The organism is Serinicoccus shuyuelongi (assembly GCF_045032955.1).
Classification (GTDB): domain Bacteria; phylum Actinomycetota; class Actinomycetes; order Actinomycetales; family Dermatophilaceae; genus Ornithinicoccus.
The window spans coordinates 1-110886 of sequence record NZ_JBJFZU010000004.1; the positions used below are offsets into that span (position 1 = coordinate 1).

At 72.3% G+C, this 110886-nt stretch carries 109 protein-coding genes, 1 tRNA gene, 1 pseudogene and 1 riboswitch (1 of these 112 only partly in view); of the genes and pseudogenes, 34 read left to right on the forward strand and 77 right to left on the reverse strand.

Translation table 11 applies throughout. From position 1 onward, the window contains the following. Positions 1–26: 26 nt before the first annotated feature. The 4 genes from ACI3EY_RS06280 to ACI3EY_RS06295 form a co-directional block, all read right to left on the reverse strand. Positions 27–617 carry a GNAT family N-acetyltransferase gene (locus ACI3EY_RS06280; protein ID WP_405039812.1) on the reverse strand — a complete coding sequence of 197 codons (591 nt, stop codon included), beginning with the start codon at positions 615–617 and terminating at the stop codon, positions 27–29. A 198-nt stretch (positions 618–815) separates the two neighbouring features. Beyond that, positions 816–1238 (reverse strand): organic hydroperoxide resistance protein, encoded by a 423-nt coding sequence (locus tag ACI3EY_RS06285; protein WP_405037202.1) that lies wholly within the window; start codon positions 1236–1238, stop codon positions 816–818. A gap of 30 nt (positions 1239–1268) precedes the next feature. Further along, on the reverse strand, positions 1269–1712 hold the full coding sequence (locus ACI3EY_RS06290) for a MarR family winged helix-turn-helix transcriptional regulator (protein WP_405039813.1): 444 nt from the start codon (positions 1710–1712) through the stop codon (positions 1269–1271). A gap of 148 nt (positions 1713–1860) precedes the next feature. After that, the gene (locus tag ACI3EY_RS06295; protein ID WP_405039814.1) at positions 1861–2568 is read right to left on the reverse strand and encodes an alpha/beta fold hydrolase; all 708 of its coding nucleotides are present in this window, start codon (positions 2566–2568) and stop codon (positions 1861–1863) included. Between the two features lie 77 nt (positions 2569–2645). Between ACI3EY_RS06295 and ACI3EY_RS06300 the strand changes: the two genes are divergently transcribed. The 4 genes from ACI3EY_RS06300 (at position 2646) to ACI3EY_RS06315 (ending at position 5167) form a co-directional block, all read left to right on the forward strand. Then, on the forward strand, positions 2646–3041 hold the full coding sequence (locus ACI3EY_RS06300; RefSeq protein WP_405037199.1) for an HIT family protein: 396 nt from the start codon (positions 2646–2648) through the stop codon (positions 3039–3041). A gap of 5 nt (positions 3042–3046) precedes the next feature. Then, the gene (locus ACI3EY_RS06305) at positions 3047–3586 is read left to right on the forward strand and encodes a DoxX family protein (protein ID WP_405039815.1); all 540 of its coding nucleotides are present in this window, start codon (positions 3047–3049) and stop codon (positions 3584–3586) included. Between the two features lie 15 nt (positions 3587–3601). Next, positions 3602–4744: a methyltransferase domain-containing protein gene (locus ACI3EY_RS06310; protein ID WP_405039816.1), complete on the forward strand. Its 1143-nt coding sequence runs from the start codon at positions 3602–3604 to the stop codon at positions 4742–4744. A gap of 96 nt (positions 4745–4840) precedes the next feature. Then, positions 4841–5167: a hypothetical protein gene (locus ACI3EY_RS06315; RefSeq protein ID WP_405037196.1), complete on the forward strand. Its 327-nt coding sequence runs from the start codon at positions 4841–4843 to the stop codon at positions 5165–5167. A 50-nt stretch (positions 5168–5217) separates the two neighbouring features. Here ACI3EY_RS06315 and ACI3EY_RS06320 read toward each other — a convergent pair whose 3' ends face one another. The 3 genes from ACI3EY_RS06320 to ACI3EY_RS06330 all read right to left on the reverse strand — a co-directional run bounded on the left by ACI3EY_RS06320 (position 5218) and on the right by ACI3EY_RS06330 (position 7733). Next, the gene (locus tag ACI3EY_RS06320) at positions 5218–5841 is read right to left on the reverse strand and encodes an L-threonylcarbamoyladenylate synthase (RefSeq protein WP_405039817.1); all 624 of its coding nucleotides are present in this window, start codon (positions 5839–5841) and stop codon (positions 5218–5220) included. 61 nt (positions 5842–5902) lie between these two features. Then, positions 5903–6718, reverse strand: a complete 816-nt coding sequence (locus ACI3EY_RS06325) for an alpha/beta fold hydrolase (RefSeq protein WP_405039818.1) — start codon at positions 6716–6718, stop codon at positions 5903–5905. A 10-nt stretch (positions 6719–6728) separates the two neighbouring features. Next, complete coding sequence (locus tag ACI3EY_RS06330; protein ID WP_405039819.1) at positions 6729–7733, reverse strand: GNAT family N-acetyltransferase; 1005 nt, start codon at positions 7731–7733, stop codon at positions 6729–6731. Positions 7734–8049: 316 nt separating this feature from the next. On the opposite strand from ACI3EY_RS06330, the pseudogene ACI3EY_RS06335 reads away from it, so the two are divergent. Next, positions 8050–8283, forward strand: a pseudogene (locus ACI3EY_RS06335) (YetF domain-containing protein); the annotation flags it as partial. A gap of 90 nt (positions 8284–8373) precedes the next feature. Here ACI3EY_RS06335 and ACI3EY_RS06340 read toward each other — a convergent pair. Then, entirely contained in the window at positions 8374–9630 is a 1257-nt protein-coding gene (locus ACI3EY_RS06340; RefSeq protein ID WP_405039820.1) for an APC family permease, read from the reverse strand. Between the two features lie 19 nt (positions 9631–9649). After that, positions 9650–10081: an OsmC family protein gene (locus tag ACI3EY_RS06345; RefSeq protein WP_405037191.1), complete on the reverse strand. Its 432-nt coding sequence runs from the start codon at positions 10079–10081 to the stop codon at positions 9650–9652. Between the two features lie 17 nt (positions 10082–10098). On the opposite strand from ACI3EY_RS06345, the gene ACI3EY_RS06350 reads away from it, so the two are divergent. After that, positions 10099–10725, forward strand: coding sequence for a histidine phosphatase family protein (locus ACI3EY_RS06350; protein WP_405037190.1), 627 nt, complete (start codon positions 10099–10101; stop codon positions 10723–10725). Here ACI3EY_RS06350 and ACI3EY_RS06355 read toward each other — a convergent pair whose 3' ends face one another. From ACI3EY_RS06355 to ACI3EY_RS06420, 14 genes are all read right to left on the reverse strand, one after another. Beyond that, complete coding sequence (locus ACI3EY_RS06355; protein ID WP_405037189.1) at positions 10726–12267, reverse strand: glutamate--cysteine ligase; 1542 nt, start codon at positions 12265–12267, stop codon at positions 10726–10728. It abuts the gene before it with no gap. Positions 12268–12360: 93 nt separating this feature from the next. After that, positions 12361–15270: an aminomethyl-transferring glycine dehydrogenase gene (gcvP, locus tag ACI3EY_RS06360; protein WP_405039821.1), complete on the reverse strand. Its 2910-nt coding sequence runs from the start codon at positions 15268–15270 to the stop codon at positions 12361–12363. An 81-nt stretch (positions 15271–15351) separates the two neighbouring features. Further along, a riboswitch (glycine riboswitch) is annotated at positions 15352–15446 on the reverse strand. Between the two features lie 57 nt (positions 15447–15503). Next, a complete protein-coding gene (locus ACI3EY_RS06365) occupies positions 15504–16088 on the reverse strand; it encodes a MerR family transcriptional regulator (protein ID WP_405037187.1) in 585 nt (194 codons plus the stop codon). A 118-nt stretch (positions 16089–16206) separates the two neighbouring features. Beyond that, positions 16207–16731 (reverse strand): bifunctional nuclease family protein, encoded by a 525-nt coding sequence (locus ACI3EY_RS06370; RefSeq protein ID WP_405037186.1) that lies wholly within the window; start codon positions 16729–16731, stop codon positions 16207–16209. Between the two features lie 47 nt (positions 16732–16778). Next, complete coding sequence (gene ftsR, locus ACI3EY_RS06375; RefSeq protein WP_405037185.1) at positions 16779–17558, reverse strand: transcriptional regulator FtsR; 780 nt, start codon at positions 17556–17558, stop codon at positions 16779–16781. Beyond that, a complete protein-coding gene (locus ACI3EY_RS06380; protein ID WP_405037244.1) occupies positions 17555–17980 on the reverse strand; it encodes an FHA domain-containing protein in 426 nt (141 codons plus the stop codon). The genes ftsR and ACI3EY_RS06380 overlap by 4 nt, the downstream gene beginning before the upstream one ends. Positions 17981–18116: 136 nt before the next feature. Next, positions 18117–18506 (reverse strand): glycine cleavage system protein GcvH, encoded by a 390-nt coding sequence (gene gcvH, locus ACI3EY_RS06385; protein ID WP_405037184.1) that lies wholly within the window; start codon positions 18504–18506, stop codon positions 18117–18119. 63 nt (positions 18507–18569) lie between these two features. Next, entirely contained in the window at positions 18570–19394 is an 825-nt protein-coding gene (locus ACI3EY_RS06390; protein ID WP_405037183.1) for a DUF881 domain-containing protein, read from the reverse strand. Next, the gene (locus tag ACI3EY_RS06395; RefSeq protein ID WP_405037182.1) at positions 19394–19726 is read right to left on the reverse strand and encodes a small basic family protein; all 333 of its coding nucleotides are present in this window, start codon (positions 19724–19726) and stop codon (positions 19394–19396) included. Before ACI3EY_RS06395 ends, ACI3EY_RS06390 begins: the two co-directional genes overlap by 1 nt. Then, entirely contained in the window at positions 19723–20682 is a 960-nt protein-coding gene (locus tag ACI3EY_RS06400) for a DUF881 domain-containing protein (protein ID WP_405037181.1), read from the reverse strand. The genes ACI3EY_RS06395 and ACI3EY_RS06400 overlap by 4 nt, the downstream gene beginning before the upstream one ends. Beyond that, positions 20679–21314 carry a CDP-alcohol phosphatidyltransferase family protein gene (locus tag ACI3EY_RS06405; RefSeq protein WP_405037180.1) on the reverse strand — a complete coding sequence of 212 codons (636 nt, stop codon included), beginning with the start codon at positions 21312–21314 and terminating at the stop codon, positions 20679–20681. Before ACI3EY_RS06405 ends, ACI3EY_RS06400 begins: the two co-directional genes overlap by 4 nt. A 64-nt stretch (positions 21315–21378) precedes the next feature. Beyond that, positions 21379–21885 carry a DUF3830 family protein gene (locus ACI3EY_RS06410; protein WP_405039822.1) on the reverse strand — a complete coding sequence of 169 codons (507 nt, stop codon included), beginning with the start codon at positions 21883–21885 and terminating at the stop codon, positions 21379–21381. After that, positions 21882–23399, reverse strand: coding sequence for an amidase (locus ACI3EY_RS06415; protein WP_405039823.1), 1518 nt, complete (start codon positions 23397–23399; stop codon positions 21882–21884). Before ACI3EY_RS06415 ends, ACI3EY_RS06410 begins: the two co-directional genes overlap by 4 nt. After that, a complete protein-coding gene (locus tag ACI3EY_RS06420) occupies positions 23396–24394 on the reverse strand; it encodes a D-2-hydroxyacid dehydrogenase (RefSeq protein ID WP_405039824.1) in 999 nt (332 codons plus the stop codon). Before ACI3EY_RS06420 ends, ACI3EY_RS06415 begins: the two co-directional genes overlap by 4 nt. A 65-nt stretch (positions 24395–24459) precedes the next feature. Here ACI3EY_RS06420 and ACI3EY_RS06425 point away from each other — a divergent pair, with 65 nt between their 5' ends. From ACI3EY_RS06425 to ACI3EY_RS06440, 4 genes are read left to right on the forward strand one after another with little or no spacing between them, the layout of a single operon-like run. Next, positions 24460–25278, forward strand: coding sequence for a maleate cis-trans isomerase family protein (locus ACI3EY_RS06425; RefSeq protein ID WP_405037176.1), 819 nt, complete (start codon positions 24460–24462; stop codon positions 25276–25278). Next, complete coding sequence (locus ACI3EY_RS06430) at positions 25275–26495, forward strand: M24 family metallopeptidase (RefSeq protein ID WP_405039825.1); 1221 nt, start codon at positions 25275–25277, stop codon at positions 26493–26495. The genes ACI3EY_RS06425 and ACI3EY_RS06430 overlap by 4 nt, the downstream gene beginning before the upstream one ends. Next, positions 26492–27682, forward strand: coding sequence for an aminotransferase-like domain-containing protein (locus ACI3EY_RS06435; RefSeq protein WP_405037174.1), 1191 nt, complete (start codon positions 26492–26494; stop codon positions 27680–27682). The genes ACI3EY_RS06430 and ACI3EY_RS06435 overlap by 4 nt, the downstream gene beginning before the upstream one ends. Positions 27683–27686: 4 nt before the next feature. Beyond that, positions 27687–28889: a M20 family metallopeptidase gene (locus ACI3EY_RS06440; protein WP_405039826.1), complete on the forward strand. Its 1203-nt coding sequence runs from the start codon at positions 27687–27689 to the stop codon at positions 28887–28889. A 1-nt stretch (position 28890) separates the two neighbouring features. Here the strand turns inward: ACI3EY_RS06440 and ACI3EY_RS06445 are convergent, their stop codons facing one another. Next, entirely contained in the window at positions 28891–31758 is a 2868-nt protein-coding gene (locus ACI3EY_RS06445; RefSeq protein ID WP_405039827.1) for an FAD-binding and (Fe-S)-binding domain-containing protein, read from the reverse strand. Between the two features lie 83 nt (positions 31759–31841). Here ACI3EY_RS06445 and ACI3EY_RS06450 point away from each other — a divergent pair, with 83 nt between their 5' ends. Both ACI3EY_RS06450 and ACI3EY_RS06455 read left to right on the forward strand, forming a co-directional pair. Further along, positions 31842–32579, forward strand: coding sequence for a maleate cis-trans isomerase family protein (locus ACI3EY_RS06450; RefSeq protein ID WP_405039828.1), 738 nt, complete (start codon positions 31842–31844; stop codon positions 32577–32579). Then, positions 32576–33289 carry a GntR family transcriptional regulator gene (locus ACI3EY_RS06455; RefSeq protein WP_405037170.1) on the forward strand — a complete coding sequence of 238 codons (714 nt, stop codon included), beginning with the start codon at positions 32576–32578 and terminating at the stop codon, positions 33287–33289. The genes ACI3EY_RS06450 and ACI3EY_RS06455 overlap by 4 nt, the downstream gene beginning before the upstream one ends. Here ACI3EY_RS06455 and ACI3EY_RS06460 read toward each other — a convergent pair. Further along, entirely contained in the window at positions 33274–34800 is a 1527-nt protein-coding gene (locus ACI3EY_RS06460) for an NAD-dependent succinate-semialdehyde dehydrogenase (RefSeq protein WP_405039829.1), read from the reverse strand. The genes ACI3EY_RS06455 and ACI3EY_RS06460 overlap by 16 nt on opposite strands. A 77-nt stretch (positions 34801–34877) precedes the next feature. Here ACI3EY_RS06460 and ACI3EY_RS06465 point away from each other — a divergent pair, with 77 nt between their 5' ends. After that, positions 34878–36128 carry an aspartate aminotransferase family protein gene (locus tag ACI3EY_RS06465; RefSeq protein WP_405039830.1) on the forward strand — a complete coding sequence of 417 codons (1251 nt, stop codon included), beginning with the start codon at positions 34878–34880 and terminating at the stop codon, positions 36126–36128. Positions 36129–36210: 82 nt separating this feature from the next. Here ACI3EY_RS06465 and ACI3EY_RS06470 read toward each other — a convergent pair whose 3' ends face one another. The 15 genes from ACI3EY_RS06470 to ACI3EY_RS06540 form a co-directional block, all read right to left on the reverse strand. After that, positions 36211–37923, reverse strand: coding sequence for a BCCT family transporter (locus ACI3EY_RS06470; RefSeq protein ID WP_405039831.1), 1713 nt, complete (start codon positions 37921–37923; stop codon positions 36211–36213). Positions 37924–38096: 173 nt separating this feature from the next. Next, on the reverse strand, positions 38097–39695 hold the full coding sequence (gene betC, locus ACI3EY_RS06475; protein WP_405039832.1) for a choline-sulfatase: 1599 nt from the start codon (positions 39693–39695) through the stop codon (positions 38097–38099). Continuing rightward, positions 39692–41677, reverse strand: coding sequence for a BCCT family transporter (locus ACI3EY_RS06480; RefSeq protein WP_405039833.1), 1986 nt, complete (start codon positions 41675–41677; stop codon positions 39692–39694). The genes betC and ACI3EY_RS06480 overlap by 4 nt, the downstream gene beginning before the upstream one ends. 140 nt (positions 41678–41817) lie before the next feature. Beyond that, the gene (locus ACI3EY_RS06485; protein ID WP_405037164.1) at positions 41818–41994 is read right to left on the reverse strand and encodes a hypothetical protein; all 177 of its coding nucleotides are present in this window, start codon (positions 41992–41994) and stop codon (positions 41818–41820) included. Between the two features lie 71 nt (positions 41995–42065). Next, positions 42066–42464 (reverse strand): DUF3592 domain-containing protein, encoded by a 399-nt coding sequence (locus ACI3EY_RS06490; protein ID WP_405037163.1) that lies wholly within the window; start codon positions 42462–42464, stop codon positions 42066–42068. A 105-nt stretch (positions 42465–42569) separates the two neighbouring features. Continuing rightward, a tRNA-Pro gene (locus ACI3EY_RS06495) sits at positions 42570–42643 on the reverse strand. A gap of 76 nt (positions 42644–42719) precedes the next feature. Further along, positions 42720–44270 carry a ribosome biogenesis GTPase Der gene (gene der / locus ACI3EY_RS06500; protein WP_405037162.1) on the reverse strand — a complete coding sequence of 517 codons (1551 nt, stop codon included), beginning with the start codon at positions 44268–44270 and terminating at the stop codon, positions 42720–42722. Next, positions 44267–44746 (reverse strand): SufE family protein, encoded by a 480-nt coding sequence (locus ACI3EY_RS06505; protein WP_405039834.1) that lies wholly within the window; start codon positions 44744–44746, stop codon positions 44267–44269. Before ACI3EY_RS06505 ends, der begins: the two co-directional genes overlap by 4 nt. A gap of 3 nt (positions 44747–44749) precedes the next feature. After that, positions 44750–45607: a sulfurtransferase gene (locus ACI3EY_RS06510; protein WP_405037160.1), complete on the reverse strand. Its 858-nt coding sequence runs from the start codon at positions 45605–45607 to the stop codon at positions 44750–44752. After that, positions 45604–46374 (reverse strand): (d)CMP kinase, encoded by a 771-nt coding sequence (gene cmk, locus ACI3EY_RS06515; RefSeq protein WP_405037159.1) that lies wholly within the window; start codon positions 46372–46374, stop codon positions 45604–45606. Before cmk ends, ACI3EY_RS06510 begins: the two co-directional genes overlap by 4 nt. Before the next feature lie 52 nt (positions 46375–46426). Beyond that, positions 46427–47416 carry a pseudouridine synthase gene (locus ACI3EY_RS06520; RefSeq protein WP_405039835.1) on the reverse strand — a complete coding sequence of 330 codons (990 nt, stop codon included), beginning with the start codon at positions 47414–47416 and terminating at the stop codon, positions 46427–46429. Continuing rightward, on the reverse strand, positions 47413–48063 hold the full coding sequence (gene scpB, locus ACI3EY_RS06525; protein ID WP_405039836.1) for an SMC-Scp complex subunit ScpB: 651 nt from the start codon (positions 48061–48063) through the stop codon (positions 47413–47415). The genes ACI3EY_RS06520 and scpB overlap by 4 nt, the downstream gene beginning before the upstream one ends. Continuing rightward, positions 48047–48937: a segregation and condensation protein A gene (locus tag ACI3EY_RS06530; protein ID WP_405039837.1), complete on the reverse strand. Its 891-nt coding sequence runs from the start codon at positions 48935–48937 to the stop codon at positions 48047–48049. Before ACI3EY_RS06530 ends, scpB begins: the two co-directional genes overlap by 17 nt. 5 nt (positions 48938–48942) lie before the next feature. Beyond that, positions 48943–49827 (reverse strand): ParA family protein, encoded by an 885-nt coding sequence (locus ACI3EY_RS06535; protein ID WP_405037155.1) that lies wholly within the window; start codon positions 49825–49827, stop codon positions 48943–48945. A gap of 112 nt (positions 49828–49939) precedes the next feature. Further along, on the reverse strand, positions 49940–50914 hold the full coding sequence (locus tag ACI3EY_RS06540) for a site-specific tyrosine recombinase XerD (RefSeq protein ID WP_405037154.1): 975 nt from the start codon (positions 50912–50914) through the stop codon (positions 49940–49942). A 65-nt stretch (positions 50915–50979) separates the two neighbouring features. Here ACI3EY_RS06540 and ACI3EY_RS06545 point away from each other — a divergent pair, with 65 nt between their 5' ends. Continuing rightward, complete coding sequence (locus ACI3EY_RS06545; RefSeq protein ID WP_405039838.1) at positions 50980–51585, forward strand: hypothetical protein; 606 nt, start codon at positions 50980–50982, stop codon at positions 51583–51585. Between the two features lie 21 nt (positions 51586–51606). On the opposite strand, the gene hisIE is transcribed toward ACI3EY_RS06545, so the two are convergent. The 9 genes from hisIE to ACI3EY_RS06590 all read right to left on the reverse strand — a co-directional run bounded on the left by hisIE (position 51607) and on the right by ACI3EY_RS06590 (position 59257). Next, a complete protein-coding gene (gene hisIE, locus ACI3EY_RS06550; protein WP_405039839.1) occupies positions 51607–52260 on the reverse strand; it encodes a bifunctional phosphoribosyl-AMP cyclohydrolase/phosphoribosyl-ATP diphosphatase HisIE in 654 nt (217 codons plus the stop codon). Then, the gene (gene hisF, locus ACI3EY_RS06555; protein WP_405039840.1) at positions 52257–53030 is read right to left on the reverse strand and encodes an imidazole glycerol phosphate synthase subunit HisF; all 774 of its coding nucleotides are present in this window, start codon (positions 53028–53030) and stop codon (positions 52257–52259) included. Before hisF ends, hisIE begins: the two co-directional genes overlap by 4 nt. Beyond that, positions 53027–53827, reverse strand: coding sequence for a 1-(5-phosphoribosyl)-5-[(5-phosphoribosylamino)methylideneamino]imidazole-4-carboxamide isomerase (gene hisA / locus ACI3EY_RS06560; protein WP_405037150.1), 801 nt, complete (start codon positions 53825–53827; stop codon positions 53027–53029). The genes hisF and hisA overlap by 4 nt, the downstream gene beginning before the upstream one ends. After that, positions 53824–54426, reverse strand: a complete 603-nt coding sequence (hisH, locus tag ACI3EY_RS06565) for an imidazole glycerol phosphate synthase subunit HisH (protein WP_405037149.1) — start codon at positions 54424–54426, stop codon at positions 53824–53826. The genes hisA and hisH overlap by 4 nt, the downstream gene beginning before the upstream one ends. Further along, positions 54423–55493 (reverse strand): bifunctional histidinol-phosphatase/imidazoleglycerol-phosphate dehydratase HisB, encoded by a 1071-nt coding sequence (hisB, locus tag ACI3EY_RS06570; protein WP_405039841.1) that lies wholly within the window; start codon positions 55491–55493, stop codon positions 54423–54425. Before hisB ends, hisH begins: the two co-directional genes overlap by 4 nt. Next, positions 55490–56644, reverse strand: a complete 1155-nt coding sequence (hisC, locus tag ACI3EY_RS06575; protein WP_405039842.1) for a histidinol-phosphate transaminase — start codon at positions 56642–56644, stop codon at positions 55490–55492. The genes hisB and hisC overlap by 4 nt, the downstream gene beginning before the upstream one ends. After that, positions 56641–57951, reverse strand: a complete 1311-nt coding sequence (hisD, locus tag ACI3EY_RS06580) for a histidinol dehydrogenase (RefSeq protein WP_405037146.1) — start codon at positions 57949–57951, stop codon at positions 56641–56643. The genes hisC and hisD overlap by 4 nt, the downstream gene beginning before the upstream one ends. After that, on the reverse strand, positions 57948–58856 hold the full coding sequence (hisG, locus tag ACI3EY_RS06585) for an ATP phosphoribosyltransferase (protein WP_405039843.1): 909 nt from the start codon (positions 58854–58856) through the stop codon (positions 57948–57950). The genes hisD and hisG overlap by 4 nt, the downstream gene beginning before the upstream one ends. 77 nt (positions 58857–58933) lie before the next feature. Further along, positions 58934–59257 carry a YerC/YecD family TrpR-related protein gene (locus tag ACI3EY_RS06590; protein WP_405037144.1) on the reverse strand — a complete coding sequence of 108 codons (324 nt, stop codon included), beginning with the start codon at positions 59255–59257 and terminating at the stop codon, positions 58934–58936. A gap of 146 nt (positions 59258–59403) precedes the next feature. Here ACI3EY_RS06590 and ACI3EY_RS06595 point away from each other — a divergent pair, with 146 nt between their 5' ends. Continuing rightward, on the forward strand, positions 59404–60096 hold the full coding sequence (locus ACI3EY_RS06595) for a peptidylprolyl isomerase (RefSeq protein ID WP_405039844.1): 693 nt from the start codon (positions 59404–59406) through the stop codon (positions 60094–60096). 85 nt (positions 60097–60181) lie between these two features. On the opposite strand, the gene hisS is transcribed toward ACI3EY_RS06595, so the two are convergent. Next, on the reverse strand, positions 60182–61579 hold the full coding sequence (hisS, locus tag ACI3EY_RS06600; protein ID WP_405039845.1) for a histidine--tRNA ligase: 1398 nt from the start codon (positions 61577–61579) through the stop codon (positions 60182–60184). A gap of 111 nt (positions 61580–61690) precedes the next feature. On the opposite strand from hisS, the gene ACI3EY_RS06605 reads away from it, so the two are divergent. Beyond that, positions 61691–62392, forward strand: coding sequence for a GTP pyrophosphokinase (locus ACI3EY_RS06605; RefSeq protein ID WP_405037141.1), 702 nt, complete (start codon positions 61691–61693; stop codon positions 62390–62392). On the opposite strand, the gene ACI3EY_RS06610 is transcribed toward ACI3EY_RS06605, so the two are convergent. Then, positions 62374–63072: an MBL fold metallo-hydrolase gene (locus ACI3EY_RS06610; RefSeq protein ID WP_405039846.1), complete on the reverse strand. Its 699-nt coding sequence runs from the start codon at positions 63070–63072 to the stop codon at positions 62374–62376. The two genes, ACI3EY_RS06605 and ACI3EY_RS06610, sit on opposite strands and share 19 nt — an antisense overlap. A gap of 139 nt (positions 63073–63211) precedes the next feature. Between ACI3EY_RS06610 and ACI3EY_RS06615 the strand changes: the two genes are divergently transcribed. Next, on the forward strand, positions 63212–64951 hold the full coding sequence (locus ACI3EY_RS06615; protein ID WP_405039847.1) for a DUF349 domain-containing protein: 1740 nt from the start codon (positions 63212–63214) through the stop codon (positions 64949–64951). Next, positions 64951–66297 (forward strand): M18 family aminopeptidase, encoded by a 1347-nt coding sequence (locus ACI3EY_RS06620; protein WP_405039848.1) that lies wholly within the window; start codon positions 64951–64953, stop codon positions 66295–66297. Before ACI3EY_RS06615 ends, ACI3EY_RS06620 begins: the two co-directional genes overlap by 1 nt. A 278-nt stretch (positions 66298–66575) precedes the next feature. Here the strand turns inward: ACI3EY_RS06620 and ACI3EY_RS06625 are convergent, their stop codons facing one another. From ACI3EY_RS06625 to ACI3EY_RS06665, 9 genes are all read right to left on the reverse strand, one after another. Further along, positions 66576–68900, reverse strand: a complete 2325-nt coding sequence (locus ACI3EY_RS06625; RefSeq protein ID WP_405039849.1) for a RelA/SpoT family protein — start codon at positions 68898–68900, stop codon at positions 66576–66578. 57 nt (positions 68901–68957) lie between these two features. Further along, positions 68958–69494: an adenine phosphoribosyltransferase gene (locus tag ACI3EY_RS06630; RefSeq protein WP_405039850.1), complete on the reverse strand. Its 537-nt coding sequence runs from the start codon at positions 69492–69494 to the stop codon at positions 68958–68960. Between the two features lie 17 nt (positions 69495–69511). Beyond that, a complete protein-coding gene (secF, locus tag ACI3EY_RS06635) occupies positions 69512–70777 on the reverse strand; it encodes a protein translocase subunit SecF (RefSeq protein WP_405039851.1) in 1266 nt (421 codons plus the stop codon). Then, positions 70777–72774, reverse strand: a complete 1998-nt coding sequence (gene secD / locus ACI3EY_RS06640) for a protein translocase subunit SecD (RefSeq protein ID WP_405039852.1) — start codon at positions 72772–72774, stop codon at positions 70777–70779. The genes secF and secD overlap by 1 nt, the downstream gene beginning before the upstream one ends. Further along, positions 72771–73154 (reverse strand): preprotein translocase subunit YajC, encoded by a 384-nt coding sequence (gene yajC / locus ACI3EY_RS06645; protein ID WP_405037133.1) that lies wholly within the window; start codon positions 73152–73154, stop codon positions 72771–72773. Before yajC ends, secD begins: the two co-directional genes overlap by 4 nt. Before the next feature lie 142 nt (positions 73155–73296). Beyond that, positions 73297–74442 (reverse strand): Holliday junction branch migration DNA helicase RuvB, encoded by a 1146-nt coding sequence (gene ruvB / locus ACI3EY_RS06650; RefSeq protein ID WP_405039853.1) that lies wholly within the window; start codon positions 74440–74442, stop codon positions 73297–73299. Beyond that, positions 74439–75044 carry a Holliday junction branch migration protein RuvA gene (gene ruvA / locus ACI3EY_RS06655; protein WP_405039854.1) on the reverse strand — a complete coding sequence of 202 codons (606 nt, stop codon included), beginning with the start codon at positions 75042–75044 and terminating at the stop codon, positions 74439–74441. Before ruvA ends, ruvB begins: the two co-directional genes overlap by 4 nt. Then, the gene (gene ruvC, locus ACI3EY_RS06660; protein WP_405037130.1) at positions 75041–75694 is read right to left on the reverse strand and encodes a crossover junction endodeoxyribonuclease RuvC; all 654 of its coding nucleotides are present in this window, start codon (positions 75692–75694) and stop codon (positions 75041–75043) included. The genes ruvA and ruvC overlap by 4 nt, the downstream gene beginning before the upstream one ends. 149 nt (positions 75695–75843) lie before the next feature. After that, the gene (locus tag ACI3EY_RS06665) at positions 75844–76611 is read right to left on the reverse strand and encodes a YebC/PmpR family DNA-binding transcriptional regulator (protein ID WP_405037129.1); all 768 of its coding nucleotides are present in this window, start codon (positions 76609–76611) and stop codon (positions 75844–75846) included. Between the two features lie 275 nt (positions 76612–76886). On the opposite strand from ACI3EY_RS06665, the gene ACI3EY_RS06670 reads away from it, so the two are divergent. Then, positions 76887–79178 (forward strand): cell wall-binding repeat-containing protein, encoded by a 2292-nt coding sequence (locus ACI3EY_RS06670; RefSeq protein ID WP_405039855.1) that lies wholly within the window; start codon positions 76887–76889, stop codon positions 79176–79178. Here the strand turns inward: ACI3EY_RS06670 and pdxT are convergent. Continuing rightward, positions 79166–79765, reverse strand: a complete 600-nt coding sequence (pdxT, locus tag ACI3EY_RS06675) for a pyridoxal 5'-phosphate synthase glutaminase subunit PdxT (RefSeq protein WP_405037127.1) — start codon at positions 79763–79765, stop codon at positions 79166–79168. The two genes, ACI3EY_RS06670 and pdxT, sit on opposite strands and share 13 nt — an antisense overlap. Positions 79766–79794: 29 nt before the next feature. Here pdxT and ACI3EY_RS06680 point away from each other — a divergent pair, with 29 nt between their 5' ends. Next, a complete protein-coding gene (locus ACI3EY_RS06680) occupies positions 79795–80319 on the forward strand; it encodes a GNAT family N-acetyltransferase (RefSeq protein ID WP_405037126.1) in 525 nt (174 codons plus the stop codon). Between the two features lie 14 nt (positions 80320–80333). Here the strand turns inward: ACI3EY_RS06680 and pdxS are convergent, their stop codons facing one another. Both pdxS and ACI3EY_RS06690 read right to left on the reverse strand, forming a co-directional pair. Next, positions 80334–81233, reverse strand: coding sequence for a pyridoxal 5'-phosphate synthase lyase subunit PdxS (pdxS, locus tag ACI3EY_RS06685; RefSeq protein ID WP_405037125.1), 900 nt, complete (start codon positions 81231–81233; stop codon positions 80334–80336). A gap of 91 nt (positions 81234–81324) precedes the next feature. Then, positions 81325–81879: an HIT family protein gene (locus ACI3EY_RS06690; RefSeq protein WP_405037124.1), complete on the reverse strand. Its 555-nt coding sequence runs from the start codon at positions 81877–81879 to the stop codon at positions 81325–81327. Between the two features lie 58 nt (positions 81880–81937). On the opposite strand from ACI3EY_RS06690, the gene ACI3EY_RS06695 reads away from it, so the two are divergent. Continuing rightward, positions 81938–83302 (forward strand): nitroreductase/quinone reductase family protein, encoded by a 1365-nt coding sequence (locus ACI3EY_RS06695; RefSeq protein WP_405039856.1) that lies wholly within the window; start codon positions 81938–81940, stop codon positions 83300–83302. A 30-nt stretch (positions 83303–83332) separates the two neighbouring features. Here the strand turns inward: ACI3EY_RS06695 and ACI3EY_RS06700 are convergent, their stop codons facing one another. Both ACI3EY_RS06700 and thrS read right to left on the reverse strand, forming a co-directional pair. After that, positions 83333–83815 carry a hypothetical protein gene (locus ACI3EY_RS06700; protein WP_405039857.1) on the reverse strand — a complete coding sequence of 161 codons (483 nt, stop codon included), beginning with the start codon at positions 83813–83815 and terminating at the stop codon, positions 83333–83335. A gap of 17 nt (positions 83816–83832) precedes the next feature. Then, positions 83833–85818: a threonine--tRNA ligase gene (thrS, locus tag ACI3EY_RS06705; RefSeq protein ID WP_405039858.1), complete on the reverse strand. Its 1986-nt coding sequence runs from the start codon at positions 85816–85818 to the stop codon at positions 83833–83835. Positions 85819–85999: 181 nt separating this feature from the next. Between thrS and ACI3EY_RS06710 the strand changes: the two genes are divergently transcribed. From ACI3EY_RS06710 to ACI3EY_RS06720, 3 genes are read left to right on the forward strand one after another with little or no spacing between them, the layout of a single operon-like run. Beyond that, positions 86000–86575 (forward strand): CGNR zinc finger domain-containing protein, encoded by a 576-nt coding sequence (locus tag ACI3EY_RS06710; protein WP_405039859.1) that lies wholly within the window; start codon positions 86000–86002, stop codon positions 86573–86575. Beyond that, a complete protein-coding gene (locus tag ACI3EY_RS06715) occupies positions 86572–87237 on the forward strand; it encodes a LysE family translocator (RefSeq protein WP_405039860.1) in 666 nt (221 codons plus the stop codon). The genes ACI3EY_RS06710 and ACI3EY_RS06715 overlap by 4 nt, the downstream gene beginning before the upstream one ends. A gap of 5 nt (positions 87238–87242) precedes the next feature. Further along, positions 87243–87773 (forward strand): NUDIX hydrolase, encoded by a 531-nt coding sequence (locus ACI3EY_RS06720; protein WP_405037118.1) that lies wholly within the window; start codon positions 87243–87245, stop codon positions 87771–87773. On the opposite strand, the gene ACI3EY_RS06725 is transcribed toward ACI3EY_RS06720, so the two are convergent. The 3 genes from ACI3EY_RS06725 to ACI3EY_RS06735 all read right to left on the reverse strand — a co-directional run bounded on the left by ACI3EY_RS06725 (position 87759) and on the right by ACI3EY_RS06735 (position 91310). Continuing rightward, positions 87759–88274, reverse strand: a complete 516-nt coding sequence (locus tag ACI3EY_RS06725) for a hypothetical protein (RefSeq protein WP_405037117.1) — start codon at positions 88272–88274, stop codon at positions 87759–87761. The genes ACI3EY_RS06720 and ACI3EY_RS06725 overlap by 15 nt on opposite strands. A 22-nt stretch (positions 88275–88296) precedes the next feature. Further along, positions 88297–90504 (reverse strand): catalase, encoded by a 2208-nt coding sequence (locus tag ACI3EY_RS06730; RefSeq protein WP_405039861.1) that lies wholly within the window; start codon positions 90502–90504, stop codon positions 88297–88299. A gap of 104 nt (positions 90505–90608) precedes the next feature. Further along, positions 90609–91310 (reverse strand): TetR/AcrR family transcriptional regulator C-terminal domain-containing protein, encoded by a 702-nt coding sequence (locus tag ACI3EY_RS06735; protein ID WP_405039862.1) that lies wholly within the window; start codon positions 91308–91310, stop codon positions 90609–90611. A gap of 190 nt (positions 91311–91500) precedes the next feature. On the opposite strand from ACI3EY_RS06735, the gene ACI3EY_RS06740 reads away from it, so the two are divergent. The 7 genes from ACI3EY_RS06740 to ACI3EY_RS06770 all read left to right on the forward strand — a co-directional run bounded on the left by ACI3EY_RS06740 (position 91501) and on the right by ACI3EY_RS06770 (position 97330). Continuing rightward, on the forward strand, positions 91501–92637 hold the full coding sequence (locus ACI3EY_RS06740; protein ID WP_405039863.1) for a hypothetical protein: 1137 nt from the start codon (positions 91501–91503) through the stop codon (positions 92635–92637). A 119-nt stretch (positions 92638–92756) separates the two neighbouring features. Next, complete coding sequence (locus ACI3EY_RS06745) at positions 92757–93344, forward strand: hypothetical protein (RefSeq protein ID WP_405039864.1); 588 nt, start codon at positions 92757–92759, stop codon at positions 93342–93344. A 108-nt stretch (positions 93345–93452) separates the two neighbouring features. Next, entirely contained in the window at positions 93453–94061 is a 609-nt protein-coding gene (locus tag ACI3EY_RS06750; protein WP_405039865.1) for a copper resistance CopC family protein, read from the forward strand. Positions 94062–94106: 45 nt separating this feature from the next. Beyond that, positions 94107–94712, forward strand: coding sequence for a copper chaperone PCu(A)C (locus tag ACI3EY_RS06755; protein ID WP_405039866.1), 606 nt, complete (start codon positions 94107–94109; stop codon positions 94710–94712). Next, complete coding sequence (locus ACI3EY_RS06760) at positions 94709–96007, forward strand: Dyp-type peroxidase (RefSeq protein WP_405039867.1); 1299 nt, start codon at positions 94709–94711, stop codon at positions 96005–96007. The genes ACI3EY_RS06755 and ACI3EY_RS06760 overlap by 4 nt, the downstream gene beginning before the upstream one ends. A gap of 37 nt (positions 96008–96044) precedes the next feature. Continuing rightward, the gene (locus ACI3EY_RS06765; RefSeq protein ID WP_405039868.1) at positions 96045–96734 is read left to right on the forward strand and encodes a DsbA family protein; all 690 of its coding nucleotides are present in this window, start codon (positions 96045–96047) and stop codon (positions 96732–96734) included. After that, complete coding sequence (locus tag ACI3EY_RS06770; RefSeq protein ID WP_405039869.1) at positions 96731–97330, forward strand: vitamin K epoxide reductase family protein; 600 nt, start codon at positions 96731–96733, stop codon at positions 97328–97330. Before ACI3EY_RS06765 ends, ACI3EY_RS06770 begins: the two co-directional genes overlap by 4 nt. 13 nt (positions 97331–97343) lie before the next feature. Here the strand turns inward: ACI3EY_RS06770 and ACI3EY_RS06775 are convergent, their stop codons facing one another. Beyond that, positions 97344–97949 (reverse strand): TetR/AcrR family transcriptional regulator, encoded by a 606-nt coding sequence (locus tag ACI3EY_RS06775; protein WP_405039870.1) that lies wholly within the window; start codon positions 97947–97949, stop codon positions 97344–97346. A 135-nt stretch (positions 97950–98084) separates the two neighbouring features. On the opposite strand from ACI3EY_RS06775, the gene ACI3EY_RS06780 reads away from it, so the two are divergent. Beyond that, entirely contained in the window at positions 98085–98705 is a 621-nt protein-coding gene (locus ACI3EY_RS06780; RefSeq protein WP_405039871.1) for a hypothetical protein, read from the forward strand. A gap of 46 nt (positions 98706–98751) precedes the next feature. Next, positions 98752–99981, forward strand: coding sequence for a metal-dependent hydrolase family protein (locus ACI3EY_RS06785; protein WP_405039872.1), 1230 nt, complete (start codon positions 98752–98754; stop codon positions 99979–99981). 57 nt (positions 99982–100038) lie between these two features. Here the strand turns inward: ACI3EY_RS06785 and ACI3EY_RS06790 are convergent, their stop codons facing one another. The 6 genes from ACI3EY_RS06790 to ACI3EY_RS06815 form a co-directional block, all read right to left on the reverse strand. Continuing rightward, the gene (locus tag ACI3EY_RS06790) at positions 100039–102480 is read right to left on the reverse strand and encodes a phosphoketolase family protein (RefSeq protein WP_405039873.1); all 2442 of its coding nucleotides are present in this window, start codon (positions 102478–102480) and stop codon (positions 100039–100041) included. Next, positions 102464–105361 carry a cation-translocating P-type ATPase gene (locus ACI3EY_RS06795; protein WP_405039874.1) on the reverse strand — a complete coding sequence of 966 codons (2898 nt, stop codon included), beginning with the start codon at positions 105359–105361 and terminating at the stop codon, positions 102464–102466. The genes ACI3EY_RS06790 and ACI3EY_RS06795 overlap by 17 nt, the downstream gene beginning before the upstream one ends. 129 nt (positions 105362–105490) lie before the next feature. After that, on the reverse strand, positions 105491–106486 hold the full coding sequence (locus tag ACI3EY_RS06800) for a magnesium transporter (protein ID WP_405039875.1): 996 nt from the start codon (positions 106484–106486) through the stop codon (positions 105491–105493). A gap of 88 nt (positions 106487–106574) precedes the next feature. Then, positions 106575–107519 carry a hypothetical protein gene (locus tag ACI3EY_RS06805; protein WP_405039876.1) on the reverse strand — a complete coding sequence of 315 codons (945 nt, stop codon included), beginning with the start codon at positions 107517–107519 and terminating at the stop codon, positions 106575–106577. Between the two features lie 511 nt (positions 107520–108030). Next, entirely contained in the window at positions 108031–108927 is an 897-nt protein-coding gene (locus ACI3EY_RS06810; protein WP_405039877.1) for a universal stress protein, read from the reverse strand. Positions 108928–109130: 203 nt separating this feature from the next. Further along, positions 109131–109349, reverse strand: a complete 219-nt coding sequence (locus tag ACI3EY_RS06815) for a hypothetical protein (RefSeq protein ID WP_405039878.1) — start codon at positions 109347–109349, stop codon at positions 109131–109133. A 72-nt stretch (positions 109350–109421) separates the two neighbouring features. Here ACI3EY_RS06815 and ACI3EY_RS06820 point away from each other — a divergent pair, with 72 nt between their 5' ends. Then, the gene (locus tag ACI3EY_RS06820; protein WP_405039879.1) at positions 109422–109892 is read left to right on the forward strand and encodes a MarR family winged helix-turn-helix transcriptional regulator; all 471 of its coding nucleotides are present in this window, start codon (positions 109422–109424) and stop codon (positions 109890–109892) included. 44 nt (positions 109893–109936) lie between these two features. On the opposite strand, the gene ACI3EY_RS06825 is transcribed toward ACI3EY_RS06820, so the two are convergent. Further along, positions 109937–110671, reverse strand: coding sequence for a VIT1/CCC1 transporter family protein (locus ACI3EY_RS06825; RefSeq protein WP_405039880.1), 735 nt, complete (start codon positions 110669–110671; stop codon positions 109937–109939). Further along, positions 110668–110886 carry the 3' end of a CPBP family intramembrane glutamic endopeptidase gene (locus ACI3EY_RS06830; protein ID WP_405039881.1) on the reverse strand. Its footprint extends 612 nt past the window's final position, so 219 of the gene's 831 nt are visible here — the last part of the coding sequence; its start codon lies off the right edge, out of view — the gene reads right to left on this strand; the stop codon is at positions 110668–110670. The genes ACI3EY_RS06825 and ACI3EY_RS06830 overlap by 4 nt, the downstream gene beginning before the upstream one ends.

The following is a 110886-nucleotide window of genomic DNA, read 5'->3' on the forward strand; positions in this document are numbered from 1 at the left end:
GGGGGGGGTCGGGCCCTGGGCGGGACCTACCGGTGGGTCGGCACCTCGGGCGGGTCCTGCCAGGTCACCGGCGTGCGGGTGCCGTCGAGCCAGTCCTCGCGCAGCACGGCGTAGGCCACGGCATCCACGTGCCGCCCCCCGCCGACCGGCCATGCCCGTCGGTAGTGGGCCTCCTTGACCCAGCCGCACGCCAGGAAGGTGCGCCGCATCGCCAGGTTGTCGACCCGGGTCGTGCCCTCGAAGCGGATCGCGCCGGGCAACGTCTCGAACACCTGTCGGGTGGCAGCCCGCAACGCGGCCGCGCCCAGCCCGCGACCACGGTGCTGCTGGGCGATGCGCAGGTCGAACATCGGCGTCTCGTCCTGCACGTCCTCGAGACGGAGGAAGCCGACGCGGGCGGCATACCCGTCGACGACCCAGAAGGAGTCGAGCTCCGGGCCGCGGTAGCGACCCTCGGACAGCGCCTGCCGGACGTCCGCCGGGGTCGGTGCCGCGGTGCCGTGGAACGGGAAGGTGCTGCTGGTCATGAACTGCACCAGGTCGTCGGTCTCGGCCACGGGGTCGATGCGGATCAGGGACACCGTCCGCGCTGACCCGGGCACTGCGTCGTCCAGCATGCCGTGAGGGTACCGCCGGGGACGTCTGACAGCCTCGATGTCATCTCTCGGCCTGCACGAACAGGCCGAAGGATGACGCAGCTGCGGGAGGATGACGTACCGGCTCTGAGAGTGACAAAACGCCGATAAGTCACATTATGTCAAGTAGTCGCAGCTCGATGCCGAGATCCAGGGAGCTAGGCCGGGTATGCCCCTCCCTCAGTCGTCGACGACGCTGACCTCGACCTCGATGTTGCCGCGGGTGGCGTTGGAGTACGGGCAGACCTGGTGGGCGGCGTCGGCCAGCGACTGCGCGGCCTGCTGCTCCAGCCCGGGCAGGGTGACCTCGAGGGTGACGGCCAGCCCGAAGCCGCCCTCGCCGTTCGGGCCGATCCGCACCTGGGCACCGACGCTGGAGTCGTGGATCTCGACCTTCTGCGCACGGGCCACCGACTGCAACGCGCTGTGGAAGCAGGCCGCGTAGCCGGCGGCGAACAGCAGCTCGGGGTTCGGCGCACCACCCTGGCCGCCCATCTCCTGCGGGACGGCCAGGTCCAGGTCGAGCAGGCCGTCGGTGGTGGTCACGTGCCCGTTGCGTCCGCCGCCGGTGGCGAGGGCCTCTGCGGTGTAGAGCGTCTCCATGGTGGTGCCTTTCGTCGTTCCGGTTCAGGTTCAGGTGCGGTGGGTGGCCGTGAGCTCGCGCATCCGGCCGGTGATCTCCCGCAGCGAGCGCGTGAGCTCGACCAGGTCGTCGCTGGACGTCAGGAACGCCGGGACCAGGCAGCCGACCGCCTCGGTCAGCTCCGCCCGGGTCGCCTTCCCCTGGTCGGTGAGCGAGACCAGGACGACCCTCTCGTCGGCCACGTCGCGGCGTCGGGCGACCAGCCCGCGCTCGTCCAGCCGCCGCAGCATCGGCGACAGCGTCCCCGAGTCCAGGCCCAGCTCCTGCCCCAGCGAGGACACGGTCCGCTCCCCCGTGGCCAGCACGACCAGGGCCAGGTACTGCGGGTAGGTCAACCGCCACGGCGACAACACCTCGCGGTAGGCCTGCGAAGTCGCGTGCGAGGCCCGGTAGAGGGCGAAGCACACGAAGTCGTCGAGCGGAGCGTCGGACACATCTTCACGATTGCACAGATAATAGTCGGGCACAACTCAGTTGTGCACGACTGTTGTCTGTGCGGGGTTGTCCGAACCGGGCCGGCGTTGAACTCCCCAAAGCTCGTGACCGAGTCCCGACAGCGGACCTGGAGGCGTGCGCGTGGCGTCACGTCCCGTCGGCAGCCTCGGCGATCACCTCGGCGAGGTCACCCGGACGCGACCACATCGGCCAGTGCCCGGTGGGGAGGTCCACGTAGCGCAGGTCGGGGTAGTCGGGGAGCGCCCGCAGGAACGGCACCCCCTGCTGCGCATACGTCATGTAGTCGCTGCTGGGGAACGCGGTGCACACCACGGTGCCGGGGACCGCGTGCCGCGCCTCGTCGGTGAGCCGCACCGGCTGACGCACCACCATCCCCGGCGCGGGCACGGCCCGCTCGCGGAAGGTCGCCAGCTGCTCGTCGGTCAGGTCCCGCATCGAGCCGCCCTCGAGCTCGGCGTCCCACACCGCGTCGAGCAGCAGGGCGTCCCCCTCGAGGTCGGCGTCCATCGCGGAGCCGTCGGCGACCGGCGCGGTGTCCACCCAGACGGCGTGGTCGACGAGGTCGGGCCGCTGGTCCAGGACGAGGGTGGCCGGGATCGCGGCACCGCTGTGCGCCACCAGCACCCGACGGGAGGCCGCCGGGTCCAGCGCCGCGATGATGGCGTCCGCCTGGTCCTGCGGCCCGACCACCGCCCGGTTGGGGTCGTCGGCCCCCTGCCCCGGCAGGGTGAGCGCGCTCACCGCATATCCCTTCGTGGAGAGCAGGTGGGTCACGTCCGACCACGCCCACTCCCCCAGCCAGAACCCGGGCACCAGGACAATCTGTGTCGTCATCTGCCCATCGTGGCACCGCGGTGGGACAGATGCCGTCCGCTACCCCGGCCCGTCGCGAGTCCACCTAGGCTAGGGCGATGGGCACCATCTTCACGAGGATCATCGAGGGCGAGATCCCTGGCCACGTCGTCTGGAGCGACGAGGTCTGCGCCGCCTTCCTGGACATCGAGCCACTGACCCCCGGGCACGTGCTCGTCGTGCCGCGCGCCGAGATCGACCACTGGGTCGACCTGCCGACCGAGCTGCTCTCGCACCTGACCGAGGTCGCCGCCCGGATCGGCCGTGCCCAGTGCAAGGTCTTCGGGGCGCAGCGTGCCGGTGTCATCGTGCAGGGCTTCGAGGTGCCGCACGCCCACCTGCACGTGTTCCCGACCTCCGACCCCGGCGACTTCGACCTGAGCCGCAAGGGGCCCCGGGACCAGGCCGATCTCGCCCAGGACGCGGCCGCCCTTCGCGGCGCCCTGATGCAGTGACCGGCATGGGCGAGCCCACCACCCCGGGGCCCCGCGACGGCCGGGACGACCACGACGACTTCCACCGCGAGGTCGACGACGTCTGGGACGACGACGACTATGCCCTCACCGGCCCCGTCGAGGCGCACGGTCGTGGCCTCGACTTCGGTCTGCTGATGCTTCGCGTCGGCTCGCTGCCGCTGATGCTGCACGGGGTCCACGCCGCCGTCGACATGCCCGCCTTCACCGACCGGGTGGCCGACACCCTGCTCGGGGCCCAGGCCCCGGACTTCTTCGCCTGGCTGGCGATGCTCGCGCTGGTGGGGCTGCCGGTGCTGATCGTGCTGGGCCTGTTCACCCGGCCGGCCGCCTTTCTGGTCGCTGGGCTGATGGCGCTCATCTGGGTGCTGCTCGTCTACCTGCGCGGCGACTACACCCCGTTGACCGGCGAGGGCGCGCTCACCGGCGAGAACGCGCTGCTCTACCTGCTGCTGACCCTGCCGTTGGCGTACACCGGCGCCGGCCGCCTCTCGGTGGACAGCCTGCGCACCGGGGGCCGACCCTAGGCATACCCTGGCGGGGTGCGGTGCGGCTACTTCGACGTCGGGGCCTGCCGTTCCTGCACCCTGATGGGCGTCCCGTACGCCGAGCAGCTCGCCGACAAGCAGCGTGGCCTCGAGCAGGTGCTGGCCGGGCACGTCGACACCGGGGCCTGGGGAGCACCGGCCGCCAGCCGTGAGTCGGGGTTCCGCAACAAGGCCAAGCTGGTGGTGGGTGGCACCAAGGCCGCGCCCACCCTGGGCATCCTGGACGGGGACGCCCGCGGTGTGGACCTGCGCCGCTGCGGCCTCTACGAGCCCGGTCTGGACCGCGCCGTCACCCTCCTCGCCGAACGGCTGGCCGGCTCCGGGCTGACGCCCTACGACGTCCCAGCCCGCCAGGGCGAGCTGAAGCACGTGCTGCTCACCCACTCCCCCGCCGGTGAGCTGATGGTGCGCCTGGTGCTGCGCTCCCCCGGCCAGCGCCGCCGGGTCGTCGAGCTGCTGGAGGTCCTCGCCGGCACCCCCGGTATGCCCCCGGTCCGGGTCGCCGGCATCAACCTGCAGCCGGAGCACAAGGCGGTGCTGGAGGGGGCCGAGGAGGAGGTGCTCAGCGCCGAGCGGACCCTGCCGATGCCGCTCTCCGGCCGGACCCTGCACCTGGGCACCCGGAGCTTCTTCCAGACCAACACCGCGGTCGCCACCCGGCTGTACGAGCAGGTCGCCGGCTGGGTGGAGGACCTGGCCCCGACCCGGGTCTGGGACCTGTACTGCGGGGTCGGCGGCTTCGCCGTGCACTGCGCCGCACCCGGACGGCAGGTGACCGGGGTGGAGGTGTCGCCCGAGGCCGTGCTCAGCGCCCGTCGCACCGCCGGCTCGACCACCGGTCTGCACTTCCGGGCCGCCGACGCGGGCGCCTGGGTGCAGGAGCAGGACCCGGACGAGCACCCGGACCTGGTGATCCTCAACCCGCCCCGCCGGGGCGTCGGCGCGGAGCTGGCCCGGTGGGTCGAGGGCTCGCGGGTGCGGCACGTCGTCTACTCCAGCTGCGACGCCGCCAGCCTGACCCGTGACCTGGAGGCGATGCCCTCGTGGCGCCCGGTCCGGGCGCGGATGTTCGACATGTTCCCCCAGACCCGGCACCTCGAGGTGGCCGTCCTGCTGGAACGTCGCGCCGGTCGGTGAGGCTCCGGCGGCAACGGCACGTCACCCGCCGGCGCCGGTGAGGCCTCTGCCATGATGGGTCCGAGCAGTCCCCGACGACGAGGAAGTTGAGCTGACATGCCGAACACCTTCGAGGCCGTGCCCGACGCCAAGCAGGAGCGCAGCACCGCCTTCCTCGAGGTCGAGGCCCCGGCCGACCGTCTCGAGGCATACATGGAGGAGGCCCAGCTGCACCGCGGGTCGCTGCGCGAGCAGGACGGCTACACCATCCCGTTCCGTGAGGGCGGCCAGGTGCGGATCACCGTCGAGGAGGGTGGCGACGGCAGCGGGTCCGGGCTGCGGTTCGTCGTGTCCGCCCCCAACGACGAGCGTCGTCGCTACATCGAGGAGGACGTCTCCGAGCAGATCGGTTCCGGATCGCCGTTGACCTGGTCCGCCCTGTGACAGACCTCGGGTGACAGAGCTCGTATGACGCTCGACAGCCTTTGGGCCGCTCAGCCCTGGAACGGCGCCGGGTCGCCGGACCCGACCCGGACGATCTCGGCATACCCCTCGGACAGGTCCACCACCGTGGTCGGCTCGCACCCGGTCTGGTCACCGTCCACCACCACGTCGACGACGTGGTCCAGACGCTCCTTGACCTCCCAGCCGTAGCCGAGCGGCTCGTCCTCGCCGGGCAGCAGGAGCGTGCTGGTGAGCAGTGGCTCCCCCATCTCCGAGAGCAGCGCCCGGCAGAACGGGTCGTGCGGGATCCGCACCCCGACCGTCTTCTTCTTCGGGTGCAGCAGGCGCTTGGGCACCTCCTTGGTGGCCGGCAGGATGAAGGTGTAGCAGCCCGGTGTGGCCGCCTTGACCGCGCGGAAGACCGCGTTGTCGAGCTGCACGAACTGCCCCAGCTGGGCGAAGTCCGCGCACATCAGGGTGAAGTGGTGCTTCTCGTCCACCCGCCGGATGTCCACGATGCGGGCCTTGGCGTCGGGGTCCCCGAGCTGGGCGCCCAGGCTGTAGCAGGCATCGGTGGGGAACGCCGCCAGTCCCCCTTCGCGCAAGGTCTGCGCGACCTGCTGGACCAGGCGCGGTTGCGGATCGACCGGGTGGATGTCCATGAAGCGAGCCATCCCCCGACCCTAACCATCCACGGCTCCCTCCGCAGCCGGTGCCCGTCGCGGTCCCGCCGGCTCAGCGGTCGCGCAGGAAGTGCCGCAGGGTCGCCGTGAACGCCTCCGGCTGCTCCGAGTGCACCCAGTGCCCGGCGCCCTTGAGGCTCACCTGGACGGTCCGCGGGAAGAGGGCCCGCATGGGGCCCTCCTGCTCGTCCGTGACGTAGGAGGACTCGGCGCCGGCCAGCCACAGCACCGGCCCCTCGTAGACCCGGTCCTGGTGCGGGATGTCACCGGTGATCGTGTCCAGGTCGCGCAGCAGCACGTCGAGGTTCGGCTGCCATCCGAACCGCGTGGTCGCCGGGTCCCGACGCAGGTTCTGCAGCAGGAACCCGCGCAGGCTCCGGGAGGGCACCGCCTCCGCGAGCTGCCGGTCGGCCTCCCCCAGGCTGTCGATCGTGGACAGGTCCAGTCCCTGCATCGAGCCGAGCAGGTGCCCGAACTCGCTGGATCCGGTCGAGGCGGTCGGGCTGATGTCCACGACCACCAGCCGTTCGACGAGCTCGGGGGCCTGCAGCGCGGCCGTCATCGCGGTCTTGCCGCCCATCGAGTGGCCCACCAGGCGGACCGGTCCGGCCCCGAGGGACCGCAGCTGCCGGACGACCAGGTCGGCCGCGACCGCGTAGTCGACCCGCTCCGTCCACGGGGAGGCCCCGTGGTCGGGCATGTCCAGCAGGACGCAGCGGAAGTCCGGCTGCAGGGCCTTGGCGATGCCGGAGAAGTTCCGGCCACGCCCCAGCAGGCCGTGGCAGAAGACCACCACCGGGGCCTCGGGGTCGTCGCCGACGACGGTCTGGGCGAGCGGGCCGGGGGCCGGTGCAGCGTCTGGACTCACCCGGTCGACCCTATCCGGCCACCTCGGTCACCGGACGACGCATCGCGACCGTCCGGAACTTGCGGGTGAAGCCGAGCCGGTCGTAGAGGCGGGTCGCGCCGGTGGGGCTGTCGGAGTCCACGTCCAGCTCGATCGCGTCGAAGTCGCCCGAGTCGGCCACCAGCCGCAGGGTGTGCGCCAGGGCGGCCGCCCCGATCCCCCGACCCCGGGCCTGCGGGACGGTGCCGAGGATCGTGACGTAGGCCTCGCGGTCCACCCACTGGCCGACCAGCACGTAGCCGAGGACCTGTCCGTCGAGCTCACCGCCCCGCCCCCGGGCGAGGGTGGAGACGCCAGGACGGGCGCTGCGCGAGGCCCAGTGCTCGTGCCAGCGCTCGGGGTCGGTCGGCCCGGACCCCCAGTGGTCCTTGAAGGCCACGTTGTGCGCCCGCATCACCTCCTCCTCGTCCTCGGGCCGGGGCACGCCCAGCTCGACGCCTTCGATCGCCGGCACCGGGGGCAGGTCCTGCAGGCCGCGGGTGAGCAGGTCGAAGTAGCGGACGACGGCATACCCGCGAGCGGCCAGCAGCTCCCCCGCCGACGAGCCCTCCAGCCCGCCGCCGGCGGACAGGTGGGCCGGGCTCACCCCCGGGTGGCGCTGCCCCAGCAGCTCCAGGGCGCGCGCCTCGGCGCGGTCCATCAGCGCGGTCCCCAGCCCGCGGCCCCGGTGCTCGGCGTGTACCCCACCACCGAGGTATGCCCGTGCCGACCCGCTGTGGTCGGTGAGCGGGGGCACGGTCACCGACGCGAAGCCCACCAGGTCCTCCCCGTCCCAGACCGCCCAGGTGTCCCGCTCCGGGTCACGCCCCGGCCCGGCGAGCTCCTCGCCCAGGTCCTCGGCGGACAGGTGCTCCTCAGTGCCGTCGACCACGGCCAGGTGGTTGACCAGGGCGGCCCAGGCCGTGAGGTCCTTCCGGGTCAGGGTGGACCAGCGGTAGCCGGAAGGGGTCGTCGGGGTCGTCGGCTCAGCGCTCATGAGCCAAGGATGCCCCACCCGGGGGCGGCGTTGCCAACGGATTCCGGCGCCCCGATCTGCGACGATACGGGTCATGCGTGAGCTGTGGCACTACATCGGCATCACCCCGGCGGGGGCGGTCGCGGTGGTGCTCAGCACGGTCACCATCTACTTCGTCTTCGGCGGTGTGCTGCGACTGTGGGGGCAGCGCCTGTACTCGAGCCCGCGCAGCCTGGACCTCGCCATCGTCACCGTCCTCGGTGCCATCGTCGGCCGGTCCACCATGGGCCACGTCCCCACCCTGTCCGGCGGCCTGATCGCGCTCGGCACCCTGGCCATGCTGGAGGTGCTGTTCCGCACCCTGCGGCGGTTGCCGCTGCCCCAGCTGACCCACCAGTCCCAGGGGCGCGCGGTGGTGCTGGTGGTCGCCGGGAAGACCCAGAACGAGACGATGCGCACCTACGGGCTCACCATGCCGATGCTGTGGAGCTCGCTGCGCCTGGCAGGCGTCAGCCACCTCGCCCAGGCGGCGCTGGTGGTGCTCGAGCCCAGCGGGCAGATCTCGGTGGTCCGCGCGGGGCAGACGATCCACCCGCGGGCGCTCATCGGGGTCCGTGGGGCGCACCGGGTGCAGGAGCAGCTGCGGGAGGCCGGGCACCTGTCACCCTCGGGCTCGTCGGGTCCGTCGGGCGCGGGTGATCGGGTACGCCACCAGACCGAGACCGACCAGGACGGCCCCGGCGAGCACGCTGTCGAGGGGCAGGGAGAAGGCCAGCACCAGGCAGCCGACCAGGCCCAGCACCGGGACCGCTGACGAGGGTCGGGCCGGCGCCGGCAGGGTGAGCGCCGAGGCGTTGGCGACGGCGTAGTAGAGCAGCACGCCGAAGCTGGAGAAGCCGATGGCGCCGCGCAGGTCCACGCTGAGCACCACCAGCAGCACCACCGCGCCGACCGCGACCTCTGCCGCCCGGGGCACCTGGCCCCGCGCCGAGAGCGCCGTCAGCCGGGAGGGCAGGTGGCCGTCGCGGGCCATCGCCAGCACGGTCCGGGAGATGCCCAGGACCAGGTTGAGCAGGGCACCGAGCGCGGCCAGGCCGGCTGCAACCCGCACCACCCAGACCCACTCCTGGCCGCCCCAGACCAGCACGGCGGTGTCGACCACCGGGGCACCCGAGGCGGCGGCGCCCTGCGGCCCGAGGGTGCCCAGCACGGTGCCGCCCACGGCCAGGTACAGCACCAGCACCACCCCCAGCGACAGCAGCACCGCACGCGGGATCACCCGGGCGGGGTCGCGGACCTCCTCCCCCAGGGTGGTGATGCGGGCATACCCGGCGAAGGCGAAGAAGAACAGCCCGGCTCCCTCGAGCAGTCCCGGCCAGCCGGGGGCGCCGCCCCCGGTGGAAACCGCGTCGGTCCCTGCCTGAGCTCCCACCGTCCCGGGCCACCAGCCGGCCAGCACCACGGCGAGCAGCACCAGCACCACCAGGGTCAGGATCACCCGGGTGGCGGCCAGCGACCGCTGCACCCCGAGCACGTTGAGCGCGGTCACGGTGACGACGGCCAGAGCGGCGACCGACCGCTCGGACCCGGGCAGCAGGTAGCTGCCGACGACCATCGCCATCGCGGCGCACGAGGCGGTCTTGCCGAGCACGAAGGCCCAGCCGGCCAGGTACCCCCAGAACGGTCCGAGCCGCTCCCGTCCGTAGACGTAGGTGCCGCCCGAGCTCGGGTGGGTCGCGGCCAGCGCGGCGGAGGACGTGGCGTTGCACCAGGCGACCACCCCGGCCACCAGCAGCGCCCACAGCCACGCGTCGCCGGCCGCCCCGGCGGCCGGGGACCAGACCGCGAAGACGCCCGCCCCGACCATCGCGCCCAGCCCGACGGTGACCGCGCCCCCCAGGCCGAGCGTCCGGTTCATCGCGGCGGCGAGCTCACCGTCACCGGGTCTCGTAGTCGACCCGGGTGGGCAGGGCGACGGTGCGCGACACCGTGCACAGCCGGTCCCGGGACAGCTCCACCGCCTCCGGCAGACGCTCCCGGGCGGCGTCCCCGGCCTCACCCTCCGGGAAGCGCACCTGCACGGTGACGGTCACCGGTCCCAGGTGGTTGCCGTGCTCGTCGCGCACCTTCTCCGCCGCTGCCGAGATGTCGAAGGAGAGCGGCTCGGCCTTGCGCGAGGTCAGCAGGTCGATGTCGATCCCGGAGCAGCCAGCGATCCCCACCAGGAGCAGCTCGACCGGGGTGAACGCGTCGTTCTCCGGGTCCGACCCGGCGCCGACCGGCATCGTCACTCCCCGGGCGTTGCGTGCCTCGAACCTGCTCGGTCCGGTGCGGGTCAGGGACACGGAGCGCTGCGCATCATCGGCCATACCCGTAGTGTGCCAGGGTGAGCGAGACACCCGACGAGGTCCCCGGCCCCGCGATCCCCCGGCACCGGCTGGTGCTGATCCGGCACGGTGAGACGCAGTGGTCCCGCAGCGGCCAGCACACCGGACTGACCGACCTGCCGCTGCTGCCCGAGGGTGAGGAGGCGGCCCGCGGCCTGGCGGACGTGCTGCGCGACAGGACCTTCGCGCACGTGCGCTGCTCCCCGCTGCAGCGGGCCCGGCACACCGCCGAGCTGGCCGGCCTGCGGGTCGACGAGATCGACGAGGACCTGCGGGAGTGGGACTACGGCGGCTACGAGGGCCGCAGCACCGAGGACATCCGCGCCGAGCTGGGTTACCCCTGGACCGTGCTGGAACACGGGGTGGTCCCGGGCGAGGACAGCCCCGGGGAGACGGTGGAGCAGGTCTCCGGGCGGGCCAGCGTGGTGCTGGAACGCATCTGGCCGCACCTCTTCGACGGGGACGTGGCCCTGGTCGGGCACGGGCATGCGCTGCGGGTCCTGGCCAGCGTCTACCTGCGTCAGGCGCCGCGCTTCGCCCAGCACCTCACCTTCCGGGTCGGTTCGGTGGCCGTCCTCGGGCACCACCGGGAGGACCCGGTCGTGGAGGCCTGGAACCACTCCTGATCAGGCGGGCGCCTCGTCGGTGCCGCCGTCGGTAGCGCCGGCACCACGGGCCTCGACGGTGGGGACCGGCCAGGTGTGCACCGGCAGGTTGTCCTCGGAGTGGTCGAGGTAGTGCCCGAACATGGCCGTCAGCGCGTCCTCCCGGGACAGCCCGGCGTCCTCGTAGGCCTCGGTCACGGCCACCTGCCAGCTGGCGCCGTTGGTGCGGGCACGGCAACGTCCCTCGATGACCGACAGGTAGTGGTGGCGCACCTCGCGGCGCAGCCCCAGCCCGGCCAGTCCGTCGTCGGCCACCGAGAGCAGGTGGTCGGCGATCAGGTCGACGGCCGGCATCCGCCCCAGGCCCGGCCACTTCTGGGTGGAGTCGATCCCGTGCTTGGCGGCGTCCCGGAAGTTGCGGTCCGCGTCCGAGAAGGACATCTTCGTCCAGATCGGGCGACCGCTGGTGGTGAACGACTCGAGCAGGCCGTAGTAGAAGCAGGCGTTCGCGACCATGTCCACGACCGTCGGCCCGGCCGGCAGCACCCGGTTCTCCACCCGCAGGTGCGGCACCCCTTGGGAGGTGTCGTAGATGGGGCGGTTCCAGCGCCATACCGTCCCGTTGTGCAGCTTGAGGTCCGACAGCTGAGGGACCCCGCCGGCGGCGAGCACCGCCTGGGCGTCCTCCTCCGAGGCCTCCGGCAGCAGCGCCGGGAAGGAGCTGACGTTCTCCTCGAAGAGGTCGAAGATCGAGGTGATCCAGGTCCGCCCGAAGTAGGCGCGCGGACGGACCCGCTGGTGCTTCAGCTCGATCGAGCGGGTGTCGGTCATCTGGGTGAACAGGGGGATCCGGGTCTCCGCCCACAGGCGCTTGCCGAAGAGGTAGGGCGAGTTCGCGCCGACCGCGATCTGCAGCCCGGAGATCGCGGTGGCCGCGTTCCAGTACACCGGGAAGTCCAACGGGGTGACCTGCTGGTGCAGCTGCACCGACGTGCACCCGGACAGCGGGCCGATGGTGTCGTGGTAGCTGGCGACGGACTCCCCGGTGGGGCCCTCGATCTCGAGCTCGAAGCCTTCGCCGCGCTCCCGGATGAGGGAGTCGTTGAGGGCCATGTAGCGGACGCCGTCGGAGAGCCAGGGGTCATCGAAGAGCTCGGCGCGCAGGGAGGGGATGATGCCGATCGCGGCGACCCGTGCCGAGTGGTTCCGGGCGGCGTCACCCGCCCGGCGCAGCGACTGCGCCAGCCACCGCTCGAGCCGGACGGCCTGGTCGCCGGCCATCGGCCGGGGAGGCACGTTCATCTCGATGTTGTAGCGGCCGACCTCGGTCTGGAAGTCCTCCTCGTCCATCTCCTCGAGCACCTCGCGGTTGCGCAGGGCCGGCTTCAGCCCGTCCTCCTCCACCAGGTTCAGCTCGATCTCCAGCCCCATCTGCGTGCGGGTGAAGTCGAACCGGCTGCCCTCGAGCATCTGCTCGAAGCAGTCGAGGTCGCTGCGGACCTTGGTGCGGAACGCCAGGCGCTGCTCACGCGTGAACTCGCTACGGCTGACCTCTTGACCCATGCCGGAATCCTCACACACTGTGGCCAGCATCACCACACCTCCCGCCCGCGGCGCGCGGGCGGGAGGTGTGGGCCCGGTCGGGGCCTGGAGTCCTCAGTCCTCGAAGGCCTCCGGCGGGGGGCACGAGCAGACCAGGTTGCGGTCCCCGTAGACCCCGTCGATGCGCCGCACCGGCGGCCAGTACTTGCGGTCCGGGTCGACCCCGGCGGGGTAGGCGGCGCTCATCCGGTCGTAGCCGTGCTCCCACTCCCCCGCCAGCGACAGCGCGGTGTGCGGGGCGCCGCGCAGCACGCTGGCCTCCACCCCGCCCTCGGCGGCCGCGGCCTCGTCCATCTCCGCGCGGATGGCGACCATCGCGTCCACGAAACGGTCCATCTCCGCCTTGTCCTCGGACTCGGTCGGCTCCACCATGAGGGTGCCGGCCACCGGGAAGGACATGGTGGGGGCGTGGAAGCCGTAGTCGATGAGCCGCTTGGCGACGTCGTCCACGCTCACCCCCGTGCGCTTGGTGAGCCCGCGCAGGTCCAGGATGCACTCGTGCGCCACCAGGCCGTTCTCGCCGGTGTAGAGCACCGGGAAGTGCTCGGTCAACCGCCGGGCCAGGTAGTTGGCGCTGAGCACCGCCACCTGCCCGGACCGGGTCAGCCCGGCCCCACCCATCAGCCGGATGTAGGCCCACGGGATCTGCAGGATGCCTGCCGAACCGAAGGGCGCCGCGGAGATCGGGCCGGGTCCGGTGGCGGGCCCGGCCTGGTCGTCCAGCGGGTGGTTGGGCAGGTAGGGCGCCAGGTGCGAGCGGACGCCCACCGGTCCGACCCCGGGGCCACCACCGCCGTGCGGGATGGTGAAGGTCTTGTGCAGGTTGAGGTGGCTGACGTCACCGCCGAACTCACCGGGCTTGGCGATGCCCAGCAGCGCGTTGAGGTTGGCCCCGTCGACGTAGACCTGACCGCCGGCCTCGTGCACCAGCTCGCAGAGCTCGGTGATGCTCTCCTCGTAGACGCCGTGGGTGGAGGGGTAGGTCACCATGATCGCGGCCAGCTGGTCGCGGTGGGTGTCGATCTTGGCGCGCAGGTCGTCCAGGTCGACCTCTCCCTCGCCGGTGCTCTTCACCACCACCACCTTGAGCCCGGCCATCACCGCGCTGGCGGCGTTGGTGCCGTGCGCGCTGGAGGGGATCAGGCAGATGGTGCGCTGGTCGTCCCCGTTGGCCAGGTGGTACTGCCGGATGGCGAGCAGCCCGGCGAACTCGCCCTGCGCCCCGGCGTTGGGCTGCAAGGAGACCTCGTCGTAGCCGGTGATCTCCACCAGCCACCCGCAGAGCTGGTCGATGAGCTCGCGGTAGCCGGCGCTCTGGTCGGCCGGCGCGAACGGGTGCAGCGACCCGAACTCCGGCCAGGTCACCGACTCCATGGTGGTGGTCGGGTTCAGCTTCATCGTGCAGGAACCGAGCGGGATCATCCCGCGGTCCAGCGCGTAGTCCTTGTCCGCCAGGGTGCGCAGGTAGCGCAGCAGCTGGGTCTCGCTGCGGTGGCTGCGGAAGACCGGGTGGGTCAGGTATGCCTCGTCCCCGTCGCCACGGCGCAGCAGCTCGCCCCAGGCCGGCTCCCGGTGCTCGGCGTCGACAGCGCCGTCGCTGCCGGCGTCGTCGACGCTGTCCTCCTCCAGCCCGAACGCCGTCGCCACCGTGCGCAGGTCGGCGGGAGTGGTCAGCTCGTCGGTGGACAGCAGCACCGTGTCCTCGTCCACCTGCCAGAGGTTGACGCCCCCCTCCAGGGCCGCCGCCAGCACCGTCGTGGCGCGGCCGGGGACGCGCACGGTCAGCGTGTCGAAGTAGGTGTCCACGCCCAGGTCGACGCCAGCACCGGTCAGCGCGTCCGCCAGTGCCCGGGCCCGGGCGTGGGTGCGCAGCGCGATCCGGCGCAGCCCCTCGGGGCCGTGCCAGACGGCATACATCGAGGCCATCACCGCGAGCAGCACCTGCGCGGTGCAGATGTTGGAGGTGGCCTTCTCCCGGCGGATGTGCTGCTCACGCGTCTGCAGCGCCAGCCGGTACGCCTGCTTGCCGTCGACGTCCCTGGACACCCCCACGAGGCGGCCGGGAAGGGTGCGCTCCAGGCCGTCCCGGACGGCGAGGTAGCCGGCGTGCGGTCCGCCGAAGCCGAGCGGCACCCCCAGCCGCTGGGTGCTGCCCACCGCCACGTCGGCCCCCCACCTGGCCGGCGGCGCCAGCAGGGTGGCGGCCAGCAGGTCGGTGGCCGCGGTGACCAGCGCGCCGGCCTCGTGCGCGGCCGTCGTCAGGGCCGCGAAGTCACGGATCTGACCGTCCGCCCCGGGGTACTGCACCAGCACGCCGAAGACGTCGCGGTCCCCCGCGGCGGTCCGCAACGAGGCCTGGTCGGTGACGGAGGTCAGATCGCCCTGGACGACGTCCCAACCGATGGCGGACGCGCGGGCCAGCACCACGGCGGCCGTCTGCGGCAGGACGTGCTCGTCCATCAGCAGCACCGCGTCCTGGGCGACCTTGCTGGTACGCCGCATCAGGGCCATCGCCTCCGCGGCGGCGGTGCCCTCGTCGAGCATCGAGGCGCCCGCGACGGCGAGACCGGTGAGGTCGGTGACCATGGTCTGGAAGTTCAGCAGCGCCTCCAGCCGACCCTGCGAGATCTCCGGCTGGTAGGGGGTGTAGGCGGTGTACCAGGCAGGGTTCTCCAGGATGTTGCGCAGCACCACGGGCGGCGTCTGGGTGCCGTAGTAGCCCAGCCCGATCATCGGCGTCACCACCGTGTTGCGGGAGGCCAGGTCGCGCAGCTCGGCGATCACCGCCTGCTCGCTCGGGGCCGCCTCGATCTGCAGCGGCTGCCGGGCCCGGATCGCGGCCGGGGTTGCGGCGTCCACCAGGGACTCGAGGCTGTCGTGGCCGACGACCTCCAGCATCGCGGCGATGTCGTCCTCGCGAGGACCGATGTGGCGGGCGACGAACTCGGTGGTGCTCTGGGTCATGGGCGGAGGCTCCTTCGGGCAGGGGTGCTGGCACCTCCCCCTCTGCCGGTCCCGCCGCACGGCGGGACGTTCCAGAGTTGCCTGATCCGCGTGGTCCTGGCGCCTGAGAGCTTGGTGGGGAGTATGCCCCTTCGGCGCCTCACCGGGGTGGGTGAGGACTCTCCCACGCGACGTCGACGGCGCTGCCCAATCTAGCAGGCAAGGCCCGCGCAACCGCGGGTGCCGGGCCGGACTCAGGAGGTCTTGCGGGCGCGGCGACGCAGCGAGAGCTCGTCGCCGGGGTGCTCCACCTCGACCACGTCGGCCCGCTCGCTGGGCAGGGCCGCCAGCTGACCCTCGACCTCGCGCCAGACGCTGCCGACGGCGATGCCGAAGACTCCCTGGCCGCCGCGGACGAGGTCGATGACCTCGTCGTCGCTGGTGCACTCGTAGACGCTGGCGCCGTCGCTCATCAGGGTGATGTGGGCCAGGTCCTGCACACCGCGCTCACGCAGCGCGGTGACGGCCACCCGGATCTGCTGCAGCGACACCCCGGTGTCCAGGAGCCGCTTGATGATCTTGAGCACCAGGATGTCCCGGAAGCTGTAGAGCCGCTGGGTACCCGAGCCGGAGGGGTTGCGGACCGAGGGCTGCAGCAGCCCGGTCCGGGCCCAGTAGTCGAGCTGACGGTAGGTGACCCCGGCCGCGCCACAGGCGGTGGGACCGCGGTAGCCGACCGTGTCGTCGAGAGCCACCGTGTCGTCGGTGAACAGCAGGCCCTGGGACGGTGCGTCATGCCGCGTCGCCGGGCCGCCGGGTACGTCCGCGCCAGCGTTCACCGGTCCTCCTCGATGTGGTGCCTCGTGTGGGTGTGACCACTGTGACTCCTGTGGTCGTTCGCTCCGTGATGACGGTATGCCGTCCTCACCCCGGGGTCAACGACGCCACGCCGAGAGGTCACGGTCGATCGCCGGGTTCGTCGCCTTCGGCGTCATCACCCTCGTCCGGCGCCGGGTCCTCGTGCTCGAAGTCCTCGGCGGACACGTTGTCCAGGAAGGCGCGGAAGCGCTCCACCTCGTCCTCGTCCTCCACCGCCATCGTGACCCCGACCTCGTCGAGCAGCTCCTCCGAGGCCAGGATCGGGGTGGCCGACCGGAGCGCCAGCGCGATCGCGTCAGAAGGTCGGGCCGAGAGCACGGTGCCGGCGTCGAAGTGCAGCTCCGCGTGGAAGACGCCCTCGTGCAGCTCGTGGATGTGCACCCGTTCCAGCCGACGCCCGAGGGACTCGATCATCGTCACCATCAGGTCGTGGGTCAGCGGGCGGGGTGGCTCCACCCCCTGCTGGGCGTAGGCGATCGCCGTCGCCTCCGGGGCCCCGATCCAGATGGGAACGTAGCGGTGACCGTCCCGCTCCCGCAGCAGCACGATCGGGTTGTTGGTGGGCATCTCTACCCGGACGCCCAGGACGTCGAGCTCTTTCACCCGTTCACGGTACCGCCTGGCCGCCGTCGGTGTCGGGTGGGTGCCCCTCAGCGGGACTGGTTCAGGCCCGACCGGACCAGCGCGACGTGCAGCGACAGGGTGTGTGCCAGCAGCTCGGCCTCGACGTCGGCCGGGTCGGGGCCGGAGGCACCGCGGGCCCGGCGCCGGCGCAACGGCTCCAGGATCTGGTGGGTGAGCCCGATCTCCCGGTCGGCGGAGACCCGGAACAGCCGTAGGTGCCGCGCCTCCAGCCCGTACCGGGCGAGCGAGGCGGCGGCCTGGGCGACGTCGATGTCGTCGGCCTGGTGCTTGCCGGAGGCATCGGTGCGCAGCAGACCGAACGACTTGAGCTGGGCATACCCGGCCTGGTCCAGACCGGTGCGCTCGCGCAGCTCCAGCGGGGAGAGCCGGACCGCACGACGTCGGCGGAGGGCGGCGGCGCTGAGGTCGCTGACCGGTGCGGGGCGCTCCGTGGCCGAACCCTGCTCGGGCGGGGCCGGGGCCGGCGGGGCCTCGACCTCGACGGAGGTCAGGCCGGGCACGTCCAGCCCCTGGTCCAACCGGTCCAGGGCGTCCTTGATGACCTTGTGCGGCCAGAACCGGTCGCGCTGCGCGGTGAGGATGAAGCGCAGCCGCGCGATGTCGGCCGGCGAGAACAGGCGGTAGCCGGAGGCACGACGCTCAGGGCTGATCAGCCCCTCCTGCTCGAGGTACCGGATCTTCGAGATCGTCAGGTCCGGGAAGTCCTCCTGCAGCTCGCGCAGGACCGCCCCGATCGACACACCCTCGACAGCCCCGCCGGGCGACTCGTGGGCGGAGGAGGTCACGACCGACCGAGGTAGTAGACGAGCCGGAACTTGCCGATCTGCACCTCGTCGCCCTGGCTGAGGGGACTGTCGTCGATGCGCTGGCGGTTGACGTAGGTGCCGTTCAGGGAGCCGACGTCGCGGACGACATACCCCTCCCCCTGCTTGGCGAAGACGGCGTGGCGTCGGGAGACGGTGACGTCGTCGAGGAAGATGTCGCTGTGCGGGTGCCGGCCCGAGGTGACCTCGTCGGCGTCCAGCAGGAAGCGGGCACCCGTGTTCGGGCCGCGGAGCACGATCAGCAGCGCCGTCCCGGGGCGCAGCGCGTCCACCGTGCGCTGGTCCTCGGTCGACAGCCGGGGTGCCTCGTCGTCGAAGCTGTACTCCGCCGCGGGGAGGTCGACACCGCCCGGGAGGCGAGCGGTCGTGGGGTCGGTGCCCATGTCGTGGTGCTCGCGGTCACGGTCGCTCACGATGCTGTCTTCCTGGTACGTCGTCGGTGGAAAGGGTCCGGGCCGCTGACCTGCCGGTCCTCGGTGGGCCAACCCTACGTCAGGCCGCTGACTGGCCGTCAGGGCCTCAGTCGAGCTGGGCCTGGTAGGTCGCGGCGTCCATCAGGTCGCGCAGCACCGAGGCGTCGGCGAGCGTCAGCTCGTACATCCAGCCCTCGCCGTAGCTGTCGGTGTTGATCAGCTCCGGGGTGGCGTCCAGGGAGTCGTTGACCGCGGTGATCTCCCCGGCGAGCGGGGCGTAGATGTCGCTGACCGACTTCGTCGACTCCACCTCCCCGCAGGAGTCGCCGGGCGCGACACTCTCACCGACCGTGGGCAGCGAGACGTAGACGACGTCGCCGAGGGCGTCCTGCGCGTAGGACGTGATGCCGACCCGGACCACCCCGTCGCCGAGGTCACGCACCCACTCGTGGTCGTTCGTGTAGCGAAGGTCGTCGGGGTACTGAAGGGTGCTCATCGCTCTCCTCGGAGGGAACCGGTGGGCCGACGCTCGGACGGCAGTGGCCTGTGCGTGACCAGTCTAGGGGGCCTGGGTCGACGGCACGGGTCGAGCGTAACGATGCTCGATCGGCTCGTGCAACGCATCGATGACCACCGTGTCGGCCTCGACCACGGTGACCGTGGCGCCGGCGCCCCGCAGCGCGTCCGAGAAGCCACCGGGGATGGCCATCGCCCCGGCCAGGGTGTGCGGGTCGCCGATCGCCTTGATCGTGTACGGCGCCCCCAGCACCTGGGCGTCGAGCAGCACCTGGCCCTGCTCGTCGGTGCTGACGAAGGTGGAGGCCACCACCCGTACCGTGCCCACCTGGATCGCCTCGGCACCGGCGTCACGCAGCTCCTGGATCCCGTCCAGCAGCATCGTCTGGGTGACGACCGAGCCACGGTCGGCGACCAGGATGGAGATCCCCGGGCCCTGGGCGGGGACGGTCCCGGCCAGGATCTGGTATGCCTCGAGCCGCTCCTGCGCGGCCTGCGCGGCCGCCTCGTCGCCCTCGTCCCCCAGCAGCCGTTCCCGGTCCGACTCCAGCTGGCGGACCTCGCTGCCCAACGACTCCGCACGACTGGTGACGTCGTCCAACAACGCCACCAGCTCGGTCTCCCGGAGCTGCTGCAGCCCGGCCTCCTCGGTCACCCGGGCCTGGGCCACCAGGGCCACGCCGAGGGCGGCGGTCAGCACCGCCGCGACCAGCTGACCACGGGTCGGGTTGAACCGGCCGAAGGACAGCAGCCGGCGCCGGGCCTCCTCACGGGTGGGCGCGGAGCGGCGGCGTCTCCGCCCGAAGCGCCCCGGTCTCGGCTCCTCCTGCTCGCCGGCGGGGCTGTCGGTGCCGGTCTCGTCCGCCACTAGGCCCCCAGCAGGTGGCGTCGGATCGCCGCCACGTTGGAGAAGATGCGCAGCCCGAGCACGACCACGACGCCGGTGGACAGCTGCGCCCCGACCCCGAGCTGGTTGCCCAGGAAGACGATGAGGCCGGCGACCACGACGTTGGAGAGGAAGGAGATGACGAAGACGCGGTCGTTGAAGATGCCCTCCAGCGACGCGCGGGCGGCGCCGAAGACGGCGTCCAGCGCGGCGATGACCGCGATCGGCAGGTACGGCTGCAGCCACAGCGGCACCTCGGGGCTGAGCACCAGGCCCAGGATCACGCCCACCATCAGGCCGAGCACGGGGATCATCGGGTCTCCTCCTCAGCGAGGTCGCGGTCGTCGTCGGGGGTGGGTGCTGGGGTCGGGCCGGGTGTCGGGGTCGGGGTCTGTCCGGGCGTCGGGTCCACCGGCAGCTCGCGCGGGGCGATGGTGCTCTCCACCGTCGTCAGCCGTTCGCCGGCGCCGATGGTGACCTCCTCCTGCACGGTGACGTCCGCCCGCAGCCCGAGCTGGCGGCGCAGCTCACCGAGGTAGGCACCGGTCAGCCCGGTGTCCAGCTCCTGCGCCAATGCGTCCGGGTCCCCGATCGCCTCGACCAGGTAGGGCGGGGCCAGGCCGCGGTAGTCGACGATGATCGCCTCCCCGGCGAACCGGATGGCCGAGGTGCTCGTCATCCGGTGGCCGTTGACCGAGACGGCCTCGGCACCGGCGGCCCAGAGCCCGTTGACGACCAGCTGCAGGTCCCGGGCGTTCACCCGCTCGGGGTCGGCATCCTCCCCCGGTGCGGCGTCGGGGGCCCGTACGGCGTCCTCGAGCTGCACCCGGACGCCGGGACCGACCATGGCCACCGCGCCCGCCTGCTCGGCGGCGCTCTCCAGCGTGGCCCGTCCCGGGCCCTGGCCGCCCAGCGAGGTCTCCTCCAGGGTGCCGATGTCGCTGCGCAGCTCCTCGACCTCCTGACGGCTCTGGTCACCGGCGGCCTGGGCCGCCTCGATCCGTTCGATCAGCTGGGCACGCCCCTCGGCAGCGGCCGGGTCCGGGGCCCGCAGGGTCACCGCGGCCACGGTGCAGACCAGGCCCAGCACCACGGCAGTCACGAACATCAGCGGGGTCCGGGTGCCCGAGGACGGGGGCAGACCACGCTCGGCGCGTTCCCGTGCCGCGGAGTGGTAGCCGGGCCCGACCGGGGGGTCCAGGACCTCCTCCAGCAGCGCCATCGACGCCGCGGGGTTCGCCGCGGGCTCCGAGGGGTCACGGCGCCTCATCGGGACACCACCCCTCCCTCGCGGCGCCGGCGCACCATGACCGCCACCTGCCGGGCATACACCAGCCCGGTCACCCAGTAGAGCGCGGTGCCCCACCAGACCAGCGCCCAGCCCACGACCAGGCAGGGGGTGCTCCACCATCCCTCGACGTGGCCGAGCAGCAGCAGCGGGAAGCCGGAGAGGAGGTTGAAGGTCGCCGCCTTGCCGACGAAGGTGACCGGCGGGATCGGCAGTCGGTGGTGGCGGACCACGGGATACATCACCACGATCAGCGTCTCCCGCAGGAAGAGCACCAGGACCAGCCACCAGGGGATCACCTGAACGGCGGCCAGGCCCAGCACGGTGGCGGCGATGTAGAACCGGTCGGCGACCGGGTCGAGGATCTGCCCGAGGCGGCTGGTCAGGCCGTACGCGCGGGCGATCCTGCCGTCGGCGAAGTCGGAGGCCCCGGAGACCATCAGCAGCAGTGCCGCCCACCCCAGCTCGTCGCGCACCAGCAGCCAGACGAAGACCGGGACCAGGGCCAGGCGCAGCACCGAGAGCAGGTTGGGCACGGTCCAGAGACGGTCGGTGACCAGCAGCTCGCGCTGCGCCCCGACCTCCCCGGACACGTCCCCCGGCCCGTTCGTCATACCCGCGAGTGTATGGCGTCACCGGGGCGCTCCCCAGCGCCTCGACGGGCGCGCCCCGAGGGTCTCAGCCGTCGGCGCGGGCCAGCGTCAGCGTCTTGCCGCGGGCGCCGCCCATCCACACGTCCTGACAGGCCTGCGCCATCTGGGGCAGCCCCTCCACGATCTCCGCGAAGACGTTGCCGGGGACCCAGCCCTGGTCGCCGTTGATCAGCAGGTTGTTGCGCCCGTAGAAGAGCGCCAGGTCGATGATGCCGCCCTGGCCCGCGTCGCGATGGTCCTCCTGCGCCTCGTACCCGTAGGCAGGGTTGCCCAGGTCGGCCCCGTCGAAGGTGAACCAGCACACGTCCCCCGGGATCGGGGTGATCGTGGTGTTCTCCTTGCCCGGGTCCTGGCCGAAGCGCGGCAGCAGGGTGTAGATCTCGTTGCGGGCGTACTTGCCGTGGAAGACGGGCGCCGTCAGCGGCAGCGCCTCCCACACGGCGGCGCAGGTGCGGGGGGCCTCGGCCTCCAGCAGCCGGGCACGACAGCTCACCCCGCGCGAGTCCAGGGTGATGGTGATGAAGCGGCTCACGGGCTCTCCTCGGTGGTGGGGTCGGTGGAGCCGCCCGGCAGCAGCGCCGGGGGCAGCCGGTGGTGCCAGGTGGTGCGGCGCTCGAGCTCCCGGCCCACGCGCAGCACCAGGGCGTCCTGGTGCCGGGCGGCGACGACCTGCAGCCCGATCGGTCGGCCGTCGTCGGTGAACCCGCAGGGCACCGAGAGCGCCGGCTGCTGGGTCATGTTGAACGGGTAGGTGTACGGCGTCCAGGACGTCCAGAGCGCGCCGTCGCCCGTGGGTCCCTGCCGGTCCAGACCGAAGGCAGGGATCGGCATGGTGGGGGTGAGCAGCACGTCGTGGTCGGTGTGGAACAGCCCCATCCGCCGGCCCAGCTCCATCCGCACCGCGGTGGCGTCCAGGTAGTCCCCCGCGCTCGCCGACGAGCCGTGGCGCAGGATCGCCTCCCGGAGACCCGGGTCGATGCGCTCCAGGGCACCCTCGTCGTAGGCCTGCACGACCTTGTCCGCGCCGGTGAACCAGAGCGTGTGGAAGGCGTCCACCGGGTCGGTGATGCCAGGGTCGACCTCGACCACCTCGGCGCCGGCGTCGGCCAGCACCTGCGCTGCCGCGCGCACGGCCGCCTCCACCTGGGGGTCGTTGACGACGTCGAACCCCAGGGTGGGCGAGAGCGCGACCCGCAGCCCGGCGACACCGTTCTCGAGGCCGGCCAGGAAAGAGGCAGGGGGCTCCGGCAGCGCGGACCAGTCCCGGGGGTCGGGCACCCCCACCAGGTCCAGCATCAGGGCCGCGTCGGCGACGGTGGTGGTCATCGGGCCGGCGTGCGACAGGGTCCCGTACGGGCTCGCCGGGAACAGCGGGATCCGCCCGTAGGTCGGCTTCAGCGCCACCGTCCCGGTGAAGGAGGCCGGGATCCGCACCGAGCCCCCGCCGTCGGTGCCCACCGACCAGCAGCCCATACCGAGCGCCACCGCGCTCGCGGCGCCCCCGCTGGAGCCGCCGGCGGTGAGCCCCGGTCCCCACGGGTTGCCGGTATGCCCGTGCCGCAGCGAGTCGGTGACGCCCTTCCAGGCGAACTCGGGGGTGGCGTTCTTGCCGAGCAGCACGCAGCCCGCCGCCCGGAGACGGGACACCGCCGGGGCATCCTCGGGCCAGTCCGTGGGCCGTCCGGGGTCGATGAGCAGGCTGCCGCGCAGGGTGGGCCAGCCCCGGGTGAGCAGGATGTCCTTGATGGTGGTGGGGACCCCGTCCACCGGGCTAAGCGGACGGCCCTGCTGCCAGCGCCCCGTCGAGTCCTGCGCCGCCCGGAGGGCGCCCTCGGGGTCCACCAGCACCATCGCGTGGACCTCGGGGTCGTGCCGCTCGATCGCGTCCAGCGCGCGTTCCGTCTCGCGCAACGGGGTGCTCTCCCCCGCGGCGTAGGCCGCGGAGAGCTCCAGGGCGGTGGGCCGTCGCGGATGCAGCACCGCGGGGGCGCCGTCGGCGGTGCCGTCGCCGGCGCTCATCGCTGCCCCGTGCTGCCCGGTGCTCATCCGCGGCTCCGGTCGGGGGTGGCGCGCGGCACGTAGCCGAGCCGGGTGTCGACCACCGTGTCGAAGGGCTGCCCGGCGAGCCATCGGTGGGCGTGCTCCAGGAACTGCTCGGCCAGGGTGTCCCGCCACCCGAGCACGTCTCCGCTGAGGTGGGCGGACAGCACCAGACCCGGTGCGTCCCACAGCGGGGACCCCTGGTCGGGGGGTTCCTGCGTGAGTACGTCCAGCGAGGCTCCGCCGAGCGCCCCAGCACGGAGCGCCTCCAGCAGGTCCTGCTCCACCAGGCTGGCTCCCCGGCCGATGTTCACCACGTGCGCGCCGGGTCGCATCGCCACGAAGACGGCGGCGTCCAGCAGACCGGTGGTGCTCGGAGTGAGCGGGGTGGCGTTGACGACGTGGTCGGCCCAGCCGACGTGCTCGGGCAGGGCGTCGCTGCGCAGCACCACGCCGAAGTCCGGGTCGTCGTCCACGGCCCGCCGTCCGGCGCCGCGCACCTGGGCGCCGACGGCCCGCAGCAGGCGGGCGATCTCCCGGCCGATGCCCCCGGTGCCGATCACCAGGACCCGGCTCCCCCGCACAGAGGCGGTCTCCCGGTGCCGCCAGGTGTGCTCGCGCTGCAGCCGCATGCTCTCGTGCAGGCGCTTGTCGAAGGCCAGGATGCTGGCCAGCACGAACTCGGCGATGGGGCGGTCGAAGACGCCGTGGGCGTTGGTGACGACCACCTCGGAGTCGCGCAGCTCGTCGAAGAGCAGCGAGTCGACACCAGCGGCAGCGACGTGCACCCACTCCAGCGCGTCCGCCGCCGGCCACGCGTCCCGCAGTGCGGCGGAGAAGAAGTCCCACAGGAAGAGACCCCGGGCCCCCGGCAGCGCCTGCTCCAACCCCGCGGCGTCCACCACCTGCACCTCCGCCCGGTCCTGCAGCCGTCCCAGCCCGGGCGGTGGCCCGAGCTCGGCGGAGGTGAGCACCACGATGCGCGGACGGGACGGGTTCACTCCGGCACCGTAGAAACCCTCGTGTCGGATTGTCAACAATCCTCGTGGTGGTGCAGAGTGGCCAGGTGCCCGCGACCGCCACCGAGCCCGACCCGCAGGACACCGCCGCCCCGGTCCTCGCGCTCGGGCCGCGTCCCGACACCCCGTCGGTGGGGCTCGTCGTGCCCTACGACTTCGCGCTGGACCGCGAGCTGTGGGGCTGGTGCCCACCGCAGGCGGACCTGCACGTGACCCGCACGCCGCACCTCCCGCTGGAGGTGGGCCTGGCCCAGGCCCGCGCCGTCGGGGCCCCGGGGGCGCTGACCCAGGCGGTGCACGACCTCAGCACCGTCCGTCCCGACGCGCTCGCCTACTGCTGCACCTCCGGCAGCTTCGTCGGCGGCCTGGCCGGCGAGCTCGCCCTGCGGGAGACGATGCTGGAGGCCGGGGCCCCCCGCGCGGTGACCACCAGCGGCGCGCTGCTGAGCGCGCTGGCCGTCCTGCAGGTACGCAGGGTCACCGTCGTCACCCCCTACGACGAGGCGGTGACCGCGAGCCTGTCCCAGTTCCTGGTGGAGGCCGGGGTCGCCGTCGTCTCGGCCGGGCACCTGGGACTCACCCACGCCATCTGGACGGTCCGGGAGGAGGTGACCGCGGCGCTGGTGCGCAGCACCGTGGTGGCCACCGCCGAGGCGGTCTTCGTCTCCTGCACCAACCTGCGCAGCTACCCGGTGCTGGCCCCGCTGGAGGCGGAGCTGGGCATACCCGTCCTCAGCGCCAACCAGGTGACCCTCTGGCAGGCGCTGGACCTGCTCGGCCTGGCCGCCGTCGGCGCCGGCCAGTCGCTGCTCGACCGGTCGGCGACCGGGTCCCGTCACACCCCCTCGACGGAGGTCCTGCCATGAGCGACATCACCCACGTCACCGCGGCCGAGCAGACCGCGGACCCGCACGTCCTGCGCCCCGAGCACGAGGAGCGGATGGCCCGCCTGCAGGTCGCCCTGCAGGACGCCGACCACGACGCCACCATCGTCACCGACCCCGCCAACCTCTACTACCTGACCGGCTACAACGCCTGGTCCTTCTACATGCCGCAGGCCCTGCTGGTCCCCGCGTCCGGCCTTGCGCACCTGGTGCTGCGCGCGATGGACGCCCGCGGCGGGCAGCACAGCGCCACGCTGCCGGAGGCGCAGATCCACGGCTACCCCGAGCACTACGTGCACCGCACCGACATCCACCCCTGGGAGTGGATCGCCGAGCGGGGCCGCGAGCTCGGGGTGCTGCCCGCCGGTCCCGGCCGGGTCACCGCCGAGCTGGACGCGCACTACTTCACCCCGCGCGGCTTCCTGGCCCTGGGCCGCACCCTGCCGCAGCTGCAGCTGCTGGACAGCCAGGAGCTGGTGAACTGGATGCGGGTGGTCAAGTCCGACACCGAGATCGCGCTGATGCGGGCCGCCGGGCAGGTGACCCGTCAGGCGATGCGGGCCGCGATCGACGCCTTGCAGGAGGGCCGCCGCCAGTGCGACGTGGTCTCCGACATCCAGTGCGCCCAGTCCAAGGGCACTCCCTCGCTGGGCGGCGACTACCCCGCGATCGTGCCGATGCTGCCCACCGGTTCCACCGCGGGCACCCCGCACCTGACCTGGTGCGAGGACACCCTGCGACGGGGCGAGGCGACCACCATCGAGCTCGCCGGCGTGCACCGCCGCTACCACGTGCCGTTGGCCCGCACGGTCAGCCTGGGCCCTCCGCCACCGCGGTTGGCGCGGACCGCGGAGGCCACCGGGCTGGCGCTGGAGAAGGCGCTCGCCGCGATGCGCCCGGGCAGCACGCCCGCCCTCGTGCACCGGGCCTTCACGCAGGAGCTGTCCCGGCACGGGCTGCACAAGGACTCCCGCATCGGCTACTCCATCGGCATCGGCTACCCGCCCGACTGGGGGGAGCGCACCGTCAGCCTCCGCAGCGAGGACGACACCCCCCTTCGGCCCGGTATGTGCTTCCACATGATCCTCGGGATGTGGATGGACGACTGGGGCTACGAGACCTCGGAGTCGGTCCTGGTGACCGACGACGGACCGGAACTGCTCGCACCCTTCGACCAAGGACTGGTGATCCACCCATGACGACGTCCCTCCCGCTCGCCGCCCGAGCCGACCTGCTGGTCGGGTCGGTGATCGACTCCAGCACCTCGCTGCTGGCCCAGCAGAGCCACGACATCGTGCGCTTCGCGATGGGCAGCCCGGCTGCCGAGGCCATCCCCTGGGAGCTCCTGCAGGAGGTCGGCCGCAGCGGGCTGGGCTCCTCGTCCGCCTTCGACTACGCCGCCACCGAGGGTGAGCCGGACCTGCGGGCGGCCCTGCTCGAGATGCTCGAGGGCACCACGGACCGGACCACCGACGACCGGCTCACCATCACATCGGGCGGGATGCAGGGGCTCGACCTGGCGGCCAAGCTCTTCATCGACCCGGGTGACCTGGTCACCGTCGAGTCGCCCACCTACACCAACGGCAGCGCCACCGCCCTCGCGTACCAGGCCGAGCTGGCCGAGATCGAGGTGGACGCCGAGGGGATGTCCATCGACGCCCTGCGGGCGGCGGTGGACCGGGCCGGGCGCACCCCCAAGCTCATCTACACGGTGCCGACCTTCCAGAACCCCTCGGGCACGTCGATGTCGCTGGCCCGCCGCACGGAGCTGCTGGAGCTGGCCCGGTCCTGGGGAAGCGTGGTGCTGGACGACGACCCCTACGGCATGCTCCGGTTCGCCGGTGCGGACGTACCCAGCCTGCACGAGCTCGCCGACGGGGACCCGTTGGTCTTCTCGGTGCGGACCTTCTCCAAGATCATCGCGCCCGGGCTGCGGCTGGGCTGGGTCGACGCCGACCCCTCGCTGCAGACCCTGCTCATCAACGCCAAGCAGTCGATGGACACCTGCGCGAACCTGCCCGCCCAGCGGCTGGTCGCCGGCTTCCTGCAGCGGGGCTACCTGAAGGACCACCTGGCCACCCAGCGGACCGAGTACCGGCGGCGCAAGGAGGCCATGCAGGCCGCCCTCGCCGAGCACTTCACCGGCCGGGCCACCTGGACCGACCCCGAGGGGGGCTTCTTCCTCTGGGTGTCCTTCGGGGACGAGGTGGACACCGAGGAGCTGTTCGCCCGGGCGCTCGCCGCCGGGGTGGCCTACATCCCCGGCAACGCGTTCTCCCCCGGGCGCCGGTTCCCCCACGACCTGCGCCTGTGCTTCGCCTCGACGCCGACGGACCGGATCCACGAGGGCGTCGCCCGGCTGGCCGGCGCGATCGACCAGGGCTGACCCGGTGACCGGCGGCGGATCGCTCACCGACGAGGAGCACAGGGTCCTGGACCGCATCGGCGCAGACCGCCTGGTCCCGCTGGTCCAGTCCCTGGTGCGCGCGCCGGGCGCCAACCCTCCCGGTGAGGAGGAGGCGACGGCGCGGGCGCTGGTCGAGGCCGCGACCGGGCTCGGGCTCGCCGCCGACAGCGAGGAGATCGCGCCGGGGCGTCCCAACGTCCGGGTGACGGCGCCCGGCGGCGAAGGTCCCGGGCTGCTCTTCCTCGGGCATACCGACGTGGTCCCTGCCGGACCGGCCGCCGACTGGAGCGTCGACCCCTACGCCGCCGAGCTGGTCGACGGCCGCGTCGTCGGCCGCGGCTCGGCGGACATGCTGGGTGGGCTCGGCGCGGTGCTGATGGCGATGGCGGCGGTCCGGGAGGCCGGGGTGGCGCTGCGCGGCCCCGTCCTGCTGGACGCCGTCTGCGACGAGGAGCAGAACGGGATCGGCATCCGGGCCCTGGTGGACCGGCCCCCTCCCCCGCTGCTCGGGTGCGTGGTGGCCGAGCCGACCGACCTGGCGACGGTGGTGGCGGCGCGGGGCGCCAGCTACCTGCGGATCGAGGTGCACGGGGTCGCCGCGCACGCCGGGCACCCGCAGGACGGTCGCAACGCCATCAGCGGCGCCGCCCTGGTGGTCGCCGACCTGGACAGGTGGCACACCGAGCTCGCCGCCCGGGCGCACCCGCTCATCGGTCCGCCCACCGTCAACGTCGGCACCATCGGCGGCGGCACGTCCGGCTCGACCGTGCCCGACCTGTGCCGGATCGAGGTGGACCGCCGGCTGATGCCCGGCGAGTCGATCGCGTCGGTGCTGCGGACCGTGGGTGCCCGGATCGAGGCCCTGGACCTCGGGTCCCGGGGCCTGACCTGGAGCGTGACGTCGCCGATGGACATGCCCGGCTTCGAGACCCCACCGGACGAGCAGCTCGTCCTGGCGGCGGACGACGCGATGGCCCGGGCCGGCCGTGGCGCCGCCCCGGTCCAGGGCTGGACCGCTGCCTGCGACGGAGGTTTCGTCGCCGCCCGGTGGGGGGTGCCGGTGATCGTGCAGGGACCGGGCTCGGTGCAGGAGCAGGCGCACCGTCCGGATGAGTCGGTCGCGGTCGGTGAGCTGCTCACCGCCGCCCGCGGGTATGCCCTGACGATGCTGCGGCTGCTCAGCTGAGTCAGCGCCGCTCGACGGTCTCCGCGAGCAGCTCGGCGAGGTGCCGGCCCCGGCGCGGGGTGAGGGAGCCGATCTGGGTCCGGCAGGAGAAGCCGTCCGAGACGATCTCGGTGGCCTCCGGGGCCGCGCGCACGGCCGGGGCGAGCACCCGCTCGCCGATCTGGGCGGAGATCTCCTCGTGCCCTGCCTCGAAGCCGAAGTTGCCGGCCAGGCCGCAGCACCCGGAGTCCGGGATCTGCGCGCTGATGCCGGCGCGTCGCATCACCTCACGGTCCGCGTCGAAGCCCATCACCGCGTGCTGGTGACAGTGCACCTGCACCAGGGCCTCCCGGTCCTGGGGACGGGGCTGCCAGTCCGGGGCCTCGAGCAGCGCCTCGGCCAGCGTCTTCACCTGGGTCTTGGCCAGGGCTGCCCGTTCGTCGCCGGCCAGCAGCTCGACCGCCTCGTGCCGGAAGAGTGCCGTGCAGCTGGGCTCCAGCCCGACCACGGTCGCTCCCGCGCGCAGGGCCGGCTCGATGACGTCCAGGGAACGTCGGAGCACGGTCGCGGCCACGCCGAGCTGCCCGGTGGAGACCCAGGTGAGGCCGCAGCAGACCTGGCCGGCGGGCAGGTGCACCTCGTAGCCGGCGTCCTCCAGCACCGCCACCGCCGCCTTGCCCACCTCCGGGGAGAGGTAGGTGGTGAAGGTGTCCGGCCAGAGCAGGATCCTGGTCCGCCCCTGCCCGCGGGCGGGCGTGTGCTCGCGGTGGAACCACGAGGTGAACGACTGCGGGGCGAACTCGGGGATGTCCCGGCTCTGCGCCACCCCGCCCGCACGCTTCAGGGGTCCGGCCAGGCGGGAACTGCTCACCCGGTTGGTGAGGCCGGGGGCGAGGCCGGCGACCCGGGCCAGCGCCGGGAGCCATCCCATCGTCCAGTGCGACCGGGGACGCCGCCAGGGCCGGCCCCGGTAGTGCTGGTGGGTGAACTCCGCCTTGTAGGTCGCCATGTCGACGTTCACCGGGCAGTCGCCGAGGCAGCCCTTGCAAGACAGGCACAGGTCGAGCGCGTCCCGGACCTCCTCGGCGCGCCAGCCGTCGGTGATGACGTCGCCCTCCATCATCTCGAACAGCACCCGGGCCCGGCCCCGGGTGGAGTGGGTCTCCTCCCGGGTGACCTGGTAGCTCGGGCACATCACCCCGCCGGAGCTCTGGACGCACTTGCCCACCCCCACGCAGCGCCGCTGCGCCTGGGCGAAGCTGCCGGCGTCCTGCGCGAAGGCGAGCCGGGTGCGGCCCCCGAAGTGCTGCGCCTGGCCCTGCTGACGCAGGTTGTCCACCACGTCGGGCGGGTCGACGATCACCCGGGGGTTGAGCCTCCGCTCGGGGTCCCACAGGTCCTTCACCCGGGTGAACAGGTCGGTCGCGTCGGCGCCGTACATCCGCTCCAGCAGGCCGCCCCGGGCCCGGCCGTCACCGTGCTCGCCGGAGACCGACCCGCCGAGGGAGACGACGAGGTCGGTGGCCTGCTCCACGAAGGAGCGGTAGCTGCGGGCACCGGGCTCGCTGAGCAGGTCGAAGTCGATCCGCATGTGCATGCAGCCCTCACCGAAGTGCCCGTAGGAGGCACCGGAGTAGCCGTACCGGCCCATCAGCTCGTCCAGCCCGGTGAGGTAGTCGCCCAGCCGGTCGGGCGGCACCGCCGCGTCCTCCCAGCCGGCCCAGGCCTCGGCACCGTCGGCGCGCCGGGTGGCCAGGCCGGTGCCGTCCCGCCGGCACCGCCAGAGCACCCCCTGGGCGGACGGGTCGGTCACGACGGAGGCGGTGGCGCCCGGGATGGTGTCGCGCACCTCCTGGGCGATGTCGGCGGCGGCGGACCGCGCCCCGGCCTCGTCGTCCGCGCCGACCTCGACCAGCAGCCACATCTGACCCGGCGGCAGGCCGGCCGCGGTGGCGGCGCGGCGGGTGTCCGCGGGCAGCCGCTCCACCAGGGTCGCGTTGATGGACTCCATCGTGAGCGGACCGTGCGGGAGCACGGTCGGGACGCTGCGGGCGGCGGACACGGCGTCCGGGAAGCCGAGCGCCAGCAGGACCACCGCCCGCGGCAGGGTGGCCAGCGAGACGGTCGCCTCCAGCGTGGTCGCCAGGGTGCCCTCGCTGCCGCAGAGCAGCCGGGCCAGGTCGACCCCGCGCTCGGGCAGCAGGTGCTGCAGGGCATACCCGGAGATCTGCCGGGAGAAGGTGCCGAACCGGCGCCGGATCAGCATCGCCTCCTCCTCCCCCAGGCTGGCCAGAGCCCGGTGCAGGTCGGCGATCGCGGGGTCCGGGGGGCCGGCCGGCGAGGTGTCGGTGACGGCCTGCACCCGGGCCTGCCGTCCGTCGGCGGTGACGACCCGCAGCGCGCGCACGTTGTCCCCGGTGGTGCCCCAGGCCACCGAGTGGGCACCGCACGCGTTGTTCGCGATCATCCCGCCGAGGGTGCACCGGCTCGCCGAGGACGGGTCCGCACCGAACGTCAGCCCGTGCGGGCGGGCCGCGGCCACCAGGTCGGTCAGCACCACCCCCGGCTGCACGGTCGCGGTGGCGGCGACCGGGTCGATGTCGACGATCCGGTCCAGGTACCGGGACACGTCGACGACGACCCCGCCGAGGGCGTTGCCGGCCATCGAGGTGCCCGCCCCGCGCATCGCGACCGGTGCCCCGGCAACGCGGGCCAGGTCCAGCGTCACCAGCAGGTCCGCCTCGTCCCGGGGCAGCACGACCAGGTCCGGGACCACGCGGTAGTTCGAGGCGTCGGTGGCGTACATCGCCCTGCTCAGGGTGTCGTCGCGCACCTCGCCCCGCAGCTCGGTGGAGAGATCGCGCACCAGCCGTGCCACGTCATAGGTCATGCGTGCTCCTCCGCTCGATGATTGTCTACAATTCAACCACCCGGGTCTGACAGGACGACGGGCGGCAGAACGCGGAGGGACGCATGAGCGCCATCGGGATCCTCTACCCCGGGCACAGCGCCGAGGACGACTACCCGGCCCTGGAGTCCCGCCTGCGCGCGGAGGGCCACGACATCGCCCTGCCGGTGGTGCACACCAGCGTCGGCGAGGACGCGCACCGCGTCGACGCGCTGCTCGACCTGGGCAGCGGGGACCGCCTCGCCGAGGGGGCCGACCGGCTGCTGGCGCAGGCACCCGGGGTGGACGCGGTGGTCTGGGCCTGCACCTCGGGCAGCTTCGTCTTCGTCTGGGACGGCGCCCATGAGCAGGTCGAGGCGCTCGCCCGCCGCACCGGGCGGCCCGCCACCTCGACCTCGTTGGCCTTCGTGCACGCGTGCCGGACGCTGGGCGTGTCCCGGGTGGCCGTCGCCGCCTCCTACCCCCGGGACGTGGCGCAGGCCTTCGTGTCGCTGCTGGCCCGAGCCGGGATCGAGGTCAGCGCTCTGGGCAGCCACGAGATCGTCACCGCGGCCGAGGTCGGCACCCTCGGCCGGGACCGGGTCCGCGAGCTGGTCGCCGGCGTCGACGCCTCGGGCGCCGAGGCGGTCCTGGTGCCGGACACCGCGATGCACACCCTGGGCCAGGTGGCGCAGCTGGAGGACGAGCTGGGCACGGTGGTGCTCACCGCCAACCAGGTGAGCGTGCACCACGGCCTGGCGCTGGTCGGGCCGGTGCCGACGCTGCCGTGGCTGGGCACCCTCTTCGCCGGGGGGACGTGGTGACGACCAGCGTCCGGGACGGCCGTGAGAGCGTCCCGCTGCGCCCGCTGGAGCGCGAGTCCACCCCCAGCATGGTGGCGGCGCGGATCCGGGAGGCCATCGCGCAGGGGGACATCCCGGCGGGCAGCCAGCTCGGCGAGGTCGAGTATGCCGCGCGGCTCGGGGTCAGCAGGGGGCCGCTGCGGGAGGGCCTGCAGCGGCTGACCCAGGAGGGACTACTCGTCTCGCACCGCAACCGTGGGCTCTTCGTCATCGAGTTGACCGACGAGCGGGTCCGGGACCTCTACCTGGCCCGGGGAGCCGTCGAACGTGCCGCGGCGGCCCGGGTGCACGAGACCGGCCCGGCGGCGGCCTGCGCGGCCCTGCTCGGCGTGGTCGACGAGATGGACCGGGCCGCGGACGACGTGCGGGCGGTCAGCATGGCCGACATCCGGTTCCACCAGGTGCTGGTGCAGCAGGCCGACAGCGCCCAGCTGTCCCGGATCCACGAGACGCTGCTCACCGAGACCCGGATGTGCATCCACCGGATGGAGCCGACCTACGCCTGCGCCGAGGCGAGAGTGGGCGAGCACCGCCAGATCGCGCTGGCCCTGGGGGCCGGGGACCTGCTCGCCACCGACCGGCTGCTGACGACGCACATGCGTGATGCCGTCCAGCGGTTGACCGGGTCCCCGGCGGGCTCGACCGGGGCGCCGCCTCAGCCGTCTCCCTGAGCCGCGGCGCGGGGACGCGGTCCACCGATCCCGACGTACTTGACCTCGAGGAACTCCTCGATCCCCAGGGCACCGCCCTCCCGGCCGAGACCGGACTCCTTGATCCCGCCGAACGGGGCGGCCGGGTTCGACACCACGCCCTGGTTCAGCCCGACCATCCCGCTCTCCAGCTGCTCGGCCATCCGCAGGGACCGGTCCAGGTCCCGGGTGTAGACGTAGGACACCAGCCCGTAGGGAGTGTCGTTCGCCAGCTCGAGCACCTCCTCCTCGGTGCCGAAGGAGGTCAGCGGGGCGACCGGGCCGAAGATCTCCTCGGCGGCCATCCGGGACTGCGGCGAGACGTGGGTGAGCACCGTCGGCGGGTAGAAGTACCCCTGGCCCGGGTCGGCCTCTCCCCCGGTCAGCACCTGGGCACCGCGTCGCACGGCGTCCGCCACCAGCTCGCCCACCTTGTCCTGGGCCGCCTGGTCGATCAGCGGTCCGACCGTGACCCCCTCCCGGGTGCCCGGGCCGACCTGCAGGGCCGCCATCCGCTCCGCCAGCCGGCGACCGAACTCCTCGGCGACGCCCTCCTGCACGTAGATCCGGTTGGCCGCGGTGCAGGCCTCGCCCATGTTGCGCATCTTGGCGGCCATCGCCCCCGCGACCGCGTCGTCCAGGTCCGCGTCGTCGAAGACGATGAAGGGGGCGTTGCCACCGAGCTCCATCGACGTCCGCAGCACCTTCTCCGCGCACTGCTCCAGCAGCTTCTTGCCGACCTGGGTGGAGCCGGTGAAGGAGAGCTTGCGGGCGAGCCCCGAGCGGATCATCGGCTCCATCACCACACCGGCGTGGGTGGTGGTGACGGTGTTCACCGACCCGGCCGGCAGCCCCACCTCGTGCAGGATCTCCACCAGCGCCAGCATGGACAGCGGGGTCTGGTGGGCGGGCTTGATCACGCTCGTGCACCCGGCGGCGATGGCGGGGCCGATCTTGCGGGTGCCCATCGCCATCGGGAAGTTCCACGGGGTGATGAGCAGCGTCGGTCCGACCGGCTGGCGCATCACCAGGAAACGCGTGTCCCCGGCGGGCGAACGCTGGTAGCCGCCCTCGATGCGCAGCGCCTCGCCGGCGAAGTGGCGCAGGAACTCCGCGGCGTAGGTCACCTCGCCCCGGGCCTCGGCCAGCGGCTTGCCCATCTCCAGGGTCATCAGCAGCGCCAGCTCGTCGGCCCGCTCCGTCACCGCCTGGTAGGCGGCCATCAACCAGTCGTAGCGCTGCTTCGGCGAGCTCTCGGCCATCTCCGACCGGGCGTCGGCGGCGGCCTGCAGCGCGCGCATACCGTCTTCCGGGCCGGCGTCCGCCACCGACACCAGCTCGCGGCCGGTGGCGGGGTCGAGCACCGGGAAGGTGTCGCCGCTGGCCGCCGGTTGCCAGGCGCCGGCCACGAACAGACCGGTGGGGACCGCGGCCAGCACCTCCTGCGCCCGTGCCGGGAGTCCGTGCTCGTCTGTCGGGGTGTCGGTGGCCACCGCTGCCTCCTGGGTGTCGATACGTTACGTTCGGATTGTCAACAATCTATCAACCGCGAACCCGAAGGATGTCGACCGTGGCGCACCTCAGCCCCCTGCTCAAGCAGGCCACCCCCGTCATCGCCGACCGCGGCGACGGCGCCCTCATCTTCGACGAGCAGGACCGTCGCTACCTGGACTTCACCGCCGGCATCGGCGTCACCAGCACCGGGCACGCGCACCCGGACGTGGTCGCCGCCGCCCAGGCCCAGATCGGCAAGATCATCCACGCCCAGTACACGACGGTGATGCACCGCCCGCTGCTCGACCTGGTGGAGCGGATGTCGGAGGTGCTGCCGGCGGGCCTGGACTCGATGTTCTTCGTCAACTCCGGCTCCGAGGCGGTGGAGGCGGCGCTGCGGCTGGCCCGTCAGGCGACCGGTCGGCCCAACGTCATCACCTTCCACGGCGGCTTCCACGGCCGGACCGTGGCCGCCGCCTCGATGACGACCTCCGGGACGAAGTTCCGCTCCGGCTTCGCACCCCTGATGCCGGGGGTGCACGTGGCGCCCTTCCCGAACCCCACGCACTACGGCTGGTCGCAGGAGGAGTCCACCAGGTTCGCGCTGCGCGAGCTGGACTACCTGCTGCAGACCATCAGCGCACCGCAGGACACCGCGGCCTTCCTGATCGAGCCGGTCCTCGGTGAGGGCGGGTACGTCCCGGCCTCCGCCGAGTTCATGGCGGGCCTGCGAGAGCGCGCCGACCGGCACGGCATCCTGCTGGTGCTGGACGAGGTCCAGACCGGCTGGGGCCGCACCGGGCGGTTCTGGGGGCACCAGCACTTCGACGTCACCCCGGACGTGCTGGTGACCGCCAAGGGCATCGCCTCCGGCTTCCCGCTGTCCGGGATCGCCGCCTCCGAGGAGCTCATGAGCCGGGCCTGGCCGGGGTCCCAGGGCGGCACCTACGGCGCCAACGCGGTCGCCTGCGCGGCCGCGCTGGCGACCCTGGACGTGATGCAGCGCGAGGACCTGGTCGCCAACGCCCGGGACCGTGGTGAGCAGCTGCGCGCCCGGCTCGAGACCTCGGCGGACAGGTATGCCCAGATCACCGACGTACGGGGCCTGGGTCTCATGCTCGGCGCGGAGTTCCGGACTCCCGAGGGCGAGCCGGACGGCGCCACCGCGGCCCGGGCCCAGCAGGCCGCCGCGGAGCACGGGCTGCTGCTGCTCACCTGCGGGGCCTGGTCCCAGGTGGTGCGCTTCATCCCGGCCCTCGTGGTCACGCAGGCGCAGGTCGACGAGGCCGCAGACCTCTGGGAACGGACGCTGACCTCCGTGCTCTGATCCGCCGCTCCGACCCACCACCTCACGGCACGAGGCCCGGGCCACCGATCGGTGGCGCGGGCCTCGGGTCGTGGTGCCGACCTCAGCCAGTGGTCTCCTTGTGCGCCGGGTCGTCGGCGTCCCGCTGCGCGGGGACGCCGTTCTCGGCCTCCTCTCGCTGACGCTCGACCTCCGCCTTCTCGCGCGCGGCCTCCTCCTCCTGCAGCCGGATCTGCTCCTGCGGGGAGATGGAGTGGTCGCCGCGCTGGATCCGGGCGTGCTCGGCCCGCACCCCGATGACGAGCATCGGGATCATCGCGAAGACCAGGATGAAGATGGGCAGCCCGACCACGGTGATGATCTCCTGCAGCGCGGTGATGCCGGCGTCACCGCCGAGCACGATGAGCAGGGCGGCCAGGGCGCCCAGGCAGACCGCCCAGAACACCCGCTGGCCGACCGGCCCGGCCTCACCGTCACCGGAGCACAGCATGTCGACCACCAGGGCCGCGGAGTCGGCGGAGGTGGCGAAGAAGAGCGCCACGATCACGATCGTCAGCCCCTGCAGCAGCCCGGTGGCGGGGAAGTTCTCGAAGAAGGTGAACATCGCCAGCGGGACGCTCTCGGCGACCGCGTCGGAGATCGGTCCACCGGTGCCGTCGATGCCGTCGATCTGCATGGCCGACCAGCCGAAGATGACGAACCAGACGACGGTGAACAGCGACGGGGCGATGAGCACGCCGCCGACGAACTCGCGGACCGTCCGGCCGCGGGAGATCCGGGCCAGGAAGACCCCCATGAAGGGTGCCCAGGTCACCGTCCAGGCCCAGTAGAAGACGGTCCAGCCGGCCTGCCAGCCCCAGCCGTCCTCACCGTCGACGGTGGCCAGCGCGTCGTTCCACAGCGACAGACCCGGCAGCGAGGCCAGGTAGTTGCCGGCACTCTCGAAGAGCTCCCGCAGCAGGAAGACCGTCGTGCCGCCGGTGAAGAGGACGAAGAGCATCATCCCGACGGCCAGCCCGATGTTCAGGTTCGACAGTCGCTTGATCCCCTTGTCCAGCCCGACGGCCACGGAGACCGTGGCCACCGCGGTGAGCACGACGATCACCATGACCCGGACGAAGGTGCCGTCCTCCAGGCCGGTCAGCCGGGACAGCCCGGCGCTGATCTGCGAGGTGCCCAGCCCCAGGCTCACGGCCAGGCCGAAGAGGGTGCCGAGGACCGCGAAGACGTCGATGGTCTTGCCGATCGGCCCGTGGATGCGCTCCTTGAGGACCGGGTAGAAGACCGAGCTGACGCGCATCGGCAGGTTGTACCGGTAGATGAAGAAGCCGAAGGCCAGGCCGGGCAGCGTGAAGATCGCCCAGGTGTGCAGCGCCAGGTGGTAGAGCGCGACGTTCATCGCGTCCTCGGCGGCCTGCGCGCTGTAGGGCTCGACCCCCTCGAAGGGCGGGGTGGCGAAGTGCGAGATCGGCTCGGCGACGCCCCAGAACATGAGGATGGTGCCGATGCCACCGGCGAAGAGCATGGTGAACCAGGACAGCCGGGTGTAGGTCGGCTTCTCGTCCGCGGAGCCCAGGCGCAGGTCGCCGTACTTGCTGATCGCCAGCCACACCAGGAAGACCAGCCAGGCGGTCACCCCGAAGATGAAGAACCACCCGAGGTTGGTGGTGACCCATTCCCTGGCCGTGGCGAAGCCGGAGCCGATCGACTCCGGGAAGAGCAGCAGCAGCACCAGGATGACGAGCATCAGCCCGGCAGAGGTGAAGAAGATGGGAGGGTTGGTGCGAAGCCCCAACCGTCGGGCGAGATCTTCCACGGTCACATACCTTCCTGGCGACGGCCGTGGGCCCCCGCGCGGATGTCGAGTTGTCTGCTTGTGGACAATGAGACCCTAGCGAGCCGGCTGCGGCATGGCTACCTGCGCGCCGCCGCGAAAGACAACGAATCGGCAACGAATCTGCAACGGGCGCCGCGACTGCGGGCTCGGGCTCAGGTGTCCTCGTCGGCGATCTTGGCGTACCGGAACGCGGCCCAGAAGTCACCGCGGACGTAGCGCTCCTCCTCCTGCGGCACCAGGTCCCAGGGCCGGGTGCGTCCCTGCAGCAGGGCGTGCGCGACGACGGAGCGCCGTCGTTGGCTGGCCCGCACCCGGGCCTCCAGCTCCTCCAGGTCGTAGCGCTCCTCGAGGCGCGCACGCAGGTCGGCCGCCACGTCGGCATACCCCGGGTCGTCGACCACGTTCCGCAGCTCGTGCGGGTCCACGTCCAGGTCGAAGAGCTGGTCGGGGTCACCGGGGCAGCGGACCAGCTTCAGCGGGCCGTGGACCAGGGTGACCTGGGGATGGTGGGTGCCCTCGGCCAGGTACTCCAGGAAGATGTCCCGGTCCTGCGGCGCGGCACCCGCGAGCTCGCGTCGGACGCTCTCCAGCAGGGACATCCCCGCCTCGGCCTCGGCCTCGGGTTCGTCGTCGGCGGCCTCGCCCGAGACCGTGGCGCCGGCCACCTCGACCAGCGTGGGGAGCAGGTCGAGCAGGCTCACCGGGTTGGCGTACCGGCCCGGGCGGACCAGCCCGGGCGGCCCGCGCAGGATGAGTGGGACCCTGCTGGACTGCTCGTAGGGGGACATCTTGTACCAGAGCCCCTTCTCCCCCAGCATGTCGCCGTGGTCGCTGGTCAGCACCACCACGGTGTCCTGCGCCAGCCCCAGGTCGTCGAGCCGCCGCAGGATCGTCCCGACCAGGTCGTCGATGTAGCTCACCGCTGCGTAGTACGCACGGCGGGCTCGCGCGGCGACCTCGGCGTCCGGGTCCTGGCCGGGCCGGTCGAAGCCGCTCATCGTCCGCAGCCGGTGGGTGTGCGGGTCCTGGTCGGCGTCCGGCACCTGCGGGTGCACCGGGGCCGGGATGGGGACCCCCTCGAAGCGGTCCCAGTGCTCACGGGGCGGCTCGTAGGGGTCGTGCGGGTGGATGAAGGACGTGACCAGCAGGAAGGGCTGCTGGTCCTCGCCCCGTTCGGCCCGGTCCTGGTTCGCCCGGACCCGGTCGTTGAGGTGGCGCACCGTGCGGAAGAGCACCTCGTCGTCGAAGTCCTGCTGCACGGTGGCGGTGGCGGCGCCCGCGGTGAAGACGGGATCGGCCGCGTGGTACCACTGCAGCCGCTGGTCCAGCGGGCGACCCCAGTCCGGCACCATGTCCAGGTCCGCCGGGTAGACGTCGGTGGTGAGCCGCTGCTCGAAGCCGTGGTGCTGGTCCGGACCGATGAAGTGCATCCGCCCGACCAGGGCGGTGTGGTACCCGGCCGACCGGAGCAGGTGCGCGAAGGTCGGCACCGACGCCGCGAAGTCGTCGCCGTTGTCGTAGCACCCCAACTCCGAGGGCATCAGCCCGGTCATCATCGACGCCCGTGAGGGTGCGCACAGGGGCGTCGTGCAGTAGGCGCGGTCGAAGACCGCACCCTCCTCCGCCAGGGCGTCCAGGTGAGGGGTCCGCGCCGTCTCGTCCCCGTAGGCGCCGAGCGCCTGCGGGGCGAGCTGGTCGGCCTGGATCACGACGACGTTGGGCGCCGTCATCGCGTCGTCGCCGGCTGTCACACCGGCTTCCCGTCGGCGCCGTCGCCCGAGGCCTCGGGCGAGGACGAGGAGTCCTCGGGCGGCTCCTCCGCAGGGGTCTCGGGCTTCCAGCCGTCCGCCCACTCCCCGGTCTCGTAGTCGTAGCCGACCGGGTCGCCGTCCTCGTCGGTGCGCTGGTACCAGCTGGTGTAGTTCTCGTGCTCGGAGTCCACCTCCGCCCCGGCACCACCACCCGGGCGGGCCTGGACGACCTGCAGGGCGAAGTCGTCGCCGAACCGGTCGACACCCTCGACCACCGCCTTGCTGACGGCGTTCTGGGCATACAGGTGGCGCAGCGTGAGGGGGTCGGTGCGCAGGTCGCGGAACCACGCCACGATGATCAGCAGCATCACCAGGGCGAACGGCACCGCGGTGACGATCACCAGCTGTTGGAGCCCCTCGAGCGCGGTCGCGTCCCCGAGCGAGAGCATCACCACCGCGATCCCGGACATCACCAGACCCCAGAAGACCACCACCCAGCGGCGGGGGTTCTGGTCGCCGTTGCTGGCGAGCATGCCCATCACGACCGACGCGGAGTCGGCCGAGGTGATGAAGAAGATCGAGAGCACCACGATCACCACGAACGGCAGCCAGCCCACGTACGGGAGGTTGTCCAGGACCGCGAAGAACACCTGGGCCGGCGCCATGTCGGCACTCATCCCGGGCATCCCCTCGCGGTACATCCAGATCGAGGTACCGCCCATGATGCCGTAGGCGATGAACAGCAGGGATGACGGGATGAGGATGGTCCCCAGCAGGAACTGCCGGATGGTCCGGCCCCGGGAGATCCGGGCGATGAAGATGCCGACGAAGGGCGACCACGAGATCCACCACGCCCAGTAGTACACGGTCCACGCGGACTGGTAGGTCTGCGTCTCCTCACCCCACGACAGGGAGCGGCCCATCATGTCGAACATGGAGCCCATGTACTCCATCATCGCCGAGGGCAGCAGGTTCATCAGGAAGAGCGTCGGCCCCAGGAAGAGGACCACGCCCACGATGCCGACGGTGAGCACGATGTTGATGCTGGACAGGTAACGGATCCCCCTCGCCACCCCGGAGACCGCAGAGATGATGAAGCCCACGGTCAGCACCAGGATGATGACGACCAGCACGGTGTTGGTCAGCTCGTCGACGCCGGAGACGATGCTCACCCCGGCCCCGATCTGCATCGCCGCGATGCCGAGAGCGGCGGCGGTGCCGAACAGGGTCGCGATGATCGCGAAGATGTCGACCAGCTTGCCGGCGAAGCCGTCGGCGTGCCGGGCGCCGAAGAGGCTGCGGAAGATGGAGGACATCAGCAGGCTGCGCCCGCGCCGGTATGCCGCGTAGGCCACCGCGCCGCCCACCAGGGCATACATCGCCCAGGCGTGGAAGCCCCAGTGGAAGTAGGTCTGCGCCATCGCCCGGTGCAGCGCCTCGGTCGACTCGGGCTCGTTCGTCAGCGGCGGCGGCGAGACGAAGTACGTCAGCGGCTCCGAGGGGCCGAAGAAGAGCACCCCGATCCCGATCCCGGCGGCGAAGAGCATCGCGACCCAGGCGAACGTGCTGAACTCCGGTGTCTCGCCGTCCTTGCCCAGCGGGATCCTGCCGTAGGGCGAGAAGGCCATGATGAGCAGCGCCACCAGGATGATGATCGCCACGCTGTTGAAGAGCCAGCCCAGGTTGCCGGTCGCCCAGGCGAAGGCTGCCGCCGAGACCTCGGCGACTCCCGCGGAGTCCACCACGCCCCAGATGACGAAGGCGACGGTGAGCACACCGGCCAACGCGAAGACCGTCTTGCTGAGGCTGTAGCGGCGGCGCTGCTCGTCGATCGAGATGCCGGGCACCAGCGCGGGGTGGATGTCGTGCGGATACTTGGGGCGTTGGTAGTCGAGGCTCCCGAGGGAGCTGCCGGCGCGGCGTCCGGCCCGCCGGGCGTCGTCGGCGAGCTTCTTGCGGGAAGACCGTTGGTCCTCGGACATGGCGGTGACCTTCTCTGGGTTCGTTGATGTGACGACGCCCTGGCACGCCGACGTGGCGTGCCGGACGAGGTCCGGTCGTCGTTCGGAGAGTCGGTGGGTGGTGGGCTACGGACAGGGTCGTGTCGCGGCGACGGGCGCCGTTACGGCTCGCCGCCGCACCAACCGATGGCCACCGCGGCCCACGAGGCATGGGCATACCCCGAGGTGGGGCGCGGCGCCAGACGCTCGGCGCTCGGCACGCACGCCTCCCGGACCCGGGTGCACGAGCTGGCCCGACGCTCTCGCGCCGGGCCGGTGGCGGCCCGCGGGTCTGGCATGGGGCGAACCATAACAGCGGCCCGCGGGGCTGTCACCCGACTGCGGGTCTTGAGCCTGCGGGCGTCGCCACCTACCCCGGACCGACGGCCAGCAGCAGGACGATCAGGAGCAGGAGGAACCCGACACCGACGGCACCGGCCCCCATCAGCTTCAGCACCCCTCCACGGTGGTAGAACGTGTTGATCACCGCGCGCCCCGGATCACCCGGGTCGTAGGCGACGTCGACGGGTCCGCTCGGGGCCAACGAGGTCGCGTTCATCACCGGCATGATGTGGAACGTCGCACCTTCGACCCGGTACTCCACCTGCCAGGAGCGGGTGAACCGGCCCTCGAAGCGTGTCCACTCCCCCGGCACGTCACGCCATCCCCTCCGGCGTCCCTTGCCCACGGCGAACCCGACCAGCCAGAGCAGAAGACCGACCGTGCCGAAGCAGGCGGCCAGGATCTGAAGAACTCCTACGGCAGACATGCCCCCAGACGATAACCGCGTCGGGTCCCCACCGGCCCCGACAGCACGAGCCGGACCTACGGGCTCGTAGGTCCGGCTCTGCCGATGTCCGCGGACATCGCGACGTCGGGATGACAGGATTTGAACCTGCGACCCCCTGACCCCCAGTCAGGTGCGCTACCAAGCTGCGCCACATCCCGTTGTTCTGTTGTCGGCCCGTTCGGGCGAGGATCAGGTTAGCCCATCGCTGGCCGCGCTCCCAATCCTCGCCCGGCGTCAGCGGCGCCGTTTCTCGCGGACCCGGACGGAGATCTCGATCGGGGTCCCGGGGAAGCCGAACTGCTCCCGGATCCGGCGCTCCAGGAAGCGTCGGTAGCCGGCCTCGATGAAGCCGGAGGCGAAGATGACGAACTTCGGCGGGCGGGTGTCCGCCTGGGTGGCGAACAGGATCCGGGGCTGCTTGCCGCTGCGCACCGGGTGCGGGTGCGCGGCCACCACCTCGCCAAGGAAGGCGTTGATCCGCCCGGTCGGGATCCGGCGGTCCCACGAGTCCAGGGCGGTCTCCAGGGCCGGCACCAGGCGGGCCACGTTGCGACCGGTCGAGGCGGAGATGTTCACCCGGGGGGCCCAGGTGATCTGGACCAGCTCCCGCTCGATCTCCCGCTCCAGGTAGTAGCGCCGCTCCTCGTCCATGGTGTCCCACTTGTTGTAGGCCACCACCAGCGACCGCCCGGCGTCGACGACCTGCTGGATGACCCGGATGTCCTGCTCGGCGATCGGCTCGGAGACGTCGACGAGGACCACCGCGACCTCCGCCTTCTCCAGGGCCGCCTGGGTGCGCAGCGAGGCGTAGAAGTCGGCGCCCTTGGTCTGGTGCACGCGCCGCCGGATCCCGGCGGTGTCCACGAAGCGCCAGACCTTGCCGCCCAGCTCGATGAGCTCGTCCACCGGGTCCCGGGTGGTGCCGGCGACCTCGTCGACGACCACCCGCTCGGAACCGGCCAACCGGTTGAGCAGCGAGGACTTGCCCACGTTGGGGCGGCCCAGCAGGGCCACCCGGCGCGGGCCGCCCTCGGGATCGACCCCGGCCACCGCGGAGCGTTCCGGCAGCACCTCGAGCAGCGCGTCCAGCGCGTCCCCGGAGCCACGGCCGTGCAGCGCCGAGACGGGCCAGGGCTGCCCGAGTCCCAGGCTCCACAGCGAGGCCGCCTCGGCCTCCTGGTGCTGGTCGTCCACCTTGTTGGCGACCAGGACGACCGGCTTGCCGGAGCGGCGCAGCAGCTTGACCACCTGCTCGTCGGTGTCCGTCGGACCGACCAGCGCATCGACCACGAACATCACGGCGTCGGCCAGCTCGATCGCCACCTCGGCCTGCTCGGCGACCCTCAGGTGGATGCCGGTGGCGTCCACCTCCCAGCCGCCGGTGTCCACCAGGGTGAACCGCCGGCCGGACCAGTCCGTGGTGTAGGAGACCCGGTCCCGGGTGACCCCCGGCACGTCCTCCACGACCGCCTCGCGGCGACCCAGGATGCGGTTCACCAGGCTGGACTTGCCGACGTTGGGCCGACCGACGACGGCGACCACCGGCAACCCGCCGACCTCGGCGCCCTCACCGGCCGGTAGCTCGCCGGACTCGACCAGCGCCAGGTCCTCCTCGGACAGCTCGAAGTCGACGAGCCCGGCCCGCAGCGCGGCCTCCAGCGCCTCGTCCTCGGCGCTCGGGGCATACGCCTCCGGTCCGCCCTCGGGGTCCGGTCCGGCGGTCCACTCGACCTCGACACCGTCGCCCGGGTCCGCGTCGTCACCGGGGTGCTGTGGCTCGCTCATCCGCTCGACTCCTTCGCGGCCAGGGCCGCACCCTCCAGGCGCAGCCGCACCTGGCGTTTGATCCGGCCGAGCATGCCGACCATGCCCCGCATCCGCAGCGGGGAGACCGCCTCGGCCAGCCCGAACCGGTAGGGCGCGTCGTCGGGCACGTCCAGCACCTGCTCGGCGCTCAGCCCGTCCAGGCCCTCGTGCAGGATGCCGGCGAAGCCGCGGGTCGTCGGCGCCTCCGGCGGGGCGTCGAAGAACAGGTGCACGGTATGCCCGTCGTCGTCACCGACCTCCACGGTCAGGAAGAGCGGCGACTGGCACTCGTCCACCCGCTCCAGGGAGTCCAGCTTCCCGGCATACCGCTCCGGCAGCTCGGGCAGCTCACGAGAAAGCTCGAGCAGCAGCTGCAGGCGCTCCTGCTGGCTCACCGCGTGGAAGTCCTGCGCCAGCTCGGCCATCGCCTCGGGCAGGTCGTCGGTCTGCGGCATACCTCAGCGCTCCACCGGCACGCCGACGGAGTTGCCCCACTCGGTCCAGCTGCCGTCGTAGTTGCGGACGTTCTCGAACCCGAGCAGGTGGGTGAGCACGAACCAGGTGTGGCTCGAACGCTCCCCGATCCGGCAGTAGGCCACCACGTCGTCGCCGGCGCTCAGCCCCTGCTCCTGCTGGTAGATGGCCTCCAGCTCCTCGCGGGAGCGGAAGGTGCCGTCCTCGTTGGCCGCACGCGCCCAGGGCACCGACTTCGCGCCGGGGATGTGCCCCCCGCGCATGGCGCCCTCCTGCGGGTAGTCGGGCATGTGCAGCAGCTCACCGGAGTACTCCCCGGGCGAACGGACGTCCACCAGCGGTGCACCGAGGTGCTCCAGCACGTCCGCGCGGAACGCGCGCACGGTGCTGTCGTCCCGCTCGACGACCGGGTAGTCGACGGGCTCGACCGTCGGCACGTCGGTGGTCATCTCACGGCCCTCCGCGACCCACGCGGCCCGTCCGCCGTCCAGCAGCCGGACGTCCTCGTGGCCGAAGAGGGTGAGCACCCACAGCGCGTAGGCGGCCCACCAGTTGGACTTGTCCCCGTAGATGACCACGGTGGTCTCGCGGCTGATGCCGCGCGCGCCCATCACCTCGGCGAAGCGCCGACCGTCGACGTAGTCACGGGTGAGGGGGTCGTTGAGGTCGGTGTGCCAGTCCAGCTTGAACGACCCGGGCACGTGCCCGGTGTCGTAGAGCAGGACGTCCTCGTCGGACTCCAGCACCACGACCGACGGGTCGTCCAGGTGCTCGGCCAGCCACGCGGTGGTGACCAGACGCTCGGGGTGGGCGTAGGCGGCGATCTTCTCGGACGTGCTCATGCTCGCTCCTCGTGGTCGGTGTCAGGGATGGGCGCCGGGGCGCCGTCGGGGTCGGTGAGCGCAGGGTGCGGGGCGGCGCTGCGGGCCTCGCCACGGACCAGGCCCAGGACCGCCCCGACCGTCTCCTGCAGGGTCAGGTCGGAGGTGTCCAGGGTGACGACCCCGTCCGCGGCGTCCATGAAGGCGCTCACGGTGGAGTCGTCCCGGTCCCGCCGCACGACCTGGTCCCGGGTGGCGGCGACGTGCTCGGCTTCCGCTCCCCCGTGCAGCTCGCGTGCCCGGCGGGACAGCCGCGCCTCCTCGGAGGCGGTCACCAGGATCCGGTGCTCGGCGTCCGGGGCCACGACGGTGGTGATGTCCCGACCCTCGGCGACGACGCCGCCCAGCTGCCGGCGCGCGTCGGCGATGATCTCGCGCTGACGGCGCCGCAGCTCGGCGCGGACGTCCAGGTTGGTGGCCACCGCGGAGACCTTCTCACTGATCCTGGTCTGCCGGATCTGCTCGGTCACGTCGGTGCCACCCACCCTGGTGGTGGTGTCGTCGGGGTCGGTCGTCATCCGCAGCGGCAGGTCCCGTGCCGCCGTGGCGACCGCCTCCTGGTCGCCCAGGTCGACGCCGGTGTCCAGGCAGTACCAGGCCAGGGCCCGGTACATCGCGCCGGTGTCCAGGTAGCCGATCCCGAGCTCGCGGGCCACTGCCCGGGAGACGGAGGACTTGCCGGACCCGCTGGGTCCGTCGATGGCGACGGTGATGGGGTCTGGCTGCACCCGCCCAGCCTAACGTGACGGCGGGGGCCGCCTCACCGCCAGCGGCTCGGCCTCAGAGGTCGGCCGCGCGGTAGAGCTGGGCGACCTCCTCCGCCGACAGCGCCCGGTAGCGCCCCGAGCGCAGCTCGGCGAGCTTGATCGGGCCGACCTCGACCCGGGAGAGGGCCTCGACGGGGTAGCCGACCGCGTCCATCATGCGGCGGACGATGTGCTTGCGTCCCTCGTGCAGCACCACCTCGATGATCGAGTGCCCGGGGATGTTGTCGACCAGCTTGAAGCTGTCCGCCTTGGCCAGGCCGTCCTCCAGCTCCACGCCGTCGCGCAGCTGCTTGCCGATCCCCGGGCCCATCACTCCGTGCACCTGGGCGACGTAGGTCTTGGGGATGCCGTAGGCCGGGTGCTGCAGCCGGTGCGCGAGGTCGCCGTCGTTGGTGAGCAGCAGCAGGCCCTCGGTGTCCACGTCGAGGCGGCCCACGTGGAAGAGCCGCTGGGACAGGTGGCCGACGTAGTCGGTCAGGCACGGCCGTCCCTCCTCGTCCTGCATGGTGGAGACGACGCCCGCGGGCTTGTTGAAGGCCAGGTAGACCCGGTCGGTGTCCACCACCACCCGGTCCCCGTCGACGTGCACCACCTGCTTGGCCGGGTCCACCCGGACCCCGAGCTCGGTGACGACCTGGCCGTCCACCTGGACCCGGCCCTGCTCGATCAGCTTTTCGCAGGCGCGGCGGCTGCCGAAGCCGGCGCCCGCCAGCAGCTTCTGCAGCCGGGTGCCCTCCGGGTCGTGCACGTCGTGGGTGCCGTGCGAGCCGTCCGGGCGGGGCGGCTGGGGTTGACGCCCACGCGGTGGGCGTGCCCTACCGGCCTGGCGCGGTCCAGCGCCCCCACCCTGGGCCGGGGTGCGGTTGCCCGCCCCGGAGCGGCCGGAACCGCCACGGGCGGGACCGCCGCCGCGACCTGATCCACCACGTCCGGACCCGCCGCGGGCGGGACCGCCGCCGCGACCTGATCCGCCGCGGCCTCCGTTCTGCTTGTCGTTGCTCATGCCAGTCCTTCCGATGCGAGCTCCTCGAGCACCTCGGCCGAGGGGAGATAGGGGGCCAGCGCGGGCAGCTCGTCGAGCGAGTCCAGGCCCATGCGCTGGAGGAACAGGTCGGTGGTGCCGTAGAGGACGGCGCCGGCGGTCGGGTCCTGCCCGGCCTCGGTCACCATCCCCCGGGCGAGCAGGGTGCGCACCACGCCGTCCACGTTGACGCCGCGGATCGCCCCGATCCGGGCGCGGCTGATCGGCTGCCGGTAGGCGATGACCGCGAGCGTCTCCAAGGCGGCCTGGGTGAGCCGGGCCTGCTGGCCCCCGAGCAGGAAGCGTTCCACCACCGGGGCGTACTCGGGGCGGCTGTAGATCCGCCAGCCACCGCCCAGGCGGCGGAGCATGAAGCCGCGCCCACCCTGGGCATACTCCTGCGCGAGCTCGTCCAGGACGGCGCCGACCTCGTCGGTGCCGAGCCCCAGGGCACCGGCCAGCGACTCCTCGGTCACCGGTTCGTCGACGACCATGAGGACCGCCTCGATCGCGGATCGGGCACCGCCCGGCAGGTCGTGCACGTCCAGCGGCTCCTGCTCGTGGTCCCGGTCCTGCGGGCGCGGCGGGACCTCGGAGGGCGCCACGGGGTGCTCATCCGGCTGACCCATCGGTGACCACCTCCTGCCTCTCCGTCTCGTCGAACTCGCTGCCGGTGCCCACCTGGCCCGACTCCGGACCGGTCCATCGCACGGTGATCTCGGCGAGGGGCTCCTCCTGGTCGAGCGCGATCACGGTGTCCCGGAAGAGCTCGAGCAGGGCCAGGAAGCGCGCCACGATCACCAGGGTCGAGTCCGCGTCGGCCACCAGCTCGCGGAAGCTGGCCGTGCCGTCGGCACGGGCACGCAGCCGCCCCACCACGATAGAGGCCTGCTCGCGCACCGACACACCCGCAGCGTGCAGGTGGTCCACCGCCACGGTCGGTGGGGGCCGGGGAATCATCGCCCGGCCGGCGATCATCGCCAGCTGCTCGGGCGTCACCGTCAGCACCAGCTCGGGAAGCAACGCGGCGAACCGCTCCTCCACGCCGACGTCACGGGCGAAGATCCGTCCTTTGCCCTCCATCTGCAGCCGCAGCTCGTCGGCGACCTGCTTGAACGCGCGGTACTGCAGGAGCCGGGCGAAGAGCAGGTCGCGCGCCTCGATCAGCGCCAGGTCCTCCTCGTCGTCCTCACGGGCGTTGGGCAGCAGCCGGGCGGCCTTGAGGTCGAGCAGGGTGGCGGCGATCAGCACGAACTCGCTGGCCTGGGACAGGTCCCAGTCCTGCTCGGCCTGCTGGGCCCGCCGCAGGTGGGCCACGAACTCGTCGGTGACCTGGGCCAGCGCGATCTCGGTGACGTCCAGCCGGTGCTTGGAGATCAGCCCGAGGAGCAGCTCGAACGGTCCGGTGAAGACGTCGAGGTGCACCTCGAAACCACCATGCCCCTGGGTCAGCACCCCGCCGGGGGTGGTGTCCTCGGGTGCCGGGGCGGCGGGCGTACCCACCTCGCTCAGGGGGCCCCGCCCCGCGACACCAGCTCGCGGGCCAGCTGGCGGTATGCCTCGGCGCCCGCGTGCGTGCTCGCGTAGCTGGTGATCGGCTCGGCGGCGAGGGTCGCGTCCGGGAACTTCACCGTCCGGCTGATGACGGTGTGGAAGACGGTGTCGTCGAAGTGGTCGACGACGCTGCGCACCACCTCGCGCGAGTGCAGGGTGCGCCCGTCGTACATGGTCGCCAGGATGCCGTCGATCTCCAGCCGGGGGTTCAGCCGGTCGGTGATCTTCTCGATGGTCTCGATCAGCAGGGCTACCCCGCGCATCGCGAAGAACTCGGTCTCCAGCGGGATCACCACCCCGTGCGCGGCGGTCAGCGCATTGACGGTGAGCAGGCCCAGCGAGGGCTGGCAGTCGATGAGGATCACGTCGTAGTCGTCCATCACCGGGCGCAGGGTGCGGGTCAGGATCTGCTCCCGGGCCACCTCACCGACCAGCTGCACCTCGGCGGCGGAGAGGTCGATGTTGGCCGGGAGGAGGTCGATGCCGGCGACCCGGGTCGGCTGGATGACGTCGCGGACGTCGTGGCCGCGCTCCACGAGAAGGTTGTAGACGGTGACGTCGAGGTCGTGGGTGGGGACGCCCAGACCCACCGACAGGGCGCCCTGAGGGTCGAAGTCGACCATCAGCACCTTGCGTCCGTACTCGGCCAACGCGGCGCCCAGGTTGATGGTCGTCGTCGTCTTGCCGACGCCACCCTTCTGGTTGCACATGGCGACGATCCGGGCGGGTCCGTGGCTGGCCAGCGGCGGGGGTACCGGGAAGTCAGGGAGCGGTCGCCCGGTGGGCCCTGTCTGCCCCACGCCCGTGGTCTCCGTTCCGGGCAGCCGGTCGTGCGTCACGTCGTCTCTCCAGCCTGTCGTGGTCGTGGTCGGCGTCCCGCCGATCGCCCCTGACCCTAATCGCTGGGTCGAGGTCACCACCAGTCGGCTGAACCTCGACCTGAGGTCGAGGTCAGGCCCTCCGGGCCCGGGGGTGCGCCATGGCGTAGGCCTCCCGCAGGTGCTGGGTGGAGACGTGCGTGTAGATCTGGGTGGTCGACACGGAGGCGTGGCCGAGCATCTCCTGGACCACCCTGACGTCGGCGCCACCGTCCATCAGGTGCGTCGCGAACGAGTGCCGCAAGGTGTGCGGTGAGACCTGGGCGCGCAGCCCCGCCCGCTCGGCGGCGGCCTGGATGGCCGACCACGCCGACTGCCGGGACAGCCGCCCTCCCCGGGAGTTGAGGAAGACCGCGGGACCGCCGGACCCACGCCGGGCCAGCTCCGGGCGTCCGCGGACCAGCCAGCCGTCCAGGGCCTCACGGGCATACCGGCCGAGCGGGACGATGCGCTCCTTGCGGCCCTTGCCGAACAGGCGCACCACTCCCCCGCTGCCGTCCTGCGCCCGGCCCGGCTCCAGGTCATCGACGTCCAGCCCGAGCGCCTCGCTGACCCGGGCCCCGGAGCCGTAGAGCACCTCCAGCAGCGCCCGGTCACGTAGTGCGGCCGGGGTGTCGCCCAGGGCCGCGGCCTGCAGCAACCGCTCGACGTCGTCGACGGACAGGGCCTTCGGGAGCCGCCGCGGCGGTGAGGGGGGCGCCACCTCGCGGGCCGGGTCGTCGACGGACTCCCCCTCCAGGGCGAGGAAGGTGTGCAGGCCGCGCACCGCGACCACCGCCCGTGCCGCCGAGGTGGCCGCCAGCGCGGGGTGCTCGTCGTCACCGGTGCGCAGGTGGGCGAGGAAGTCGGTGACGTCCTGCTCACGCACCTGACCCGCCTCCCGCACACCCCGGGAGCCGACGAAGGTGAGGTAGCGGTCCAGGTCCCGGCGGTAGGCGCGCAGCGTGTGCTCCGAACGGCCGCGCTCGACCCGCAGGTGGTCCAGCCAGTCGCGCACCGCGCGCGCCAACGGCGTCGGCACTCCGGTGGGGGTCTGGGCAGGGCTCACCCGACAATCTTCCCAGCAGAGCGGGTCGGCGCAGCCGCGGGCCGCCGGTCGGTCACACTGACCGCATGCGCTGGTATGCCTCCGCCCCCGCCCGCCGGACCCGTCAGATCGTCGCGGACGCCCTGGTGCTGGCCTGGGTGATCGCCTGGGTGCTCGTCGGCCGCTGGGTCTTCGACCTGGTGATGGCCCTGGCTACGCCGGCCGGCCCGCTGCGCTCGGCGGGGACCGGTCTGGAGTCGAGGATGACCGAGATCGCCGGCCGGGTGACGCAGATCCCGCTGGTCGGCGACGAGCTGGACACCCCGTTCGCCGGGGCGGCCGGGGTCGGCACCGACCTGGTCGCCGCCGGCGACCGCCTGGAGGCCGCGGTGCGCACCGTCGCCCAGGTGGTCAGCTTGCTGACGGCCGGCACCCCGATCCTGCTGGTCGTCCTGCTGTGGGCCGTGGTGCGGGTGAGCTGGATGCTGCGGGTCCGCCGGATGGGTCGGCAGCTGGAGGACCCGCGGACCCAGGAGCTGCTCGCCCTGCGGGCGCTGGTGCACCAGCCGCCGCGCCGGCTGCAGGAGCTGCACGCGGACCCGGTGGCGGCGTGGCGCTCCGGCGAGCCGTCCACGGTCCGGGCGCTGGCCGACCTGGAGCTCGCCGCGCTCGGGGTGCGCAGCCGGCAGTAGCAGTGCCGTGAGCGGCGCCGGCTAACCGTGCCGCTCGCGCAGCACCCGTTCCACGTCGGCCAGCCCGAGACCACGGGAGCGGAGCAGCACGAGCAGGTGGTAGAGGAGGTCCGCGGACTCCCCCAGCAGGGCGTCGTCGTCCTGTGCGACGGCGGCCAGGGCCGTCTCGACGCCCTCCTCGCCGACCTTCTGGGCGATCCGCCGGACCCCACCGTCGAAGAGGCTGGTGGTGTAGGAGCCCTCGGGCATCGCCGCATGCCGGTCCCGGACCACCTCGTCCAGCTCGTGCACGAAGGAGCCGGGCCGGGCCTGCGGGCCGAAGCACGTGGCGTCCCCGGTGTGGCAGGTCGGTCCCTGCGGCAGCGCATGGATCAGCAGGGTGTCCCGGTCGCAGTCCATCTCGACGGCCTCGACCCGCAGCACGTTGCCGCTGGACTCGCCCTTGGTCCACTGCCGGCCGCGGCTCCGGCTGTGGAACGTGGCCAGGCCGGTCTCCCGGGTGGTGGCCAGGGCCTGCTCGTCCAGGAAGCCGACCATCAGCACCTGCCCGGTGCGGGCGTGCTGGACGACGCCCGGGACCAGGCCACCCGCCTTGGCGAAGTCGACCTGGACCTCCGCCCCGGAACCAGCATCGACATCGACCACCGGCATACCCTCGTCCTGCACCGGGCTCATCTGCGCACCTCCACCCCGGCCGCGGCCAGGGTCTGCTTGAGCTCGGGGATCGGCACCGAGCCGTTGTGGAAGACGGTCGCGGCCAGGGCGCCGTCGACATCGGCCTCGCGGAAGACCTCCACGAAGTGCTCGGGGGTGCCGGCGCCGCCGCTGGCGATGAGCGGCACCGGGCAGACCTCCCGGACGGCTGCCAGCTGTTCGATGTCGTAGCCCTCACGGACCCCGTCGGAGCCCATGCAGTTGAGCACGATCTCGCCCGCGCCCAGCTCGGTGACCCGCCGGACCCAGTCCAGGGTGGTCACCTCCAGCGCCCGGGTCGCGTCCGGGCTGCCGGTGAGCTGGCGGATCCGCCACCGGCCGTCCTCGTCCCGCAGGCTGTCCACGCCCACCACCACGCACTGCACCCCGAAGGCGTCGGCCAGCTCGGCGACCAGCTCCGGGCGCTGGGTGGCCGGGGTGTTCACCGAGATCTTGTCGGCCCCGGCGTGCAGCACCGCCCGGGCGGTGGCCACGCTGCGGATCCCGCCGGCCACGCAGAACGGGATGTCGATGGCCCGGGCCACCCGCTCCACCCAGGCCACGTCCACCCCGCGCTCCTGCGGGCTGGCGGTGATGTCGTAGAACACCAGCTCGTCGGCACCCTCCCGGGCGTAGCGCTCGGCCAGCTCGACGATGTCGCCCATGTCCCGGTGGTCGCGGAACCGGGTCCCCTTCACCACCCGTCCGTCACGGACGTCCAGGCACGGGATGATCCGGCGGGCCAGCGTCATACCGACTCCTCGCGCACGGCCTCGGCGACGGTGAACCGTCCCTCGAGCAGCGCCTTGCCCAGGATGATGCCCGCGCAGCCGTGCTTGCGCGCGGTGCGGACGTCGTCCACCGACCGGGCGCCGCCCGAGGCCTGCACGTCCAGGGCCGGGTTCGACCGGGTCAGCATCGTGTAGAGGTGGAAGTTCGGGCCGGAGAGGGTGCCGTCCCGGCCGATGTCGGTGCACAGCACGTGCCGCAGACCCGAGCCCTGGTAGCGGTGCAGGGTCGCGGTCAGCTCCTGCTCCCCCACCGAGGTCCAGCCGGCGGTCGGCAGCATCCACGTCCCGTCCGGACCGATCCGGGTGTCCAGGGCCACGGTGATCCGCTCCGGCCCGAACCGGTGCAGCCACTGCGCCACGGTCTCCGGCTCGTGCACGGCCAGCGAGCCGACGACCACCCTGGTCGCGCCGGCGTCCAGCAGCCGCTGCACGTCGTCCTCGCTGCGCACCCCTCCCCCGGTCTGCACCTGCAGCCCGGTCGTCTCGACGATCCGGGTCAGGGTGCTGCCCAGCGTGTAGCCACCCGCGCGGGCGGCGTCCAGGTCGACCAGGTGCAGCCAGGCCGCGCCGGAGCGGGCGTAGTTCTCGGCGACCGCGACCGGGTTGTCGGTGTAGCGCGTCTCCTGCTCGTAGTCCCCCTTGAGCAGGCGGACGACGGCGCCGTCCCGGACGTCGATGGCGGGGTAGACGGTGAACGGTCCGTCGTCGGGCACTGATATCACTCCGGTGTCGCTGTCGGTCGGGGGGTCGTGCGTCATCGGTCGACCTCCCGGAGGAAGTTTCGCAGAAGTCGGGACCCGAGCGAAGCCGAGCGCTCCGGGTGGAACTGCGCCCCCCAGCGCAGACCGGAGCGGACCACCGCGCTCCACGGGCGCCCGTGCTCGGTCGCGGCCAGCGTGTGCGGGCCGGCGGGCGACGCGAAGGAGTGCACGAAGTAGGCGCGCTCGCCCTCCTCGATGCCCTCCAGCAAAGGGTCCTCGACGAGGCCGGTCAACGTGTTCCAGCCCATGTGCGGCACCCGGACCCCCGGCCCGGCAGGTATGCCGACCACCTCGCCGGGGACCAGGCCGAGCGTCGCCACCCCGCCGTCCTCGGCGGAGCGCTCGAAGAGCAGCTGCATGCCCAGGCATACCCCCAGCAGCGGCACCTGGACCTGGCCCAGCACGTCGACCAGGTCCAGCTCGTGCAGCCGGCGCATGCCGGCCCCCGCGGCGCCGACGCCCGGCAGCACGACCCGGTCGGCGGCCAGGATGTCGGCCGGGTCGGCCGTCAGCCGGGAGGTGGCGCCGAGGCGCTCCAGGGCGTAGCTGACCGACCCGATGTTGGTCCCGCCGCCGTCGACGAGGGCGACCCTCACAGGACTCCCTTGGTGGAGGGCAGCTCGCCGGCGTCACCCTGCCGGGCGATGGCCATCCGCAGCGCGCGGGCGACGGCCTTGAAGCCGACCTCGATCTGGTGGTGGGTGTTGGTGCCGGTGACCGACAGGTGCAGGGTGCACCGCAGCGCGTCGGCGAAGGAGCGCCAGAAGTGCTCGACCATCTCGGTGGAGAACTCGCCGACGCTGGGGCGGTCGAAGGTCCCCTCGTAGGCGAAGTACGGCCGTCCGGACAGGTCCAGGGCGGCGGTCGCCTGCGCCTCGTCCATCGGGAGGGTGAAGCCGTAGCGGCCGATCCCCCGCTTGTCGCCCAGGGCGGTGCGGATCGCCTCGCCGACGGCCAGCGCGACGTCCTCGATGGTGTGGTGGTCGTCGATGTGCAGGTCGCCGTCGCAGCGCACCGTCATCGCGAACCCGCCGTGCTTGGCCAGCTGGTCCAGCATGTGGTCGTAGAAGCCGATGCCGGTGGCGGCGTCCGCGCCGCCGGTCGCGTCCAGGTCGACGTCGACGCTGATCCGGGTCTCGGACGTCGAGCGTTCCACGTGCGCCGTCCGGGGCCGGTCCGCCAGCTCGTGGGCGATGTCGTCCCAGGTCCGGGCCGGCAGCAGGTAGCTCGGCACCCCGAGCGCGTCGCCGAACTCGACGTCTGTGTCCCGGTCGCCGACCATCACGCTGCGTTCCCAGTCGACCGAGCGGTCCTTGAGCAGGTGCACCACCATGCCGATGCCCGGCTTGCGGGTCCAGGGTGCCTCGGGTCCCGCGTGGTGGGGGTCGACGTGCACCTCCTTGAAGGTCACGCCCTGGCTGCCGAGGACCTGCAGGACGAGCTCATGGGGGCCTTCGAAGTCCTCGGCGGGGAAGGACTCGGTGCCCAACCCGTCCTGGTTGCTGACCATCACCAGGTCGAAGCCTGCGGCCTGGATGCGCAGCAGGGCGGGGATGACCCTGTCCACGAAACGCACCTTGTCCAGACGGTCGACCTGGTGGTCCTCCGGCTCGTGGATGATCGTGCCGTCACGGTCGACGAAGCAGATCGGTCGGGGGCTCATGCTGGGCTCTCCTTCACGAGGGGGCTGAGGGGATCCGGGCTCTCCGGGATGGTGGTGGCCCCGGCGACGGCACGGCGCAGGGCGTCCATCTCCTGGCCGGTGCCGATGGTGATGCGCAGGGCGTCCTCCAGGGCGGGCAGGTGGCGCATGTCGCGGACCGCGATACCGGCCCTGCGCAGGGTGCCCAGCAGGGCGTCCGGCTCGACGCTGCGGACCAGGAAGAAGTTGGCCTCGCTGGTGTAGAGGATGCGCACCTCGTCCAGGTCGCGCAGCCACCGGCCCACCTGGTCGCGCAGCCGCAGCACCTGGCCGACGTGCTCCCGGGTGGCCCGCATCGCCGGCTCACCGAGGGCCTCCAGCGCGAGCCGGGTCACCGGCTCCGGCACCGGGTAGGGCGCCTGGACCCGGCGCAGCACCGCCGCCAGGTCGGGGTGCGCCAGGGCGATCCCGACCCGGGCCCCGGCCAGCGCGTGCGCCTTGGAGAGGGTGCGCAGCACCACCAGCGTGGGGTGCTCCTCGAGCAGGGTGACCGCCGAGCGCTGGGCCGCGAACTCGCCGTACGCCTCGTCGACGACCACCACCGCCTGGTCGGCCAGCTCTTGGGTCAGCGCCGCGATCTCGCGCAGCGGCACCACCGAGCCGGTGGGGTTGCCGGGGGAGGCCAGGAAGACCACCCTTGCGCCGTGCTCGCGGGCCGCCGCGGCCACCGCGGCGATGTCCACCCGCCAGACGGGCTCGTCGTCGGCCTGCGGCACGTCGATCACCGGGACCCCGTGCAGCCGGGCGGAGACGGCATACATGCCGAAGGTGGGTGAGGTGATCACCACGCCGTCACCACCCGGACGGCACAGGGTGCGGATCAGCAGCTCGATGGCCTCGTCGCTGCCGCGGCCCACCACCACCCGCTCCGGGGTGGTGGCCCAGAGGTCGGCGAAAGCCTCGACCAGGGCCGGCGGCTGCGGGGCCGGGTAGCGGCGGCTGGTCCCGTCCGGGTCGGCCAGGCTGGGTGCACCGGACTCGTTGGCGTTGAGCCACACCCGGGTCGGGGGCGTGTCCCCGTCCTGGGCGAAGCTGGTCCGCGCCGAGGAGTAGCCGGCGAAGTCGCGCAGGTCCTCCCGGACCAGGTGCGCCGGGAAGGTGTCCTGGCTCATCCTGCGGCCTCCGACATCCTGGCCAGCCGTCGGGTGACCGCCCGCTGGTGGGCGTGCAGCTGCTCGGCCTCGGAGAGCCGCACCGCGCAGGGCCCCACCTCGGCCAGACCGGCCGGGGTCGCCTGCTGCACCGTCATCGCGATCTGGAAGGCGGAGACGTTGACGCCGCCGGTGAAGCGGGCGGCGCCGGCGGTGGGCAGCACGTGGTTGGTGCCGGAGCAGTAGTCGCCCAGCGTCTCCGGGGTGTGGTCGCCGAGGAAGACAGAGCCCGCACGGTCGATGCGCCCGACCCAGGCGCGCGGGTCACGCAGCGCGAGGATGAGGTGCTCGGGGGCGTAGTCGTTGGAGATCTCGACGGCGGTGTCCAGGTCGGCGGTGACGATGAGCCGGGAGCCGGCCAGGGCCTTGCGGGCGATGTCGGCCCGGGGCAGCGTGTCGACCTGCTCGGCGACCTGCTCGGCCACCGCCTGTGCCAGCGCGGGGGCGTCGGTGAGCAGCACCACCTGGCTGTCGGGTCCGTGCTCGGCCTGGGACAGCAGGTCGGCCGCGACGAACTCGGGGTCGGCCCCGGCGTCCGCGATGACCAGCACCTCCGAGGGCCCGGCGGGCATGTCGATCCCGGGTCCGCCCTCGGCGGTGCTGACCTGCCGCTTGGCCTCGGTGACCCAGGCGTTGCCCGGTCCGAAGAGCTTGTCGCACGCGGGGACGGTCGCGGTGCCGTAGGCCATCGCCGCGACCGCCTGGGCGCCGCCGACCAGATAGATCCGGTCGATGCCGCACTCGGCCGCTGCCGCCAGCACCGAGGGGTCGGCGGTGCCGTCCGGGCGCGGCGGCGTGCAGAGCACCACCTCGGGGCAGTCGGCCAGCTGGGCGGGGATGCCCAGCATCAGGGCGGTGGAGGGCAGCGGCGCCGTCCCGGCGGGGACGTAGAGACCGACCCGGCGGATGGGGCGGACCACCCGCTCGCAGACGACCCCGGGGGCCGTCTCGACGGCATACCCCTGCTGCATGCCGGCCCGGTGGAAGGTGCGGATGCGGCCGGCGGCCTCGGTGATGGCGGAGCGCAGCTCGGGGTCGAGGCCGGCCCGCGCGGCGTCGCGCTCGGCGACCGGGACGGCCAGCTCGTCCAGCTCGGCACCGTCCAGCCGACGGGCCAGGCGGCGCAGCGCGGCGTCCCCGTCGGCGCGGACCTCGGCCAGGATCTGGCGCACCCCCGTGCTCACCTCGGGTCCGGCGGCCGCGGTGCCCCGGCGCAGGGCCTCTGCGCGACCGGCGTCGTCGAGGTCGTTCCAGGTCAGGACGTTCATGCCAGCATCCCTTCGACGGGGAGGACCAGCAGGTTGTGGGCTCCGACCTGCTTCAGGTCCTCGAGCTTGGCCCAGGAGATCGGGCCGTGCACCAGCATCTGGATGGCGACCTCGTCGCGTCCCTCGACCGCGGTGACGGTCGGCTCGTGGCCACCGGGCAGCAGCGGGAGCACCTCGTCGAGCACCCCCCGGTCCGCACGCAGCATCAGCAGCCGGGCCTCCTTGAGCTGCACAGCGCCGTCCAGGCGGCGGATCAGCAGGTCCGCGATCTCCTGCCGTCCGTCGTCGAGCTGGGCACGCGGACCGGCGATCACGGCCTCGCTCTCCAGGATGGTCGTGACCGGCTTGAGCTGGTTGGCGCGCAGCGTGCCGCCGGAGGAGACGAGGTCGCAGACCACGTCGGCCTGGCCGAGGCGGGGGGCGATCTCGACGGAGCCGTTGAGCAGCACCGGTTCGGCATCCACACCCTGCTCCGTGAGCCAACGGCCCAGCGTGTGCGGGTAGGACGTCGCGATCCGCAGACCGGTGAGCTGCTCGGGACCGACCCACTCATCACCCTCGGCGATCGCGACATCGAGTCGGCAGGCACCCCACCCGAGCTGCCTCCACTCGGTCAGCTCCACGCCGCGTCCCTGCGCGGCGTGCGCCAGCCCGTGCTCGACCAGCACGTTGCGGCCGACGATCCCCAGATCACAGACCCCGTCCGCGATCAGGCCGGGGATGTCGTCGTCGCGGACCAGCAGCAGGTCGACCGGCAGGCTCTCGCCGTAGCAGAAGAGCCGGTCGCGGCTCTCCCGCCAGGTGAGGCCGCAGGAGGCCAGCAGCTCGCGGGCCGGGTCGCCGAGGCGGCCGGACTTCTGGATCGCCACGCGCAGGCGGTCACGGGGCGGGGCAGGCGGGGTCATCGGGACCTTCCGGTGGGCAGGGGTGGTGTGGGGGGCACGGGGCGCCGTGCGGTGCGGGAGCAGGTGGCCGACTCGGCTCAGGGGTGGGACGGCTCCGGCTGATGCTCATGATGGCGCAGGGCGGAGCGGTAACCGCCGGCGCCACCCTCGAGGCAGCGCGCGATCCGCCCGACCGTGGTCACGCTGACGCCGGTGACCTCGTGGATCTGCCGGTAGGGCATCCCCGCGTCGAGCAGCGGCACCACCGACCACCGGTCTGCCAACGCCTCGATCTCCGCGGGGGTGCACAGGTCGTCCAGGAAGGCGTCGACGGCGGCCGGGTCGTCCAGGCAGGCGAGCAGGCGCGCCAGCTCGGCGCGTGCCCGGCGGCCCCGCCCGGGGGCCTCGTCGCGGTGCTTCATGCCTGCGTCTGCTCCTGCGTCGTAGAGGGGTGGCGCCGTTGTGTACCAGCGCGCTAGTACGCTACCACGGCGACACCGCCGCCCCCGCATCCAGGACGGTTGCCTACACTCCTGGTGCCCTTCCCCCCACGCGACCTGGAGCCCGTATGCGCCGCGCCCTGCCGACCCTGTTCACCCTGTCCGCCCTGGCGCTCGCCGGGTGCGGCTCCGGGGAGGACGAGGCTGCCACCGACCCGGCCACCGCCGAGGCCGGAGCGGGAGCGCTCAGCTGCGAGGAGCCGCCGGCGCTGCCCTCGGCGCCGGCCGGCTATGCCGCCGAGGACCTGCCGGAGCCGGTGTCCGGGGACCCGGCCACGCTGGACGCGACGCTCACCACGAGCTGCGGCGACATCGAACTGGAGCTGTACGCGCAGGACGCCCCGCAGACGGTGGCCTCCTTCGCGTTCCTGGCCCAGGAGGGCTACTGGGAGGACAGCCGATGCCACCGGCTCACCACGGGTGGCATCTTCGTGCTCCAGTGCGGTGACCCGACGGGCTCGGGCTCCGGCAGCCCCGGCTACGGCTACGGCATCGAGAACGCCCCGGAGACGGGGATGTACCCGGCCGGCACCCTGGCGATGGCCCGGACCGCCGACCCGGAGAGCAACGGCGGGCAGTTCTTCGTGGTCTACGAGGAGACGATGCTGCCCACCGACGGCGGTGGCTACTCGATCTTCGGCCAGGTGACCGAGGGCCTGGACATCGTGCAGGCGCTCGCCGAGGAGGGCACCGAGGGTGGCGGCTCGGACGGCGCCCCGGCGCAACCGGTCAGCATCCTCTCGGTGGACGTCGACTCCTGACCGAGCGTCGCCCGTGGTTGCCCTCAGCCCCACCGGGCGTCGCCCGTGGTTGCCCTGAGCCCCACCGCGCGTCGCGGGTGGTTGCTCAGACCAGCGGCTGGGCCAGCTCCACCCGGAGCGCGGAGACGACCTCGTCCCGCGGCACGGTGAACTGGTCCTGACGGCGCAGGTCCTTCAACGTCACCGTGCCGTCCGCCACCTCCTGGGCGCCCAGGAGGGCGACGAACCGGATGCCCGCGCGGTCGGCATACCGGAGCTGCTTGCCGAGCTTGCCGCCGTCCAGCACCGCCTCGGTGTTGATCCCGCCGTGCCGCAGCTGCGCCGTCAGCGCCAGCTGGTCGTCGAGCAGCTCGGCCGCCACCTGCGGCACCAGCACCTGGACCGTCGACTCCCCCAGCGAGACGTCGATGAGGCCGGCCTCGCGCAGCTGCCAGAACAGGCGGGACAGCCCGATCGAGATGCCCACCCCCGGCAGCCGAGAGCGGGTGTACTGGCCCGCGAGGTTGTCGTAGCGGCCGCCGGAGCAGATGGACCCGATCTCCGGGTGCTCGTCGAGGGTGGTCTCGTAGACGGTGCCGGTGTAGTAGTCCAGGCCGCGGGCGATGGAGAAGTTGAGGCAGTAGTTCTCCTCCGGCACCCCCAGCGCCCGCACCAGGGCCAGCACCTCACGCAGCTCGGCGACGCCCTCGGCCAGCGCATCGCTGCCCGACGAGGCGATCTCGACGGCCTGCAGCCGGTCCAGGGCGTCCTGATGGCTCCCGGACCGCACCTGCGCGAAGCCGAGGACCTGCTCGACCACCTCCGCGCCGAGACCGAACCCGTCCCCGGTCAGGGTCTGCCGCAGGTGGTCGGGGCCGCGCTTGTCGAGCTTGTCGACCTCGCGCAGCACCGCAGCCTGCGTGTCCGGGTCGCTGATGCCCAGGTCCTCGTAGAACCCGCGCAGCAGCTTGCGGTTGTTGATCTGGATGGTGAACGGGCCGATCGCCACATCGGTGAAGATCGCGTTGATCACCGCGGGGCACTCCGCGTCGTGCCGGACCGACAGCTCACCGGAGCCGACGATGTCGACGTCGCACTGGTAGAACTCACGGAAGCGCCCCCGCTGCGGCCGCTCCCCCCGGTAGACCCGCTGCATCTGGTAGCGCCGGAACGGGAAGGTCAGCTGGTGCTCGTGCTCGGCCACGTACCGCGCCAGCGGCACCGTGAGGTCGAAGCGCAGCGCCATCTCCGGCACCGCCTCCCCGGCGCCCTCGCCCCGCGACTTCTCCAGCGCGCCGGTCGACTGCACGAAGTAGACCTGCCGCTCGGTCTCGCCGCCGGTCTTGGTCAGCAGCACGTCGGAACGCTCGAAGACGGGGGTCTCGATCGGCAGGAAGCCGAACCGCTCGTAGCCGGAGCGGATCGCGTCCAGCATGCGTTGGAACGCCACCTGCTCGGGTGGGAGCAGCTCGAGGACACCGGAGGGCGTGCGCGGGGAGATCACCGGTGGAGTCTATCGAGGGGTATGCCCGGTCGCGCCCGCCCGGGGCGAGGTCTCGGCGTCCTCGTGCCACCTTCACAGGCACCCGACAGCGCCAGCAGGCAGGATGGGGTGATGAGCACCAGCGCAGCTGCCGAACCGCCCTCGCTCGCGTTCGCCCCGGACGCCAGCTTCACCCCCGCCCAGCTGCGGGAGGTCGGGGGGATGCTGCAGCGCTTCCTGCTGGAGTACGAGTTCGGCCTGCGCGAGGTCGAGACCAAGATCGAGATCCTGCGGGACGAGTTCGCGCACATGCACGACTACAACCCGATCGAGCACGTCTCGAGCCGGGTCAAGTCCCCGGACAGCCTGCGCGAGAAGGTGGTGCGCCGGGGCCTCACGATGGACCTGGTCACCATCCGCCGGGAGATCACCGACATCGCCGGGATCCGGGTCTCCTGCAGCTTCATCACCGACGCGTACCGGATCTTCGACCTGCTCACCCAGCAGGACGACATCACCATCCGCCGCGTCTCGGACTACATCGCCGAGCCCAAGGCCAACGGGTACAAGAGCCTGCACGCGATCGTCGAGGTGCCGGTCTACCTCTCCACCGGGCGCGTCGACGTTCCCGTCGAGGTGCAGCTGCGCACCATCGCGATGGATTTCTGGGCCAGCACCGAGCACAAGATCCACTACAAGTACGACGGGAACGTGCCGGAGTCACTCCTCGACGAGCTGAAGGACGCCGCGGACAGCGCTGCCGAGCTGGACGCCCGGATGCAGCAGCTGCACCGCGAGCTGCACGGCCGCGAGGCTCAGAGGTCCGCGAGGTAGGGGTTGCCGGCGCGTTCGCGCGCCATCGTGGTGGCCGGCCCGTGTCCGGGCAGCACGAGGGAGGAGTCCGCGAGCGGGAGGACCACGTCGCGCAGGCTGCGGCGCATCGCGGCCGGGTCACCGCCGGGCAGGTCCGTCCGCCCGATCGAACCGGCGAAGAGGACGTCGCCGGAGAGCACCGTCCGGTCCAGCTCGTCGCTGGGTATGCCCTCGGGAACCGCTGCGGTGGAGAAGAGGACCGACCCCTCGGTATGCCCGGGGGCGTGGGTGACCTCGACCCGCAGCCCCGCCAGCTCGAGCACCTGCGCGTCCTGGACCTCCACCACGCGCTCCGGCTCGCTCCAGGTGGCGCGCCGGCCGAACTGCTGCTCGAGGGCGACGACCAGCGCCGGGCTCATGGTCGAGAGCGGGTCGGTGAGCCGGTAGCGGTCCTCGGTGTGGATGTACGGGCTGACCGCCGTGGTGCCCGCGCAGACCGGGGTGACGGCATACACGTGGTCGAGGTGACCATGGGTGAGGAGCACGGCCGCCGGTCGCAGGCCGTGCTCGGCGAGCAGCTCCTGCACCCGCCCCTCGACGCCGATCCCCGGGTCCACGATCAGGCACTCCTCCCCCTCGGCGGGCGCGAGGAGGTAGCAGTTGGTGGCGAAGGCGTCGGCGACGATGCTGCGAACGAACATCCCTCGAGGCTACCCAGGTGGCCGGTCGCGGTCCGGCCGGGTGACGTCAGGGACGGACGGGTAGGGTCGAGGACGCCCATGTCATGTCGAGGCGGCCCCGATGGTCGCGCTCGCGGTCCCCGTCAGAGAGGCCACCACCGTGTCCGAGCAGACGCCCACCACTCCCGAGTCCGAGGAGCCCACGGCCACCGAGCCGGAGGCGGTGCAGACCGCCCCTGACGAGGTGCAGCCGGACACGTCGGTGACCGAGCAGCCGACGGACGTGCAGCCGACGGAGGAAGAGGCCGAAGCGGCCCCGGAGGCCGAGCCCGAGGCCGCCCCGGAGGCCGAGTCCCAGGTTGAGCCGACCCCTGCCCCCGAGCCCGAGGCGACGCCTGAGCCCGAGCCCGAGGCGACGCCTGAGCCCGAGCCCGAGGCGACGCCTGAGCCCGAGCCCGAGGCGACGCCTGAGCCCGAGCCCGAGGCGACGCCCGAGCCCGAGCCCGAGCCGGAAGCGACGCCCGAGCCTGCGGCACCGGCCGCTCCCCGCCCAGCGGCCCCGTCGCCGTCGATGTTCGCGGCCCGCAAGCCGGCCGCACCGCGCCCGGTCACCACGCCTCGACCCGCCGCCGCGCAGCCGACCGCCGCGCCCAGCGACTCGGTCAAGCACGGCCGGGTCGCCGAGGACGGCACGGTGCACGTGATCCTGGCCGACGGCACCGAGCGGGAGGTCGGTTCCTACCCCGAGGCGACCCCGGACGAGGCGCTGGCCTACTTCGCGCGCAAGTACGACGAGCTCGCGGCCAACGCCGACCTGCTCACGGCGCGACTGGCCGGCACGGAGGTCTCCGCGCACGACGCCCGCAAGTCCCTGGCCCACCTCAAGGAGCAGATCGGTGACGCGCACGTCGTCGGCGATCTTGCCGCACTCGAGGCCACCGTCGCCCGGCTCGAGGAGTCGGTGGCCGCCAAGGCCGCCGTCGAGGCCGAGGCGAAGGCAGCGGCCAAGGCCGAGGCCGGTGTCCGTCGGGAGAAGCTGGTCGCCCAGGCCGAGAAGCTGGCCGCCACCGACCCCGCCAAGATGCAGTGGAAGCAGAGCAGCGCCCGGATCCGGGAGCTGCTCGACGAGTGGAAGTCGCACCAGCGTTCCGGCCCACGCCTCGACAAGGACGTGGAGAACGCCCTGTGGCAGCGGTTCAGCGCAGCCCGTTCCTCGTTCGACAAGATGCGCAAGACCTGGTTCGCGCAGCTCGACGAGGAGCACGCCTCCGCCCGTTCGGTCAAGGAGCGGCTGGTCCAGGACGCCGAGGCGCTGGCGACCAGCAAGGACTGGGGCGCCACCGCGGGTGCCTTCAAGCGGCTGATGCAGGAGTGGAAGCAGGCGGGCAGGGCGTCCCGGTCCGACGACGACGCCCTGTGGGCCCGTTTCAAGGCGGCCCAGGACTCCTTCTTCGACGCCAAGGACGAGGTCGTCGCCGCGGAGGAGGCCGAGTTCACCGAGAACCTGAAGGTGAAGGAGGCCCTGCTCGTCGAGGCCGAGGCGATCACGATCGACGAGGCGCACCTGGAGCAGGCCAAGGGCGAGCTCCGCAAGCTGCAGGAGCGCTGGGACGCCGCCGGAAAGGTCCCGCGGGCGGACATCCGTCGGGTCGAGAACCGGCTCCGCGCGGTGGAGCAGCAGGTGCGCGACCTCGAGGACAAGCAGTGGAAGCGCTCCGACCCCGAGCTCAACGCGCGAGCCCAGTCCATGGTCGACCAGCTCGAGCGTGCGGTCCAGGGGCTGGAGGCAGACCTGGCGGCCGCCACCGCTGCCGGGGACGACAAGGCGGCCTCCTCGCTGGAGGCGGAGATCGCCACCAGGAAGATCTGGCTGGACTCGGCACGGGGTGGTCTGGACTGATGGCAGCACGCTCGTTCGCGGACGACCCGGCGATCGCGGAGGTCGCCGACGGCCTGTGCGCATACCTGGACGCCTCCCCCTCCCCCTTCCACGCGGTCCAGGCCGCGCAGGGACTGCTCACCGGGGCCGGCTTCACCGAGGTCGCCGAGACCGCCCCCACGCCGACAGCCCCTGGTCGGTATGTCGTCCGTCGCGGCGGTTCGTTGATCGCCTGGTCCACCGAGCACCTGCCCGCTGACCGGGCGGCGCACACCCCGCTCCGGGTGGTGGGAGCGCATACCGACTCCCCCAACCTGCGGATCAAGCCGCAGCCGGACTGGTCCCGCGCCGGGTGGCAGATGCTCGGCGTCGAGGTCTACGGCGGAGCGCTGACCAACTCCTGGCTGGACCGCGACCTGGGCCTGTCCGGGCGGGTGGCGGTCCGCGACGCGGACAGCCCGAGCGGTATCGGCCACCGGCTGTGGCGCTGCGACGACCCGCTGCTGCGGGTCTCGCAGCTGGCGATCCACCTGGACCGCACCGTGCGCAGCGAGGGTCTGCAGCTGAACGACCAGCAGCACCTGGCGCCGCACTGGGGACCCGGGCTGGGCGGCGAGGGACGGCCGCCCTTCCGCGAGTGGCTGGCCGAACGGGTGGGGGTCCCGGCGGGCGACCTGCTGGGCTTCGACGCGATGACCCACGACCTGACGCCGGCGCGTCGCATCGGTGCCGATGGTGAGCTGGTGGCCTCCGCCCGGCTGGACAACCTGGCGACCTCCTACGCGGCGGTGCGGGCGCTGCTGGCCGCCGTCACCGATCCTGCGGAGCAGCCGTGGGTCCCGGTCATCGCCCTCTTCGACCACGAGGAGGTGGGCAGCACCTCCGAGCGCGGCGCGCAGTCGACCTTCCTGCCGGCCTGGCTGGAGCGGGTGGTGCTGGCGGCCGGCGGCGGGCGTGAGGACTACTGGCGTGCGCTGGCCGGGTCGGTGATCGCCTCCGGCGACATGGCGCACGCCACCCACCCCAACTACACGGAGCGGCACGAGTCGCAGCACCCGATCGCGATGAACGGTGGCCCCGTCCTCAAGGTCAACACGAACCTGAGGTATGCCACCGACTCGCTCGGCGCGGCCGCCTTCACCCTGGCCTGCGAGCAGGCGGGGGTGCCGATGCAGACCTTCGTGACCCGCAGCGACCTGCCGTGCGGCTCCACGGTCGGTCCGATGACCTCGGCGCTCACCGGTGCTACGACGGTGGACTTCGGTGCGCCGGTGCTGTCCATGCACTCGACCCGGGAGATCTGCGGCACGCTCGACCAGGCCGGGTATGCCGCCGCCCTGAGCGCGTTCCTCGCCCCAGCCGGCTGAGCCCTCCAGCAACGCCTCCCCCACACCCACCCCGCCCACCCCACCGACCGGGCGAGCGTTGTGCACCGACCGGGCGAGCGCTCGTGTGCGCGCGGATCGGCAGTTCGAGACGCCCGGTCCGGCAGTTCGAGACGCCCGGTCCGGCAGTTCGAGACGCCCGGTCGGGCAGTTCGGGACGCCCGGTCGGGCAGTTCGGGACGCCCGGTCGGGCAGTTCGGGACGCCCGGTCAGGCAGTTCGGGACGCTCGGTCGGAGGGAAGGCGGAAGGCGGGAGTGGGTCAGGCGGGGGCGCCGGTGCGGCGGTGCGGGTCGGTGCTGAGGGTGCCGGTGACCCGGTAGGCGTCCAGCACGGCCGGGATGCGGCGCACGGCGCGCAGCACGGACTCCAGGTGCGAGGGGTCCGCCATCTCGAAGGTGAACTTGCTCAGCGCCACCCGGTCGCGGCTGGTCTGCACCGAGGCGGACAGGATGTTCACGTGCTGCTCGGACAGGGTGCGGGTCACGTCGGACAGGAGGCCCGGGCGGTCCAGCGCCTCCACCTGCATGTTCACCATGAACAGGCTGGTGGCGGTCGGGGCCCAGGCGACCGGGATGATCCGCTCCGGTGTTGTGTCCGACAGGTTCTCCGCGTTGGTGCAGTCGGTGCGGTGCACCGACACCCCACGCCCGTGGGTGACGAACCCGAGGATCGGGTCCCCGGGCACCGGCGTGCAGCACTTGGCGATCTTCACCCAGACGTCGTCCGCACCGACCACGGTGACCCCCGGGTCACCCTGCTGCAGACGGCCCCGTCGGGGCCGGACCGCCTCGGCCATGTCCTCCTCGGCGCCGTCCTCACCACCCAACGTGGAGACCAGCTGCTTGACGACGTGCTGGGCGGAGACGTGGTGCTCGCCGACCGCCGCGAACAGGCCCTCGATGTCCTTGTAGTTGAGCCCGGTCGCGACCGCGGTGAGCGTGTCGTGGCTCATCAGCCGCTGCAGCGGCGCGTTCTGCTTGCGGAGCACCTTCGCGATCTGGTCCTTGCCGGACTCGACCATCTCCTCGCGCCGTTCACGGGTGAACCACTGCCGGATCTTGTTGCGGGCCCGGGCGCTCTTGACGAAGCTCAGCCAGTCACGGCTCGGCCCGGCGTCCTGGGCCTTGCTGGTGATGATCTCGCAGACGTCACCGTTGGCGAGCTCGGAGTCCAGCGGCACCAGCTTGCCGTTCACCCGGCCGCCGACGCACCGGTGCCCGACCTCGGTGTGCACGGCGTAGGCGAAGTCGACGGGGGTGGCGCCGGCCGGCAGCGCCATCACGTCCCCACCCGGGGTGAAGACGTAGACCTCGGCCGCCCCCATCTCGAAGCGCAAGGAGTCCAGGAACTCCCCCGGGTCCGCGGTCTCCTGCTGCCAGTCGATGAGCTGGCGCAGCCACTGCATCCCCTCCAGGGCGCCGGGCGCACCGTCCGCCCCGGCCCCGGCACGGGTGCCGTCCGGGGACTGCTCCTTGTACTTCCAGTGCGCCGCGACACCGTACTCCGCGCGGCGGTGCATCTGGTACGTCCGGATCTGGATCTCGACCGGCTTGCCACCGCTGCCCATGACCGTCGTGTGCAGCGACTGGTACATGTTGAACTTCGGCATCGCGATGTAGTCCTTGAACCGCCCCGGCACCGGGTTCCACCGGTTGTGCAGCGCCCCGAGCACCGCGTAGCAGTCCTGGATCGAGTCGACGAGGACCCGCACCCCGACCAGGTCGTAGATCTTGTCGAAGTCGTGCCCCCGCACGATCATCTTCTGGTAGACGGAGTAGTAGTGCTTGGGCCGTCCGGTCACGGTGGCGCGGATCTTGGTGGAGCGCAGCTCCTCGGAGATCTCCGACCGGATCCCGGTCAGCATCTCCTCACGGGCCGGCGCCCGGTCGGCGACCATCCGGACGATCTCGTCGTAGATCTTGGGGTACAGCTGGGCGAAGGACAGGTCCTCCAGCTCCCACTTGATCGTGTTCATCCCGAGCCGGTGCGCCAGCGGCGCGTAGATCTCGAGCGTCTCGCCTGCCTTGCGGGCGGCGCTCTCGGCGGAGACGTAGCGCCAGGTGCGCGCGTTGTGCAGCCGGTCGGCCAGCTTGATCACCAGCACCCGGATGTCCCGGGCCATGGCCACGACCATCTTGCGCACGGTCTCGGCCTGCGCGGCGTCGCCGTAGGTCATCTTGTCCAGCTTGGTGACCCCGTCGACCAGCATCGCGATCTCGTCGCCGAAGTCCTTGCGCAGCTGCACCAGGGAGTAGGGCGTGTCCTCCACGGTGTCGTGCAGCAGCGCCGCCGCGATCGTCGAGGGGGTCATCCCCAGCTCCGCCAGGATGGTGGCCACGGCGAGCGGGTGCGTGATGTAGGCGTCGCCGCTCTTGCGCAGCTGTCCCTTGTGCATCTCGTCGGCGACAGCGTAGGCGCGCTCGATCAGGGCCAGGTCGGCCTTGGGATGGGTGGCGCGGACCGAGCGCAGCAGCGGCTCCAGGGCCGGGTTGACGCTGGACCGGGTGCCCCCCAGCCTGGCCCACCTCGGTCGCAGGCCACCGGACACCCGGGCGGGTGACGGGGTGGCAGCCGGCTCGCTCATCCCAAGATCATAGGCGGTGGCCCTGACCGTCCCGCACGGGTGATCCGCGCATGCTGCTCAGGCGGTGACCAGGCAGTGCAGGTCGTAGCCGGCGAGCCGGGAGCGCCCCTGCAGCGCCTCGATCTCCAGGACCAGCTCGATCGCGGCGACGGATGCGCCGCACCGTTCCACCAGCTCGCTGGTCGCCGCCAGGGTGCCCCCGGTGGCCAGCACGTCGTCCACGATCAGCACCCGCTCCTGGTGCGAGACGGCGTCCTGGTGGATCTCCAGTGTCGCCGTCCCGTACTCCAGCGTGTAGCTCTCGGTATGCACCGCGGCCGGCAGCTTGCCCGCCTTGCGCACCGGGACGAAGCCGACCCCGAGCGCGTGCGCGATCATCGCCCCCAGGATGAAGCCGCGGGCCTCGATGCCGGCCACCACGTCCACCTGACCGCGGCGCCGCTGCACGGTGTCCGCCACGATCCGGTCCCGCAGGCCGGTGTCCAGCAGCACCGGGGTGAAGTCCTTGAAGACCACCCCCGGCTCCGGGAAGTCCGGGATGTCACGCATACCCCTCAGGACGTCCGCGGCCAGCTGGGGGTCGGGGGTGCTCATCGGTGCCGGCCCTCCGCTCAGCGTCCGCGCGGCTTGCGCTTGGGCTGGTTGCGCGGGCCCCGCTGGGCGTACGGGTGCAGCTGACGGCCCTGGGTCGTCGGGGCCTGGCCCGACGGGGAGGACGACGCCGTCGGAGCGGCCGCACCGGGGCTGGCAGCGGGGGCTGCCCCGACGCCGGCCCCGACCTGCCCGTCCGCGACGGTCCCGTCCTCGTCATCACCCTCGAGGGCGTCGAGGTCGGCGTCGGCGTCGCTGTCCTCGTCGGTCACCGCACCCGGCTCACCGGTGCGCGCGGCCCGACGGGCCCGGCGCTTCTTCACCTGCATGTCGTGCTTGCGGATGAACAGCTCGCCCTGACGCATGTGCACCAGCAACGGGGTGGCGATGAAGATCGAGGAGAAGGTGCCGACCGCGATCCCGATGAACAGTGCCCAGGAGAGGTCGACCAGGGTGCCAGGCCCGATCAGGGTGAGCCCGACGATGAGGATCACCGCCACCGGCAGCAGCGCCACCACCGAGGTGTTGATGGACCGGACCAGGGTCTGGTTGACCGCCTGGTTGGCGGCCTCCCCGAACGTCTGGCGCCCGTTCTCGAACGCGTGGTCGGTGTTCTCCCGCACCTTGTCGAAGACGACGATCGTGTCGTAGATCGAGTAGCCGAGGATCGTCAGGAACCCGATCACCGAGGCGGGTGACACCTCGATCCCGAGCAGGGCATACACCCCGATCGTGAAGAAGACGTCGTGCAGCAGCGCCACCAGGGCGGCGACCGCCATCTTCCAGGTGTGGAAGTAGAAGGTCAGCACCAGGGTCACCAGGGCCAGGAAGACCAGCAGCGCGATGACGGCACGCTGGGTGACCGTCTCCCCCCACGAGGGACCCACCAGCGAGCTGGTGACCTCCTCGATGTCGACGCCGAACTCCTCGGCCATCTCGGCACGGGCCGACTCGACGTCGGCGCTGCTCAGCTCACCGGTCTGCACCCGGATGCTGTCGTCACCGATCTGGGTGACGGTGGTCGTGCTGCCGCCGTCGTACTCGGCGACGATCTCCGACGCGCGCGGCTCGTAGTCGGTCATCTCCTGGCTGGAGACCTGGGTGACCCGCAGCTCGGAGCCACCGCGGAACTCGATCCCGAAGTTGAGGCCCCGACCGAAGAGGCCGACCAGGGAGACGATCACCAGGATCGCGGACAGCAGGTACCAGAACTTGCGTCGACCGACGATGTCGTAGGCCTTGGCGCCCGAGTACAGGTCGTTGCCGAAGCGGGAGAAGCGCGACATCAGACCACGCCCCCTTCCAGTTCCTCGCGGGAGTGACGTCGGCGTCCGGGCGGCAGGGCCTCCGGTTCACGCACCCGTCCCCGTCCCAGGTATGCCGACCGCTTGGCACCCAGCCGCTCCGGCTCCATCCCGGACCACTTGCGGCCCTCGCCGAAGAACCGGGTGTTGGCCAGGATGCTGACCAGCGGGTGGGTGAACATGAAGACGACGAGCAGGTCGATGACCGTCGTCAGACCCAGCGCGAAGGCGAACGCCTTCACCCCGGACTCCGAGAGCAGGTAGAGCACGACGGCGGCCAGCAGGTTCACGACGTCGGAGATGATCAGGGTGCGCCGGGCACGCTCCCAGCCGGTGTCCACGGCATACCGCAGCGGCCGGCCGGCCCGGACCTCGTCCCGGATCCGCTCGAAGTAGACGATGAAGCTGTCCGCGGTCACGCCGATCGCGACGATGAGGCCGGTGACGCCGGCCATCGTCAACCGGAAGTTGTTCGCCCAGCCCAGCAGCGTCACCGACCCGTAGGCCAGCAGTGCGGCCAGGGTCAGCGAGCCGATCGCCACCAGCCCGAGGGCGTGGTACTGGACCAGCATGTACGCGAAGACCAGCAGCAGGCCGACGGCTCCGGCGATCACGCCGTAGCGCAGCTGCTCGCCGCCCAGGGTGGGGCTGATCTGCTCGGAGGTCTGCACCTCGAAGGACAGCGGCAGCGCACCGAACTTCAGCTGGTTGGCCAGGTTCTGCGACTCCTCGGGGGTGAAGTCACCAGTGATGGTGGCGACCCCGTCGGAGATGACGTTGTTCACCGACGGGGCGGAGATCACCTCGTCGTCCAGCACCATGGCGAACCGGTTCTGCGCGGTGCCCTGCTGGTAGCCGAAGAGGCGCGAGGTCACCTCGGAGAAGGTGGCACCGCCCTCGGTGTCGAAGCTGAGCACCACCTGCCACCGGCCCGTGACCGTGCCCGACTGGACGGTCTCCGCGCTGGCGGTGGCGTCGGTGATGCTGCTGCCGGTGAGCTCCACCGGCCCGAGGATGTACTTCTCGGTGCCGTCGGTGTTGCAGGCCAGCGTGGCGCTGTCGAGGTCCTGCGTCGCAGCCTCGGTCGCGTCACCGGCGTCGTCGGGGGTGCACTGCAGCGCCTCGAACTCCGCCTGCAGCTCAGGGGTGATCTGCGCCAGGCTCGAGGGGTCCGCGGGCGCCTCGGTGGCGGGCTGCTCGGGGGTGACCGGGGCCTGCGTCTCCTCGGCGCCGTCGGTGGTCGCGGCGTCGTCCGAGCCCTGGGCCGGTATGCGCGTCCCGCCCCGGTTCTCCTCGGTCTGCTCGGCCTCGTCGGTGCCGGGCTCGCCGGTGCGGCCGTCGATGCTCTCCTCGGCCTGCTGCTCGGCCTCCTCCTGCGCCTGGCGCTGCTCCTCGACCAGGGACTCCAGCTCGCTTGGCGGCAGCGGCAGCGTGCGCTGCGGCGCCTGCTCCGCCTGCGGCAGGGCCGGCTGGGCGACCAGGACCGGGCGGAACCGGAGCTGGGAGGAACGACTCAACGACTCGATCTGGTCAGCGCTCGGGTTGCCCGGGATGGCGACCGAGATGTTCTGGCCCATCCGGGTGACCTCGGCCTCGCTCACCCCGCCTCCGTCGATCCGGCGGCGGATGATGTCGATCGCCTGGTCCAGCTGCTCGCTGCTGACGTTCTCGCCCTCCTCGGTGAGGGGCTCCATGACGATCTGCCGACCGCCGGCGAGGTCGAGACCCAGCTGCGGGGTCAGCGACGCCTGCGGGTCCGCCCACAGGCGTGCGGCACCGATCCCGCCGAAGAGCAGCAGGGTGATCACCAGCAGGCTCAGCAGCGTGCGCAGCGGCCCACGGATCCGGGCCCTGCGCTTGCCGCCGCCCTTGCCACCCGGGCGTCGGGAGCCGGTGGAGCGGGCCTGCCTGCGGTCCGTGCCCTTCCCCGACCCCGGCAGGTCCTCGTCCCGACGGTTGCTCGGGGTGGACATCGTCATCGGCGCGGCTCCCCGCCAGTGGTCCCGTCCAGGCCGTCAGTGGCCTCCGGCCCGGCCGTGGTGGTCCCCCCGGCGTCCGGCCCACCCCCCGGGGTCATCGACAGCGGGACCACCGAGCGGCGCTGGTGGCGGAGCACCACACCGTCGGCGACCCGCAGGTGCACGACGTCGCCCTCGATCCCGGTGACCACGGCGTACAGCCCCGCCGTGGTCATCACCTCCTGGCCCGGCTGCAGCGCCTGCTGGGCCTCGTTCATCGCCTTCGCCCGGCGGCGCTGGCTGAACATGAGGAAGAGCAGGAAGAGGATCGGCAGAGCCAGGATGAGCAGCGTGAAGCTGGAACCTCCCGCGCCCGCAGAGGCGCCGGTCGCCAGTGTCATGGAGAACCCTTCAGGATGTGTCTCGTGGGCGCCGGTCCCGGCGCCGGGTCACCTCAGCGCGCTCGGACTCGCACGCAGGCACCCGGGGCAGTCTAGGTGAGTCCCCCGGGGCCACCAAAGAGGTGGCCTCCCGTGTCGCAGCTCACCCGCCGAAGGGCAGGGTGCCTCCGTCGTCGTCGGGACCCAGCCGGGTGCTCCCGGAGCCGGGCACCCCGGCGCCCCCACCCGTCGGGTCCACGACACCCCGCGGCGGGGTCAACCCGAGGTGCTGCCACGCGGCCGGGCTGGCCGCACGCCCCCGTGGGGTCCGGATCATGAAGCCCTCGCGGACCAGGTACGGCTCGGCGACGGTCTCCACCGTGTCCGGCTCCTCGCCGACGGCCACCGCCAGCGTGGACAGCCCCACCGGGCCGCCACCGAAACGGGTACACAGCGCCTCCAGCACCGCCCGGTCGAGGCGGTCCAGACCCAGCTGGTCGACGTCGAAGAGCGCCAGGGCCTGACGGGCGGCCGGTTCGTCGACGATGTTCTGGCCGTGCACCTGGGCCCAGTCGCGCACCCGCCGGAGCAGCCGGTTGGCGATCCGTGGCGTCCCCCGGGACCGGCTCGCGATCTGCACGATCCCCGGCTCGTCGGCCGCGATCTCCAGCAGCTCGGCGTTGCGGTGCAGGATCGTCACCAGGTCGGCCGTCGCGTAGTAGTCGAGGTGCCCGGTGAAGCCGAAACGGTCCCGCAGCGGCGCGGGCAGCAGGCCTGCCCGGGTGGTGGCCCCGACCACGGTGAACGGGGGCAGCTCCAGCGGGATCGCGGTGGCACCCGGCCCCTTGCCGACGATCACGTCCACCCGGAAGTCCTCCATCGCCAGGTAGAGCATCTCCTCGGCGGGTCGGGACATCCGGTGGATCTCGTCCAGGAACAGCACCTCCCCCTCGACCAGCGAGGAGAGCACCGCCGCGAGGTCTCCCGCGTGCTGGATCGCCGGGCCGCTGGTGATCCGGATGGGCTGCTCCAGCTCACCGGCGATGATCATCGCCAGGGTGGTCTTCCCCAGACCGGGCGGGCCGGAGAGCAGCACGTGGTCCGGCGGGGCGCCCCGGCGACGGGCCGCCTCCAGCACCAGCCCGAGCTGGTCCCGCACCCGATGCTGTCCCGGAAACTCCGCCAGCCGGCGCGGCCGCAGGGCCGCCTCGATGCGCCGCTCGTCGTCGGTGCCGGCCGGGTCCACCACCCGCCCGGGCGTCTCCTCCGGCAGGTCGACCTCGCTGGAGCCGTCCTCGTACGGGGTCACCGGCCGAGCTCCCGCAGCGTCGCCCGGAGCAGCGCGGCGACGTCGGTCGGCGCACCGTCCTCGGCGACGGCGGCCAGGGCCGTGTCGGCCTGCTTCGTCGTCCAGCCCAGGCCCTGCAGCGCGTCACGGACCTGCCCGGTGACCGCGTCGGAGCCGGACGTCCCGGTGCTGGAGGTGCCGGGGGCGGTCGGGTCAAGGCCCACCGCCAGGATCTTGTCCTTGAGCTCGAGGACGAGCCGTTCGGCCGACTTGCGGCCGATGCCGGGCACCTTGGTCAGGGCCACCAGGTCGCCGTGCGCCAGGGCGCTGCGCACCGCGTCGGGGGTGTGCACGGCCAGCATCGCCATCGCCAGCCGTGGCCCCACCCCGCTGACCGTCTGCAGCTGCTCGAAGAGCGCCTTGGCGGCGGTGTCGGCGAACCCGTAGAGCGTCAACGACTCCTCCCGCACCACCAGCGTCGACTCCAGGGTCACGTCCTGGCCGACCCGGGCGTCCGCGGCGGTGGCGGGGGTGGTGTGCAGCAGCAGCCCGACCCCACCGACCTCGACGACGAGGTGGTCGAGGCCGACGTGGCGGACCGGTCCGCGGACAGAGGCGATCACGGGCTGGTCCTCCTGGGGGTGGTGGTGGTGCGACTGGCGCGGGAGAGGGCGGAGCGGGCCGCGGTGCGGTGCTGCGCGTGCAGCTGGGCCAGCCGGTTGGGGGCGGCCCGGGCTGCCTCCTGCTCCGCCTCCTGGATGCGGTTCGAGGACCCGGCCGCGCCCTCGAGCAGGGCCTCGGCACCGCCCCGCCACAGGTGGCAGATGGCCAGCGCCAGGGCGTCGGCGGCATCGGCGGGGCGGGGCGCCTCCTCCAGCGCCAGGATGCGCGTCACCATCCTGGTCACCTGGCCCTTGTCGGCGCGGCCGTTCCCGGTGACGGCGGCCTTCACCTCCGAGGGGGTGTGCATCGCCAGGCTCAGCCCCAGCCGGGCGGCCGCGAGCATCGGGACCGCAGAGGCCTGGGCGACGCCCATGATGCTGCTGTTCCTGGTGCTGGCGAAGACCCGCTCGACCGCGACCGCGTCCGGACGGGTCCGGGCGATCCACTCGTCGATCTCGGTCTGCAGGGTGAGCAGCCGCTCCTGCGGCTCGTCCGTGGAGGGGGTGCGCACGACACCCACCTCGATCAGCCGCAGTCGCCGACCCGGCAGCCCCTCGACGACACCGAGACCGCACCGGGTCAGGCCGGGGTCGACGCCGAGCACGCGCATGGGTCGTTCCTCCCGGGCGGCAGGTGATGGACGGTCGTCGGACAGATGTTCGGACCTCACGCTACCCACCGGAGCCCGCCCGGCCCCGGCGCGACACGCACCCACCCGCACCGGGCGTCCCGTCGTGCCGGACCGGGCGTCCCGTCGTGTCAGTCCTCGTCGAGCTCGGCCAGCACCTCGTCCGAGATGTCGGCGTTGGAGTAGACGTTCTGCACGTCGTCGCAGTCCTCGAGCGCGTCCACGACGCGGATCACCTTGCGCGCCCCGTCGGCGTCCAGCGGCACCTGCATGCTCGGCACGAAGGTCACCTCGGCGGAGTCGTAGTCGACACCGGCGCCCTGCAGGGCGGTGCGGACCGCGACCACGTCACCGGCCTCGGAGAGGATCTCGAAGGAGTCGCCCAGGTCCTCGACCGCGTCGGCCCCGGACTCCAGCACCGTCTCCAGCAGCGAGTCCTCGGTGGCCTGGCCACCCTCCTGCTCCTTGGGGACGACCACCTGCCCCTTGCGCTCGAAGAGGTAGGCCACCGACCCGCTGTCCGCCATCGACCCGCCGTTGCGGCTGAGCGCGGTGCGGACCTCCATCACGGCCCGGTTCTTGTTGTCGGTCAGGCACTCGATGTAGAGGGCGACCCCGCCCGGGGCATACCCCTCGTAGACCAGCGCCTCGTAGCTGGCGCCGCCGGCCTCGGCACCCGAGCCGCGCTTGACCGCACGGTCGATGTTGTCGTTGGGCACCGAGCTCTTCTTCGCCTTCTGGACCGCGTCGAAGAGCGTCGGGTTCCCGGCCATGTCCCCGCCCCCCGTGCGGGCCGCGACCTCGATGTTCTTGATCAGCTTCGCGAACAGCTTCGCGCGCTTGGCGTCGATCGCCGCCTTCTTGTGCTTCGTCGTCGCCCACTTGGAGTGACCGCTCATCGATGTCCTACCTTCGTCGTCTCGGTGGCGCCGCGGCGCCGCACGTCACGGGTGTCCGGCCCTCGCGGCACCGCACAGGCCCTGCGGGGCCGGGTCGCCGGCCAGGTCGGCCCAGGCTACCGCGCCCCTCCCCCGGGCCCCGAACCTCTTTTACCCCACCTTGACCAATAGCCACATACGATATGCCTGTCGAGCCGTCCCCTCGACCCATTCTTCTTCTGGAGCCCATCGTGCGACGCCGCTTTCTTGCTGCCATTCTTCTTGCCGTTCTCGGGGTGACCTCCGGGCTTCCGGTCGCAGCCCAGCCGTTGTCCCCCGAGGCCGACGAGGCGCAGGTCCCCTTCACCCAGACCACCGAGGCCGCCCCGCCCGCCCAGAGCCTGGAGGAGCTGGGCGAGGAGGTCGTGGTGACCGACGCCACCGGCCTCCCCGCGCCGCAGCCGGGAGCGGAGGCATACCCGGTCCCGGCGGACGGGATCTACCGGGTCACCGGCGGCGGGTTCGGGCACCGGATCGGGATGTCCCAGTGGGGAGCGCACGGCGCCGGGCTGCAGGGCCGCACGCACGAGCAGATCCTCGCCTTCTACTACCCTGGAACGCGCGTCGAGACCCGTCCGAACCGCACCCTGCGGGTCGGCATCACCATCGACAACGACGGCACCACCCAGGTCTCGCACCGCACCGGGCTGCGGGTGGGAGCGGCCCCGGGCGGCACGACCTACGCGCTCCCGGAGGGCCGCAGCCAGTGGCGCGTCCGGGCCACCGGGTCCGCGGCCACCTCCTGCGTCCTGGAGGGCTACAACGGCAGCAGCTGGTCGGCCCACTGGCCCTCGGGACTCTCCCGCCGGTGCCCGATCACCTTCAGCTCACCCGGCGAGGGCACCGTCGACCTGCGGCTGCCCGGCGGCAGCCAGCGGGTCTACCGGGGTGCGGTGACCGCCACCCATACCGGCAGCGCGACGCTGACCACCGTCAACCACCTGCCGATGCAGCAGTACCTGCGCTCGGTGGTGGCCGCCGAGATGGGCCCCAGCTTCCACCCCGAGGCGCTCGGTGCGCAGGCCGTCGCGGCCCGCACCTACGCCGAGCGCAGCCAGAGCGCCTCGTCCTACGACATCTGCGACACCACCTGGTGCCAGGCCTACCGCGGTCGCGGCCAGCGCAACACCGACGGCACCATCACCAGCTACGAGTACGGCCCGAACACCAGCGCGGTGGACGCCACCGCCGGCAAGGTGCTGACCTTCGGCTTCCCGAACGGCCGCCGGCTGGCGACCACGATGTACTCGGCCTCCACCGGTGGGCAGACCATCGCCTCCGGCAACGGGCACGACTACCTCCGCGCCCAGGTCGACCCCTACGACAGCACCGCCGCCAACCCGCGTCACCGGTGGAACGCCCAGCTGCCGGTCAGCGCGCTGCAGCAGCGGTACGGCATCCACCGGGTCGAGCGGGTCCAGGTGCTCACCCGGGACGGGGTCGGCAGCTGGGGCGGCCGGGTGCTCACCGCCCGGGTGGAGGGCTTCACCAGCGACGGTCGCTACACCTACGCGCACGCCACCGGCAACGGCCTGATGCAGTCGCGCTACTGGCCCACCTGGAGCACCGGGCTGTCCTCGGACTACTTCACCTTCGGCACACCCGCGGAGGACCCGGCACCGGACGGTCCGGTCCGGCTGGCCGGCACCGACCGCTACGGCACCGCCGCCCGGGTCGCCACCCAGTGGCCCAGCGGCCTGGAGGTCGTCTACGTCGTCTCCGGGATGACCTACCCGGACGCCCTCGCCGCCTCCGCCCGCGCGGGCACCTACGACGCCCCGGTGGTCCTCGTCCGCCCGGACGGGATCCCCGGCGCCACCGCGCAGGCACTCAGCACGCTACGGCCGAACCGCCTGGTGATCGTCGGCGGTGACGACGCGGTCCAGGCCGACGTGCGCACCGCCCTGCGCGGGTATGCCCGCAGCGGCGTCGTCGACCGGGTCGCCGGGACGGACCGTTACGGCACCGCGGCCGCGCTGTCCGGCTACTACCCCGCCGGGGTCGCCCGGGTGGTGCTGACCAGCGGTCAGGACTTCCCGGACGCTCTCTCGGGCGCGGCGGTCGCCAACGGCCAGGGGGTGCCGCTGCTGCTGACCCGCCAGGGCGAGCTGCCCGGCGCCACCGTGGAGGCCCTGCGACGGCTCCGCCCGCGGGAGGTGGTGGTGATCGGTGGCACCGAGGCGGTCTCCGCCGCGGCCGAGCGCCAGGCCGCGGGCCTCGCCACCCAGGGGAGCCGCCGGCTCTCGGGGACCTCCCGCTACGACACCGCCCAGGAGGTGGCCGCGACCTTCCCGCGCGACACCGACCCCGCGGTGGTGGCCCTGGGCTCGGACTTCCCGGACGCGCTGGCCGGGGCCGCCCTGGCCGGGCGCAGCGACGCACCGATCGTGCTGACGCCCGGTGACCGGGTGCACGGCGGCACCGGTCAGGCGCTACGGCACCTGAGGCCCTCGCAGATGTATGTCGTCGGTGGCACCGGGGCGATCCCGGACACCGTCCTGCGGACCCTGGGCGACTACCTGCGGTAGGCGGCCGCCTGCTCGACGAACAGCGCGTGCAGGCGGTGGTCGCCGGTGACCTCCGGGTGGAAGCTGGTGGCCAGCAGGGTGCCCTGCCGGACGGCCACCGGGTGCCCCTCGACCCGGGCCAGCACCTCCACCGACTCCCCCAGCCGCTCCACCCAGGGCGCCCGGATGAAGACGGCGGGGAAGGGCCGGTCGGGATCGGCCAGCCCGGTCACCGCCAGGTCGACCTCGAAGCTGTCCACCTGCCGGCCGAAGGCGTTGCGCCGCACCGTCATGTCGATCCCGCCGAAGCTCTGCTGCTCCGGGTGCCCGTCCAGGATCTCGTCGGCGAGCTGGATCATCCCGGCGCACGACCCGTACACCGGCAGCCCGGAGGCGATCAGTGCGCGGATGGGCTCGTGCAGCCCGAAGATCCGGCACAACCGGTCGATGGTGGTGGACTCCCCGCCCGGGATGACGAGCCCGTCCAGGTCCTCCAGCTCGCCGGGGCGACGCACCGGCCGACCGTCGGCACCCGAGCCCGCCAACGCGGCCAGGTGCTCCCGCACGTCGCCCTGGACCGCCAGGACCCCGATCTGCGTGCTGCTCACCACGTCTCCTTCCTGCCTACGATGTGCCCGTGACCGAGCACCTGCTGCGTCCCCGCCGGGACGAGGACCTTCCTGCGCTGACGCGGGTGCTGGCCGCCCAGCAGCCGCACTCCGGCTATCCCTACGTGTGGCCCCGGCCGGCCCCGGTGGCGGAGTTCGTGGTCCGCTCCGGGGAGCTGCGGGCATGGACCGCCGAGCTCGACGGCCGCCCGGTCGGCCACCTGTCGCTGACCCGGGTGGACGCCGCCGACCCGGCCGGTCCGCTGTGGGCCGCGGTCGCCGACCGACCGGTGGCCGACCTCGTCTGCGTCAGTGCCCTCTTCGTCGACCACGAGCTGTGGTCCCGCGGCATCGGGACCGACCTGCTGCGCGAGGCGCAGACCTGGGCCCGTGACCACGGCCGGGTGTGCTGCCTCGACGTGGTCCCCGAGCACGCCCGCGCGCTGCAGGTGTACCGACGGGCGGGGTGGCGCGAGGCCGGCACCCTGCAGCCCGGCTGGCTGGACCCTCAGGACGGCCCCCAGCTGCTGCTGGTCGAGCCCGCCACCGCCTGAGCGGTGGCGTCCGGTCACCAGCCGCGCTCGGCCAGCCGGTGCGGCACCGGGATGTCGTCGACGTTGATGCCGACCATGGCCTCGCCCAGGCCGCGGGAGACCTCGGCGATGGTGCCCGGGTCGTCGTGGAAGGTGGTGGCCTTGACGATCGCCGCGGCACGCTGGGCCGGGTTGCCGGCCTTGAAGATGCCGGAGCCGACGAAGACGCCCTCGGCGCCGAGCTGCATCATCATGGCCGCGTCGGCCGGGGTGGCGATGCCGCCCGCGGTGAAGAGGACGACCGGGAGCTTCCCGGCCTCGGCGACCTCCTTGACGAGGTCGTAGGGGGCCTGCAGCTCCTTGGCCGCGACGTACAGCTCGTCCGGGGCCATCGAGCTGAGCTTGCTGATCTCGCCGCGGATGGAGCGCATGTGGGTGGTGGCGTTGGAGACGTCCCCGGTGCCGGCCTCCCCCTTGGAACGGATCATCGCCGCGCCCTCGGTGATCCGGCGCAGCGCCTCCCCCAGGTTGGTCGCGCCGCAGACGAAGGGCACCGTGAAGGCCCACTTGTCGATGTGGTTGGTGTAGTCGGCCGGGGTCAGCACCTCGGACTCGTCGACGTAGTCGACCCCGAGGCTCTGCAGCACCTGCGCCTCGACGAAGTGGCCGATCCGGGCCTTGGCCATCACCGGGATGGAGACCGCGTCGATGATGCTCTGGATCATGTCCGGGTCGCTCATCCGCGACACCCCGCCCTGGGCGCGGATGTCCGCCGGCACCCGCTCCAGCGCCATCACCGCCACCGCACCGGCGTCCTCGGCGATCTTCGCCTGCTCGGCGGTGACGACGTCCATGATCACGCCCCCCTTGAGCATGTCCGCCATGCCGCGCTTGACGCGGGTGGTTCCGGTGTTCTGGGTGTGGGGCTGCGACATGCCGGGCTTCCTCGGTGGTGCGTAGGGCTGGGGTGTGGCTGATGCTACGCGCTGCCCCGGCGCCCTCACGCATCCGCTCGCGCGGTGCTGGTCAGGCGTCCGGCCAGGCCGCCACCAGCTGGTGACGGACGTCGTCGAGCAGCTGCGGGAGCGCCTTCGTCCGGCCGACGATGGGCAGGAAGTTCGCGTCCCCCATCCACCGCGGCACGATGTGCTGGTGCAGGTGCGCGGCCACCCCGGCGCCGGCCACGTCCCCCTGGTTCATGCCCAGGTTGAACCCGGCCGGGTTGCTGGCCGCACCCAGGGCCCGCAGCGCCGTCCGGGTCAGCGCGGTGAACTCGGTGACCTCCTCGTCGGTGAGGTCGAGGTACAGCGGCACGTGCCGGTACGGGCAGACCAGCAGGTGCCCCGGGTTGTACGGGAACAGGTTGAGCACGACGTAGCAGTGCTCGCCGCGGGCCACGACCAGGCTCTCCTCCTCCGGCTCCCCGGGGGCCGCGCAGAACGGGCACCCGTCACCGGCGTCCTTGCTGGGCCGTTCCCCACGGACGTAGGCCATCCGGTGCGGCGTCCACAGCCTCTCGAAACCGTCGGGTGCTCCCGCGAAGCTCTCCGCACCGGGCAGGTCGCCGGACTCCTCAGTCATGGCCGCCAGTCTAGGTGCGCGGCTAGGCTGGGGTCCCGCCCCGAGGAGCGAGACACCGATGACGGACCCGCCACGGATCATCTTCCTGCTGGGCAAGCCCCCACGGCCGTCCTCGGTCTTCCCCGGGGTGCTCGCGCAGCTCGACGACCTGGGGGTGGCGCACCGGGTGCTGCTGCCGCACGAGGAGGACGTGGCTGCCCGGCTCTCCGGTCCCGGGGGTGGGGTCGGACCGGGCGACCTGCTGGTGCACCGCGGCCTGGACCGTCGGGCGCTCGACCTGGTCCGGACGCTGCTGGACTCCGGCGCCGACTGCGTGAACCATCCGGAGGCCCTGCGCACCGTCGCCCACCACGAGACCCTGGTGGCCCGGCTGACCGGTGCCGGCCTGGCGGTGCCGGCCTCCGTCCCGGCGCTCAGCTGGCAGGCGGTGCTCCAGGCCGCCGCCGTGGCCCCCGCAGCGGTGGTGGTGAAGCGGACGGTCCGGGGCCGTGGCCGGGGCGCAGAGGTGGTGAGCGGGACCGCGCACGCGTTGCCGGGCACGGCGCCCTTCGAGGGGCCCTTCACGGTGGAGGCGTTCATCCCCAACGACGGCCTGGACCGCAAGCTGTACGTCATCGGCGACCAGGTCAGCGGACTGCTGAAGCCGTCCCCGCTACGGGGCGGGCACGTCACCGGCGGTGAAACCTTCGAGCCGGACCTGGACACGACGCGGCTCGCGCTGCGGGTGGCCGACGTCTGCGGTCTGCCGCTGTGCGGGGTGGACCTTCTTCCGGGCGCCGACGGACCGGTGGTGATCGACGTCAACCCCTTCCCCGGGTACCGCGGCGTCCCCGACGTCGAGGCGACCATCGCGCGGTACCTCGCCGGCCGGGTGCAGCGGGTGTCCTCCGGCGCGGAGGTGGAACAGCCGCGGATGTCCCGCCGTTACGACCACATGGACGACTCCCAGGCACGACACGACCTCAGCGACGCGGCGATCGGCGACCCGGCGGCATACCTGCCGGAGAAGTCGACGTGGGTGGCCGACCAGCTGCGCGCGATCGACGCGGCCGGTGACACCCGGGCCGCCACCATCCAGGACCGCCCGATCATGGTCATCACCATGCGGGGCGCGCGCAGCGGGATGCTGCGCCGAGTACCGCTGATGCGGGTGGAGCACGAGGGTGCGTATGCCGCGGTGGCCAGCAAGGGTGGCGCCCCGGAGCACCCCGCGTGGTTCCACAACCTGGTCAAGCACGCCGACGTGCTGGTCCACGACGGCACCAGCCAGCACGCGCTGCGGGCCCGGCTGCTGGAGGACGGCCCGGAGCGGGACGCCTGGTGGGAGCGGTGCGTCGCCGCCTTCCCCAGCTACGCCGAGTACCAGGAGAACACCGAGCGGCAGATCCCGGTGTTCCTGCTGGAGCCGCTCACCACGGCCTGAGCACGCCGCCCGGGCCGGTCGGCGACACGCTCAGGCGCGTGTCGGCAGGCTGACCCGTCGCGCAGTGCGCACGTCGGCCCGTGCTGCGTCGAGGACCAGCCCGGGCACCACCACGTCGTCGGCGACATCGATCCGGGCGGCGCCGGTGCCGCGGGCCCAGTCGACGACGGCGCGCACCAGCGCGAGGCAGACCGCGTCGGCGAGCTGCTCCGGCTCGGCGGTGGCCGACAGGTGGATCAGCCGGGGGTGCTCGTCGCTGCCCGGCAGGGCGGCGACCCGCGCGATCGCCATCCCGACGTGCTGCTCCTCGTGCTCGGCCACCCAGGCCGGCAGGCTCTCGCCGTGCTCGGACCATCGTTCCGCGACCCGCTGGACGTGGCCGGGGGTGCCCGGCGCGGGCCCCGCCCCCGCCTGTCGCCGGCCCTGCAGGTGCAGGGCACCCAGCAGGTATGCCTCCGCCCCGGTGAGCGGGCGCACCCGCACCCCGGCGGCGAGATCGCCGAGAGAGGGCATACCCGCTCCGTCCGGTCCTAGACCTGGACCCGGTCGCGGATGGCGGCCACGATCCGCTCGACCGCCTGGTCGACGGGCACCGCGTTCTCCTGCGAGCCGTCGCGGAACCGGAAGGACACGGCGCCCGCGTCCCGGTCCTCGCCACCGGCGATGAGGATGAACGGCGCCTTCGACCTGCTCGCGTTGCGGATCTTCTTGGGGAAGCGGTCGTCGGAGGTGTCGACCTCCACCCGGACCCCCTGAGCGCGCAGCCGTGCGGCCACCTCGCCGAGGTAGTCGTCGAAGTCCTCCGCGACCGGCACCCCCAGCACCTGGACCGGGGCGAGCCAGGGCGGGAACTGCCCGGCGTAGTGCTCGACGAGGACGCCGATGAAGCGTTCGATGGAGCCGAACTTGGCGGAGTGGATCATCACCGGCTGCTGCCGGGTCCCGTCCGCCGCCTGGTACTCCAGCCCGAAGCGCTCCGGCTGGTTGAAGTCGTACTGGACGGTGGACATCTGCCAGGTGCGGCCGATGGCGTCCCGAGCCTGCACGGAGATCTTCGGTCCGTAGAACGCGGCGCCGCCGGGGTCGGCGACCAGCTCCAGACCGGACTCGGTCGCGACCTGCTCCAGCACCGCGGTCGCCTCGGCCCACTGCTCGTCGGAGCCGATGAACTTGTCCTTCTTCGCCCCGGTCTCGTCCCGGGTGGACAGCTCCAGGTAGAAGTCGTCCAGGCCGAAGTCGCGCAGCAGGCTAAGCACGAAGTCCAGCAGGTGCTTGATCTCGCCGGGCGCCTGCTCCTTGGTGACGTAGGAGTGCGAGTCGTCCATCTCCAGCCCACGGACCCGGGTCAGCCCGTGCACCACACCGGACTTCTCGTAGCGGTAGACGTGGCCGAACTCGAAGAGGCGCAGCGGCAGGTCCCGGTAGGAGCGCTGCTGGGAGGAGTAGATGAGGTTGTGCATGGGGCAGTTCATCGCCTTGAGGAAGTAGCGCTGCCCGTCCTCCTCCATCGCCGGGAACATGGTGTCCTCGTAGTACGGCAGGTGCCCGGAGGTGTGGAAGAGCGCCTCCTTGGACACGTGCGGGGTGCCCACGTACTGGAAGCCCTCGTCGATGTGCCGCTGCCGGGCGTAGTCCTCCATGACCCGCTTGAGCACGCCACCCTTGGGGTGGAAGAGCGGCAGCCCCGCCCCCAGCACCTCGGGGAAGGAGTAGAGGTCCATCTCGGCGCCGAGCCGGCGGTGGTCCCGCTTCTCGGCCTCGGCGAGCCGGTCCAGGTATGCCTTCAGCTCGGCCTTGTCCGGCCAGGCGGTGCCGTAGACCCGCTGCAGCTGCGGGTTCTTCTCGCTGCCGCGCCAGTACGCAGCAGCGCTGCGCATGAGCTTGAAGGCGTTGCCGATGATCTTGGTGCTCGGCAGGTGCGGGCCGCGGCACAGGTCGCCCCAGACCACCTCGCCGCTGCGGTCGACGTTGTCGTAGATGGTCAGCTGGGAGCCTCCCACCTCGACGGCGGCACCGTCGGCGGCGTCCCCCGCCGCCCCACCCTTGAGGCCGATGAGCTCCAGCTTGTAGGGCTCGCCGGCCAGCTCGGCCCGGGCTGCGTCGTCGTCCACCTCGCGCCGGGCGAAGGTCTGGCCGGTGTTGATGATCTTCTGCATCGCCTTCTCCAGGCGCTTCAGGTCATCGGGGGTGAACGGCTCGGCGACGTCGAAGTCGTAGTAGAACCCGTCCCGGATGGGCGGTCCGATCCCCAGCTTCGCGTCCGGGAAGGTCTCCTGCACCGCCTGGGCCAACACGTGCGCGCAGGAGTGCCGCAGCACGTCGAGCCCGTCGGGCTCACTGACCAGGACCGGCTCGACGACGTCACCGTCGGCCAGCGGATGGGTCAGGTCGCGCAGCTCGCCACCGACCCGGCCGACGACCACGGCGCGGTCGTCGGCAAAGAGGTCGCCGGCCGTGGTGCCCTGATCGACCGCTCGCTCGCTGCCTGCGACACTGACGGTGATCTGGCTGGTCACGGTGGGTCTCCTCGAGAACTGGGCGTGTCACGCGGGCCCGCGTGGCATCAGGTGAACCCTACCCGCCGGTCCTCCCCGGGTGGCACCGGTTTCCGGCGGCGTCGTCGTGGCTGCGAACTCGAGGAGCAGGCGTCTGTAATGCTTTTTGCGCATCATGGCGTTGCGGTGCCAGGCTGACCGAATGACGACGACCACCACCTGGACCTGGCTCGGGGACCACCTCGCCCTGGACCTGGCCAACACCGTGCAGGAGTCCGGCGGGGCGATGGTGGACCTGCTGCCGGACGCGGAGAGCTTCGCGTCGTGGCGGGAGGCGGCGCCGCACCCCCTCCCCTGGTGTCCGGCCCCCGGCGAGCAGGACCTGGCCGCCGTCCGGTCGCTGCGCGACGACGTGCTCGCGCTGCTGCACGCCGCCCTCCAGGGTGCCGATCTCCCGGAGGATGCGGTCTCCCGGGTGAACGGCACCGTGCGCGAGTCGTCCACCACCCGACATCTGGAGAGCGTCGGCCTGGCCGTCGCGGTCCCGGCCGGCGGAAGCCCGTTCACCCGGCTGCGTGGGGTGCTGGCCGCCGCCGCGGTCGACCTGCTGGCTCGGGACGACCTCACCAACCTGGCGTTGTGCCGCGCCCCCGGGTGCGGGCAGTTCTTCCACCGCTCCCGCCCCAACCAACGCTGGTGCAGCGCCGGGTGCGGCAACCGAGCCAGGGTCGACCGGCACCGGCACCGCAGGGCCACCACGGTGCTGGACGGCTCATGAGCGACCTCCTCGAGGCCATCCGGTGGTGGCCGTTCCTGCTGGTGATGACGCTGGCGTACCTGGTGCCCGGGCCCGACCTGGTCATCATCCTGCGGTCCGCCGGCCGGAGCTGGAGGCACGGTCTGCTGGCCGCGGTCGGGGCACAGACAGGCCTCGGCGTGCACATGCTCCTCGCTGCCACCGGGCTGTCGGTGGTGCTGGCGCGGAGTCCCGAGTCGCTGACCCTCATCCGCCTCGCCGGCGGGTTCTACCTGGCCTACCTCGGCGGACGGCTCGTGCGCTCCCGCGGGCAGACCGACGCCGAGGGGCGGCACGGGGGCCCGTTCCTCGCCGGTCTGCTCACCAACCTGTTCAACCCCAAGGCATTGCTCTTCTTCGTCAGCGTGCTGCCCCAGTTCATCTCGCCCGACCACGGGGTCGCGGGCCAGGTACTGCTGCTGGGGGTGGTAGACATCCTCTTCGGGTTCCTGCCGTGGGCGGTGGTCGTCGTCATCGGCGCCCGGCTGGCGGACGCCCTGCGGGTTCCCCACGTCCGGCGGCTGTGGGACCGGGCCACGGGGTCGATCCTGCTCGCGCTGGGTGCCTGGCTGGCGCTGCCGGCGCTCGCGGACCTCTCGTCGGCCCGGGTGCGCGGCACCCTGACCTCCCCCCACCTAGGCTGACCGGTATGGGTGTGGTGCAGGACCGCGAACCGCCGGACGGGATCAGCAAGCACTTCACGGTGGCCGTCTTCGTGGTGCACGAGGACCGGGTGCTGCTGCACCCCCATCCCAAGGTGGGTCTCTGGCTGCCGCCCGGCGGCCACATCGAGCCGCACGAGCTGCCCGACGACGCGGCATACCGGGAGACCCTCGAGGAGACCGGCCTGGACGTCCGCCTGGTCGGCGACCGCGGGATCACCCACGACTCCCCCGGGTCCCCACGGCAGCTGCTGCGCCCCGAGGGGGTCCAGGTCGAGGACATCTCCGACGACCCGCCGCACCAGCACATCGACCTCATCTACTTCGCGGTGCCCGGTCCCGGCTGGGAGCCCGACACCGACGGTCGGCCCGCCGTGGACACCCGCGAGGGCATGGTCTGGCTCGACCTCGCGGGGATGGCGGACCGACCGGTCACCGCCGAGGTGCTCGCCTGGGTCGGACGTGCGCTGCGTGAGGTGCCCCGCCGTGCGGCCGAGCACCGCTCAGCCCTCGGCTGAGCGGTGCTCCCGGAACGCCTCTCGGGTGAGCCTCCGGTGGGCGCTGACCACCAGGTCCAGCTGGCGCTCCGCACGCTCCTCCAGGCCCCGGAACTCCTCGGCGTCGAGACCGAGCGCCTCGGCGTGCACGGTCAGCGAACGCCACAGACCCGTCTTGCCGCTGATCCCCGCCTGGACCAGCTCCAGCTCCAGCAGCGGGGTCAACGGGGAGCGCCGCCGCAGCCGGCCGTTGAGCTTGAGACGACCGACCAGCTCACCGGTCCGGGCCAGCAGCAGCTTCGGCCCGTGCCGGTGCAGGCCCAGCGTGGCGATCACCCCGAGCAGCCGGTCCCGGTCCTCGCTCACCTCCTGCCACAACCGGGTGACCTCGGCCGCCACCGGCAGGCCGTCCTCGCCGTAGCTGTCGCGCATCATCGCGAGGCGCTGCTCCGCGGCGGTGGCACCGGTCAGGTGGTCCTCCAGGTAGATCTGCAGCAGGGACCGCTCGGGCAGGTCGTCCACCTGCCTTCCGGGCGCCGCCACCTCAGTCCGCGGCCGTCGCGAAGCGGTGCCAGGCCCGGTGCTCGGCGAGCAACTCCAGCACCGTCGCGGCCACGGCGCTCCCGCTGTCGCCGGTGACGACACCGGGGGCCTCGGCCGGGACACCGAGGGCGCGTAGCGTCGGTCCGCCCTCGCCCACCGCGGCCACGGTCTTGCAGTGCCGCCAGGCCTCACCGACCATCTTGGCGATACGGGGGTCGACCGCGAGCCGGTCGCCGGCTCCGGCCTTGGCGTCCAGGGACGGCAGGGCGTCCGGTCCGGGTGCGGCGGCGCAGACCAGCACCACCGCATCCACCTCGGTGGAGTTGGCGGTGGCGTAGGTGCGCTGCACCACGGTGCCGTCCGCGACGGTGCCCCCCGAGGGTGCGTGCACCAGCGGCACGACGCCGGCGGCGGACAGGGTCGTCCGCACCTCTTCGACGATCGAGGCGTCCGCGGTCTCGTCCACCACCAGCGCCACCTGACGTCCGGCCACCGGCCAGCTGCCGCCCACCTGGGACAGGGCAGGGCTGGGTTCGTCCCGGGCGACCTCCAGGCTGGGCTCGGGAGGGACGAGGCCGAGCCCCTTGGCCACGGCGGCGCACAGCTCGGTGTCGATGTTGGCCAGCGCCCGCAGCTGTCGCTCCCGGATCTCGGTGCTCCAGCACCGGCCGAGCTCGAAGGTGTAGGCGCCGATCACGTGGTCCTGCTCCACCGGTGTCAGCGAGTGGAAGAACAGCGCGGCCTGGCTGAAGTGGTCCTCGAAGTCGGCCGGCACCTCGCGCACCTTGCGGGAGGCCGGCACCGGGACGGGGATGTCGACGAAGGCGGCGTCCCCGGCCCCGGCGTGGAAGGGACAGCCGCCGTCCAGCGTGTTCGGCCGGTAGGGCGCGACGCCCTGGTGCACCGCGCTCTGGTGCTGTCCGTCGCGCAGCATGTCGTTCACCGGTGCATGCGGCCGGTTGATGGGCAGCTGGTTGTAGTTCGGTCCGCCCAGCCGGGTGAGCTGGGTGTCGATGTAGGAGAACAGACGCACCTGCAACAACGGGTCGTTCGTCACGTCGACGCCGGGGACCAGGTTGCCGACGTGGAACGCCACCTGCTCGGTCTCGGCGAAGTAGTTCGACGGGTTGGCCGTCAGCATGAGGGTGCCGATGACCTGGACGGGTGCCAGCTCCTCGGGGACGAACTTGGTCGGGTCGAGCAGGTCGATGCCCTCGAACATCTCGTCCTCGGTGTCCGGGAAGACCTGCACGCCCAGGTCCCACTGCGGGTGGGCGCCGGCCTCGATGGCGTCGGCGAGGTCGCGGCGGTGGAAGTCCGGGTCCAGTCCGGCCGCCAGCTGGGCCTCCTCCCACACCAGGGAGTGCACACCCTGGCGTGGCTTCCAGTGGAACTTCACCAGGGCGGTCTGCTCGGCAGCGTTCACCAGGCGGAAGGTGTGCACCCCGAAGCCCTCCATCGTGCGGTACGACCGCGGGATGCCCCGGTCGGACATGTTCCACATGGTGTGCGCCTGCGCCTCGGTGTGCAGCGAGACGAAGTCCCAGAAGGTGTCGTGCGCACTCTGTGCCTGCGGGATCTCCCGGTCCGGGTGCGGCTTGGCCGCGTGGATCACGTCCGGGAACTTGATGCCGTCCTGGATGAAGAACACCGGGATGTTGTTGCCGACCAGGTCGAAGGTGCCCTCCCCGGTGTAGAACTTCACCGCGAAGCCCCGGGTGTCGCGGACGGTGTCCGCGGACCCGCGGGAGCCGAGCACGGTGGAGAACCGGGTGAAGACGGGGGTCTCGACGCCCTTGCGCAGGAAGCCGGCCCGGCATACCCCTTCGCCGGCGCCGTTGGCCACGAAGACGCCATGCGCCCCGGCACCGCGTGCGTGCACCACCCGCTCCGGGATCCGCTCGTGGTCGAAGTGGGTGATCTTCTCCCGCAGGTGGTGGTCCTGCAGCAGGACCGGTCCCCGACGTCCGGCCTTGAGCGAGTGGTCGGTGTCCTGGAGCCGGGCGCCGGTCGAGGTGGTCAGGAACTCCCCCTGCTGGGCCACCGCCGCTGGAGGCAGGTCGGTCGGGGCTCCGGTCGGGGTGACGCGCGCGGGTCCGGCCTGGTCCGGCTTGGGCGACGGCATCGGCTGCGGGGTGGTCGGCTCCTCCCGCTCCGGCGGACGGCTGGCGGGTGCTCCGGGGATCTGGGGGGACGTGCGCTTCGGCATGAGAGCCTCTCTGGCGGTGACCTGCGGTGCACGTGGTGTGCACCCGTTCGACGCTAGGTCCGCGCACCGTGGACCGCGAGCCGGATGGCCACGCCGGCTCCCCGCTACTGGCTGATGCTCATCTCGAGGCGGTCGATGAGGTTCTCCAACCCGTCCTCGAACTGGGCCTGGGTGGTGTGCTGGCTCAGCTCCGGGCGGAGCGCAGCCACGGTCGGGAACTCCTCGATGTCGATCCGGCCGTCGTCCTGAGGGATGTCGGCGCCACCCTCGTCCACGGGCTCGTCGTCGGGCGCGGTGGCCGCGCCCAGCTCGGCGCACTCCAGCAGCAGGTGCCCGAGCAGGAAGGAGCTGTAGAGCTGGTACGCGGCTACCGCCTGCTCGGTGCTGAAGCCGTGGCGGGTGACCGTGCTGAGGAAGTGCTCCACCAGGGACAGGTCACGCAGCGGGGGTCGCAGCCAGGGGGCGGCAGGGTGGTGGGTGGCGACCAGGGGGAAGGCCTTGGGATGGCTCAACGCCCGCTCCCGGATGGCGTGCGCCAGGGCCTGGAGGTAGCCCTGCCAGGTGCGGACCAGCTGTGGGTGGAGGTCCTCGATCAGGCCGTCCAGCACCCGGTCCACCACCGCCTCGAGCAGGTCTGCTCGCCCGCTGACGTGGTGGTAGAGGGCCATGCCCTCGACCCCCAGGGAGGCCCCCAGCTTGCGCATGCTCAAGCCCGAGCTGCCGTGCTCGTCGATGATCGCCAACGCGTGCGTGACCACCTCGTCCAGGGTCAGCGGTTCGCGTCTCGCGGCGGACTGGTCGGGCATGGGACCTCCTGGGGTGACCTGGATCACCATCCTAGTGCGCGCCTTCCGGTCGCCCCTCGGCAACAGCATCTCTTACACTGTTAAACGAGCGGCTTTACGCCGTTAAACCGCCGGTCTCCGCCGGGCCGCAAATGACGTGACACCTGTGCCCGCCCACGGCCCCGACCCTGCTCGAGAAAGCGACACCACCATGACCAAGCACCTCTCCGACGACGAGGTCGTCACCACCCGGACGGAGCGAGGACGGCCCGCCCGGCCTGAGCCGGCGACCCCGTCCTGGCGTGCGACCTTCCTGGGCGCCGACACCCACGACACGGCCGGGGGCATCTCCTGGGGTGCCGTGCTGGCCGGGGTCGTCACCTTCCTCGCCCTGCTGGTGACCTTCTCCTTCGTCGGCGCCGCCGTCGGGCTCGGACAGGTCGAGGCCACCTCCGACCAGCCCCTGGCCGGGGTCGGCACCGGGCTCGCCATCTGGGGCGTTCTCACCCTGCTGGTCTCGCTCGCCGCGGCCGGTTTCGTCACCGGCGTCCTCAGCATCCGGGGCGGCTTCATGCACGGCGTCGTCACCTGGGCCACCGGCCTGCTGGCGGTCGTGGTCATGCTGGGCGTGCTGACCTCCAGCGTCTTCGGCGCCATCGGCTCTGTCGTCGGCAGCACCGCCAGCGTCGTCGGCAGCGGTGCCGCCTCGGTCACGGACCTGGCCGGCGACGGCATCCAGAGCGCGGTGGACGGGGTCTCGGGTCAGCTCGAGGGCGCCGACCTCAGCGGCCTGGACGAGCAGACCCAGGAGATCCTGGAGGGCACCGGGGTGGAGGAGCTGCAGCCTGACTACCTGCAGGGGCAGCTCGATGCAGCCCTGGGCGACGTGCAGGACGTCGGGACGACGATCCTCACCGACCCGGAGCAGGCGGACACGGCGCTCGAGGAGCTCGGCACCTCCCTGGAGGAGCGGGCCACCACCATCTCCGAGGCCGTCGACCGGGACGCCATCGCGCAGTCGGTCGAGGAGAACACCGACCTCACCGGGCAGGAGGCCGAGGACGCCGTGGACTCCACCGAGCAGGCCCTCACCGAGGCCACCGAGACCGCTCAGGAGCAGCTGCAGAACGCGCAGACGGCGCTCGAGGACGGCCGCGCCCAGATCGACCAGGTCATCGCCGACGCACGCCAGACCGTCGACGACGCCGCCTCGGCCAGCGCCCGGGCCGCAGCCTGGGTGTTCGTCGGCCTGCTGCTGGGCCTCGCGGTAACCGCGTTCGCCTCGCTCTTCGGGTCCCGGCTGGTCGTGGGTCGTTCCACGGACGGGGAGGTGCGGACCCGGCGCTGACCTTCTCTCGTCGCCTGGGCAGCACCCGCCGGTGCACCGTCGCCGGCCACCGGACGGCCCGTCCCCGAGGGGGCGGGCCGTCCGGCGTGCTGTCAGGATCCGTGTGTAGCCTGCGGCCCGTGGGCGGAGCGGACGGGGTGACGGTCCCCGTCCGGGGTATGCGCGGGGCCCGTGCCGCCGTCGTCTCGGCCCTGACCCTGGTGGTCGCCCTGACCTCGCACGTCCTCGCCGGTGGCGCCGCCGGGTCCTGGTGGGCCATGGCCGTGGTCGCCGCCGTCGTGACCCCGCTGTGCTGGTGGTGGAGCGACCGACGGTGGCGCAGCCTGGAGCTGCTCACCGTCCTCGGCCTCGCACAGGGCCTGCTGCACGTCCTCTTCGCCACCGGTGGGGCGGCCGCCGGCGCCGCGCACGCCGCGCACCACACCGGCCCCTCGATGGTCGTGGCGCACGGGGTGGCCACCCTGGTCACGCTCGTCCTGGTCCGCCAGGCCGACGCCGCCGTGCACGCCCTGGCCGCGGCGGTCCGCTCGGTCCTCGACGTGCTGCTGCCCGGACTCGGCGACCCCGTGCTCCCGGCCACCCCCCGCGCCTACGTGGTCAGCCCGCACCCGGCCCCCTTCCTCGTCTCCCGGCCGCAGCTCGGTCATCCCGACCGCGGACCACCGGCGCGCTCCCTGTCGCTCACGTCTCCGACACCTGCCCGCTGAGCACTCGGCCCGCAGGGTCGGCCTGCGCCGTCCCCCACCGGGCGACGGCATACCCCCCTGACGGGACCCTTCCCGGGTCCTTGCCCATCCTCTCCATCGGAGCAGTCCATGACCGCTGCCATCCGTCCCTCCGGGCCGTCGCGCCCGCACGTCGTCCGGCGCCGGGCACGAGCGTCAGCCCTGGTGCTGGCCCTGGTGCTGGCGGTGCTGGGCGCTGCCCCGGCCCAGGCCCACGACGTGCTGGTGTCCTCCTCGCCCGCGGACGGTGAGGTGCTGGCGGTTCCACCACCCGAGATCGAGCTCACCTTCAGCGGTGAGATCCAGGACATCTCGCCCCAGGTGATCATCGCCGGGGCCGACGGGACGCAGATCGCGTCCCCAGAGCCGGTGGTGGACGGGACCCTGGTCACCGCGGACGTGGAGGACGACCTGCCCGACGGCTCCTACGTCGTCACCTGGCGCGTCGTCTCCGCCGACGGGCACCCCATCGCCGGTCGCTTCTCGTTCGGCGTCGGTGACGACGAGCAGTCGACACCGGCCGGCGCGACGACCGGGGACGAGGCGGAGGATCCCACCTCGGGGTCGACGACCACCGACCACGGTGGCGACCACGAGGTGCTGGGTGGGCACGGGGAACACATCGCGATGGGGGCGGGAGCCGTGGCGCTCGCCCTCCTGGGCATCGGCGGGGTCGTGCTGCGACGCCGCCGCGCCTGACGCACACACACTGGTGCGGCCCCGGGCCGCAGACAAGGACACACCATGAGCACGACCGCTGCACGTTCGTCGACCCCTGCCCTCGCCGCAAGCCTCACCTCCCTCCTTCTGCTGGCCGCCTGCGGCTCGGTTGAGGAGGACACCTCCGCAGCCGGCACCGTCTCCACCGACGGGGAGTCGGAGGTGAGCATCACCGACCCGTGGGTCAAGGCCGCCGACGAGGGGATGACCGCCGCCTTCGGCACGATCACCAACCCCGGGGACGAGGACGTCACCATCGTCGGCGCCGACACCGGCGTCTCCTCCGCCATGGAGCTGCACGAGATGACCTCCGGTGACGCCGGACAGATGGTCATGCGGGAGAAGGAGGACGGCATCGTCATCCCCGCCGGCGGGGAGGCGGAGCTGAACCCCGGCGGTGACCACCTGATGCTGATGGAGCTGAACGAGCCCGTCCAGCCCGGCCAGGACATCAGCATCACGTTGACCATGGACGACGGTTCCCGGTTCACCTTCGACGCACCGGCGCGCAGCTTCGACGGTGCCGAGGAGGAGTACGACGGCGACATGGACATGGGCGACATGGACATGGAGACCGGGTCCGGCACGGAGATGGACATGGACGCGGACCTGGAGACCGACGCACCGTGACCGCTGACCACCCTCCGGTGGACGGTGGGTCCGCCGGGCCGGAGTCCCCGACTCCGGCCCGGCGGGGCGGGGTGTCGCGGCGCGAGCTGCTCGGCGCTTCCGCCGTCGGCCTCTCCGGGGCAGCCGTCGGTGTCGTGGCGGGCCGCGCGTGGGCCGCCGAGAGCGAGCCGGTGACGACCCCTGACGAGAAGCCGACAGTCGTCCCCTTCCACGGGCGTCGGCAGGCCGGCGTCACCACCGTGCCGCAGGACCACCTCACCCTCGTCGCCCTCGACCTGTCCGAGGACGTGGACCGTCCGGCCCTGGTCCGGATGATGCGCATCCTCACCGACGACATCGGCCGCCTCACCTCTGGTGAGCCGGCCCTCACCGACACCGAGCCCGAGCTCGCCCTCTCCCCCGCCCGCCTCACCGTGACGGTCGGGGTCGGACGCCGGTTCTTCGACCTGGCCGGGCGCAGCGACCAGCGGCCCGGCTGGTTGGGACCGCTGCCCTCCTTCGCCGTGGACGACCTCGAGGAGCGGTGGAGCGGGGGTGACGTGGTGCTGCAGATCTGCGCCGACGACCCCATCACCACCGCGCACGCCGCCCGCATCCTCAGCCGCGAGGTGAGGTCGTTCGCCTCGGTGCGCTGGACCCAACGGGGCTTCCGCCGCCGGGAGCAGACGTCCGAGGAGGCTGCTGCCACCGGTGGTGGGTCGGTGCGCAACCTGATGGGCCAGGTGGATGGCACCCGCAACCTGGTGATGCCCGCCGACGACCCTCTCGTCTGGATCGGGGAGCAGTCGCAGGCCTGGTTCGGCCCGGCCCCTGCCTGGTCGGTCGACGGGACCGCCATGGTGGTGCGACGGATCCGGATGGAGCTGGACACCTGGGACGAGGTCGATCGCCCCGCCCGTGAGATCACCATCGGACGTCGGCTGTACAACGGTGCACCGTTGACCGGCGAGCAGGAGCACGACGAGCCGGACCTGGAGGCGGTCACCGACCTCGGCTTCCCGGTCATCGAGACGTTCGCGCACATCCGGCGCGCCCGCAGCGATGACGGACGACAACGCTTCCTGCGCCGGCCGTACAACTTCGACGAGGCCCCCGAGGAGGGCCGGACGTCCAACTCCGGCCTCGTCTTCATCACCTTCCAGGCCGACGTCGACGCCCAGTTCGTTCCGATCCAGCGTCGTCTCGACGAGCTGGACCTGCTCAACCAGTGGACCACCCCGGTCGGGTCGGCGGTCTTCGCCGTCCTGCCCGGGTGCGCACCGCAGTCCTATCTCGGCGCTGCCCTGCTGGCCTGAGCCCCTCCCCCTCATCCCCTCTCAGCAAGGAGCTGACATGCCCCGCAAGCCCGTCCCCGTCCCGCCCACTCCCCGCCGTCACCCGGCAGCCCGGCCCCTCGTCATCGGCGCCGCGGTCGTGGTGGCCCTGCTCGTCGCCCTGCTGGTGTGGAGCCCCTGGTCCGACGACTCCTCCAGCTCCTCGACACCGGTGAGCAACCAGGAGGCCGCCGGGGAGGCACCCCTGCTGCTCGGGCCCGAGGGCACCTCCGAGGCCACGTTCGTGGAGTTCCTGGACTTCCAGTGCCCCGCCTGCGCGTCGGTCAAGCCCGCGATCGACGAGGCGCGGGCCGAGTTCGAGGGAGAGGTGACCTTCGTGGTGCGGATGTTCCCGCTGGACGTCCACCCGAACGCCGTCCCGGCGGCCCGGGCCGCCGTGGCCGCCGAGGCGCAGGGCGAGTTCGAGGGGATGTACGACCTCCTCTTCGCCGGACAGGCCGAGTGGTCCTCGCTGCCGGACCCGGAACCGACGTTCCGCGGGTATGCCGACACGCTCGGCCTGGACCTGGACCGGTACGACGAGGACTACGTCGCCGAGGCGACCACCGACCGGATCCAGGCCGACCGGCAGGCCGCCGAGGACCTGGGCCTCACCTCCACCCCCTCCTTCGTGCTCGACGGTGAGGTCCTGGAGCTGGGCTCCTACGAGGACCTGACCGAGGCATTGCGGACGGCCGCCGCGTCATGACGCCCGAGACGACTCTGACCACCGGGAGCGACCGGCCACCGGCATACCGCGGCTGGGTGGCGCTGGTCACCGGGCTGGGCGGGCTGCTGGCCTCGCTCGTGCTGTCCGTCGAGAAGTACCTGCTGCTGACCAACCCGTTCTACGCGCCCAGCTGCGACCTCGGTGCCGCGGTGAGCTGTCGGGACGTGATGAGCTCCTGGCAGGGTGCGGTCCTGGGCTTCCCGAACCCCTACCTGGGGCTGGTGGCCTTCCCGGTGGTGCTCACGCTCGGTGTCCTGGTGGTGGGCGGAGTCACGCTCCCCCGGTGGTGCTGGGCCGGGCTGAGCCTGGGCACCCTGGTGGGCTTCGGCTTCGTGCTGTGGCTGATCTCGCAGAGCCTGTTCGTGATCCAGGCGATCTGCCCCTACTGCGTCGTGGTCTGGGTGTGCGTCAGCGTCCTGCTGGCGCACGCGCCACGGGCCCTGGCCGACGCGGGCGGTGGCCCCACGGCGCGGCTCGGGGGCTGGCTGGACCGGTGGTGGCCCTGGGTGCTGGGTGTCTGGCTGGTGGCGTTGGCCGTGCTGGTGGTGGTCTCCGCATCCCGGTTCGGGGGCTGAGCGGCGGACCGTCTCAGTCCGTCGCCAGCACGCTGTCGACGGCCAGCTGCAGGGTCGCGGTCTCCCGCGCCAGCAGCGAGTCGTCCGCCGGCATCACACGCTCCAGCGACAGCCCGTTGACGACCGTGAGCAGGAACCGGGCCTGCTGGCCGAGGTCACCCTCGGCCAGCGCCCCCTCCTTCGTCAGCACGGTCAGCCAGTACTCGACCCGACGCTCGGACTCCCGCTCGATGGCCCGGTAGGCGGCCCGGGTGTCCGCCGTCGGCTCGGGCTCGATGAACGACTCGGCCATGTTCATGAAGGCCGACCTCGCCTCCTGCCCGGTCTGCGCCGGCCCCAGCACCCGGCGCAGGCAGTCGACCAACCGCTCCCGGGCAGGGACCGAGACGTCGTGTATCCGGTCGTCGGGGATGACGAGGTCGTAGATCCGGGTCAGCACCGTCTCCTGCAGCGCGCGCTGGGTCGGGAAGTGGTGGCGCAGGGAGCCCGTGCTGACCCCGGCCCGCGCCGCCACGGCGCGCACGCTCAGCCGGGATCCGGGATCCTCGCCGAACATCATCATGGCCGCGTGCAGGATCTTGTCGCGGGTCCCGAGCTCGTGCGGCGTGCTGTCCGTCATACCCCTGTTGTATCACACCGTGCTAGCACACTGTGTTACGGTTCTCGACGAGATCCAACACAGCGTGTTGGTCACTGTGGTCGACACGGACAACGGGAGGGACCCATGCTGGAACAGTGGCGCACGAACCGGGCCATGAAGAGGGTGCAGGACGGGGACGGGCGTCCCCTCCAGCGCCTGCGCTGGTGGCAGGTGGCCGATCGGTCCCTGTTCCACCTCCGTCCGCGACCCGAGGTGGGGCAGCCGGGGTATGCCGTCGACGTCCGGCACTGGGGGGACAAGGTCGACGGCGAGGTGCGGGCCAGCCTCTACCGCGACGGCCGGCACCACGCGGTCGCGAAGGTGCCGGCGGTCTTCCCGATCGAGGACGGCGTCATCGAGGTTGCCGTCAGCGGGGCCGGGATGAAGCGCTGCCACCAGGTCGCCGCCGACGGCACCGAGCGTCAGCTGATCCCGGACCCCCGGTCCGGCGCGGGCCGCCGTGCCCGTCTCGAACGGGACCACCCCACGGTCAGCCGCTCGCTGGCCGTGCTGTCGGTGCTGGCGCTCGTCGTCGGGCTGGGGCTGAACCTGGTGCAGATCCTCGAGCCCCTCGCCCAGATCCCGCCGGTGGTCGAGAGGTTCGGGACGTTCGAGTCGCCGGTCCAGCTCCCCGTATGGCTCAACGTGTCCCTCGGCCTCCTGGCCGCGCTCGGCGCGACGGAGCGCTCGCTCCGGTTGCGCTACCACTGGTTGCTGGACGGGGCCGGCGCCTGAGGGCCCCCACCTAGACTCGTGGACGACACGTCCCAGGAGGAGCCCCATGCCGAGTCACGACTACTGGATCACCGGTGCCCGGATCGTCGACGGCACCGGCGCCGACCCCGTCGACGACGTGGCGATCCACGTCCGGGACGGACACATCGCCGACCTGGGACGGTGCCCGGCCGGCGTGGACACGGTGCCGGCCGACGGGATGACGATCACGCCGGGGCTGATCGACGCGCACGTGCACCTGGGCCTCTCCAGCGACATGACACCCAGCCTCCGTCGCGAGCTGTCCGTCGCCGAGCTGGCCGCCGACATGTTCGCCGCCTGCGGCAGCACGCTGGACGCCGGGTTCACCACCGTGCGGGACACCGGGGGCATCGACGGCGGGCTGGTGGGCGTCGTCGCCAGCGGCAAGGTCCGGGGGCCCAGGATCCTGCCGTCCGGCCCCATCCAGTGCCAGACCGGCGGCCACGGGCACCTGGGCGCCGAGTGGGAGCCGAGCGCCGACTGGTCCGACCACGCCATCCCGGGGCTGCGCACCATGTCGCTCCTGTCCGACGGCCCGGACGAGATGCGCCGGAACGTCCGGGAGACCTTCCGGCGGGGTGCGAGCTTCATCAAGATGTGTGTGACCGGCGGGGTCGTCTCCACCCACGACGCGCTCACCGACACCCAGTTCACCGTGGAGGAGATCGCGGTGGCCGTGCAGGAGGCGCGCGCCAGGGGGACCTACGTGACGGTGCACGCGCACAACAACGAGGGCATCCGGAACGCCGTCCGGGCCGGGGTCCGCTGTGTCGAGCACGGGTCCGCCATCGACGAGGAGACGGCGGCGCTGATGGCGCAGCACGACGTGGCCCTGGTGCCCACCCTCTGCGTGGTGCACGACCTCCTCGAGGACGCCACCGCTGCGGGGCTGGATGCCGGGGTCACCGACCGGATCGGCCCGGTGCTGGACGGCATGGTGACGGGTCTGCTGACCGCACGGGCCGCGGGTGTGCGGGTCGGCTCCGGGTCCGACCTCATCGGCCTGCGCCAGCAGCACCGGGGCCGTGAGCTGACCCTGCGCAGCGCTGTGGAGAACCCCATGCTCGCGCTGGAGTCGGCCACCCGCATCAACGCCGACATCCTCGGCATCGGTCACGAGACGGGCACGCTCGAGGTCGGCAAGCTCGCCGACCTGACAGCCTGGGCCACTGACCCGCTGCAGGACCCGGAGGTCTTCGGACGCCCCGAGGACGCGCGGCTGGTCTTCCGCGCCGGGGCGCTCGTCAAGGGGTGAGGCCCCGGCGTTCGCTCCGTCTGCTCGGACAGACTCGGCGGACCGCCCGGGGCGGCATCACTCGTTGTCACCGCCCGTGCCGGGCGCCCCCGACCCCTGCGTGTTGTCGGCGTCCTGGAACACCCACCCGGTGACCTCGGGCAGGTCCTCGCCGTGCTCGCGGGTCCATCGGCGGGCACGCACACGCCTGTCCAGCAGGTCCTGGCGCAGCACCGCTGCCCGCTCGGCCAGGCCGGGCACCCGGTCGATGACGTCGACCACCAGCCGGTAGCGGTCCACGTCGTTGAGCATGAGGATGTCGAAGGGGGTGGTGGTGGTGCCCTTCTCCTTGAACCCCCGCACGTGGATGTTGGCGTGGTTGGTGCGCCGGTAGGTGAGCCGGTGCACCAGGGCGGGGTAGCCGTGGAAGGCGAAGATCACCGGGCGATCCGCGGTGAACAGCGCGTCGAAGTCGTGGTGGTCCAGCCCGTGCGGGTGCTCCTTCTCGTCCTGCAGGCGCATCAGGTCGACCACGTTGACGACCCTCACCCGCAGCTCGGGAAGGTGCTCGCGCAGGAGATCCGCTGCGGCGATCACCTCGACCGTGGGCACGTCGCCGGCGCACCCGAGCACCACATCGGGCTTCTCCCCCGGCTGCTCGCTCCCGGCCCAGTCCCAGATCCCGATGCCGCGCGTGCAGTGCAGCACCGCCTCCTCCATCGTCAACCACTGCGGGCCCGGTTGCTTGCCGGCGACGACCACGTTGACGTAGTCCCGGCTGCGCAGGACATGGTCGAAGGTCGACAACAGGGTGTTGGTGTCGGGCGGGAGGTAGATGCGGGTGACGTCGGCGGTCTTGTTCATCACGACGTCGAGGAACCCGGGGTCCTGGTGGGAGAAGCCGTTGTGGTCCTGGCGCCACACGTGGGAGGAGAGCAGGTAGTTCAGGGACGGCACCGGCACCCGCCACGGGATGTCGCGGCTCGCGTCCAGCCACTTGGCGTGCTGGTTGAACATCGAGTCGACGATGTGAACGAACGCCTCGTAGCTGTTGAACACCCCGTGCCGTCCGGTGAGGAGATAGCCCTCCAGCCATCCCTGGCACTGGTGCTCCGAGAGCACCTCCATGACCCGACCTGTCCGGGACAGGTCGAGGTCGGTGTCGACCACCTCCGCCTGCCAGGCCTTACCACCCTTCTCGACGGTGGCACCGAGCCGGTTGGACAGGGTCTCGTCGGGACCGAACACGCGGAAGGTGTCACGGTTGCGGTCGATGACGTCCCCGAGCCAGGTGCCGAGCACGCGGGTCGGCTCGGCGACCGCGTGACCCGGCGTCGAGACCGGGACGGCATACCGGCGGAAGTCCGGCAGGTCCAGGTCCCGGGTGAGCATCCCGCCGTTGGCGTGCGGGTTGGCGCTCATCCGACGGGTGCCGACCGGGTTGTTGCGCGCGACCAGCGAGGAGATCCTGCCGACGCCGTCGAAAAGCTCGTCGGGTCGGTAGCTGCGCATCCACTCCTCGAGGCGACGCGTGTAGTCCTCGTTGCCCCGGACCGCGGCCATCGGGACCTGGTGGCTGCGCCAGGTGCCCTCGACGGGCAGGCCGTCGACCTCACGGGGGCCCGTCCAGCCCTTCGGCGTGCGGAAGACGATCATCGGCCAGCGCGGGCGTGCGGTGAGCCGGCCGTCCCGGGCCTGGGCCCGGATGCTGGCGATCTCCTCCAGGACGTCGGCGAGCAGAGCCGCGAACCGCTGGTGCGCCCGGGCGGGGTCCTCGTCGTCGAAGCCGCCCTCGAAGAAGTAGGGCCGGTGGCCGTACCCGACCATCAACGCCTCGAGCTCCTCCCGCGGGATCCGGTCAAGGATGGTGGGGTTCGCGATCTTGTAGCCGTTCAGGTGCAGGATCGGCAGCACGGTGCCGTCGGTACGGGGGTCGACGAACTTGTTGGAGTGCCAGGCGGTCGCCAGCGGTCCGGTCTCCGCCTCGCCGTCGCCGATGACCGCCACCGCGATGAGGTCGGGACTGTCGAACACCGCTCCGTAGGCGTGCGAGAGCACGTAGCCGAGCTCCCCGCCCTCGTGGATCGATCCCGGTGTGTCGGGTGACACGTGGCTGGGTATGCCGCCGGGGAAGGAGAACTGCCGGAACAGCTCCTGCAGCCCCCGCCCGTCGGGGCCCACGTGGGAGTACACCTCCGAGTAGGTTCCCTCCAGCCACGCCGCGGCCACCAGCGAGGGGCCCCCGTGACCCGGCCCGCTGAGGTACATCATGTCCAGGTCCCGCTGCTGGATCTGATGGTTGAGGTGGGCGTAGAGGAAGCTCTGTCCCGGAGAGGTTCCCCAGTGCCCGAGCAGCCGTGGCTTCACGTCCTCGGCCTCCAGCGGGCGCTCGAGCAGGGCGTTGCCCATGAGGTAGATCTGTCCCACCGCCAGGTAGTTGGCTGCGCGCCACCACGCATCCACCCCTGCCAGGTCGGTCCGGTCCAGCGGGGCTCGAGGTGTCTCAGGCGTGTCGGGCATGGCCCCACCCTGTCCCTCGGTGCGCCGGTCGGCCACCTGGTTCGCCGCTGCGGTCGCGTCGACGCTGCACCAGCTTGACCAGCTCGTCGAACCACAGCACGCAGGATGCGAGCAGCACGCACGTCAGCCAGTGCTGCGCGTCCAGGGCCGCCGTGCCGAAGGCCGTCTGCAGGATGGGTGCGTGGACGACGACGACCTGGGCGCACACGCCCATGACGATGGCCCCCCACAGCCACCGGTTGGTCCACAGCCCGGAGAAGGCGGTGCCGGTCTGGGAGCGGGAGTTGAGCACGTTGAAGAGCTGGGCGAGCACGAGGGTGGTGAAGCCGGCCGTGCGTGCCACAGTCAGGTCGTCGCTGCCCTCGACGAGGCCGCCCGGGAGGAAGATGTCGATGGAGAGCAGGGTCACCAGCGCCATCACCAGCCCCACGGCCAGGATCCCGACCCACATCCGGGCGTCGACGACCCGCTCGTCCGGCCGCCGTGGAGCGCGTCCCATCACGTCGTCGGTCTCGGGGTCCACGCCGAGGGCGAGCGCCGGCGCCAGGTCGGTGACGAGGTTGATCCACAGGATCTGTGTCGCGAGCAGGGGCAGGATGACGCCGTCGCCGGTCGCCACGTCGAGGCCGATGAGCGAGGCGAGGGCCACCCCCAGGAAGACGGTCATCACCTCCCCCGTGTTGGAGGACAGCAGGTAGCGCAGGAACTTCCGGATGTTGGCGAAGATCACCCGCCCCTGCCGGATCGCGGCGACGATGGTGCTGAAGTTGTCGTCCCGCAGGATCATCTCGCCGGCCTCCTTGGTGACCTCGGTGCCGGAGATCCCCATCGCCACCCCGATGTCGGCGGACTTCAGCGCCGGCGCGTCGTTCACCCCGTCCCCGGTCATCGCCACCACCTGACCGTCGCGCTGCAGGGCGTCCACGATGCGGAGCTTGTGCTCGGGGGACACGCGCGCGAAGACGTCCACCTCGGCGACGGCGCGGTGCAGCCCCTCCTCGTCGAGCCGGTCCAGCTCCGCGCCGGTGACGCTCGTCCCTCCCGGACCGGCGATGTCGAGATCCTGGGCGATGCGCAGCGCGGTGGTCGGGTGGTCACCGGTGATCATCACGACCCGGACCCCGGCCCGCTGCGCCTCACGCACGGCGTCAGCCACGTCCTCGCGGGCCGGGTCGGTCATCCCGACCGTGCCGACCCACACGAGCTCGTTCTCCAGCTCCGCCACGACCTCCGCGGGCACGCTCCCGCCGTCGGGGTATGCCGTCCCCACCGTTCCGGTCCCACCCTCACCCAGGGGGCGGTAGGCGACGCCGATCGTCCGCATACCCTCACCGGAGAGCTGCTCCACGTCGCTGACGAACCGTGCGCGCATCGTCGCGTCCAGCTCGAGGACCCGCAGACCTCGGCGGTAGCGGGTGCACCGGGCCAGGACGACGTCCGGTGCACCCTTGGTGACCAGCACGGGGGTGTCCCCGTGCTCGTGGTCCAGCTGGACGGTCGACATGCGCTTGCGGACGGAGGTGAAGGGCGCCTCGCCCACCCGGGTGAACCTGCGCTCGCGCCGTGCGGTGAGACCCATCTTCCGCTCGGCGACGAGGAACGCCGCCTCGGTCGGGTCCCCCCGGACCGACCACTCACCGTCCTCCTTGGCCAGCTCACTGTCGGAGGTCAGGGACCCTCCCGCCAGCAGCACGGTGGCCTCTGCGCGCAGCGCCTCCCGATCGGCGTCGGCCGCGGCCCCGAGACCGGCATCGCCGATCACGACCTCACCCTCCGGTCGGTAGCCGACCCCGGTGACCGGGGCGTCCCCGGACGCGGTCACGACCCGCTGCACCGTCATCTCGTTCCGGGTGAGCGTGCCGGTCTTGTCCGAGCAGATGACCGAGGCCGAGCCCAGGGTCTCCACCGAGCTGAGGTTCTTGACGATCGCGTCCCGCGACGCCATCCGTCGGACCCCGACGGACAGCACGACCGAGAGCACCGCGGGCAGCCCCTCGGGCACCGCGGCGACGGCCAGCGAGACCCCCAGCAGCAGCACGTCGACGGCGTCCCCGATGGTCTCGACGCCACTGACCAGCCAGACCGTGCCCATCACCACCACCGCGATGACGACGACCGCCATCCCGAGGAACCGCCCGATGAAGGCGATCTCCCGCTCCAACGGTGTCGGTCCACGCACCGCGGACTCCAGCAGGGTCGCGATCCTGCCCATCTCGGTGTCCATCGCGGTGCCGATGACGACCGCACGCCCGGTGCCCTGGGTCACGGCCGTGCCCCGGTAGACCGAGTTCGTGCGGTCACCCAACGGCAGGTCGGTCGGCAAGGTCGCCGGCGCCTTGGAGACCGCCGTCGACTCACCGGTGAGCGCGGCCTCGGCCACCTGCAGGCTGTTGGCCTCCACCAGCCGTGCGTCGGCGCCGACACTGTCCCCCTCGCTGAGGACCAGCAGCTCGCCGGGGACGATCTCATCGACCGGGACGTCGACCGTCCGGCCGTCCCTGCGGACGGTGGCATGCACCTCCGTCATCCGCTGCAGGGCCGCCACCGCGCGCTCCGCCTTGGCCTCCTGGCTGTAGCCCAGGACCGCGTTGAGCACCACGATGACGGCGATGACCACCGCGTCGATCGGCCACCCCGCAGCACCCTCGACCCACCACGCCCCTCCCGAGACGACGATGGCGGCGAGGAGCAGGTAGATGAGCGGGTCCTGGAACTGCGCCAGCACCTTGCGCCAGCGTGGCACCGGGGGCTGCGCACGGAGCACGTTCAGCCCGGTGGATGCCAGCCGGTGAGCGGCCTGCACCTGCGTGAGTCCGTCGTCGGGGTCGCTGCCGAGCTCTCGCAGGACGTGGGCCAGCTCCACCGAGTAGGTGTCGGCCATCGGCGTACCCCCACCGCCACCCGTCGGTGTGGTGGAGCTGCGGTGTGTGGTGGGGCTTGCCATGGGGTCCTTCGTTCGTGGGGCGGAAGGGGACACGAGGGGGGTATGCCTGTGCTGCACGACGCCCGGCTAGCCGAGGATCGCGGCGGCCAGGAGGAAATAGAGCATCAGCGACAGCAGGTCCTGGACGACGGTGGCCAACGGTCCGCTGCCGAAGGCGGGGTCCGAGCCCATCCGGGACATGACCCAGGGCAGCAGCATCGCCACCACCGAGGCCACGGTGCAGGCACCGAGGAGGGACAGACCCACGGTGAGGGCCAGGGCACCGGATCCGAGGACCGCCCACACCCCGAGCACGGCGACGACGGCCAGCACCAGGCCGACGAACAGCCCGGTGAGGGCCTCGGTGCGGAACACCCGCCGGATGGACACCCCGACCGAGAGGCCGCGGATGACCAGCGCCTCGGTCTGCGTCCCGACCGCGTCGGCCATGTAGACGATGCCGGGGATGAAGAAGGCGAGCCGGACATCGGAGGCCAGGGCCGACTCGAAGCCGCTGACCAGCACCGCAGCCCCCGCCGAGCCGAGCAGCCCGAGCAGCAGCCACGGCATCCGGTGCCACAACCGTGCCGCCAACGGCTCCTCCATGGCGTGCCGGGCCGATGCCGCCGAGTCGAGGTACCCACCGAGGCGCGCCAGGTCCTGGTCGTGCTCCGTCAGCAGGACGCCGAGCAACCGGGAGGTCGGTACCAGCCCGCGGAAGGTCCCGTCGTCCTCGACCACGGCCAGGCTGGATCCTCCCCGCCGTGCCGCCGTCCACGCGGCCTTCTCCTGGTCGACGCCCGGCGCCACCACGGGCGGGTCGGTGGTCATCAGGTCACCGACGCGGCGGTCCGGGTCGGCCCCGAGGACGCTCTCCAGCGCGACGAGACCCAGCAAACGGGAGTCGGGCGTGCAGACGGCCACATCGGCCACCGACGTGTACGCACCCTCAACGAGCAGGTGCCGCAGCTCCTCGACGGTGGTGTGCGGGGAGCACACCGGGACATGGGTGACGAGGTAGCCGTCGATGGACGACGGGGGGAGGACAGCGTCCTCCGCGACGACGAAGGCCGTACTGGTCATGATGGTCCTCGCTGGCAGGGGGAAGCCGGGTCGGTCACGGTGCGCGCACCCGAGAGCGGGACCACGTCGGGCCTGCCTCCCTCCACGGTCACACAGCGGGTCGGCGCGCCCCAGAGGCTTTGGTCCCCGCCCGTCCCGGGACCTCCGGCGCGAGCCGGACGTCACGCAGCGGGCGGAGTGCCTGGACCGTGACCACACCGGCCACCCCCGCGAAGGCGATGAAGGTCGCAGCCATCGGCACCGACCCGCCGGGGTGCCCCTGCGCCGTCATCACCACCCCCATACCCGCCACAGCGGCGCCCAGCATGGTCGACCACCCCGTCACGGCATACCGGAGCAGACCGTCCCGCCCGGGGTGACGCACCAGGCTCGTGCCCGCCACCAGCAGCAGGGGGACCACGAGCAGCAGATCCATCAGCTTCACGACCCAGAACACTCCCGGGTCGGCGGTGAGCTCCGGCGTGGGGCTGCCCTGTGCCACGGCGAGCAGTCCCGGCAGGTGCAGCCCGAGGATCAGGAACGAGGCCACGACCAGCAGGAAGACGCCGGTCATCCGGTCCCCCACGACGGAGGCCGGCGGCAGCGGGCGCGCCCGCGACAGCTCCTGCCAGCAGCGGACGAGGACCCAGGCGGCGAGGACGAAGAGCGCCTCGAGCAGCGGGAAGACGCTGGATGCCGTCCCGGGGTAGCGGCCTGGGTCACCGGTGGTCGCGAGCTGGAACCAGGTGTAGAGGCCGTAGGCGGCCGGTCCCATCCCCAGCGCCGCCCCGAGCAGACGACCGCGCAGCACCAGTACACCTGCCACGATCGCGACGGGCGCGAGCAGGAGCAGGCCGGCCACGTCTCCCCCGAGCACCTGGCTGGTCGCCCCCGCCGACACGTGGTAGCGCAGCAGCCCTCCGACCAGCGGCCCGGCGAGCGCGAGAACGGCCGAGCCCACACCGACGGCAACCAGGCCGAGTCCGAGGCTACGGCTGCCTCGAGGGACTCTCTGGACGAGGTCGGTGATGGCGGTCTGGTCGATCGTGGGCACGGTATGCCCTCCCGGCTCTCAGCAGCTGGAGCGACCAGGTGGGCGCTCCGGGCTCACGCTGACAGGCCGGGGACACCGCCGGTAGAGGCCAACGTCCCCCGCGTTGTCCGCCGACCGGCGAGGAACCCTCAGGGTCCTCCCGCACCTGGTCCGCCAGGGCGACCCGGTCCTCCTTCGACGCCTCCCGATCACTGCGGGCGTGCTGACGGTCCTGGCCGGCGTCACGACGCCGTTGCCAGTCCTCGCCGTAGACGTGCTCCTCCTCCGTGCCGAGGAACTTCTCCTGGTCACGCACGTGCTCACGACGGTCAGCGGCGTCGTCCCGGTCGGCAGCGTCCTGGTCCCGCGCATCCGCTGCGTCGAGGATCGTCCGGGCAGCCTGGTGCTTCGTCTGCTCCCGCGCTGTCGCGTCCTTGTCCGTACCCACGATGCCCCAGTCAACCAGGGATGTGGCGTGGACGACAGCGGGGCGGTGCCCTTGAGGGGTCCCGCGCCCGCTACGCCGGTCGGGTCAGCGGACGACCAGGACCGGGCAGTGCGCCTCGTGCATCACTGCCCGACTGACCGAACCGAGCAGCAGGGAGCGCAGGTCACCGCGCCCGCGGGCACCGACGACGACCAGGCCGGCACCCTGGGATGCACGACCCAGCAGCGCCGAGGGGCGCCCCTCCTCCACCATCTCCTCCACGACGAGGCCGGGATACTCCTTCTCGAGCCGGACACGGGCCGCGGCGACATGGGCCGCTGCCCCGTCCCGTGCCTCCTTGATGGCCTGGTAGCGCCACTCGTCGTCGACCAGGTAGATCCGGCTCCAGTGGTCGTAGGTCGGCGTCTCCCAGGCACCGACGAGCACCACGGGCGCACCGCTGTCCGTGGCGAGGTCCGCCGCGATCGAGAGCGCGTGCTCACTCCCGACCGAGCCGTCCACACCGACCACGACCCGGGAATCCGGGTCGGGGCGCTCGACCGCATCGTTCGGGACGACGACCACCGGGCAGTCCGCGCGCGCCGTCACCGCGAAGGCGACCGACCCGATCAGGGCACCCGTCACCCGACCGTGTCGGCCCGCCCCCAGGACCACCAGGTCCGCCTCGTGCGACAGGCCGACGAGCGCGGCGACCCCTCCCCGGCTGCTGGTGCGTCCGTGCACCGTCAGCTCGGGCTCGACCTCGAGGGCGAGGGCGACACCGCCCTCGACCACCTGGTGCGCCGCCTTCTCCGCGTCCTGCGGCGACCACACCCGGACCGCGTCCGGTGACATCCACCGGTCGAGGTCGTAGGCGAACACCACCGACAGGTCACGTCCGCGCCGACGCGCCTCATGGGCGGCCCACCGCACCGCGTGCTCCGCCTCCGGTGACTCGTCAAAGCCCACCACCACTGCAGTACCTGCGCTGACCTCGTCCATGAGTCCACTTCCTTGCCTTCAGGGGGCGGTTCTCCGCCCACCTCCGACGCTAGCCAGGGCGTAGACGCCCCACCAGAGGCCAAGGACCCGGGACGATGGGCCCCGGCCGAGGCAGGGTGACTCCTAGCGGCCCTGTCATCCTTCGTCCGGTTCGTGCAGGACGAAGGATGACGAGCCGGCTGAGAGTGCGCGGTCTGCTGGCGTCAGACAGGTCCGGTGGAGCCCCCGCCGAGCCGCGCGGCCCGAGCAGCCGCCACGTCGGCCGCCCGACGTCGCTCCAGTCGGGTCAGCGGGTCCCGGCTCGCATCCAGCCGCGGTGGGCCGAAGAAGGTCAGGACGGTATAGCTGGTCCGCCACTTGATGCGGTACCAGAGGGAGAGGCCCTCACGCTCGGCCTTCCTGCGGTCGGACCGTGTTCCCATGCCCACTCCCAGATCGTTCGTGCACAAACCTTTCGTGACGAGTCTACCTGGGGCAGGGGTTACGGTGACCGGGTGAGCGCCCTCCCGGACCCGGACCTCGACCCGACCCCGCCGGACCTGCTCGCCCTGGACCGGCAGGTCTGCTTCGCCCTGGCCGTGGCCTCCAGGAAGGTCATCGGCCTCTACCGACCGTTCCTGGAGCCCCTGGGGCTCACCCATCCCCAGTACCTGGTGATGCTGGCGCTGTGGGAGGAGTCCTCGGCCAACGTGGCACGGCTCGGCCAACGGCTGAGCCTGGACCCCGCCACCCTCTCGCCGTTGCTGAAGCGACTGGAGACCCAGGGGCTGGTGACCCGCGAGCGCGACTCCACCGACGAGCGGGTGCTGACCATCTCGCTCACCCCCCGGGGACGGGGGCTGCGAGCGGAGGCGGAGCGGATCCCGGAGGGCATCCTGGACACGCTCGGCATGGACGTGGCGGACCTGGAGCACCTGCGTGACGTCCTGCACGACCTCATCCGGGCCAGCAACCGGGCACGGTAGGCCGGGCCCGACCGGTCAGCGCCGACCGGCGCCCGGCGCTCGCGTCAGACGAGTCCGCTGGTGCCGAGCAGGCTCCCGACGGCATACGTCGCAGCCAGCGCGAGCGCTCCCCCGAGGACCACCCTGGCCGTCGGACGCAGCCGCGGGCTCCCACCGATCACCGCGCTGGCGTAGCCGGTGAGGGCCAGGGCCATGATGACGACGGTGGCGGTGACCACCACCCGCAGGTCTTCGGGGGCGAGGAGCATGGCCATCAACGGGAGCAGCGCGCCCAGCGTGAAGGCGAGCGCCGAGGCCCCGGCGGCGGCCCACGGGCTGACGACGCTGTCCTCGGTCAGCCCGAGCTCGACCTCCAGATGAGCGGCGAGGGCGTCACGCTCGGTGAGCTCCTCCGCGACGAGGCGCGCCGTCCCGGGGCTGAGACCACGCTGCTGGTAGAGCCCCGCCAGCTCCTCGAGCTCGGCCTCGGGCTGCTCGGAGAGCTCCGCCCGTTCCTTGGCGATGAGCGCGCGCTGGCTGTCGCTCTGGCTGCTCACGGACACGTACTCGCCGAGTCCCATGGAGATGGCGCCACCGACCAGCCCGGTGACGCCGGCGGTGAGCAGCGCGGCCGAGCTCGTCGTGGCGCCGGCCACGCCGACGACGAGCGAGGCGACCGAGACGATGCCGTCGTTCGCACCGAGCACCCCCGCGCGCAACCAGTTGAGGCGCGCGGACAGGTCGCCTGCGTGCGGCTCGTCGGCGTGCACGCCGGTCGGAAGCGATGGGTCGACAGTCAAGCGGTCACTCCCCTGGGTCGGCCGGCGTGCATCGGGTGGCGGCCTCCTCGGTCGACCGCCGCACCCGGAACAGCCTCCGATGTCCCTCGGTGCCGCAGCTGCCGCACGAGGTGGACGGAGTAGGCGGCGCAGATGGCCAGAACGGCTGCGGCCACATACACCTCGGTCGTCCGGTCGTCCGCCGTCAGGCTGCCCGAGATGTTGAACAGGACGTG

Bases quoted from the DNA above. Each gene is read 5' to 3' on its own strand.
- ACI3EY_RS06280 (WP_405039812.1), bottom strand. From the start codon at position 617: ATGCTGGACGACGCAGTGCCCGGGTCAGCGCGGACGGTGTCCCTGATC.
- ACI3EY_RS06285 (WP_405037202.1), bottom strand. From the start codon at position 1,238: ATGGAGACGCTCTACACCGCAGAGGCCCTCGCCACCGGCGGCGGACGC.
- ACI3EY_RS06295 (WP_405039814.1), bottom strand. From the start codon at position 2,568: ATGACGACACAGATTGTCCTGGTGCCCGGGTTCTGGCTGGGGGAGTGG.
- ACI3EY_RS06300 (WP_405037199.1), top strand. From the start codon at position 2,646: ATGGGCACCATCTTCACGAGGATCATCGAGGGCGAGATCCCTGGCCAC.
- ACI3EY_RS06305 (WP_405039815.1), top strand. From the start codon at position 3,047: ATGGGCGAGCCCACCACCCCGGGGCCCCGCGACGGCCGGGACGACCAC.
- ACI3EY_RS06315 (WP_405037196.1), top strand. From the start codon at position 4,841: ATGCCGAACACCTTCGAGGCCGTGCCCGACGCCAAGCAGGAGCGCAGC.
- ACI3EY_RS06320 (WP_405039817.1), bottom strand. From the start codon at position 5,841: ATGGCTCGCTTCATGGACATCCACCCGGTCGATCCGCAACCGCGCCTG.
- ACI3EY_RS06330 (WP_405039819.1), bottom strand. From the start codon at position 7,733: ATGAGCGCTGAGCCGACGACCCCGACGACCCCTTCCGGCTACCGCTGG.
- ACI3EY_RS06340 (WP_405039820.1), bottom strand. From the start codon at position 9,630: ATGAACCGGACGCTCGGCCTGGGGGGCGCGGTCACCGTCGGGCTGGGC.
- ACI3EY_RS06345 (WP_405037191.1), bottom strand. From the start codon at position 10,081: ATGGCCGATGATGCGCAGCGCTCCGTGTCCCTGACCCGCACCGGACCG.
- ACI3EY_RS06355 (WP_405037189.1), bottom strand. From the start codon at position 12,267: ATGGGTCAAGAGGTCAGCCGTAGCGAGTTCACGCGTGAGCAGCGCCTG.
- gcvP (WP_405039821.1), bottom strand. From the start codon at position 15,270: ATGACCCAGAGCACCACCGAGTTCGTCGCCCGCCACATCGGTCCTCGC.
- ACI3EY_RS06380 (WP_405037244.1), bottom strand. From the start codon at position 17,980: ATGGGCACCGACCCCACGACCGCTCGCCTCCCGGGCGGTGTCGACCTC.
- gcvH (WP_405037184.1), bottom strand. From the start codon at position 18,506: ATGAGCACCCTTCAGTACCCCGACGACCTTCGCTACACGAACGACCAC.
- ACI3EY_RS06395 (WP_405037182.1), bottom strand. From the start codon at position 19,726: ATGATCCCCGTGCTCGGCCTGATGGTGGGCGTGATCCTGGGCCTGGTG.
- ACI3EY_RS06400 (WP_405037181.1), bottom strand. From the start codon at position 20,682: ATGAGGCGCCGTGACCCCTCGGAGCCCGCGGCGAACCCCGCGGCGTCG.
- ACI3EY_RS06405 (WP_405037180.1), bottom strand. From the start codon at position 21,314: ATGACGAACGGGCCGGGGGACGTGTCCGGGGAGGTCGGGGCGCAGCGC.
- ACI3EY_RS06415 (WP_405039823.1), bottom strand. From the start codon at position 23,399: ATGAGCACCGGGCAGCACGGGGCAGCGATGAGCGCCGGCGACGGCACC.
- ACI3EY_RS06430 (WP_405039825.1), top strand. From the start codon at position 25,275: ATGAGCGACATCACCCACGTCACCGCGGCCGAGCAGACCGCGGACCCG.
- ACI3EY_RS06435 (WP_405037174.1), top strand. From the start codon at position 26,492: ATGACGACGTCCCTCCCGCTCGCCGCCCGAGCCGACCTGCTGGTCGGG.
- ACI3EY_RS06445 (WP_405039827.1), bottom strand. From the start codon at position 31,758: ATGACCTATGACGTGGCACGGCTGGTGCGCGATCTCTCCACCGAGCTG.
- ACI3EY_RS06450 (WP_405039828.1), top strand. From the start codon at position 31,842: ATGAGCGCCATCGGGATCCTCTACCCCGGGCACAGCGCCGAGGACGAC.
- ACI3EY_RS06480 (WP_405039833.1), bottom strand. From the start codon at position 41,677: ATGTCCGAGGACCAACGGTCTTCCCGCAAGAAGCTCGCCGACGACGCC.
- ACI3EY_RS06485 (WP_405037164.1), bottom strand. From the start codon at position 41,994: ATGCCAGACCCGCGGGCCGCCACCGGCCCGGCGCGAGAGCGTCGGGCC.
- ACI3EY_RS06490 (WP_405037163.1), bottom strand. From the start codon at position 42,464: ATGTCTGCCGTAGGAGTTCTTCAGATCCTGGCCGCCTGCTTCGGCACG.
- der (WP_405037162.1), bottom strand. From the start codon at position 44,270: ATGAGCGAGCCACAGCACCCCGGTGACGACGCGGACCCGGGCGACGGT.
- ACI3EY_RS06505 (WP_405039834.1), bottom strand. From the start codon at position 44,746: ATGCCGCAGACCGACGACCTGCCCGAGGCGATGGCCGAGCTGGCGCAG.
- ACI3EY_RS06510 (WP_405037160.1), bottom strand. From the start codon at position 45,607: ATGAGCACGTCCGAGAAGATCGCCGCCTACGCCCACCCCGAGCGTCTG.
- ACI3EY_RS06520 (WP_405039835.1), bottom strand. From the start codon at position 47,416: ATGAGCAACGACAAGCAGAACGGAGGCCGCGGCGGATCAGGTCGCGGC.
- scpB (WP_405039836.1), bottom strand. From the start codon at position 48,063: ATGGGTCAGCCGGATGAGCACCCCGTGGCGCCCTCCGAGGTCCCGCCG.
- ACI3EY_RS06545 (WP_405039838.1), top strand. From the start codon at position 50,980: ATGCGCTGGTATGCCTCCGCCCCCGCCCGCCGGACCCGTCAGATCGTC.
- hisIE (WP_405039839.1), bottom strand. From the start codon at position 52,260: ATGAGCCCGGTGCAGGACGAGGGTATGCCGGTGGTCGATGTCGATGCT.
- hisF (WP_405039840.1), bottom strand. From the start codon at position 53,030: ATGACGCTGGCCCGCCGGATCATCCCGTGCCTGGACGTCCGTGACGGA.
- hisA (WP_405037150.1), bottom strand. From the start codon at position 53,827: ATGACGCACGACCCCCCGACCGACAGCGACACCGGAGTGATATCAGTG.
- hisB (WP_405039841.1), bottom strand. From the start codon at position 55,493: ATGAGCCCCCGACCGATCTGCTTCGTCGACCGTGACGGCACGATCATC.
- hisC (WP_405039842.1), bottom strand. From the start codon at position 56,644: ATGAGCCAGGACACCTTCCCGGCGCACCTGGTCCGGGAGGACCTGCGC.
- hisD (WP_405037146.1), bottom strand. From the start codon at position 57,951: ATGAACGTCCTGACCTGGAACGACCTCGACGACGCCGGTCGCGCAGAG.
- hisG (WP_405039843.1), bottom strand. From the start codon at position 58,856: ATGACCCCGCCTGCCCCGCCCCGTGACCGCCTGCGCGTGGCGATCCAG.
- ACI3EY_RS06590 (WP_405037144.1), bottom strand. From the start codon at position 59,257: ATGAAGCACCGCGACGAGGCCCCCGGGCGGGGCCGCCGGGCACGCGCC.
- ACI3EY_RS06595 (WP_405039844.1), top strand. From the start codon at position 59,404: ATGCGCCGCGCCCTGCCGACCCTGTTCACCCTGTCCGCCCTGGCGCTC.
- ACI3EY_RS06605 (WP_405037141.1), top strand. From the start codon at position 61,691: ATGAGCACCAGCGCAGCTGCCGAACCGCCCTCGCTCGCGTTCGCCCCG.
- ACI3EY_RS06610 (WP_405039846.1), bottom strand. From the start codon at position 63,072: ATGTTCGTTCGCAGCATCGTCGCCGACGCCTTCGCCACCAACTGCTAC.
- ACI3EY_RS06620 (WP_405039848.1), top strand. From the start codon at position 64,951: ATGGCAGCACGCTCGTTCGCGGACGACCCGGCGATCGCGGAGGTCGCC.
- ACI3EY_RS06625 (WP_405039849.1), bottom strand. From the start codon at position 68,900: ATGAGCGAGCCGGCTGCCACCCCGTCACCCGCCCGGGTGTCCGGTGGC.
- ACI3EY_RS06630 (WP_405039850.1), bottom strand. From the start codon at position 69,494: ATGAGCACCCCCGACCCCCAGCTGGCCGCGGACGTCCTGAGGGGTATG.
- secF (WP_405039851.1), bottom strand. From the start codon at position 70,777: ATGTCGCGCTTCTCCCGCTTCGGCAACGACCTGTACTCGGGCGCCAAG.
- secD (WP_405039852.1), bottom strand. From the start codon at position 72,774: ATGACGATGTCCACCCCGAGCAACCGTCGGGACGAGGACCTGCCGGGG.
- yajC (WP_405037133.1), bottom strand. From the start codon at position 73,154: ATGACACTGGCGACCGGCGCCTCTGCGGGCGCGGGAGGTTCCAGCTTC.
- ruvC (WP_405037130.1), bottom strand. From the start codon at position 75,694: ATGCGCGTGCTCGGCGTCGACCCCGGCCTGACCCGGTGCGGTCTCGGT.
- ACI3EY_RS06665 (WP_405037129.1), bottom strand. From the start codon at position 76,611: ATGAGCGGTCACTCCAAGTGGGCGACGACGAAGCACAAGAAGGCGGCG.
- pdxS (WP_405037125.1), bottom strand. From the start codon at position 81,233: ATGTCGCAGCCCCACACCCAGAACACCGGAACCACCCGCGTCAAGCGC.
- ACI3EY_RS06690 (WP_405037124.1), bottom strand. From the start codon at position 81,879: ATGACTGAGGAGTCCGGCGACCTGCCCGGTGCGGAGAGCTTCGCGGGA.
- ACI3EY_RS06695 (WP_405039856.1), top strand. From the start codon at position 81,938: ATGACGGACCCGCCACGGATCATCTTCCTGCTGGGCAAGCCCCCACGG.
- ACI3EY_RS06700 (WP_405039857.1), bottom strand. From the start codon at position 83,815: ATGCCCTCTCTCGGCGATCTCGCCGCCGGGGTGCGGGTGCGCCCGCTC.
- ACI3EY_RS06710 (WP_405039859.1), top strand. From the start codon at position 86,000: ATGACGACGACCACCACCTGGACCTGGCTCGGGGACCACCTCGCCCTG.
- ACI3EY_RS06715 (WP_405039860.1), top strand. From the start codon at position 86,572: ATGAGCGACCTCCTCGAGGCCATCCGGTGGTGGCCGTTCCTGCTGGTG.
- ACI3EY_RS06720 (WP_405037118.1), top strand. From the start codon at position 87,243: ATGGGTGTGGTGCAGGACCGCGAACCGCCGGACGGGATCAGCAAGCAC.
- ACI3EY_RS06730 (WP_405039861.1), bottom strand. From the start codon at position 90,504: ATGCCGAAGCGCACGTCCCCCCAGATCCCCGGAGCACCCGCCAGCCGT.
- ACI3EY_RS06735 (WP_405039862.1), bottom strand. From the start codon at position 91,310: ATGCCCGACCAGTCCGCCGCGAGACGCGAACCGCTGACCCTGGACGAG.
- ACI3EY_RS06740 (WP_405039863.1), top strand. From the start codon at position 91,501: ATGACCAAGCACCTCTCCGACGACGAGGTCGTCACCACCCGGACGGAG.
- ACI3EY_RS06750 (WP_405039865.1), top strand. From the start codon at position 93,453: ATGACCGCTGCCATCCGTCCCTCCGGGCCGTCGCGCCCGCACGTCGTC.
- ACI3EY_RS06755 (WP_405039866.1), top strand. From the start codon at position 94,107: ATGAGCACGACCGCTGCACGTTCGTCGACCCCTGCCCTCGCCGCAAGC.
- ACI3EY_RS06765 (WP_405039868.1), top strand. From the start codon at position 96,045: ATGCCCCGCAAGCCCGTCCCCGTCCCGCCCACTCCCCGCCGTCACCCG.
- ACI3EY_RS06770 (WP_405039869.1), top strand. From the start codon at position 96,731: ATGACGCCCGAGACGACTCTGACCACCGGGAGCGACCGGCCACCGGCA.
- ACI3EY_RS06775 (WP_405039870.1), bottom strand. From the start codon at position 97,949: ATGACGGACAGCACGCCGCACGAGCTCGGGACCCGCGACAAGATCCTG.
- ACI3EY_RS06780 (WP_405039871.1), top strand. From the start codon at position 98,085: ATGAAGAGGGTGCAGGACGGGGACGGGCGTCCCCTCCAGCGCCTGCGC.
- ACI3EY_RS06785 (WP_405039872.1), top strand. From the start codon at position 98,752: ATGCCGAGTCACGACTACTGGATCACCGGTGCCCGGATCGTCGACGGC.
- ACI3EY_RS06790 (WP_405039873.1), bottom strand. From the start codon at position 102,480: ATGCCCGACACGCCTGAGACACCTCGAGCCCCGCTGGACCGGACCGAC.
- ACI3EY_RS06795 (WP_405039874.1), bottom strand. From the start codon at position 105,361: ATGGCCGACACCTACTCGGTGGAGCTGGCCCACGTCCTGCGAGAGCTC.
- ACI3EY_RS06800 (WP_405039875.1), bottom strand. From the start codon at position 106,486: ATGACCAGTACGGCCTTCGTCGTCGCGGAGGACGCTGTCCTCCCCCCG.
- ACI3EY_RS06810 (WP_405039877.1), bottom strand. From the start codon at position 108,927: ATGGACGAGGTCAGCGCAGGTACTGCAGTGGTGGTGGGCTTTGACGAG.
- ACI3EY_RS06815 (WP_405039878.1), bottom strand. From the start codon at position 109,349: ATGGGAACACGGTCCGACCGCAGGAAGGCCGAGCGTGAGGGCCTCTCC.